102 protein-coding genes and 12 pseudogenes (1 of these 114 running past the window's edge) are annotated in these 112,346 nt (G+C 70.9%); 55 read left to right on the forward strand and 59 right to left on the reverse strand.

Features of this window, described 5'->3' with window-relative positions; genetic code table 11:
• Positions 1–135: 135 nt before the first annotated feature.
• Together OG736_RS04925 and OG736_RS04930 are read right to left on the reverse strand one after the other, a co-directional pair.
• A complete protein-coding gene (locus OG736_RS04925; protein WP_051185546.1) occupies positions 136–630 on the reverse strand; it encodes a MarR family winged helix-turn-helix transcriptional regulator in 495 nt (164 codons plus the stop codon).
• 131 nt (positions 631–761) lie between these two features.
• Entirely contained in the window at positions 762–1,988 is a 1,227-nt protein-coding gene (locus tag OG736_RS04930; RefSeq protein WP_327181327.1) for an acyl-CoA dehydrogenase family protein, read from the reverse strand.
• A 63-nt stretch (positions 1,989–2,051) separates the two neighbouring features.
• Between OG736_RS04930 and OG736_RS04935 the strand changes: the two genes are divergently transcribed.
• The gene (locus OG736_RS04935) at positions 2,052–2,879 is read left to right on the forward strand and encodes an SDR family oxidoreductase (protein WP_327181328.1); all 828 of its coding nucleotides are present in this window, start codon (positions 2,052–2,054) and stop codon (positions 2,877–2,879) included.
• 211 nt (positions 2,880–3,090) lie between these two features.
• Positions 3,091–4,213 (forward strand): annotated as a pseudogene (locus OG736_RS04945) (IS630 family transposase).
• A gap of 273 nt (positions 4,214–4,486) precedes the next feature.
• Here OG736_RS04945 and OG736_RS04950 read toward each other — a convergent pair.
• A complete protein-coding gene (locus OG736_RS04950; protein ID WP_327181329.1) occupies positions 4,487–5,113 on the reverse strand; it encodes a TetR/AcrR family transcriptional regulator in 627 nt (208 codons plus the stop codon).
• A gap of 122 nt (positions 5,114–5,235) precedes the next feature.
• Between OG736_RS04950 and OG736_RS04955 the strand changes: the two genes are divergently transcribed.
• The 5 genes and pseudogenes from OG736_RS04955 (at position 5,236) to OG736_RS04975 (ending at position 9,119) form a co-directional block, all read left to right on the forward strand.
• Positions 5,236–5,640 (forward strand): Dabb family protein, encoded by a 405-nt coding sequence (locus OG736_RS04955; RefSeq protein WP_327181330.1) that lies wholly within the window; start codon positions 5,236–5,238, stop codon positions 5,638–5,640.
• Between the two features lie 28 nt (positions 5,641–5,668).
• The gene (locus tag OG736_RS04960) at positions 5,669–6,571 is read left to right on the forward strand and encodes an SDR family oxidoreductase (protein WP_327181331.1); all 903 of its coding nucleotides are present in this window, start codon (positions 5,669–5,671) and stop codon (positions 6,569–6,571) included.
• Between the two features lie 381 nt (positions 6,572–6,952).
• Positions 6,953–8,419 (forward strand): amidase, encoded by a 1,467-nt coding sequence (locus OG736_RS04965; protein WP_327181332.1) that lies wholly within the window; start codon positions 6,953–6,955, stop codon positions 8,417–8,419.
• 51 nt (positions 8,420–8,470) lie between these two features.
• Positions 8,471–8,871, forward strand: a pseudogene (locus OG736_RS04970) (AMP-binding protein).
• Positions 8,872–8,945: 74 nt separating this feature from the next.
• On the forward strand, positions 8,946–9,119 hold the full coding sequence (locus OG736_RS04975; protein WP_442817000.1) for an AMP-binding protein: 174 nt from the start codon (positions 8,946–8,948) through the stop codon (positions 9,117–9,119).
• Here OG736_RS04975 and OG736_RS04980 read toward each other — a convergent pair.
• Both OG736_RS04980 and OG736_RS04985 read right to left on the reverse strand, forming a co-directional pair.
• Positions 9,109–9,381: pseudogene (locus OG736_RS04980) on the reverse strand (dihydrolipoyl dehydrogenase); the annotation flags it as partial. The gene OG736_RS04975 and the pseudogene OG736_RS04980 overlap by 11 nt on opposite strands.
• Positions 9,382–9,426: 45 nt before the next feature.
• Positions 9,427–9,789, reverse strand: a pseudogene (locus OG736_RS04985) (winged helix-turn-helix transcriptional regulator); the annotation flags it as partial.
• 47 nt (positions 9,790–9,836) lie between these two features.
• Between OG736_RS04985 and OG736_RS04990 the strand changes: the two are divergent.
• Positions 9,837–10,733, forward strand: a complete 897-nt coding sequence (locus OG736_RS04990) for an SDR family oxidoreductase (protein WP_327181333.1) — start codon at positions 9,837–9,839, stop codon at positions 10,731–10,733.
• 48 nt (positions 10,734–10,781) lie between these two features.
• Here the strand turns inward: OG736_RS04990 and OG736_RS04995 are convergent, their stop codons facing one another.
• Positions 10,782–11,465, reverse strand: coding sequence for a TetR/AcrR family transcriptional regulator (locus OG736_RS04995; RefSeq protein WP_327181334.1), 684 nt, complete (start codon positions 11,463–11,465; stop codon positions 10,782–10,784).
• 211 nt (positions 11,466–11,676) lie between these two features.
• On the opposite strand from OG736_RS04995, the gene OG736_RS05000 reads away from it, so the two are divergent.
• From OG736_RS05000 to OG736_RS05010, 3 genes are read left to right on the forward strand one after another with little or no spacing between them, the layout of a single operon-like run.
• Positions 11,677–12,651, forward strand: coding sequence for an enoyl-CoA hydratase/isomerase family protein (locus OG736_RS05000; RefSeq protein WP_037802689.1), 975 nt, complete (start codon positions 11,677–11,679; stop codon positions 12,649–12,651).
• 7 nt (positions 12,652–12,658) lie between these two features.
• The gene (locus tag OG736_RS05005) at positions 12,659–13,579 is read left to right on the forward strand and encodes an alpha/beta hydrolase (RefSeq protein WP_327181335.1); all 921 of its coding nucleotides are present in this window, start codon (positions 12,659–12,661) and stop codon (positions 13,577–13,579) included.
• Between the two features lie 35 nt (positions 13,580–13,614).
• Positions 13,615–15,081: a class I adenylate-forming enzyme family protein gene (locus OG736_RS05010; RefSeq protein WP_327181336.1), complete on the forward strand. Its 1,467-nt coding sequence runs from the start codon at positions 13,615–13,617 to the stop codon at positions 15,079–15,081.
• Positions 15,082–15,310: 229 nt separating this feature from the next.
• On the opposite strand, the gene OG736_RS05015 is transcribed toward OG736_RS05010, so the two are convergent.
• Positions 15,311–16,183, reverse strand: coding sequence for an alpha/beta fold hydrolase (locus OG736_RS05015; protein WP_327181337.1), 873 nt, complete (start codon positions 16,181–16,183; stop codon positions 15,311–15,313).
• 65 nt (positions 16,184–16,248) lie between these two features.
• Here OG736_RS05015 and OG736_RS05020 point away from each other — a divergent pair, with 65 nt between their 5' ends.
• On the forward strand, positions 16,249–16,854 hold the full coding sequence (locus OG736_RS05020) for a CGNR zinc finger domain-containing protein (RefSeq protein WP_327181338.1): 606 nt from the start codon (positions 16,249–16,251) through the stop codon (positions 16,852–16,854).
• Between the two features lie 33 nt (positions 16,855–16,887).
• On the opposite strand, the gene OG736_RS05025 is transcribed toward OG736_RS05020, so the two are convergent.
• Complete coding sequence (locus OG736_RS05025; protein WP_327181339.1) at positions 16,888–17,397, reverse strand: winged helix-turn-helix transcriptional regulator; 510 nt, start codon at positions 17,395–17,397, stop codon at positions 16,888–16,890.
• Between the two features lie 103 nt (positions 17,398–17,500).
• Between OG736_RS05025 and OG736_RS05030 the strand changes: the two genes are divergently transcribed.
• From OG736_RS05030 to OG736_RS05040, 3 genes are all read left to right on the forward strand, one after another.
• Entirely contained in the window at positions 17,501–18,514 is a 1,014-nt protein-coding gene (locus OG736_RS05030; RefSeq protein ID WP_286247902.1) for an NADP-dependent oxidoreductase, read from the forward strand.
• A 293-nt stretch (positions 18,515–18,807) separates the two neighbouring features.
• Entirely contained in the window at positions 18,808–19,236 is a 429-nt protein-coding gene (locus OG736_RS05035; protein WP_327181340.1) for a hypothetical protein, read from the forward strand.
• 191 nt (positions 19,237–19,427) lie between these two features.
• Positions 19,428–19,865 (forward strand): hypothetical protein, encoded by a 438-nt coding sequence (locus tag OG736_RS05040; protein ID WP_327181341.1) that lies wholly within the window; start codon positions 19,428–19,430, stop codon positions 19,863–19,865.
• Positions 19,866–20,658: 793 nt separating this feature from the next.
• Here the strand turns inward: OG736_RS05040 and OG736_RS05045 are convergent.
• Positions 20,659–21,498 (reverse strand): alpha/beta fold hydrolase, encoded by an 840-nt coding sequence (locus OG736_RS05045; protein ID WP_327181342.1) that lies wholly within the window; start codon positions 21,496–21,498, stop codon positions 20,659–20,661.
• A 68-nt stretch (positions 21,499–21,566) separates the two neighbouring features.
• Between OG736_RS05045 and OG736_RS05050 the strand changes: the two genes are divergently transcribed.
• The gene (locus tag OG736_RS05050; protein WP_327181343.1) at positions 21,567–22,238 is read left to right on the forward strand and encodes a TetR/AcrR family transcriptional regulator; all 672 of its coding nucleotides are present in this window, start codon (positions 21,567–21,569) and stop codon (positions 22,236–22,238) included.
• An 81-nt stretch (positions 22,239–22,319) separates the two neighbouring features.
• Here the strand turns inward: OG736_RS05050 and OG736_RS05055 are convergent.
• Positions 22,320–22,504: pseudogene (locus OG736_RS05055) on the reverse strand (IS5/IS1182 family transposase); the annotation flags it as partial.
• Positions 22,505–22,539: 35 nt separating this feature from the next.
• Positions 22,540–22,995 carry a hypothetical protein gene (locus tag OG736_RS05060; RefSeq protein ID WP_327187521.1) on the reverse strand — a complete coding sequence of 152 codons (456 nt, stop codon included), beginning with the start codon at positions 22,993–22,995 and terminating at the stop codon, positions 22,540–22,542.
• Between the two features lie 719 nt (positions 22,996–23,714).
• Here OG736_RS05060 and OG736_RS05065 point away from each other — a divergent pair.
• A complete protein-coding gene (locus OG736_RS05065; protein WP_327181344.1) occupies positions 23,715–23,984 on the forward strand; it encodes a hypothetical protein in 270 nt (89 codons plus the stop codon).
• Positions 23,985–24,166: 182 nt separating this feature from the next.
• Here the strand turns inward: OG736_RS05065 and OG736_RS05070 are convergent, their stop codons facing one another.
• Positions 24,167–24,754, reverse strand: coding sequence for a TetR/AcrR family transcriptional regulator (locus OG736_RS05070; RefSeq protein WP_327181345.1), 588 nt, complete (start codon positions 24,752–24,754; stop codon positions 24,167–24,169).
• 168 nt (positions 24,755–24,922) lie between these two features.
• On the opposite strand from OG736_RS05070, the gene OG736_RS05075 reads away from it, so the two are divergent.
• Positions 24,923–25,636, forward strand: coding sequence for an SDR family oxidoreductase (locus OG736_RS05075; protein ID WP_327181346.1), 714 nt, complete (start codon positions 24,923–24,925; stop codon positions 25,634–25,636).
• Between the two features lie 408 nt (positions 25,637–26,044).
• On the opposite strand, the gene OG736_RS05080 is transcribed toward OG736_RS05075, so the two are convergent.
• The 4 genes from OG736_RS05080 to OG736_RS05095 all read right to left on the reverse strand — a co-directional run bounded on the left by OG736_RS05080 (position 26,045) and on the right by OG736_RS05095 (position 29,767).
• A complete protein-coding gene (locus OG736_RS05080; RefSeq protein WP_327181347.1) occupies positions 26,045–26,878 on the reverse strand; it encodes an enoyl-CoA hydratase/isomerase family protein in 834 nt (277 codons plus the stop codon).
• A gap of 121 nt (positions 26,879–26,999) precedes the next feature.
• Entirely contained in the window at positions 27,000–27,806 is an 807-nt protein-coding gene (locus tag OG736_RS05085) for a strictosidine synthase (protein ID WP_327181348.1), read from the reverse strand.
• Between the two features lie 32 nt (positions 27,807–27,838).
• Positions 27,839–28,705, reverse strand: coding sequence for an alpha/beta fold hydrolase (locus OG736_RS05090; protein ID WP_327181349.1), 867 nt, complete (start codon positions 28,703–28,705; stop codon positions 27,839–27,841).
• Between the two features lie 66 nt (positions 28,706–28,771).
• The gene (locus OG736_RS05095) at positions 28,772–29,767 is read right to left on the reverse strand and encodes an NADP-dependent oxidoreductase (RefSeq protein ID WP_327181350.1); all 996 of its coding nucleotides are present in this window, start codon (positions 29,765–29,767) and stop codon (positions 28,772–28,774) included.
• 158 nt (positions 29,768–29,925) lie between these two features.
• Between OG736_RS05095 and OG736_RS05100 the strand changes: the two genes are divergently transcribed.
• Positions 29,926–30,549 carry a TetR/AcrR family transcriptional regulator gene (locus OG736_RS05100; RefSeq protein WP_327181351.1) on the forward strand — a complete coding sequence of 208 codons (624 nt, stop codon included), beginning with the start codon at positions 29,926–29,928 and terminating at the stop codon, positions 30,547–30,549.
• A gap of 97 nt (positions 30,550–30,646) precedes the next feature.
• Here OG736_RS05100 and OG736_RS05105 read toward each other — a convergent pair whose 3' ends face one another.
• The gene (locus OG736_RS05105; RefSeq protein ID WP_327181352.1) at positions 30,647–31,276 is read right to left on the reverse strand and encodes a dehydroquinate synthase/iron-containing alcohol dehydrogenase family protein; all 630 of its coding nucleotides are present in this window, start codon (positions 31,274–31,276) and stop codon (positions 30,647–30,649) included.
• 243 nt (positions 31,277–31,519) lie between these two features.
• Between OG736_RS05105 and OG736_RS05110 the strand changes: the two genes are divergently transcribed.
• The 6 genes and pseudogenes from OG736_RS05110 to OG736_RS05135 all read left to right on the forward strand — a co-directional run bounded on the left by OG736_RS05110 (position 31,520) and on the right by OG736_RS05135 (position 37,675).
• The gene (locus OG736_RS05110; protein WP_030039820.1) at positions 31,520–32,431 is read left to right on the forward strand and encodes an alpha/beta hydrolase; all 912 of its coding nucleotides are present in this window, start codon (positions 31,520–31,522) and stop codon (positions 32,429–32,431) included.
• Positions 32,432–32,614: 183 nt separating this feature from the next.
• Positions 32,615–34,504, forward strand: coding sequence for a propionyl-CoA synthetase (locus tag OG736_RS05115; RefSeq protein WP_327181353.1), 1,890 nt, complete (start codon positions 32,615–32,617; stop codon positions 34,502–34,504).
• A gap of 55 nt (positions 34,505–34,559) precedes the next feature.
• Positions 34,560–34,994: pseudogene (locus OG736_RS05120) on the forward strand (ATP-binding protein); the annotation flags it as partial.
• A gap of 234 nt (positions 34,995–35,228) precedes the next feature.
• On the forward strand, positions 35,229–36,296 hold the full coding sequence (locus OG736_RS05125; RefSeq protein ID WP_327181354.1) for an alkene reductase: 1,068 nt from the start codon (positions 35,229–35,231) through the stop codon (positions 36,294–36,296).
• A gap of 204 nt (positions 36,297–36,500) precedes the next feature.
• A pseudogene (locus tag OG736_RS05130) lies at positions 36,501–36,955 on the forward strand (winged helix-turn-helix transcriptional regulator).
• Between the two features lie 147 nt (positions 36,956–37,102).
• Complete coding sequence (locus OG736_RS05135; protein ID WP_327181355.1) at positions 37,103–37,675, forward strand: TetR/AcrR family transcriptional regulator; 573 nt, start codon at positions 37,103–37,105, stop codon at positions 37,673–37,675.
• Between the two features lie 274 nt (positions 37,676–37,949).
• Here OG736_RS05135 and OG736_RS05140 read toward each other — a convergent pair whose 3' ends face one another.
• Positions 37,950–38,552, reverse strand: coding sequence for a TetR family transcriptional regulator (locus tag OG736_RS05140; protein ID WP_327181356.1), 603 nt, complete (start codon positions 38,550–38,552; stop codon positions 37,950–37,952).
• Between the two features lie 542 nt (positions 38,553–39,094).
• Here OG736_RS05140 and OG736_RS05145 point away from each other — a divergent pair.
• Together OG736_RS05145 and OG736_RS05150 are read left to right on the forward strand one after the other, a co-directional pair.
• Positions 39,095–40,104 (forward strand): annotated as a pseudogene (locus OG736_RS05145) (NADP-dependent oxidoreductase).
• Between the two features lie 97 nt (positions 40,105–40,201).
• Positions 40,202–41,074 (forward strand): alpha/beta fold hydrolase, encoded by an 873-nt coding sequence (locus OG736_RS05150; protein WP_327181357.1) that lies wholly within the window; start codon positions 40,202–40,204, stop codon positions 41,072–41,074.
• A 1,148-nt stretch (positions 41,075–42,222) separates the two neighbouring features.
• Here OG736_RS05150 and OG736_RS05155 read toward each other — a convergent pair.
• Together OG736_RS05155 and OG736_RS05160 are read right to left on the reverse strand one after the other, a co-directional pair.
• Complete coding sequence (locus OG736_RS05155) at positions 42,223–43,401, reverse strand: acyl-CoA dehydrogenase family protein (protein WP_327181358.1); 1,179 nt, start codon at positions 43,399–43,401, stop codon at positions 42,223–42,225.
• 111 nt (positions 43,402–43,512) lie between these two features.
• Positions 43,513–43,905: a four-helix bundle copper-binding protein gene (locus OG736_RS05160; RefSeq protein ID WP_057605219.1), complete on the reverse strand. Its 393-nt coding sequence runs from the start codon at positions 43,903–43,905 to the stop codon at positions 43,513–43,515.
• Between the two features lie 166 nt (positions 43,906–44,071).
• On the opposite strand from OG736_RS05160, the gene OG736_RS05165 reads away from it, so the two are divergent.
• Complete coding sequence (locus tag OG736_RS05165) at positions 44,072–44,437, forward strand: DUF6479 family protein (protein ID WP_327181359.1); 366 nt, start codon at positions 44,072–44,074, stop codon at positions 44,435–44,437.
• 148 nt (positions 44,438–44,585) lie between these two features.
• Here the strand turns inward: OG736_RS05165 and OG736_RS05170 are convergent, their stop codons facing one another.
• Entirely contained in the window at positions 44,586–46,970 is a 2,385-nt protein-coding gene (locus OG736_RS05170; RefSeq protein WP_327181360.1) for an ATP-binding cassette domain-containing protein, read from the reverse strand.
• 333 nt (positions 46,971–47,303) lie between these two features.
• On the opposite strand from OG736_RS05170, the gene OG736_RS05175 reads away from it, so the two are divergent.
• Positions 47,304–49,226, forward strand: coding sequence for a PAS domain S-box protein (locus tag OG736_RS05175; protein WP_327181361.1), 1,923 nt, complete (start codon positions 47,304–47,306; stop codon positions 49,224–49,226).
• On the opposite strand, the gene OG736_RS05180 is transcribed toward OG736_RS05175, so the two are convergent.
• The 3 genes from OG736_RS05180 to OG736_RS05190 all read right to left on the reverse strand — a co-directional run bounded on the left by OG736_RS05180 (position 49,210) and on the right by OG736_RS05190 (position 53,712).
• On the reverse strand, positions 49,210–50,187 hold the full coding sequence (locus tag OG736_RS05180; RefSeq protein WP_327181362.1) for an ATP-grasp domain-containing protein: 978 nt from the start codon (positions 50,185–50,187) through the stop codon (positions 49,210–49,212). The genes OG736_RS05175 and OG736_RS05180 overlap by 17 nt on opposite strands.
• Before the next feature lie 362 nt (positions 50,188–50,549).
• A complete protein-coding gene (locus tag OG736_RS05185) occupies positions 50,550–52,934 on the reverse strand; it encodes a phosphoketolase family protein (protein WP_327181363.1) in 2,385 nt (794 codons plus the stop codon).
• 325 nt (positions 52,935–53,259) lie between these two features.
• Positions 53,260–53,712 carry an RpiB/LacA/LacB family sugar-phosphate isomerase gene (locus tag OG736_RS05190; RefSeq protein WP_327181364.1) on the reverse strand — a complete coding sequence of 151 codons (453 nt, stop codon included), beginning with the start codon at positions 53,710–53,712 and terminating at the stop codon, positions 53,260–53,262.
• A gap of 444 nt (positions 53,713–54,156) precedes the next feature.
• On the opposite strand from OG736_RS05190, the gene OG736_RS05195 reads away from it, so the two are divergent.
• Both OG736_RS05195 and OG736_RS05200 read left to right on the forward strand, forming a co-directional pair.
• Positions 54,157–57,141: a glycosyl hydrolase 115 family protein gene (locus tag OG736_RS05195; RefSeq protein WP_442817001.1), complete on the forward strand. Its 2,985-nt coding sequence runs from the start codon at positions 54,157–54,159 to the stop codon at positions 57,139–57,141.
• Between the two features lie 20 nt (positions 57,142–57,161).
• On the forward strand, positions 57,162–57,383 hold the full coding sequence (locus OG736_RS05200) for a hypothetical protein (RefSeq protein WP_327181365.1): 222 nt from the start codon (positions 57,162–57,164) through the stop codon (positions 57,381–57,383).
• Positions 57,384–57,420: 37 nt separating this feature from the next.
• Here OG736_RS05200 and OG736_RS05205 read toward each other — a convergent pair whose 3' ends face one another.
• On the reverse strand, positions 57,421–58,215 hold the full coding sequence (locus OG736_RS05205; protein WP_327181366.1) for a YqjF family protein: 795 nt from the start codon (positions 58,213–58,215) through the stop codon (positions 57,421–57,423).
• 385 nt (positions 58,216–58,600) lie between these two features.
• On the opposite strand from OG736_RS05205, the gene OG736_RS05210 reads away from it, so the two are divergent.
• On the forward strand, positions 58,601–59,128 hold the full coding sequence (locus OG736_RS05210; protein ID WP_327181367.1) for a hypothetical protein: 528 nt from the start codon (positions 58,601–58,603) through the stop codon (positions 59,126–59,128).
• A 20-nt stretch (positions 59,129–59,148) separates the two neighbouring features.
• On the opposite strand, the gene OG736_RS05215 is transcribed toward OG736_RS05210, so the two are convergent.
• The 3 genes from OG736_RS05215 to OG736_RS05225 all read right to left on the reverse strand — a co-directional run bounded on the left by OG736_RS05215 (position 59,149) and on the right by OG736_RS05225 (position 61,443).
• Positions 59,149–59,712, reverse strand: a complete 564-nt coding sequence (locus OG736_RS05215) for a hemerythrin domain-containing protein (RefSeq protein ID WP_327181368.1) — start codon at positions 59,710–59,712, stop codon at positions 59,149–59,151.
• 169 nt (positions 59,713–59,881) lie between these two features.
• Positions 59,882–61,027 carry an RNA polymerase sigma factor gene (locus tag OG736_RS05220; protein ID WP_327181369.1) on the reverse strand — a complete coding sequence of 382 codons (1,146 nt, stop codon included), beginning with the start codon at positions 61,025–61,027 and terminating at the stop codon, positions 59,882–59,884.
• A complete protein-coding gene (locus OG736_RS05225) occupies positions 61,024–61,443 on the reverse strand; it encodes a YciI family protein (protein ID WP_327181370.1) in 420 nt (139 codons plus the stop codon). Before OG736_RS05225 ends, OG736_RS05220 begins: the two co-directional genes overlap by 4 nt.
• Positions 61,444–61,718: 275 nt before the next feature.
• Between OG736_RS05225 and dhaK the strand changes: the two genes are divergently transcribed.
• From dhaK to OG736_RS05240, 3 genes are read left to right on the forward strand one after another with little or no spacing between them, the layout of a single operon-like run.
• Positions 61,719–62,711, forward strand: a complete 993-nt coding sequence (gene dhaK, locus OG736_RS05230; protein ID WP_327181371.1) for a dihydroxyacetone kinase subunit DhaK — start codon at positions 61,719–61,721, stop codon at positions 62,709–62,711.
• 52 nt (positions 62,712–62,763) lie between these two features.
• Positions 62,764–63,375 carry a dihydroxyacetone kinase subunit DhaL gene (dhaL, locus tag OG736_RS05235; protein ID WP_327181372.1) on the forward strand — a complete coding sequence of 204 codons (612 nt, stop codon included), beginning with the start codon at positions 62,764–62,766 and terminating at the stop codon, positions 63,373–63,375.
• A gap of 7 nt (positions 63,376–63,382) precedes the next feature.
• The gene (locus OG736_RS05240) at positions 63,383–63,793 is read left to right on the forward strand and encodes a PTS-dependent dihydroxyacetone kinase phosphotransferase subunit DhaM (protein WP_327181373.1); all 411 of its coding nucleotides are present in this window, start codon (positions 63,383–63,385) and stop codon (positions 63,791–63,793) included.
• A 28-nt stretch (positions 63,794–63,821) separates the two neighbouring features.
• Here OG736_RS05240 and OG736_RS05245 read toward each other — a convergent pair whose 3' ends face one another.
• Positions 63,822–63,965, reverse strand: a complete 144-nt coding sequence (locus OG736_RS05245) for a hypothetical protein (RefSeq protein WP_327181374.1) — start codon at positions 63,963–63,965, stop codon at positions 63,822–63,824.
• 465 nt (positions 63,966–64,430) lie between these two features.
• Positions 64,431–65,129 (reverse strand): annotated as a pseudogene (locus OG736_RS05250) (glycoside hydrolase family 75 protein); the annotation flags it as partial.
• A 393-nt stretch (positions 65,130–65,522) separates the two neighbouring features.
• On the opposite strand from OG736_RS05250, the gene OG736_RS05255 reads away from it, so the two are divergent.
• Both OG736_RS05255 and OG736_RS05260 read left to right on the forward strand, forming a co-directional pair.
• The gene (locus OG736_RS05255; protein WP_442817002.1) at positions 65,523–66,497 is read left to right on the forward strand and encodes a fibronectin type III domain-containing protein; all 975 of its coding nucleotides are present in this window, start codon (positions 65,523–65,525) and stop codon (positions 66,495–66,497) included.
• Between the two features lie 319 nt (positions 66,498–66,816).
• Positions 66,817–67,362: a hypothetical protein gene (locus tag OG736_RS05260; RefSeq protein ID WP_327181375.1), complete on the forward strand. Its 546-nt coding sequence runs from the start codon at positions 66,817–66,819 to the stop codon at positions 67,360–67,362.
• On the opposite strand, the gene OG736_RS05265 is transcribed toward OG736_RS05260, so the two are convergent.
• The 4 genes from OG736_RS05265 to OG736_RS05280 form a co-directional block, all read right to left on the reverse strand.
• Positions 67,359–67,904 (reverse strand): PadR family transcriptional regulator, encoded by a 546-nt coding sequence (locus OG736_RS05265; RefSeq protein ID WP_327181376.1) that lies wholly within the window; start codon positions 67,902–67,904, stop codon positions 67,359–67,361. The two genes, OG736_RS05260 and OG736_RS05265, sit on opposite strands and share 4 nt — an antisense overlap.
• 31 nt (positions 67,905–67,935) lie before the next feature.
• Positions 67,936–69,951, reverse strand: coding sequence for an FAD-dependent oxidoreductase (locus OG736_RS05270; protein WP_327181377.1), 2,016 nt, complete (start codon positions 69,949–69,951; stop codon positions 67,936–67,938).
• A 116-nt stretch (positions 69,952–70,067) separates the two neighbouring features.
• Positions 70,068–70,436 (reverse strand): hypothetical protein, encoded by a 369-nt coding sequence (locus OG736_RS05275; RefSeq protein WP_327181378.1) that lies wholly within the window; start codon positions 70,434–70,436, stop codon positions 70,068–70,070.
• Between the two features lie 133 nt (positions 70,437–70,569).
• Positions 70,570–71,475: a hypothetical protein gene (locus OG736_RS05280; protein ID WP_327181379.1), complete on the reverse strand. Its 906-nt coding sequence runs from the start codon at positions 71,473–71,475 to the stop codon at positions 70,570–70,572.
• A gap of 243 nt (positions 71,476–71,718) precedes the next feature.
• On the opposite strand from OG736_RS05280, the gene OG736_RS05285 reads away from it, so the two are divergent.
• Complete coding sequence (locus OG736_RS05285; protein WP_327181380.1) at positions 71,719–73,785, forward strand: SpoIIE family protein phosphatase; 2,067 nt, start codon at positions 71,719–71,721, stop codon at positions 73,783–73,785.
• Positions 73,786–73,903: 118 nt separating this feature from the next.
• Positions 73,904–74,608, forward strand: coding sequence for a hypothetical protein (locus tag OG736_RS05290; protein ID WP_327181381.1), 705 nt, complete (start codon positions 73,904–73,906; stop codon positions 74,606–74,608).
• On the opposite strand, the gene OG736_RS05295 is transcribed toward OG736_RS05290, so the two are convergent.
• Entirely contained in the window at positions 74,601–75,494 is an 894-nt protein-coding gene (locus OG736_RS05295; RefSeq protein WP_327181382.1) for a putative protein N(5)-glutamine methyltransferase, read from the reverse strand. The two genes, OG736_RS05290 and OG736_RS05295, sit on opposite strands and share 8 nt — an antisense overlap.
• A 249-nt stretch (positions 75,495–75,743) precedes the next feature.
• On the opposite strand from OG736_RS05295, the gene OG736_RS05300 reads away from it, so the two are divergent.
• On the forward strand, positions 75,744–76,205 hold the full coding sequence (locus tag OG736_RS05300) for a MarR family winged helix-turn-helix transcriptional regulator (RefSeq protein ID WP_327181383.1): 462 nt from the start codon (positions 75,744–75,746) through the stop codon (positions 76,203–76,205).
• A 16-nt stretch (positions 76,206–76,221) separates the two neighbouring features.
• Here the strand turns inward: OG736_RS05300 and OG736_RS05305 are convergent, their stop codons facing one another.
• Positions 76,222–76,950: a GNAT family N-acetyltransferase gene (locus OG736_RS05305; RefSeq protein ID WP_327181384.1), complete on the reverse strand. Its 729-nt coding sequence runs from the start codon at positions 76,948–76,950 to the stop codon at positions 76,222–76,224.
• Complete coding sequence (locus OG736_RS05310; RefSeq protein WP_327181385.1) at positions 76,947–77,879, reverse strand: quinone oxidoreductase family protein; 933 nt, start codon at positions 77,877–77,879, stop codon at positions 76,947–76,949. Before OG736_RS05310 ends, OG736_RS05305 begins: the two co-directional genes overlap by 4 nt.
• 199 nt (positions 77,880–78,078) lie before the next feature.
• Between OG736_RS05310 and OG736_RS05315 the strand changes: the two genes are divergently transcribed.
• The 7 genes from OG736_RS05315 (at position 78,079) to OG736_RS05345 (ending at position 83,834) form a co-directional block, all read left to right on the forward strand.
• Positions 78,079–78,684 (forward strand): sulfite oxidase-like oxidoreductase, encoded by a 606-nt coding sequence (locus OG736_RS05315; protein ID WP_054240756.1) that lies wholly within the window; start codon positions 78,079–78,081, stop codon positions 78,682–78,684.
• Positions 78,677–79,432, forward strand: coding sequence for a ferredoxin reductase (locus OG736_RS05320; protein ID WP_327181386.1), 756 nt, complete (start codon positions 78,677–78,679; stop codon positions 79,430–79,432). Before OG736_RS05315 ends, OG736_RS05320 begins: the two co-directional genes overlap by 8 nt.
• A 156-nt stretch (positions 79,433–79,588) precedes the next feature.
• Entirely contained in the window at positions 79,589–80,176 is a 588-nt protein-coding gene (locus OG736_RS05325; protein ID WP_327187524.1) for an Rv1733c family protein, read from the forward strand.
• An 87-nt stretch (positions 80,177–80,263) separates the two neighbouring features.
• The gene (locus OG736_RS05330) at positions 80,264–81,232 is read left to right on the forward strand and encodes an acetylxylan esterase (RefSeq protein WP_327181387.1); all 969 of its coding nucleotides are present in this window, start codon (positions 80,264–80,266) and stop codon (positions 81,230–81,232) included.
• A 9-nt stretch (positions 81,233–81,241) separates the two neighbouring features.
• Entirely contained in the window at positions 81,242–81,595 is a 354-nt protein-coding gene (locus OG736_RS05335) for a nuclear transport factor 2 family protein (RefSeq protein WP_327181388.1), read from the forward strand.
• 158 nt (positions 81,596–81,753) lie between these two features.
• On the forward strand, positions 81,754–82,920 hold the full coding sequence (locus OG736_RS05340) for a serine hydrolase domain-containing protein (protein WP_327181389.1): 1,167 nt from the start codon (positions 81,754–81,756) through the stop codon (positions 82,918–82,920).
• A 155-nt stretch (positions 82,921–83,075) separates the two neighbouring features.
• Entirely contained in the window at positions 83,076–83,834 is a 759-nt protein-coding gene (locus tag OG736_RS05345; protein WP_327181390.1) for a GntR family transcriptional regulator, read from the forward strand.
• A 29-nt stretch (positions 83,835–83,863) separates the two neighbouring features.
• Here OG736_RS05345 and OG736_RS05350 read toward each other — a convergent pair whose 3' ends face one another.
• Positions 83,864–84,592 carry a class I SAM-dependent methyltransferase gene (locus OG736_RS05350; protein ID WP_327181391.1) on the reverse strand — a complete coding sequence of 243 codons (729 nt, stop codon included), beginning with the start codon at positions 84,590–84,592 and terminating at the stop codon, positions 83,864–83,866.
• A gap of 5 nt (positions 84,593–84,597) precedes the next feature.
• Positions 84,598–85,161 carry a PadR family transcriptional regulator gene (locus OG736_RS05355; protein WP_327181392.1) on the reverse strand — a complete coding sequence of 188 codons (564 nt, stop codon included), beginning with the start codon at positions 85,159–85,161 and terminating at the stop codon, positions 84,598–84,600.
• A 79-nt stretch (positions 85,162–85,240) separates the two neighbouring features.
• On the opposite strand from OG736_RS05355, the gene OG736_RS05360 reads away from it, so the two are divergent.
• Positions 85,241–85,648 carry a nuclear transport factor 2 family protein gene (locus tag OG736_RS05360; protein ID WP_327181393.1) on the forward strand — a complete coding sequence of 136 codons (408 nt, stop codon included), beginning with the start codon at positions 85,241–85,243 and terminating at the stop codon, positions 85,646–85,648.
• A gap of 2 nt (positions 85,649–85,650) precedes the next feature.
• Here OG736_RS05360 and OG736_RS05365 read toward each other — a convergent pair whose 3' ends face one another.
• Together OG736_RS05365 and OG736_RS05370 are read right to left on the reverse strand one after the other, a co-directional pair.
• On the reverse strand, positions 85,651–86,301 hold the full coding sequence (locus OG736_RS05365; RefSeq protein WP_327181394.1) for a hypothetical protein: 651 nt from the start codon (positions 86,299–86,301) through the stop codon (positions 85,651–85,653).
• Entirely contained in the window at positions 86,298–86,492 is a 195-nt protein-coding gene (locus OG736_RS05370; protein ID WP_327181395.1) for a hypothetical protein, read from the reverse strand. The genes OG736_RS05365 and OG736_RS05370 overlap by 4 nt, the downstream gene beginning before the upstream one ends.
• Before the next feature lie 118 nt (positions 86,493–86,610).
• Between OG736_RS05370 and OG736_RS05375 the strand changes: the two are divergent.
• A pseudogene (locus tag OG736_RS05375) lies at positions 86,611–87,084 on the forward strand (SDR family NAD(P)-dependent oxidoreductase); the annotation flags it as partial.
• Between the two features lie 55 nt (positions 87,085–87,139).
• On the opposite strand, the gene OG736_RS05380 reads toward OG736_RS05375, so the two are convergent.
• From OG736_RS05380 to OG736_RS05390, 3 genes are all read right to left on the reverse strand, one after another.
• Entirely contained in the window at positions 87,140–88,039 is a 900-nt protein-coding gene (locus OG736_RS05380; protein ID WP_327181396.1) for a hypothetical protein, read from the reverse strand.
• A 281-nt stretch (positions 88,040–88,320) separates the two neighbouring features.
• Positions 88,321–88,584: a hypothetical protein gene (locus tag OG736_RS05385; protein ID WP_327181397.1), complete on the reverse strand. Its 264-nt coding sequence runs from the start codon at positions 88,582–88,584 to the stop codon at positions 88,321–88,323.
• A complete protein-coding gene (locus OG736_RS05390; RefSeq protein WP_327181398.1) occupies positions 88,581–88,736 on the reverse strand; it encodes a hypothetical protein in 156 nt (51 codons plus the stop codon). Before OG736_RS05390 ends, OG736_RS05385 begins: the two co-directional genes overlap by 4 nt.
• Before the next feature lie 459 nt (positions 88,737–89,195).
• Between OG736_RS05390 and rho the strand changes: the two genes are divergently transcribed.
• Positions 89,196–90,338: a transcription termination factor Rho gene (gene rho / locus OG736_RS05395; RefSeq protein ID WP_327181399.1), complete on the forward strand. Its 1,143-nt coding sequence runs from the start codon at positions 89,196–89,198 to the stop codon at positions 90,336–90,338.
• Positions 90,339–90,425: 87 nt separating this feature from the next.
• Positions 90,426–91,331, forward strand: a pseudogene (locus tag OG736_RS05400) (D-alanyl-D-alanine carboxypeptidase family protein); the annotation flags it as partial.
• A 32-nt stretch (positions 91,332–91,363) separates the two neighbouring features.
• On the opposite strand, the gene OG736_RS05405 reads toward OG736_RS05400, so the two are convergent.
• From OG736_RS05405 to OG736_RS05475, 15 genes and pseudogenes are all read right to left on the reverse strand, one after another.
• On the reverse strand, positions 91,364–92,782 hold the full coding sequence (locus OG736_RS05405; RefSeq protein WP_327181400.1) for a glycosyltransferase 87 family protein: 1,419 nt from the start codon (positions 92,780–92,782) through the stop codon (positions 91,364–91,366).
• Positions 92,783–92,802: 20 nt separating this feature from the next.
• A pseudogene (gene mptB / locus OG736_RS05410) lies at positions 92,803–94,233 on the reverse strand (polyprenol phosphomannose-dependent alpha 1,6 mannosyltransferase MptB); the annotation flags it as partial.
• A 118-nt stretch (positions 94,234–94,351) separates the two neighbouring features.
• Positions 94,352–95,290: a glutaminase gene (locus tag OG736_RS05415; protein ID WP_327181401.1), complete on the reverse strand. Its 939-nt coding sequence runs from the start codon at positions 95,288–95,290 to the stop codon at positions 94,352–94,354.
• A gap of 100 nt (positions 95,291–95,390) precedes the next feature.
• Positions 95,391–96,803 carry an aspartate ammonia-lyase gene (gene aspA, locus OG736_RS05420; protein WP_327181402.1) on the reverse strand — a complete coding sequence of 471 codons (1,413 nt, stop codon included), beginning with the start codon at positions 96,801–96,803 and terminating at the stop codon, positions 95,391–95,393.
• Between the two features lie 251 nt (positions 96,804–97,054).
• Complete coding sequence (locus OG736_RS05425; RefSeq protein ID WP_327187526.1) at positions 97,055–98,071, reverse strand: asparaginase; 1,017 nt, start codon at positions 98,069–98,071, stop codon at positions 97,055–97,057.
• A 44-nt stretch (positions 98,072–98,115) separates the two neighbouring features.
• The gene (locus OG736_RS05430) at positions 98,116–99,555 is read right to left on the reverse strand and encodes an amino acid permease (RefSeq protein ID WP_327181403.1); all 1,440 of its coding nucleotides are present in this window, start codon (positions 99,553–99,555) and stop codon (positions 98,116–98,118) included.
• The gene (locus OG736_RS05435; protein ID WP_020126059.1) at positions 99,552–100,229 is read right to left on the reverse strand and encodes a FadR/GntR family transcriptional regulator; all 678 of its coding nucleotides are present in this window, start codon (positions 100,227–100,229) and stop codon (positions 99,552–99,554) included. The genes OG736_RS05430 and OG736_RS05435 overlap by 4 nt, the downstream gene beginning before the upstream one ends.
• Positions 100,230–100,437: 208 nt before the next feature.
• Positions 100,438–101,274: an undecaprenyl-diphosphate phosphatase gene (locus OG736_RS05440; RefSeq protein ID WP_327181404.1), complete on the reverse strand. Its 837-nt coding sequence runs from the start codon at positions 101,272–101,274 to the stop codon at positions 100,438–100,440.
• Between the two features lie 94 nt (positions 101,275–101,368).
• Entirely contained in the window at positions 101,369–101,734 is a 366-nt protein-coding gene (gene crcB, locus OG736_RS05445) for a fluoride efflux transporter CrcB (RefSeq protein ID WP_327181405.1), read from the reverse strand.
• Complete coding sequence (locus OG736_RS05450) at positions 101,731–102,123, reverse strand: DUF190 domain-containing protein (RefSeq protein ID WP_327181406.1); 393 nt, start codon at positions 102,121–102,123, stop codon at positions 101,731–101,733. The genes crcB (OG736_RS05445) and OG736_RS05450 overlap by 4 nt, the downstream gene beginning before the upstream one ends.
• Complete coding sequence (gene crcB / locus OG736_RS05455; RefSeq protein WP_327181407.1) at positions 102,120–102,590, reverse strand: fluoride efflux transporter CrcB; 471 nt, start codon at positions 102,588–102,590, stop codon at positions 102,120–102,122. Before crcB (OG736_RS05455) ends, OG736_RS05450 begins: the two co-directional genes overlap by 4 nt.
• Before the next feature lie 78 nt (positions 102,591–102,668).
• On the reverse strand, positions 102,669–103,637 hold the full coding sequence (locus tag OG736_RS05460) for an SMP-30/gluconolactonase/LRE family protein (protein ID WP_327181408.1): 969 nt from the start codon (positions 103,635–103,637) through the stop codon (positions 102,669–102,671).
• A 133-nt stretch (positions 103,638–103,770) separates the two neighbouring features.
• The gene (locus tag OG736_RS05465) at positions 103,771–104,058 is read right to left on the reverse strand and encodes an ArsR family transcriptional regulator (protein ID WP_327181409.1); all 288 of its coding nucleotides are present in this window, start codon (positions 104,056–104,058) and stop codon (positions 103,771–103,773) included.
• Between the two features lie 211 nt (positions 104,059–104,269).
• A complete protein-coding gene (locus OG736_RS05470; RefSeq protein WP_327181410.1) occupies positions 104,270–105,838 on the reverse strand; it encodes a glycoside hydrolase family 53 protein in 1,569 nt (522 codons plus the stop codon).
• A 104-nt stretch (positions 105,839–105,942) separates the two neighbouring features.
• A complete protein-coding gene (locus OG736_RS05475; RefSeq protein WP_327181411.1) occupies positions 105,943–107,964 on the reverse strand; it encodes a beta-galactosidase in 2,022 nt (673 codons plus the stop codon).
• A 228-nt stretch (positions 107,965–108,192) separates the two neighbouring features.
• On the opposite strand from OG736_RS05475, the gene OG736_RS05480 reads away from it, so the two are divergent.
• The 4 genes in view from OG736_RS05480 to OG736_RS05495 are tightly spaced (each overlapping or abutting the next) and all read left to right on the forward strand, a layout consistent with a single transcriptional unit that may run on beyond the window.
• Positions 108,193–109,521, forward strand: coding sequence for an ABC transporter substrate-binding protein (locus OG736_RS05480; protein WP_327181412.1), 1,329 nt, complete (start codon positions 108,193–108,195; stop codon positions 109,519–109,521).
• Positions 109,518–110,453, forward strand: coding sequence for a carbohydrate ABC transporter permease (locus OG736_RS05485; protein WP_327181413.1), 936 nt, complete (start codon positions 109,518–109,520; stop codon positions 110,451–110,453). Before OG736_RS05480 ends, OG736_RS05485 begins: the two co-directional genes overlap by 4 nt.
• On the forward strand, positions 110,450–111,355 hold the full coding sequence (locus OG736_RS05490) for a carbohydrate ABC transporter permease (protein ID WP_327181414.1): 906 nt from the start codon (positions 110,450–110,452) through the stop codon (positions 111,353–111,355). The genes OG736_RS05485 and OG736_RS05490 overlap by 4 nt, the downstream gene beginning before the upstream one ends.
• Positions 111,352–112,346, forward strand: the 5' portion of a protein-coding gene (locus tag OG736_RS05495) for a LacI family DNA-binding transcriptional regulator (RefSeq protein ID WP_054240731.1). Its footprint extends 40 nt past the window's final position; only the first 995 of its 1,035 coding nucleotides appear in the window; it begins with the start codon at positions 111,352–111,354; its stop codon lies beyond the right edge, outside the window. The genes OG736_RS05490 and OG736_RS05495 overlap by 4 nt, the downstream gene beginning before the upstream one ends.

Here is a 112,346-nt window from a genome sequence, read left to right on the forward strand (position 1 = left end):
GCATGGCCTACGAACAGGGCGCCCCCTGCCCACCGCTGAGGCCGCCGAAGACCGCCGGAGGGCGTACGGCCCGGCAAGCCGACTTCGCCAGAACCGGGACATAGCGCTATACCCCGGGGCGATCCCCTAGAGCCGTTAAGCCCGTTTCCCACCGTTCTGCTCCCGGACGGTGTCGAACAGGGAGGTCAGAGCGGGACTTCCCGCGAGACTGTCCAGCAGGACGTGAAGCGACTGTCGTTCCGTGGTGCCCAGGTCTGCGAGGATTTCGCCGTCGAGATCGACGAGTGTGCGGTTGAGGCGGGCCAGGACCTTGCGCCCTTCGGCGGTGATGTCCACGGCGTAGCGGCGACGGTCCTGCGGATCTCGTGTCCGCTCCGCGTATCCGGCGCGCTCCAGGTCGTCGAGACTCGTCACCATCGTCGCGGGGTCGATGCGCAGGAACGAGCCAAGTGCCAGTTGCGGCATGGCACCGTTGTCCGCCAAAGCCTGCAGGACGCTGTAATGCCGCACTCGCAGGCCGGTCCCGCCGATGCCGTCCTCGGCGATCCTGAACGCCACCTGTCCGAGTTTGACCAGCAGGCAGATGGTGTGCTCGGCCACTGTCCCCGGTACCAGCGGAGCCTCGGACATCGTTTATCCCGCCCATGGTTAGTCGTACGTATGGTCCTGTCCATCGTACGAGAAAGCCCGAGGCGCCAGGACCGCTGCAGGCCGGCGGGATTCCCCCGTCCGCCGGCTTACGGCCGGTGCGGCCTGGGTGGTCAGCCGACGATGGCCCGACCGAAGATCTGCCGGGCTATGACCCACTTCTGGATCTCGTTGGTGCCCTCATAGATCTCGCCGATCTTGCTGTCCCGGTAGATCGCCTCGACGGGGCCGGGGCTGCCGTCGGCACCCAGTTCGCGCGCGAAGCCGAGGCCTCCGAAGGCCTGGACGGCGTCGCGCGCCATGTCCACCGACAGCTTGGTGGCGTAGTACTTCGCCATCGCGGCCTCGGGCTCCGGGGACGGGTTGCCCGCGTCCAGGCGCAGGGCGGCCTTGGTGTAGAGGGTGCGGGCGTTCTCGATCTCGGTGGCCCGTTCGGCGAGCAGGAACTGCCAGTGCTGGTTGGCGGCCACCGGCTTGCCGAAGGCGTGTCGCGTCGACAGGTGGGCCACGGTGTGGTCGAAGGCGGCCTGCGCCATGCCGACCCCGGCAGCCGCGATGCCGATCCGGCCGTAGGTCAGAGTGGACAGCGCGTGGCGCAGTCCGTGTCCCTCGGCGCCACCGAGGAGGTCGTCGTCGGTCAGGTGCACATCCGTGAAGCGGATGTCCGCGGTGAGCTGGCCACGGTTGCCCATCTTGCGGTCGGGAAGGCCGACTTCCACTCCGGGAAGTGCCGTGTCGACGATGAACATGCTCAGCCGGGTGCCGGTGCGGGCGAGAACCACCACGAACCCGGCGACGGGCGAGTTGGAGATCCACCGCTTGTGGCCGTTCAGCACCCAGCCGGCCTCGGTGCGTATCGCCTCGGTCTGTACCGCTTGCGGAGACAGGTCGCTGGAGGCATCCGGCTCGGTGGTGGCGAAGGCGCCGACCACTGAGCCTTCCGCGACCTTTCGCAGCCATCGCTGCTGCTGCTCCTCGGTGCCCTGCCGCAGGGCGTTGCCCGCCAGGATGCAGTGCACATCGAAGACGGCCGCGACGCTGCTGGAGTAGTAGGCCAGTTCCTCGACGGCCGCGGCGGTGGCGGTCGCCGGGTGGGTCAGACCGTCGCCGCCGACCTCGCTGGGGAAGGGGATCCGGAAGACCCCCGCCGACGCAAGCCCGTCAAACACATGTCGGGGGAAGCCGTCCGTGCGCTCGTCGCCCCCCGCGATCGCCACGGCGTGCGGAGCCACTTCGTGCTCTGCGATCCGGCGCACGGCAGCGCGAACGGACTGTGTCTCTTTGGGGGCGAGGAGCTCGTGGTAGAGCCGGTCGATCTGGCGTGTGGGAGTGGAAGTCATACGGGGAAGATATCATTAGCACCACGTACCATTAGCTTGGCAATCTATTTTGGAGGTTCGACCATGCCACAGACGCTGGCCGACAAGACCATCCTGATGTCGGGAGGCAGCCGCGGCATCGGACTCGCCATCGCTCTGCGCGCGGCCCGCGACGGTGCGAACGTGGTGATGCTCGCCAAGACCGCCGTGCCGCATCCGAAGCTCGAAGGCACGGTCCACACCGCCGTTGACGAGATTGAGCGCGCGGGCGGCAAGGGGCTGGCCGTCGTCGGTGACGTCCGCAACGAGGACGATGTGCGCACCGCTGTCGACGCGGCGGTCAGCGCCTTCGGTGGCATCGACATCGTGGTGAACAACGCCAGCGCGATCGACCTGTCGTCGTCGGAGCAGCTGGAGATGAAGCGGTACGACCTGATGCAGGACATCAACACGCGTGGCACGTTCCTGCTGAGCAAGGCCGCTATCCCGCACCTGCGCAAGGCGGGCAACCCGCACATCCTCACGCTCTCCCCGCCGTTGAACCTCGCGCCGCACTGGGTGGGGAAGCATCTCGGTTACACGCTGTCGAAGTACGGCATGAGTCTGTGCACCATCGGGCTCGCCGAGGAGCTCGCCGCCGATGGCATCGCCGCCAACTCGTTGTGGCCGCGGACCCTGATCGACACAGCCGCCGTGCGCAACGTGGTCGGCGGCGCCGGACAAGCCCGTAGTCCGCGGATCATGGCTGAAGCCGCGTACGCCATCCTCACGCGTGACGCGCGAAAGTGCACCGCCAACCTGTTCATCGACGACGAGGTCCTGTCGGACGAGGGCGTCACCGACCTGTCCGTCTACAGCCCTGCCGACTTCGAAGGTGATCTCGCGCTCGACATATTCGTCGATCCGGCCTGATCCCACTGCTCAGTAGATGAACGCGAGGGCGTTCTCGATGCCCTTCTCGAGGACCTCATCGGCGAGCTTCGAGTCGAAGGCGGCGCGGGACAGCTGCAGCGACCCAGGCCTTCGCAGCGGCCGATCTAGTGCTCTGACCCGTAGGTTCGCCGGGTTGGTGGTCGTGGCGGTTGGATGTGCACTGACGTCCGTCCCGACCGCTGGGGGTGTGGTGGCAGAGCCTGTCCGTGTGCGCAGGTTGACCGATCAGGAGGGGCAGAAACCACAGCAGATCGTGCGCCGGGGCAGCACCAGTTCGGTGCGGTTCCGGCGGGCGATGATGCTGCTGGCCTCGGCCGGCGGGCGGGAACCGGGTGCCGGTGATCGCGAAGCTGGTGCAGGCCGACGAGGACACCGTCCGGGACGTGATCCACCGGTTCAACGAGATCGGCCTGGCCTGCCTGGACCCTCAGTGGGCGGGAGGCCGTCCCCGCCTGCTCAGTCCTGACGACGAGGACTTCGTCATCCAGACGGCCACCACCCGCCCCACCAAGCTCGGCCAGCCCTTCACCCGCTGGTCCATCCGCAAACCCGCCACCTACCTGCGAAAAGTGCACGGGCGCGTGATCCGGATCGGCCGCGAGGCATTACGGTGCCTGCTCGCCCGTCGCGGCATCACCTTCCAGCGCACCAAGACCTGGAAGGAGTCACCGGACCCCGAGCGCGACGCCAAGCTCGACTGCATCGAGCACCTGCTGGAACGCTTCCCTGACCGGGTGTTCGCGTTCGACGAGTTCGGCCCGCTTGGTATCCGGCCCGCCGCTGGCGCGTGCTGGGCTGCTGCTGGTCACCCCGAGCGCCGTCCCGCGACGTACCACCGCACTCACGGAGTGAGGTACTTCCACGACTGCTACTCGATCGGCGACGACACCCTGTGGGGCGTCAACCGTCGCAAGAAGGGCGCCGCGAACACCCTGGCCGCGCTCAGGTCGATCCGGGCCGCTCGCCCGGACGGCGCCCCGATCTACGTCATCATGGACAACCTGTCCGCCCACAAGGGCGACACCATTCGCCGCTGGGCGAAGAAGAACAGGGTCGAGCTGTGCTTCACGCCGACCTACGCGTCCTGGGCCAATCCGATCGAGGCCCACTTCGGGCCGTTGCGACAGTTCACCATCGCCAACTCCAACCACCGCAACCACACCACACAGACCCGGGCCCTCCACGCCTATCTCCGCTGGCGCAACGCCAACGCCCGCCACCCCGACGTCCTTGCCGCCCAACGTCGAGAGCGCGCCCGCAGCCGCAGTGAGAAGGGCATCCGATGGGGCGGACGAGCGAGGACGGCGGCTTGATCATTCGCTGACGTTCAACGTCTCGCAGTCCGCGACTCCAGTTCGGACAGCACCGTCCGGAGCCGCTCCAGGGCCGCGGTCGTGTCCGGCTCTCCGCGATTTCAAGGTCAAGATGGCAACGACCCATGCCGCTGCCCGCGCCGGTGACCTCGCCGTCGAGCTCGAACGCCGTCTCCAGAGCCTCCTCGACGTCGTCACGATCGATCGGCAGCCCCACGAAGACGATCTCGACGAACACTCCGGTCCTCCCCTGAACCCGGCGAACCACAGCGGTCAGAGCACCTGGCTGCTCGCCGGTCGACCGTTCGCCGGCTTCTCGGTTCGCCAGCCGAGGAGGATCGCGCGAAGCGCCTGTTCGGCGAGGCAGCGGGCGCGATCGTTGCCGACGCTGCCGAGGTGACTGAGCGACGCGATGCCGTACAGCGTGCCCCAGAGGATCTCACAAGCCTGGTCGAAATCGGCCAGGACCACGTCGTGCGCAGCCGACCAGGAGGTGAGCAGCTCCTTGAGGACGTCGATGGCCGGTTCCGCGACGCGCCGGCGTTCGTCCGCGTCGACCATCGGGTCGTTCATGACCTGGAAGAGGTGGGGGTGCTCGCCGGCGAACCGGACGTACTGCGACGCAATGCGCGTCATGCGCCGGTCCGTATCGGGCTCCTGCGCGGCTTGGCTGAACTCGCTCAGCATCAGGCGGTGACCGTGCGCGACCAGCTCCAGTACGAGCGCGTCCTTGTTGGCGAAGTGCTGGTAGACGACGGGCGCGGAATATTCGACGTCGGTGGCGATGCGCCGGATCGTCAGGGCCGCGATGCCCTCGGTCTCGAGGACGTGCAGCGCGGCCTCGATGATCCGCTCCCGGGTGTTCGCCCGTTCGCGGGCCCGTCTCGTGCTGGTCGGCATGGTCCGTCACTTCGCTTCGATGGTGTCCTCGAACACTAGTCACCGCCTTGACCGCGCCGGCGACGCGCGTCATAGTTAACGCCGTTAGGAAATCTAACGGCGTTAGGAACGAGTAGTAAGTCATGATTTACCACATCAACAGAGTCACGATGAAGGCCACTGCGACGCCCGAGCAGATCGAAGGGGTGCTGGAGAGCTGGCGCAATCAGGGCCGGTCGAACCCCGCCATCAAGTCCTTCGTCGTCGGCCGCGACCACGGCGGCGACTACACGTACGGCGCGGTGTTCGTCGTCGAACATCTCGACGGGCTCTTCGCCTACCTGACGCACCCGACCACCTACCAGACCGACCACCTCGGGCTGCACCTGGTCGAACGGCTGGAGATCTTCGACGTCAGTGACGACGACGACCCCGACCTGAACGCCAAGATCCAGGGACTGCACCGGCGCCGCAACGAGCTCAACCCGCAGATCGCCGGCATGCTCGCAGACGTGCCCACGTACACCGGCTCCGGCGTGGACGACTGACCGATACCCCGGAGAAGGAGAATCCGTCATGGCCAAGCACGTCATCATCGGTGCCGGTTCCATCGGTACCAACGTCGCCCGTCTGCTCGCCGAGCGCGGCGAGAGCGTCCGGATCGTCACCCGCAGCGGCTCCGGCCCCGAGCACCCGCTGGTCGACCGGGTCGCCGCGGACGCGTCCGACCCGTCCCGCCTGACCGAGCTGTCCCGCGGCGCGGAAGTGATCTACCACTGCGCCAATCCACCCTCATACACGGCGTGGGAGCGCCTGTTGCCGCCCCTGCAGACGGCGGCCATCACCGCCGCCAAGGCGAACGACGCCGTCCTCGCGCTGACCGGCAGCCTCTACGCCTACGGTCCACAGCCCGGCGGCCGGATGAACGAACACACCCCCATGGCCGCCACCGGGCACAAGGGCCGCCTGCGCAGACGCATGTGGGAACAGGCCCTCGCCGGGGGGATCCGCACCGTCGAGGTCCGCGGCTCCGACTACATCGGCAAGGACGCCAACGGCATCTACTCCCTGCTCATCAAGTCGGCCCTGCAGAAGGGAAAAGCGGCCTGGATCACCGGCCACCTGGACATGCCACACACCTTCACCTTCAACGGCGACATGGCACAGGCCCTCATCACGCTGGCCTCGGAAGAACGCGCGTGGGGCCGACCCTGGCACGTGCCGTCCGCGCCGGCCGTCACCATTCGCGAGCTGGCGCGGCGCTACGCCGTCGCGGCAGGCCGGCCACCGGTCAAACTGATCCAGATACCGCGCTCCGTGACGCGTACGGCCGGGCTGATCGTGCCGATCGCCCGCGAGATGGCCGAGATGGACTACCAGTGGTACGCGCCGTTCCACATGGACGCGACGGAGACCGCCGAGACCTTCGGCCTGACCGCTACCGACCTCGACACCGCCGTCCGCAATGAGGTCGGCTGAACTCCACCGCCACACCGGCACGTCGACGGCAGGTCCGCCGACACCGTGAACATTCGTGGTCACGGCACTGGTCGGGCAGGCGGCGGAGGGACATCCGACGCCGCACTGGTCCCGGTGCTCGGGCGACAGACAGCCGCGAACGAGATCCTCGAGTCCCGGGCAGCAGAGTGCCCTACCGCGCCGCCTGCGTGCGTAGCTCCTCCGCGACGACGTTGGCGACGAGGTCGTCCCTTGATGCCACAGGATCCTCTGACGCCACAGGATTCTCCGTTCGTTCCGCAGAGCCCTTGCCTTGCTCGTCATCCCGAGCCTATGTTCTGTCGAATGTAATATTATGACTCACATTTGATGGCGCCGTCAAAGTCAGAGATGAGGCATGCCGTGAGTGACGTCCCCTTCCAGCCCGCAGTGGAGCAGTCACGCGCGCTGGCCGCGGGTGAGATCTCGAGCCGGGAACTCGTCGAGCTCTATCTTGAGCGGATTGCCACCCATAACACCGCGTTGAACGCGGTGGTGACCCTTGACCCCGAGCGGGCCCGTCGCGAGGCCGGGGAAGCGGACGCCGCGCGGGCGGCCGGGCGAGACCTCGGTCCTCTGCACGGTGTGCCGATCACGGTCAAGGACAGCTTCGAGACAGCCGGGATGCGCACCGTCTGCGGGCGAACAGACCTCAAGGACTACGTGCCCGACCAGGACGCCGAGGCGGTCAAGCGGCTGCGTTCGGCCGGTGCCGTGATCATGGGGAAGAGCAACATGCCTCCGGGCAACCAGGACGTCCAGGCCGACAACCCGGTGTTCGGTCCTTCATCGAACCCGTGGGACACGACCCGTACCTCGGGCGGATCCGCCGGGGGCGGCGCCGTCGCCACCGCCGCGGGCCTCACGACGTTCGACTTCGGCTCGGAAATCGGCGGATCGACCAGGATCCCGTCCCACTTCAACGGCCTGTACGGGCACAAGTCGACCTGGCGGTCGATACCTCTCATCGGGCATGTGCCCTACGGGCCGGGCCCGGGACGATGGACCGAGGCCGACATGGGCTGCGGCGGCGCGCAGGTCCGCGACGCCCGTGACCTCGTCCCGATCCTGCGGGCAACGGTCGGGCCCGCCGACTACGACGGCGGTTTCAGCTACACACTCGCACCGCCGCGCGCGACCAAGCTCGCCGACTTCCGGGTCGCCGTCTGGGGTGAGGATCCCGCGTGTCCGGTCGACAGCGACGTCGCGGCAGCCGTGGACGATGCAGTCACTGTGCTGCGGGCGGCCGGCGCGAAGATCACGGTCCAGCCCGCCAGCCTCCCTGTCGACATCGCGACGAATCACGGGAAGGCCTTCCAGCCCCTGCTCTTCGGCGCGGGCGACCGCACCGGCCTCGCTCCTGCCTCCAGCGCCGCAGTGCTGGCCCGGTTCCTCCAGCACCCGCGGGGTGACGCCGGTCCCGCCCTGCTCGGAACCTTTCAGTCCCACTATCACTGGCTCCAGGCCGACATGGTGCGCAATGAGATCCGGCAGCGATGGTTCGAGTTCTTCCAGGACTTCGACATCGTGCTCATGCCGGTCACCCCGACGGCCGCCCCCGCCCACCACAACAAGCTGATCGACTGGTTCGGGCGGCCATTCGAAGTCGAAGGTGTGCGACGCCCTTACTGGGACCAGGTCAAGTGGAGCGCCGTCGCCAACGTCTCCGGGGGGCCGGCGACGACCATCCCGGTGCGCAAGGGCAGGAGCGGACTGCCCATCGGTCTGCAGGCCATGGGCCCGAGCGGGGGCGATCTCACCACCATCGAGTTCGCCGCCCTGCTGGGCCGGGAAGTGGACGGCTTCGTGCCGCCTCCGGCCTTCGCCTAGACCCCCACCACTGGACCCTGACCATCGGCCCGAACGCCCCGGAGAACGACGATGCACAGCTTGAGCCGCAACGCGTCACGACTGCTGACGGATTCCGCGTCCCGCTACCCGGAACGCACCGCGATCGTCTTCGGCGACGACCGCATCACGTACGAGGCCCTCGACGTCGCGGCCAACCGGGTCGCGAACCTGCTCGTCTCGCGCGGGATCCAGCCCGGGGACAAGGTCGCGCTGTCCTGCCCCAATTCGCCAGCATCTACTTCGGCATCCTCAAGGCCGGGGCCGCGGTCGTGCCGCTGAACGTGCTGTTGCAGGGCCGCGAGGTCGCCCACCACCTCACCGACTCCGACGCGAAGGGCGTGCTTCGCCTTCGAGGGAACCCCGGAGCTGCCGATCGGGAAGGCCGCCTGGGAGGGATTCCGGAAGAGCGGGCTGCGCCGAGTTCTTCCTGATCGAGAGCGGCGGCGCGCCGTGGTCCGGGGACGAGACGCCGGAGTCCTACACCTCGGTCGTAGCCGAGCAGCCCGTGACGTTCCGGACGGTCGAACGCGACGAAGACGACACAGCGGTGGCCCTCTGCACGTCCAGCACCACCGGCCACCCCAAGGGCGCGGAGCTGCGTCACCGCAGCGTGTATGACAACGCGTCCGCCGGCGTCGACCTGTTCATTTCGAGGGGGCAGCGCCCTGCTACATGTTGATCATGTGGCCCGCGAGGCCGTGGACGGCTTCCTTGACCGCCTCGCCGAGGGTGGGGTGGGCGTGGACGTTGCGGGCGACCTCATGGACGGTGAGGTCCCACTGCTGGGCCGGCGTCAGTTCGGGGAGCAGCTCGGTGACGTCCGGGCCGATGAGGTGAGCGCCTATGAGCTCGCCGTACTTGGCGTCACTGATGAGCTTCACGAAGCCGGTCGCATCACCCGGGCCATGAGCCTTGGCGTTCGCGGTGAACGGGAACTGGGCGTGATGCATGACCACCGGCGGGCCCACTTCACCGGACAGCCAGCGGTCCCCCCACCGGTTCATCACCAGCAGCACACCGTAGAAGTCGCGCCCCTTCTCCTTGAGCACGTAGTCGTACCGCACCGGCTCCGTCTGGTACGGCCGTTTCTCCAGCAGCTCCTCGTCCACCAGCCGGCGCAACCGATCCGTCAATGTGTTGCGCGCGATCCCCAGCGACACCTGGAACGCGTCGAACCGTCGGATCCCGTAGAACGCCTCACGCAGCACCAACGGCGTCCACCGGTCCCCGAGCAAGTCCATGGTGCGCGCGATCGAACAGGGCCACTGCGCAAAGGAGGTCCGCCTCATGACAGCCAGCGTAGGTTCGTCCAGTCGTGAGACCCAGCAGGTGGAGCGACGACAGTTCATACGCGCGACATCTTGCGCTCAATAAATAACGAAGTTATGTTGCCGCCATGAAACGTGACTTGCTGGGCAGAAAGCTGGTTGTCACCGGAGCGGCGCGCGGCATCGGCGAGAGGGTGGCCCGTCTGGCCATCGCCCGAGGCGCTCAGGTGACCTTGATCGGACTGGAGCCCGATCGGCTCCGTGACCTCGCCCGCGAGCTGGGCCCCGCCGCCTCCTGGCGTGAGGCCGATGTGCGCGACGGCACCGTCCTGCGGTCAGCGATCGACGAGGCCGCGGGGGTCATGGGCGGCATCGATCTCGTCGTCGCCAATGCCGGCGTCGTGGCGTACGGGACCGTGCGACAGACGGACGAGGCGTCGTTCGAGCGGGTCCTGGACATCAATCTGAACGGCGTCTTCCGGACCCTCAAGTACGTGACGCCCCATCTGGAGCGCAGCCGGGGACACGTGCTGGTCGTGGCGTCCGCGCTGTCCTTCATGCCGCTGGCGGCGATGGCCTCCTACGGCGCCAGCAAGGCCGCGGCCGAGCTGCTCGCCCTGACCTATCGCCAGGAGGTGGCGCACCTCGGCGTCACGGTCGGCCTGGTGCACCCCTCCTGGATCGACACGGATCTCGTCCGGGGCGCCGAGGCGGACCTCCCCTCGTTCCAGGGCCTGCGCAACCGGCTTCCCTACCCGGGCAATGTCACCACGAGTGCCGACCGGGCGGCTGCCGCGATCGTCGACGGGCTCGTGCGCCGCCGCAGCCGCGTATACGTCCCGCGCGCGGTCGCCGTGGCCAACTGGGCCAAGGCAGCGCTGAATTCGCCACTGGCCTGGCCATGGGCGAGGCGCTTCGCGGCCCGTGCCGTTCCGTCCCTCGAACGGGAGGTCGCGGCGCTGGGGAGGCATGACCAGCTCACGCCGGGCACCGGTACCTCTGCCGCGGAGACCGGGTCGCCCTAGTCGCACAGGAGTAGTCCCGCGCGGGACAGCGACCTGCCCTACCGACGTTCACCGACCTTGAACGATCGAGTCGTACAGGCGCGCGCCCGCCTCGTGCGAGGCTTCGGCCCGTTCCCGCTCGTCGCCCAGACCGACAGAGAAGTTCACGCCCATCGGCAGCAGCACCTGCATCACGGGGTCCTCGAACTCGCCGAAGTGCTCGGCCAGCTCAAGGGTGACGTACCCGTGGACCAGACTCCACAACTGGGCGGCTATGACTTCAGGTTCCTGCCGCTCGGCCCTGCCCGAGTCCACGAGCCGTCGGCATGCCGCGGTGATATGGACGTGGGCATCCCGGAAGGCCGGCGAATGTCCGCTCAAGCGAAGGTCCGCGTCCGACAGCGGCCGGTACGTCGCACGCGTGGACAGGCCGAACATCAGGTCGTACAGGTGAGGGTTATCGTGGGCCACTCGGCGGCAGGTCAAAGCCATGGCGAAGAGATCCGCGATCGGATCATCCGTCACCGGCACCTGAGCGAAGGCCGCGGCGAGCTCCCTGAAGCCGTGGTCGGCGACGGCCCGCATCAGTTCGGGGATCCCACCGAAGTGGCCGTAGACGACCATCGTCGACAGCCCGCTCGCGGACGCCACCGAACGCGCCTTGATGGCCGACGGCCCCTGTTCGGCCAGCAGGCCGACAGCGGCTCGCACAAGCCGCTCCGGTGCGTCATCGAGCCTCGGCCGCCCTGCCATGTCTCTCGCGCCTCCACCATTGACACTCTTGAAATAACTTGGTTATGTAACTCGTCACGGCAATAGTACACATCTCGAGTGACGTGCCGTTTCGGACACGGGCGCGCCTCCCCGGACGGGCTTTCACGCACTGTCCCAGATTCCTGGCGCCGGCAGCCCCTCCCTCACCCGCTTTGCACTCCCCCATGAACCCAGCACGGGAGCAGAATCCATGCCATACAAAGACAAGGGCCATCTGGAGATCGAGGACCGCGGAGCCGTCCTTGTCGTCCGGGTCGACGGCGGCCCGCACCAGTTGTTCGGCCTCGACATCGCCCATCAGCTGGACAAGCTGGTGAACCGGGTCGACCGCGATCCGAGCATCCGTGCCGTCGTCTTCACCGGGGCACATCCCGAGCGGTTCGTCAGCCATGCCGCGGTCCGGTGGCTGCAGGAAGAGGGCGCCGCGAGCCCGACGGTCGGCCGCCGCGGTGCCGCCGCCGTCGTACGCATGGCCAAGCACGTGGACCGGTCCCGTCTCCTCGGGCCCGTGATGCGCAGGACCCCGATGCGCGGGGCCCTCCAACTGGAGCGTCTGCACACGACCTTCCTCCGGATGAACGCCAGCGGTGTCCTCTTCGTCGCCGCCCTCAACGGTTCGGCTCTCGGCCTCGGCGCCGAGTTCGCCTGGGCCTGCGATCTTCGGGTCATGGCCGACGGGGACTTCTTCATCGGCCAGCCCGAAATCCTCCTCGGCATCATCCCGGGCGGAGGCGGCACCCAGCGGCTGACCCGCCTGATCGGCACCCACCGGTCCCTGGCCGCGATCCTCGAAGGCAAGCCGTTCACGCCCGCGGAGGCGCTCGCCAACGGGGCGGTCGACAAGGTCGTACCCCAGGACAAGGTCGTCGCGCAGGCGGTCGAGCTCGCGGAGCACTTCGGCCGACGGTCGAAGGGGTCGGTCGCGGCCGCCAAGAGGTCGGTCTACTTCGGCGGCTCGATGTCACTGGAGGACGGACTCCACGTCGAACGCGCCGAGTTCTTCACCAGAGTCATGTCGAAGGACGGTCAGGAACTGATGCTCGACTACATGAAGACGACGGACGCCACCGGCGAGCTCCCGCTCTACGACCCGGACACCTACGCCCAGGCGCTCGCCTCGGGCAGCGTGCCCGGGCACCGCTCCACGAAGACGACGCGGCGGTGAGCCGACGATGACCACTGCGCACTCCTTCACCCGCCACGACATCACCTTCCCCTCCGGCGACAGCACCTGTGCCGGATGGCTCTACCTCCCGACCGGCGTCACCTCCCCGCCCGTCGTCATCCTCGGGCACGGCCTCGGCGCCACCCGCGAGATGCGCCTGGACGCCTTCGCCGAGCGTTTCGCTCAGGCCGGCATCGCCGCCGTGGCCTTCACCTACCGGCACTTCGGCGACAGCGGCGGCCACCCTCGCCAGCTCCTGTCGATCAAGCGTCAACTCGCCGACTGGGACTCCGCCCTCGACTACGTCAAGGCCCGCCCCGACGTCGACCGCTCCCGCATCGCGGTGTGGGGCAGCTCCTTCGGCGGAGGCCACGCCATCACCGTCGCCTCTCGGCATCCCGAACTGCGCGCGGCCGTGTCCCAGTGCCCGTTCACCGATGGTCTCGCCTCCGCGCTCGCGCTCGGCCCGGTCGCCTCGCTCAGGATGACCCCCGTGCTCGCTCGGGACATGGCGGCCAGAGTGCGCGGCAAGGCACCCGCGATGGTTCCCATCGCCTCCGCCCCCGGTTCGCCGGCCCTCATGAACGCTCCGGACGCCCTGCCCGGATATCAGGCGCTGCAACCGGCGGGGACGACGTTCCGCAACGAGGTGGCGGCACGGGTCATTCCGACCATCGCCACCTACCGGCCCGGGCGTGCGGCGAAGAGGGTCGCCATGCCGATCCTCTTCTGCGTCAGCAACACCGACTCCGTCACGCCTCCCGCCCAGACCCTCCGGTACGCGCGCACCGCACCCCGGGGAGAGATCAAGAGGTACGACGCCGGCCACTTCGACTTCTACACCGGCGAGACCTTCGAGGCCCTGGTCCGCGACCAGATCGAGTTCCTCACCCGGCAGTTGCACCCCGCGCCGGCATCGACTCCTTGACCGGATCGCACAACACCGAGACAGGTACGCCCGCCATGAACTTCGCTTCACTGCCCGACCGTCGCGCCGCTCACGACCCCGATGGGGCAGCGGTCTCGGACGGGCGCCAGTCACTCACCAACACTCAGTTGCTGGACCGCGTCCGCGCGGCAGCGCATCAGCTCCAGGACCTCGGCATCGGTCCCGGCGATGTCGTGGCCCTCAAGCTGACGAACCGCATCGAGTTCGTACTGCTGTTGTTCGCCGCCTGGCGGATCGGCGCCACCATCACGCCGGTCAACCCGAGCATGACCGACGTCGAGGTGGACCGACAGGTCAAGGACTCCGGTGCGCGTCTGCTGGTGGTCGAAGACCACGCGGCGCCCGTCACGGACGGTACTGCCGTACTCGCCGTCGGCGCACTGCACAAGGAAGGGGTGAGTTCGGATCACGCACCGCATGTGGACCCGTCCGCGCTGGCTCTTCTCATATACACCAGCGGCACCACCGGGATGCCCAAGGGCGTGATGCTGGACCACGCCAACATCGACGCCATGACGGAGATGGGCCGCCTGTCCCTGGACATCGGGCCCGCCGACCGGTGCCTGCTGATCCTGCCGCTCTTCCACGTCAACGGCATCGTGGTCAGCATTCTCACGCCTCTTCTCGCGGGGGCGAGCGTCGTCATCGCGGGCCGCCGGTTCGACCCACACAGCTTCTTCGACCTCGTCGAGCAGGAGCGCCCCACCTTCTTCAGCGCCGTGCCGACGATCTACGGCATGCTCGCTGCGCTCCCGGACGACGTGCGGCCCGACACATCGTCGCTGAGGTTCGGAGTCTGTGGCGCCGCACCTGCCTCCGCCGAGCTGCTGAACCGGTTCGAAGCCCGGTACGGGTTCCCTCTTGTCGAGGGGTACGGCCTGTCCGAAGGAACCTGCGGGTCCACCGTCAACCCCGTCGCGGGCCCGCGACGGGCCGGCACCGTGGGACTTCCCTTCCCCGGCCAGGAGATTCGGATCGTCGACGCCGAAGGTACCGAGGTGGGGCCAGGCACGGACGGTGAGGTCCTCGTGAAGGGCCCCAACGTCATGCGTGGCTATCTCGGCCGCCCTGAGGAAACGGCCAGAGTCATCGTCGACGGCTGGTTGCACACGGGCGATGTGGGTCACCTCGACGCCGACGGCTATCTGACCCTGGTCGGGCGCTCGAAGGACATGATCATCCGTGGTGGGGAGAACATCTACCCCAAGGAAATCGAGGACGTCCTCACAGGCGACCCGTCGGTGCTCGAAGCCGCCGTGATCGGCGTACCCGACGAGAAGTGGGGAGAGGTGGTCGTGGCCTACATACAGCCGCGACCAGGCGTGACCGTCGATCTGACGGTGCTGCGGGAGCTCTGTGCGCGCAGCCTCACCGGCTTCAAGTGTCCGACCGGGTTCTTCGTGGTAGAGGCCATAGCGAAGAACGCGGTCGGGAAGATCGACAAAGCCTCCTTGCGCGCTGCCCACGTCGCGGCTTCCTGAGATTCACCGCGCGCCGAGCCTGGATGCCCAGGCAGCGCATATCCGACAGCGCGGCCGCGGGGGACGCTTCGGCGGGTGTCCGGGTCTCGGCGAGGATCTGACTGAGTGGCGGCCCAACCGGAAGCAACTGGGCCGCCCCTCGGTTCGGGAGGCTGCTCGGACGACTCGCCCCGGCCGGCCAGTGAGACTGTGGACCCGCAGGGGCGCCGCTCTCGTCACGGTGGCAGGGTCACCGACTCGCCTCGTCGTCCAGGAACGACCGCAAATGGCCCAGCAGCGCCTCCGGTTGCTCTTCCGGGATGAAGTGGCCGCACTCCGGGATTTCCGCTCCGGTGACGTCGTCCGCGTAGGCGCGCCAGATCTCCAGCGTCGGCAGGCGGGAGGGCAGCCCTGCGGAACCCCAGAGCGCCAGTACCGGCATGGTGAGGCGGCGGCCCTCGGCGGCGTCGATGTCGTCGAGGGCGACGTCCTGCTCCATGGCGCGGTAGTCGTCGAAACTCGCGCGCATGGCACCCGGGCGGGAGAAGGCTCGGACATATCCCTCGACCGCTTCGGGTGTCAGCCCGTGCCGGTTGTAGGTCCACCGCTCGAAGAAGTACTCGAGATACCCGCGTATGTCGTGCCCCACGAGCCGCTCGGGAAGGTCGGGCTGCATCTGGAACAGCCAGTGCCAGTACCCGGAGGCGAGCGAGGCGTCCAGCCGGCGGAACATCTCCCGGGTCGGCACGATGTCGAGCACAGCCAGCCGTTCCACCTGCTCGGGGCGGTCCAGCGCCCAGCGGTGCCCCACGCGGGCGCCCCGGTCGTGACCCACGACGGCGGTCGTCTCGAAGCCGAGTGCTTCGACGAGGCCCGCCATGTCGGCGGCCATCCGCCGTTTGTCGTATCCGGTCGAGGGCTTGTCGCTCAGGCCGTAGCCACGCAGGTCGGGTGCCACAACGGTGTGGTCGGCGGCAAGATCCGCCAGCACCGGTTGCCAGCAGTCGGAGGTCTGCGGCCAGCCGTGGAGCAGGACGAGCAGAGGACCGGATCCCGCCCGGAGGTAGTGCAGGCGGACCCCGTCCACCTGCGTCACGCCCGTGGTCACAGTGGGCTGTCCCATGGCTGCGCCTCCTCGGCATGAACTAACCCTCTTAGGGGGTTAAACCTAGCGTGCAGAATGAAGGCGTGGCAACGAACGACACGTGGATCTGGGACGGCGGGCGAGTCTGTCTGGACTTCACCAACACCCTCCGCCACCGGTGGCGACCCACGCCGGGGGAGACGCTCCGGAATCCGGGCGATCTCACCCTCTGGCTTCAGCGGGCCGGACTGCTCACGCCGGGCATCCCGGATCCCGTGGATGCCGCCGTGCTGGCATCGGGCCGACGGCTGCGCGAGGCGGTCGACCGGGCCGTACTCGCGGTATCCGACGGCCGGCTGCCCTCCTCCAGCGACGTCGTGCTGCTCAACGGATCGGCAGCACAGGCGCCCCGGCCGGCGCCGCAAATCGTCATCAAAGGCGGCCACTTGGAGCCCGCCGACACCACGACCATGGCACCTGATCCCGCGACCGCGCTGGCACTGATCGCGCAAGACGCCGTAGACCTGCTCCTGTCGAGCGAGATCCGGCGCGTACGCGTGTGCGGCGCGGACACGTGCGCCCTACGCTTCCTGGACCGCTCCCCCGCCCACAACCGCCGCTGGTGCTCGATGTCCCGCTGCGGCAACCGCACCAAAGTCCGCCTCCACCAGGCCCGAGCCAGACGGGGTGAGCGCACCCCGGCGGACTGAGCCCCCCGGACTCCTGCCGCCACCGCGCTCAGCTCACTCCGCGGGCCTCAGACGAAATGCGGGGCCGGGGACACTCTCGATGTCCTCCGCTTGCACGGCGTGGCCGCGTTCGCAGCGGATCTGGGCATCGACGTGCGCACCGCATCCGCGGTGTCGCGTCAGTACGGCCGGGCCCTCCGGGTCGGCGCGGTAGCGGTCGCCCCACTGCAGGAGCCCCATCACGGCCGGGACCAGATCCACGCCCTTGGGTGTGATCACGTACTTCGGCCGACTCCGCGAACCCGGCTCCTTGTAGGTCTCGGTGGCCAGGATCCCTTCCTCGACAAGCATCCGGAGCCGGGCAGCGAGAAGGTTCCGGGGACAGCCGAGGACCCGTTCGAAGTCACTGAAGCGGGACGAGCCGTACCAGACCTCGCGCAGGATCAGGATCGTCCACTTCTCACCCACGACCTCAAGGGTCCGGGCGATCGAGCAGTTCGACATGTCCCGGTCGAGTCGGGTGTCCCTGCCGGCGTCCTGAAGAGCTTCGGTCCTCGCATCCATGGGGGTGATTCTAACCCGACATGAGTTTACTTTTCTATACTCAGCAAGTAGCGTCATGACCACCCGCAGGCGACCGAGAAGATCACGTGGAAAGGCGGCCGGCATGAAGGCATTCGTCGTCGAGAAGTACGGCAAGGACGGCGTGCGCGCCGCCGAGGTACCCGAGCCCAGCGTCGGTGACCGCGATGTTCTGGTCAGGGTGAGCGCCGCGAGCATCAACCCGCTGGACAAGATGGTCCGTAACGGGGAGTTCAAACAGCTGTTGAAGTACAAGCCTCCGTTCGTGCTCGGTCATGACGTGGCCGGCGTCGTGACGCGGGTCGGTTCCGCCGTGCGCGGCCTCGAAGTCGGCGACGAGGTCTACGCCCGTCCGCGCGACCTGCGGATCGGAGGCTTCGCGGAGTACATCGCGATCGACATGGACGACGTCGCGCCCAAGCCGGCCTCGCTCACCCCGCAGGAGGCGGCCGCGGTGCCGCTGGTGGCCCTGGCCGCGTGGCAGATCCTCGTAGACCAGGCCCATGTGAAGCCGGGTCAGAAGGTGCTCGTCCACGCCGGTGCCGGCGGTCTCGGATCGACGGTCATCCAGCTCGCCAAACACCTCGGTGCCACCGTGGCGACGACCGCGAGCACTGATTCCGAGAAGCTGGTCCGAAGCCTCGGTGCCGACGTCGTCGTCGACTACACCAAGGAGGACTTCTCCAAGGTGCTGTCCGGCTACGACCTGGTGCTGGACGCCGTGGGCGGGGCGAACCTGGAGAAGTCGCTGACCGTGCTGAAGCCCGGCGGCCTGGCTGTCAGCGTCGTGGGCCCGCCGGACGCCGGGTTCGCCAGGCAGCTCGGCGCTCCCTCCTTCCTGGGGCTGGTCATGAACGTGCTCAGTCGCAAGATCCGCAAGCAGGCGAAGGCCCTGGGCGTTCGCTACCAGTTCTTCTTCATGCAGGCCAATGGCTCCCAGTTGCGCGAGCTCGGCGCCCTCTACGACAGCGGGAAGCTCCGCCCGGTCATCGACAGCACCTTCCCGTTCGATCAGACGCTCGAGGCGATGGCGTACGTCGAGCAAGGTCGCACCAAGGCCGGCAAGGTCGTGGTCTCGATGACGCCCGACAGCAACTGAGATCAGGCCGGCCACACGGCATCCTCCTGGCATGATCACGCGGGGCCGACGACGCGACGGCAGGGGCGAGAGATGCTCGCCGCACCGGGCGGAACAACAACGACGGCTCGCGTGTCTCGACGCTCATGACGGACACGGGAGTTGTCCGGGGAACGGCGCCCTCTGCTCCGACCCCGAATCCGAGGGCTGCCGGCGGCCGCGACAGTCTGCGGAGCCCCGTGCCCCGCGTGCCTTGTTGTCGCGCGCCTTTGGTTATGCGCTGTTGAGCTGTCCACGGACTATCGTCCAGCGTCATGTCGATCACCGGTTGGCGAGCGCATTTCTCCCGTCGAGACCTGGCGTGGCCGCGCGAAAAGACCGCGTTCATGCGGGAGTTCAGCTCCCTGTTCGCCGATCTCGGTGAGGGGTTGGACGATCTGGGGGTGCCCGAGGGGCAGCCGTTCCTGATCAGCCCGGCGGGCGGGTACGACGCGGCGCTGAACCGGTATTTCTCGGTGTGGCCGGCGTCTTCGCCGTGGAACACCCAGGCCGCCCATGCCCGGGACCTGCGCACGTACTTCGACTTCCTGTGGTTCGCGCGAGGCAGGCGGGACTGGCGCGATGCGTCCATGGACGACCGGGCGGCGTTCGAGTGGCGGCGGCGTCGTGACGAGCGTGGATCTCGTTCGGAAGACACGGGTGGGGACCGGGAGGTGTCCACGGTCAACCGGTTCTACCTGTGAGCGATCGAGCAGAACCTCGTCAGGGCCAGTCCCATCCGTCAGCGCGCGGCTTCGGTGTGGTCGCCGTGGCGGGACGGGGCTGGCGGCACGATGGTGCGGCAAGTGCCAGCCGAGACGTCGCACATGGGGCCACGACGCGAGGTGAAGTGGCCGCCACCGAAGTCGTATCGGCTTTGGCGCAATGTCGGGCTGTGCGGCTTCGACTCGAAGGAGATGCCAAGGCGCGGGTTCCGTGGGAGTGCGCGGCGCGGAACGCGGCGTACGCGGATTCGACGGTCCGTACGGGGCTGCGGTTGTGCGAGCACTCGGCGCTGACGGTGTTCGACCTACCGGAGCTGCCGCCTGCGGCGTCAGGGATCGTCAACGCGCGAGCGGTGCTGCCGCACGCGATCTCCAAGGGGAGGTCGGGCCGGGCGGTGTACTGGCCGGTGCCGGTGCTGCGAGATGTGCGCGACTACATCGAGTGGGACCGGGCCGAGATGCTCGACTATGGGCGCTCGCGCGGCTTCTCCCTCCCGACGCGCCGGTCGCTGCTGGTGGAGGACCCGGCCGCGCCCCGGGCGCGGGGGGTGGCCGGCGGGTGCCGGTGGCCCGCCTGGATGCGGAGCAGCGGCGCCGGCTGCTGGTGACGACGGCCGATGGCAGGTGGGAGCCGGCGATGGTGTGGCTGAATTAGTGGGGCCTGCCGATGACGCTGTCCGGGTGGAAGCAGGTCCCGATGATCAAGGAATCACCGGACAGCGGACGAGATCCAGACCGGCGTTGCGCTGATGACCGAGCTCGGGCTGTTCGGCGCCGGCGGTCGGGCCCGGTACGACCCTCGTCTCGACGAGCGGAGCCTCTGGGACTGGTCCGGCGACTCTCCCTGCCGCCCCCGGGCCGACTCGCCCAGCAGACCGGCCCGGGGCACGCTGGAAGGAGCGGCGTCGCCCACGTCGTCCAGGCCGGCAGCGAGGACGTCGAGTGGCTCTACCCGGACACCACGATCGAGCGGATCCCCGCCCAGTGGCTGGAACTCAGGCGCTCCTCGTCGTGGTCACCGACGGCGCGGCCGGCGCCCACGTCTTCCACGCCCGTGCGGCACGAATCAGCCGTCCCGGCCGGAAGGTCGCGGTGGTGGACACCGTGGGAGCGGGCACGGCAGCCGGGCGATGGCGCACCCCGCCTCGATCACGCAGGATGCGCCTACCTCAGCCAGCCGCTCCGGCGGCCGGGGTCCGGCCTGCCGGATTCTCGCGCAGCTGGTCAGGCCGGCGAAATCGGCGACGATCCGTTGGCCGGACTGTCTTCCGTTTCGACCACGGGGGCGTAGGGGACTCCATGGCCTGGGAAGGTGTGCGTGTCGCATTCCGGGGATCCGGTGAGCCTGCGGCCCGTCATCACGGACCAGGCGTCAGCGACTGCACCGAAGCCCCGCAGGCGTTACTCGTCGAGGAACTGAATGGCGTGCTTCAGGAACCGCTCGGGATACTGGAACTGCGCTCCATGCCCGGCATCGGGGTAGATCAGCAGCTGAGCGTTGGGGATGTTCTGGGCGAGGTGCCAGGAGTTGATCGAGGCGATCATCACGTCGTTCTCGCCGTTGAGGACCAGCGTCGGCTGGGTGATCGCGTTCAGGTGGGCGTAGGGGTTCTCGCCCGGCAGCGGTTCCGCGTAGGCGATGGTCGCTTCGAACTGCGCCTGTGCGACCGCGGGCGAGCTCGGCGGGTCCTGGTCGGCCCGCTGGTGGCGGCGCTCCCAGAAGGCCTTGCCCGCTTGCTTCGCGGCTTCCGAGCGGCCGAAGAACAGGAAGAGGAAGTCCTCCAGGGTGGGGACCGGGTTCAGGGCGTACTGAGGCACCTGGGGGTCACTTGTCGGGTCCCCGCCTCGGAGGCCGGTGCCGAGCAGGAGGAGCTTGCGCACCAGCTGGGGGTGGCGCAGTGTGACCTCCTGCACCTGGTAACCGCCGAGCGAGAAGCCGAGCAGGTCGACCTGCTCCAGCCCCAGCGCCCGGATGACCGCGGCGATGTCGTCGGCCATGTCCTCCATCCGGTTACGCGGCGTGCCCGATGACGAGGCGATGCCGCGGCCGTTGAACAGGATGACCTCACGGCCTTCGGCCAGGCCGTCGGTGAGCAGCGGGTCCCAGTTGTCCATCCCCCCGCGGAAGTGCTGGACCAGGAAGATCGGGACGTCCGAGGGCTTGCCCCAGCGCCGGTAGGCGAACCGGTCGCCGTCGACCTCGATGTACTGAGTCGGTGCGGTCACATGCGTGTCACTCATGGCCTGAGCCTTTCTGGAGGGGGTGAGCAATACGATGACGATCGTCATCTAAAAAGTCAAGCTCTTTGATGTCGATCGACATCTATGTATGCTGGACCGTCGAGCGTCGACCGACGAAGGGACGGCTGGACATGCGGGTCACCAAGGCACAGGCAGAGCAGAACCGTGCCCACATCGTCGCGACAGCCTCCAGGCTGTTCCGGGAGCGCGGCTATGACGGTGTCGGCGTGGCGGAACTGATGGCAGCCGCCGGGTTCACTCATGGAGGGTTCTACAAGAACTTCCGCTCCAAGGCCGACCTGATGGCCGAAGCGTCCGCGAGCGGGCTCTCACAGACCGCGGCACGGACAGAAGGCCTGGACGCCGCCGAGTTCGTCGAGCGCTACGTCTCCCGGGAACATCGCGACGGGCGCGGTGACGGCTGCACCATCGCGGCCCTCAGCGGGGACGCTGCACGCCAGCCGGCGGACATCAAAACAGAGTTCGCAGCCGGGATCGAGAATCTGCTGACGGCCCTTCAGGCCCAGAGTGACACGCCGAGGGACGCGGACCAGCGCGCGACCCGCACCATGGTGATCGACATGCTCGCCCACTCGGTCGGCGCGATCATGTTGTCGCGGGCATGCCCGGACGGTTCTCCGCTGGCGGACGAAATCCTCGATGTCTGCCGCAAGGAGATTCTCGCGTCACTGGCACAGGGCAACAGCGACCAGCCGGCGGCAAGGAGTCCAGAATCCTGACCGCAGCCGACCGACGCAAACCCAGCTCAGTACCATGCGCAGCACGAGGCCGGCTCCCAGTCGCCTCGGTACGAACACCGGCAGGACCACCCCGCCGCCCTTTCGGGCGATCTTCTTCAACGCGCGGTCCAGGCGCGGGGCACGGGCGGCCAGCAGACCCACGACCTCGCGCACCCACCGGCTCACGTGGCGCGGTGCACCCCGTTCCCGCCGGCCAGATCGCCGGGCCGCTGGTCACAGCGCAGCACCGCCAGCACCATGACTGCCGCCGGGGGCCCGCCCGTACGGCCTGCCCGCGCAGTTACGAGCGTGCGGTGAACCGGCCGTCGGGCCGCTTGTGCAGCCAGCCGCGGTCGGCGAGCTTGGTCATCTTCGCCCGCAAAGGCTCCAGCTTGCCGCGCACCGAGGCATCCAGGCCCAGCCGCTCACCGACCGCCCTGACCTGCACTGGCCCGTCGGCCTCCCGCACGATCGCCAGGAGCTTGCGGTAGTCACCGGGCAGCGCGCCCTCGTCGGCCGCGTCGCTGCGGTGCGGGATGAGCAGGACCGCTCGCCCGGCCACCTTCACCGGTACCGGAGCGCCAGAATCGGCCGCCTCGGCGTCGGCGTGGGCCTGCTCGGCCAGGCGGTTCAACACCCGCTCGGCGATCGCCAGTTCGTCCCGCTCGACCTCGACCTCCTGAAGCTGCTGGGTCAACTGCTCGACGAGGGCGTTCAGTTCGCTCCGGCGCGTGGTGATCCACCGCCGCTCCTGCATCTCCGCGCCCTCCCGCGTTCTCATGGCGTGCCGACCTGCTGACGGATCGCAGGCAGGGGTCGGAGGCAGGCGCAGCCGAACCCGGCATCCCGCCGGAACCGGACCGGCCCGATGATCTACGCCATGGTCATCGGCCGCCGACCGGCGCGATCACCCCACTCGTCACTCACACAGAGCCGCGACCTGCGACTTCACGATGCACACCACTCAGTGGTGGAGTGGCGCGGCGGCCACGCCCACGAGTTCCACGCCGCATGACGTCCGGGCGGCGGCAGCGGCCGGGCAGGGTGGTCCTGCCCGGCCGCGCTGGCTACTCCCAGGGCCGTGGCAGCGCGTTCCACAGGGCTCGGAGCCAGTCGGGCGGGTGATGGCGCGTGGTGTGGTCCAGGCGGTGGCGGCTCGGGGGTGTTGTAGCAGGCGCTGGTGGGTGTGGTGCGCGGCGGCGAGTACGGACACGCCTTGGGTGTGGACGGTGGAGGTGAGTCGCAGGTCGGGAGTGGCTAGTTGGTGGCGCGGGCACATCAGCCGATGCAGTGACGGGTGGAGCCACGCGGAGTCGGTGGCGCCGTTTCGGGGACCTTGACCTACTCCTGGCGTCGTTCGACACGGCCCACAGTGATCACGCCACCGCACGCGGCGCCCTCGTCGACTTCTACCTGTCGGCCGAGCACCGTGACCAGCCGGGCACCGGTTGCCCCTCCGCCGGATTCGCAGGGGACATGGCTCGCGAGGCCACAGCCGGGAAGGTACGCAAGACGTACGCGGCCGGAGTCCAGGAATTCGCCGCGTGGATGTCCACAGACGCCGACGACGGCCTTCCCATGGTGGCCACCCTGGTCGGCGCGATCCTGCTGGCCCGCGCCACGGCGGGCACAGAGCTGTCGGAGAAGATCCTGGAATCGACCCACAAAGCCCTGACCGCACCACACGGGCTCCGACCCGGACTCCTGGGAACAGGGACTGTGGGAGTGGGACTCGACGCCACGTAGGCAGGCAATCTCCGGAATCCCAGCAGCACGCGGTGGCGGTAGCCCTCCGGCCGGCCGCCCCACCCGTCCAGTGATGCCGGCATGGGCAGCAACGGCCGGATGACCTGTCATTTGGGGATTCGGGCCATGCCGCAGCCGAGGACTGCCCGGATGGTCACCTGGGCCTGAGGCTGGGCCGCGCTTCAGCGAGGCAGCAGGACGTCGACCTGCCTGCGGATGTCCTGCACGATCTCCTCGACGCTCAAGGCGATGTTCACGCTCGCCGCCATGCTGAGGAACATCACGGCGGACACGATGTGTGCCAGCGTCGCGGCGTCGCCCTCTGCGACCCGCTCGTCTCGGCGCAGCACGGCGGCGACGGCCTCCTCGGTCTGCGCGACGATGGCCAGTGCCGCGCCGTGCCGGGGCTCCTCGGGGTCGCCGAAGACCATCTCTCGCAGGTAGGTGCGTCCGTTGTCGATCTGGATGCGGTTGCACTCGACGATCGGCCGGACGATCGCCAGCACCGCGTCCAGCACGCCGGGGACGGTCTCGGCGTCCGCCCGGCCCTGCTCAAGTGCTTCGACGTACTTGGCGTTCTGCACGAGCAGGAGGAGTTCGCCCTTGGTCTTGGCGTAGAGGAACAGGGTCCCGGTGCCGATGTCGGCCTTGTCGGCGATCTGCTGGGTCGTGACCTCATCGATGCCGTGTTCGGCGAACAGCTCAGTGGCGGCGGCGACAATGCGGTCGAACTTCTCCTGCTTGTTCCGCTCGCGCCGTCCGACAGGCATGGCGGTGTCCTCCAGGAATAGATTCTGACTGTAATCAGTTGTGATTGTACTCAATACCGTGTGAGATCGAATGTGGCTCCGCTCATTCTCCCATCGCGGGGCGAGGAGTCATCGCTCCATCCGTGCGCAGCCACGCACTTCACATCCCCTGGTAAAGAAGGAACACCAATGCCCTCTCTCGACGGATCTGTCGTCCTCGTCACCGGCGCCAATGGCGGTATCGGCACCCACTTCGTCCACGACGCCCTGGCACGCGGCGCCGCCAAGGTCTACGCCACCGCCCGTTCCCCCCGCGCCTGGGACGACGAACGCATCGTCCCCCTGCCCCTGGACGTCACCGACCCCGCGTCGATCGACGCGGCCGTCGCCGCCGCGGCGGACGTCACCGTGCTCGTCAACAACGCGGGCGCCATCCCGCCGAGCGCGAGCCTGCTGGACGTCACCGAGACGGACATCCGGGCGAACATGGAGACGAACTTCTTCGGGCCGGTCCTCCTCGCCCGCGCCTTCGCACCGGTCCTCGCCGCCAAGAAGGGGTCAATCCTCGTCGACGTGCACTCCGTTGCCAGCTGGTATGCCTTCGGCGGCGCCTACAGCGCGTCCAAGGCCGCACTGTGGTCGGCCACCAACTCGCTGCGCATCGAGCTCGCACCCCTGGGCGTCCACGTGACGGGCGTGCACATGGGCTACGTCGACACCCCTATGGCCGCACACAGCGACGGACCCAAGATGCTGCCGACGCAACTGGTGACGGCGGTCTACGACGCGGTCGAGGCCGACGAGTACGAGGTCTTGGCCGACGAGTTGACCCAGGGGGTCAAGGCGGCTCTGAGCGGCCCGGTCGAGGCGCTCTACCCGGACCTGCGCAGCACGAACGCCTGAGCTCTACTTCGGTCCCGATGTGATCTCCCTCAGCAGCGCGGCACCATCGTGAGGACAGAGCATCGCGGCTGTCGGACCACGGGCGCAGGCAGTGCCAGGTGCCGCGAGTTCACCCTGGTCGCTATCGCTGTCGGCGTCGGTGAAACTCGGACAGACCATGCCCGGCGAGCGCTTCGTCGAGCATCGTCCGGTGCGGTTCGCCCAGCGACCGCCGGCGCACTCCCCGACACCATCCGCAGCCCTGTCGGCGTACAGGCCGCGCCACTGGGTGGTGAGCCCTGATCAGTCGGGCTGTCCCCCGACGCGGGCGCCGACGGACTCGAATTCGCCGGCGAACCAGGTGGGACTCGCGACAGAACGAGCACGGCCGCGGCATCTGCTGCGTACGTGCTCGCTTGCTGCCGGGTGTCAGCGTTGCTGGTTGGCGACGCCGATGTGGTGCCCGAGCCGGTACTCGAAGTCGATGCCGGCCTGTTCGGCGACGGCCTGCGTGCCTGCGGCCCGGGTGAGGAAACCGGGGAGGGTGAGGGAGTGGGCGAACTCGCCGTACGCGGCGACCAGGTCCGCGTCCGGGGGCAGGGATGCCCGGTTGATCTGGGCTTTGGCCGAGGCGAGTGAGGTGCGGTCGAAGGAGGCGAGTCGGGCGGCGACGGTGCCGACGAAGGCGTCGAGTTCGCTGTCGGGGAGGGCGCGGGTGACCCAACCCCAGCGTTCGGCGGTCTCGGCGTCGTAGTCGTCGCTGGTGAGGATGGCTTCCAGGGCGCGGTCGCGTCCGATGGCCCGGGGCAGGCGTTCGCTGCCACCACCGCCGGGCAGCAGTCCGCTGCCGACCTCGGGCTGTCCGAAGATCGCCTTCTCACGACTGGCGTAGCGCAGATCGAGGGCGAGGGCGAACTCGTTCCCGCCGCCGCGGGTGCGTCCACGGATGGCCGCGATCGTGATGTACGGCGCTTTGGAGAGTTCCAGGACCAGATTCGTCCATGCCGGCACCGCGTCCGGGTTCTCGGGGGCGGGGAAGTCGGCGGCGGCGGCCAGGTCGAAGTGGTTGTAGAAGAAGTCGGGGGTGGCGCTGTCGAACAGCACGACCTGGATGTCCGGGTCGGTGGCCAGTTCGGTGACGATCTCGATGAGGCGCAGGACTGTCTCGCCGGCGATGAGGTTGACGGGCGGGTTGGCGAAGGTGATCTTCGCGATCTGCGGTGAGGTGCGCTCGTAGTGGATGGTGCTCTGCTGCTCGCTCATGGTTGGCTCCAGATGCGTGAGGGGTAACAGACGGCGACGGGGGCGCGAGGAGGGCCAGGGAGCCGGGGCGGATGGATTTGCCGAGCAGATCCGGCGGTCCCGCTTCCGGTCTACGCGCCGCTCACTCCTGGTAACGCGGGAGGATCTCGCCGTTCTTGACGTAGGTGAGGGTGGCGGTGACGTCGTAGGCGTGGATCGCGGAGACTTGCGGTGCCAGCCGGTTGGACAGGTCCTCGATCACGTGGCCGGTGAAGAAGGCGTCCCGCGCCGCGGTGTCGGTGAACCCGAGGCTGACCGAGGCGTGGAAGTGCTGGTCGTGGGGATTGTCGTGGGCGACGTCCGGGGTGTCCCAGAGCTTTTCGATCCAGGGCAGGAACGTCTGCGTGCGCAGCTCCTCCAGCACTCCGGTGCCGGCGAGCGCGGGTGCGAGCTGCTCGTTGACGAACTTCCGGAAGGCGCCGGCGCCGACCCCGTCTCTGCGGCGAAGGTAGATCAGCGCGCGGGCGCCGACCGTCTGTCCGGGGCCTGCGACGTCGTACCACCGAGAGGAGTTCGGCGGGCCGGCGTAGAGCAGGGTACGGCGGAACACGTTGATCTCGTCGGCGTAGGCCAGCTTCGTCTGCTTACGCCCTTTCAGGGGTGCAAGCGCCGATCGGAAGGTGACTTCCGCGACGCCGTCGATCTTCCGGTCTGCGGGGATCGCGGTCTGGACCCCGTCGATGGCCGGCCACAGGCCCGGGTTGTGCTCGGCGAGGTGGATCTGCCGGTACTCCTCCAGGCCCGGGGTGGCGGAGATGATCCCTGAGTGCGGGCCCTTCCAGTGGTCCATGCCGGTCTGGCGAGGCTGGTCGGTGCGCACCCACAGCAGGATCGAGGAGGTGAGAGGCTTCTTCACTTCCAGAGGCGCGACGGCCCGTGACGTGCTCATGACGTTGCCCCTTTTTCCTGGTCAGGCGGTTGTCAACGGGCCAGGAACTCGACCGCCACGGGGGCGAACTCCTGGTGGTACTGGAAGATGCCGCCGTGCCCGGAGTCGGGGTAGATGATCACCTGGCTGCCCTTGATGCGCCGGTGCAGGTCCTCCGACAGGACCGACGGCACCATGCGGTCGTTGTCGCCGTTGGCGATCAGGGTGGGTTGCGTGATCGACGACAGGTCGTCGGGGGCGGAGCGCCCCCACTTCTTGATCGCCTTCAGCTGCGTCTGGAACGCCTTGGTCTTGATGTCCGCGTCGCGGTCGACGGTGCGCTCCTTGAGCCGGTTGACGAACGCGCGCCCGGCGGCCTTTCCGGTGGCGTTGCGGTTGAAGAACAGGAACTCCTTGGGGTCCGAACGGGTCAACGTGGCGCGCAGGATGTCCCAGTAGGTGATTCTGGCGACCTTGTCCATGTCCTTGCCGCCCTTGGGCCCGGTGCCGGTGAGGACCAGCTTGCGGACGAGCTCGGGGTGCTTCACCACCAGGGCCTGAGCGACCATGCCGCCGAGGGAGAAGGAGAAGACGTCGATCTTGTCGTACCCCAGCGCCTTGATGAAGGTGTAGGCGTCGTCGGCCATCGCCTCGACACTGTCCGGCACCTGGCCGGTGGACGCCCCGACACCGCGGTTGTCGAAGGCGATGACGTGACGGCCCTTCGCGATGGGATCGATGATGCGGGGGTCCCAGTTGTCCAGGGTCGCGGCGAGGTGGACGAAGAAGACGACGGGGATGCCGCCCTTCGGGCCCAGCTCGCGGTAGGCGTAGGTGACACCACCGGCGCTGACGGTGCGGGCCGGGGCCTTCGCGTAGGAGGTGATGACGGCTTCGTTCGGGGTGTCGGTGCTGCTCATGACGGATTCTCCTTGCGTGTTCTGTGTCGCTGTGTGTTTCGTGTCGCCCGTCGCGGTTGCGGCGGGTCAGCTGTTGCCGATGACGGCCTTGCCGCGGATGCCGCCCTGGGACAGGGACTGCAGCGCCTGCGGGGTCTGGTCGAAGCCGACCACCTTTCCCACGACCGGGCGCACCGCGCCCTGGTCGATGAGAGTGGTGATCTGGCGGAGCTGGTCGCCGCTGGCGCGCATGAACAGGAACTCGTACGTCACGCCGAGCTTCTTCGCCTGCCTGCGGATCTTGCCGCTCAGGCCTGCGACCGCCAGACGCATCAGCGGGTTCAGGCCGGCCTCGCGCGCGAAAGTGGGCTCCGGGGGACCGGCGATCCCGATGGCTTTGCCGCCGGGCTTGAGCACCCGCAGGGACTTCTCGAGAGTCTCCCCACCGAGGCTGTCCAGCACCAGGTCGTAGCCGGTCAGGAGCTGCTCGAAGTCCTGGGTGCGGTAATCGATCACCGTGTCCGCGCCGAGCGCGCGCACGAAGTCCGCGTTGGAACCGCCGGCGGTCGTGGCGACGCTCGCACCGAGGTGCGCGGCGAGCTGGATCGCGATCGAACCGACCCCGCCGGCGCCTGCGTGGATGAGAACCTTCTGCCCGGGCCGCACCTTCCCGCGCTCCACCAGCGCCTGCCACGCCGTGAGCGCCGCCAGCGGCAGCGAGCCGGCCTCTTCCATGCTGATGGAAGCGGGCTTGAGCGCCAGGTCGCCCTCCGCGACGGCGATGCGCTCGGCGAACGTGCCGATGCGGTCCTGGTGGGGCCGGGCGTAGACCTCGTCTCCGGGCTTGAAGCCGCGAACCGCCGTCCCGACGCTGATGACGGTGCCCGCGACGTCGTTGCCCAGGATCAGCGGCAGCTTGTAGGGCAGGATCTGCTTGAACTCACCGGCGCGGATCTTCTCATCCAGCGGGTTCAGTCCGGCGGCCTCCACCCGGACGAGCACGTCGTGCTCCCCCACGGTGGGTTCGGGGACGTCCGCCTCCTGCAGCGGCTCCTTGTACTTGGTGACGACGAACGCTCGCATGGGGCGCCACTCCTAATATTTGTCCCATTTATCCAGGTCTGAGACTGGATCGGCAAACCCGGCGCGACATCCGGGGACCTCACAGCCTCGCCCCACTCGGCTAATCCGAGTACACTCAACTATGAGTCTACTCAGAATTATTGTCAAGGGAGGTCCCCATGGGAAGCGGTCACATGCCGATCGGGCGCCGCGAGAGGGCCAAAGAGGACAAGCGCGAGCGCATCATGACCGCCGCCCGCGAGCTGTTCGTCGAACACGGCGTCCGCAGGGTCACGACGCAGCAGGTCGCCCGCCGGGCCGATGTCGCAATCGGGACGCTCTACCTGTACGCGTCCACGAAGGCCGAGTTGCTGATCATGGTGCAGAACGAGAAGTTCGCCGCCGCCGTCGATTCCGGCCTCGCCGCCGCGAACGCCGCCGTCGGACAGGGCGCGCTGGAGCCGGTCATCGCTCTCATCCGCCCCGTGGTGGAATGCGTGAGGGAGCACATCGAGAACGGCCGCGCATACCTGCGCGAACTCGTCTTCGGCGACCCGGCCGAGCCCTACCGGCAAGCGGGTCTGACCCTTGCCGGCCGCCTCGAGGACGGCATCACCGGCCTGCTCACCCGCGACGAGGACATCGGTGCCGCCGACGCGGCAACGCTGGCGCGGGTGATCACCGCGATCATCCACATCAGCACCACCGCCACCGTGTGCCTGCACCGCAGCGACGAAGCCGTGCTCGCCGACATCCGCGACCAGATCCACGCCACCCTGGCGCCGCACATCCGCGCCGCATGACCGCTCGCTCTCCGAGCCGACCGTCTCCCCGGAACGGGGGCACTTCGTGAGCACGCACTACGGCGTCGTCACCATCGGCACCGGAACCGCGGGCACGTCACCGCGATCCACGCCGCGCAACTCGGCAAGAACATCCTGTCCGGCAGTGCGGCAGTGCGGACAACGGACAGCCGCAAACCCTGTCCCTAACCCCGCACACCCGGTCAAGTGCGTTACAGCTGATCGAACCACGCGCCTCCACGAACCTCCCGGCCGCCAGGGCATCGCCGTCGCCGTCGTCGGCAACTCCGAGCGCGCGGGCGCAGTCGGCGTACCGGCTCTCGGCGGCCGGTACGGAGAACGCCGTCACCGCGGGGAAGAGCATCGCGTTCGACAGACCATGAGCGACGTGGAAGTGCGCGCCGATCGGGCGGCTCATGCGATGCCTGAGCGCTACGCCGGCGTTGGATAAGGCGATGCCGGCCTGGGGCGCGGCGAGCATCATCGCCTCGCGAGCCTCGGATTCTCCCCCGTCGGCGTAGACGCGGCGGAGGTGGCGGCCGAGGGTCCGGACCGCATTCAGCGCAAGACCGTCGGAGAACGGAGTGGCCTTGCGGCTCACGTACACCTCGACGGCATGAGTGAGCGCGTCGACGCCGGTGTTGGTTTCGTTGCCTGCGGTGTTCGCTCTCGGGTGGCTCGGTACCGTCAGCTCGCCCGAAGGTTCCAGGGTCGATTTCGACCACATGCAATACAGGATCCCGACGGGAAGGACAGTCGGACCTCAGACCGCTGATCCGCAACGGTAGAGCTTCTGGAGCGCTGATCACTCTCGGTCGCCCGCACGCGCCGCCGCGCCCCCGCAGCCAGAGGTGCCCCGATCCCTCCTAGGTTTACTTTTCTATACTCAGCCAGTAGCGTCACGACCAGCACATCAACCTGGCTGCACGCGGGACGTGGGCGTGGCAGCAACCTGCGAAGGAGCACCACCATGGGAGCAAGCCCAGAGGCACGGCAGTTCGCCCAGTTCCTCGAGAGCGTGAGCGCGAAGTCCTCGACGCCGGGCCTCGACCTGGCCATCGTCCGCGACATCGTCGACTCGAACCACAAGGCGTCCACCGAGCCGGAAGGCGTCACGTACGCCGAGGTGGACGCGGGCGGCGTCCCCGCCCTCTGGGCCATCCCCGAGGGAGCCGATCCCGACCGGGCTCTGCTCCACTTCCACTTCGGCGGGTCGGTCACCGCCTCGATGCACTCGGACCGCAAGGCTGCGGGCCATATCGCGAAGGCGGCCGGCGCCCGCTCTCTCGTCGTGGACTTCCGCCTGGCGCCCGAACACCCTTACCCGGCGCAGCTCGATGACGCCGAGACGGCGTACCGGTGGCTGCTCTCGCAGGGCTATGAGCCGCGGAACATCGGCAGCACGGGCCATTCGATCGGCGGCACCCTCGCGGTGATGCTCCCGCTGCGCCTGCTCGCGCAGGGGGAGGCGACCCCGGGCGCGATCGTCAGCGTCTCGCCGTGGACCGACCTCACCATCCAGAACGCGTCGGTGGACGAGAACGAAGACAACGACAAGATGCTCAGCAGGAACACTCTTGAGCTCTTCCGCGGAGCCTGGCTCCAGGAGCCCGGAGTGGACTTCGCCGATCCGAAGATCAGCCTCGTGAACGCCGATCTGACCGGCCTGCCTCCCACGATCGTCCTCTACGGCGAGTACGAGACCCTCGCCGACGACGGCGCCCAACTGGGCCGTCGCCTCAAGGACTTCAAGGTCACCTCCGAGGTCCACCCGCTGCCCGAGGGACAGCACTCGTTCGTCCTGGGCGCGGGGCGCGTACCCGAGGTGGACGAGGCGATCCAGCAGATGGGTCAGTGGCTCCGCAAGCACCTCGGCGCGTGAGCTGAAGCCACACCGGGCGGAGCGGCCTTTCGGCCCGACCGCCGCACCACCGCGAGGCCGGTGACCGGTCCACCGGTCGTCGGCATCCTGCTCGACCCCGTCGGCCGGCATGCGGTGCCTGTGTCCGACACGGTTCCGCACGGAGCAACACCACCGTCCCTTGATGCCACAAAGGAGTGCGCGATGGGAACATACGAGGATGTCTTCCGCGCCAGTACCGAGGACCCGGAGAGTTTCTGGCTGAAGGCGGCGGAGGGCATCGACTGGGATGTCACCCCACGACGCGCCCTGGACTCCTCGGGCGCCCCCTTCCACCGCTGGTTTCCCGACGGTCGGCTCAACGTCTGTTTCAACGCGGTCGACCGGCACGTCGAGGCCGGCCGCGGTGAACAGGCTGCGCTCATCTATGACTCACCCGTGACCGACACCCGGCGCACCTACACCTACGCGCAGCTGAGGAACGAGGTGGCGGCCTTCGCGGGAGCACTCGGGCGGCTCGGTGTGGGGCACGGCGACCGTGTGGTGATCTACATGCCGATGGTCCCCGAGGCCGTTGTCGCGATGCTGGCCTGCGCACGTATCGGCGCGGTGCACTCGGTCGTCTTCGGCGGGTTCGCCCCGCGCGAACTCGCGCTGCGCATCGATGACGCGGCCCCCAAGGTGGTCGTCTCCGCCTCCTGCGGCATCGAGGGCCAGCGTGTCATCGCGTACAAGCCCCTGCTCGACGAGGCGATCGAGCTCGCGGCCCACAAGCCGGAGAAGAGCGTGATCCTGCAACGCCCCCAGGAGACAGCTGAGTTGGGGCCTCACGATCTCGACTGGGCCGACCTGGTGGCTACCGCGCCGCCGGCCGACTGTGTTCCCGTCCCCGCAACCGACCCCCTCTACATCCTCTACACCTCCGGAACCACCGGAAAGCCCAAGGGAGTCGTGCGTGACTGCGGCGGCTATGCGGTCGCCCTCCACTGGTCGATGGGGGCCGTCTACGACGTGGGCCCGGGCGAGACGATGTTCACCGGCTCCGACGTCGGCTGGGTCGTCGGGCACTCGTACATCGTCTACGCGCCATTGCTGGTCGGCGCGACGACGGTGCTGTACGAGGGCAAGCCGGTGGGCACCCCGGACGCGGGCCAGTTCTGGCGCGTTGCCGCCGAGTACGGGGTCAGGACCATGTTCACGGCACCCACCGCGTTCCGGGCCATCCGCAAGCAGGACCCGAAGGGAACGCTCACCGCGGGCTACGACCTGACCGGCCTGCGCCACCTCTTCCTCGCCGGCGAGCGCCTCGATCCCGAGACCTACCACTGGGCGAGCGATCTGCTGGGCATCCCGGTGATCGACCACTGGTGGCAGACCGAGACCGGCTGGCCCATCGTCGCCAACCCGGTGGGCATCGAGGCGGCTCCCCTCAAGCCCGGGTCTCCCACCCGCCCGCTGCCGGGATGGGACGTCCGGGTCCTCGACGCTTCGGGGGAGCCGGTGCCCGCAGGCGTCGACGGCGCGATCGTCGTGCGGCTCCCGCTGCCGCCCGGCGCACTGCCCACGCTCTGGCAGGACGACGACCGGTACGTCGCCTCCTACCTCTCCGCCTACACCGGCTACTACCTGACCGGCGACAGCGGTCACATCGACGAAGACGGCTACGTCTTCGTCATGGGCCGCACCGATGACGTCATCAACGTCGCCGGACACCGCCTGTCCACCGGCAGCATGGAAGAGGCCTTGGCCGCCCATCCCGACGTCGCCGAATGCGCCGTCATCGGCGTCGCCGACGCCCTGAAGGGGCAGGTACCGCGCGGCTTCGTCGTCCTGAAAGCCGACGTCGACCGCGAACCGGGCGAGGTCGAGGCCGAACTCGTCCAGCTCGTGCGCGAGCGCATCGGCGCCGTCGCCTCCCTCAAGGACGTCGCGGTAGTAGCCGCCCTGCCCAAGACCCGCTCGGGAAAGATCCTCCGCAAGACGATGCGCGGCATCGCCGACGGGCACGACGAACCCATCCCCTCCACAGTGGACGACCCCGGTGTCATCGAGGCCCTGCGCCCTGTTCTCCGCCGCGCCGGTCACACCCCGTGATCGACTGTCGCCTTCCCTGGCTTACGGTGGGCGGGCGCGCCCGGCGGACTGCCCCACCGGAGCCTTTGACGCCGACCATGTCGCGACCTGGGGTCTCCCCAGCGACCCGGCAGTCGTCTCCACGGCCCGCGTCCAGGCATCCGATCAACTGACCGCCTGAGGGCTGGAGGAACTGGCCTTCACCACCGAACTCGTGGTCAGCGAACTCGTGGTCAGCGCACTGGTGACGACCGCCATCCGCAACGGCAAGAGCCCCATCAAACTGCGGATGATCCTTCAGTCCGCCCTGACGTGCGCAGTCTCCGACACCAGCAGCACCGCCCCGCACCTGCGCCGTGCCCGGGTCTTCGACGAGGGCGGCCGCGGCCTGCTCCTCGTCGCCCACCCCACCGAGCACTGGGGCACACGGCACAACCGCGAGGGCGAGGCCATCTGGGCGGAGCAGGCGATTCCAGCTTCCGTTGCAGAACTCCCATCCGCTCTGGCGTGAGGTTCTTGCGCGAGCTGCGCCGCGCGGCTTCGTGCCCCATCCCGGGACCCACTTGCCACAGCCCACCCGACCGCATAACATTACGATCGTAATTTGATAGGCCGATGCCGACTCGGTCGGCGGGCGCAGGGCGGGTGCGTCTTCGGACCCGGAAGCAGAAGAGCCCGGTGTCCACGTCCACGCGGTGTCCCCCGGCCCTTTTGGAACCACCACCCATCACCTGAGGAATCACCCATGCTCAACGCCCTGTGGAACCCGACCGTCGTCGGAGAGATCACCCTGCCGCACCGCCTGGCCATGGCCCCCCTGACCCGCAGCAGGGCCACCCCGGACGGCGTGCCGACCGAGCTGAACGCCGAGTACTACGCCCAGCGCGCCTCGCACGCGCTCATCATCACCGAGGGCACCCAGCCCTCCGCCGACGGCCAGGGCTACCCGGTGACCCCGGGTATCTACACCGAGGATCACATCGCCGGCTGGCGCAAGGTCACCGACGCCGTACACAAGGCCGACGGACGCATCGTCATCCAGCTGATGCATGTCGGGCGGATCTCCCACCCGGACAACACGCCGCACCACCGCCAGCCGGTGGCCCCCTCCGCGATCAAGCCGACGGGCCAGACGTTCACCCCGTCCGGGCTCCAGGAGATGCCCGTGCCGCGCGAGCTGTCCACCGAGGAGGTCGCCGCGACGGTGGACGACTTCCGGCGCGCCGCCGCGGCCGCCATCGCGGCCGGCGCCGACGGCGTCGAGATCCACGGGGCCAACGGCTACCTGGTCAACCAGTTCCTCTTCCCCAGCACCAACCAGCGCACCGACCAGTACGGGGGATCCCTCGACAACCGCATCCGCTTCGCGGTGGAGGTCGCCACGGCCGTGGCCGACGAGATCGGCGCCGGCCGCACCGGCATCCGGATCTCTCCCGGCAACCCCTTCCAGATCAACGACCTGACGGAGAGCGACCCCCACGAGCTCTACCCGCACCTCCTGCGCGCCCTCGCCCCCCTCAACCTCGCCTACCTCCACATCGGCCACGGCGGCGACGAGGAACTCCTCTCCACCCTCCGCAAGCTGTGGCCGACCGCGCTGGTCCTCAACCGGGCCGGTGCCGACATCGCCACCCGCGCCAAGGACGTCGAAGACGGCCTGGCCGACGTCGTCACCGTTGGCACCATGGCCCTCGCCAACCCCGACCTCGTCGAGCGCGTACGCTCCGGCGCCCCCCTGAACACCCCCGACCCCAACACCTTCTACGGCGGCGGCGCGGCCGGCTACACCGACTACCCCACCCACGCCGCCTGACGAAGAGCACGGCGCCCGAAGGAATCATCATCCTTCGGGCGCCTGGGCACGACTGCGGCGCACGGCGGCCGGCGACCCGAGGAGTCACCGGGCTGCCACCGACGTGCTCCGCAGTCGTTTCACCTCGCACTCCGGCGTTCTGCGCCGAGATCGAGGGAGTCCGGCATCACGGCCCAGACCGATACCGGTCGCCGCCGAGGCTCACTGGCGAGCACGGAGAACTGCCCCGTCCAGCGCACGCTCGACGTGGTCGGAGAGAAATGGACGTTGCTGATCCTGCGCGACGCCGTCAACGGAGTCCGCCGCTTCGACGACTTCCACCGCCACATCGGCCTGTCGGAAGCCGTCCTCAGCGACCGCCTCCGGAAGCTGATCGCAGCCGGCGTCCTGAGGACCGTCCCTACCAGGAGCCGGGCAGCCGCCCCCGCAACGCGTACCGACTGACCCGCAAGGGCTGGGACCTGTGGCCCGCCCTGATGGCACTGAGCCAGTGGGGCGAGGCGTACGCCCTCGGCCCCGAGGGGCCCGCACTGGACATCCGTCACACCGACTGCGACGCCCCGGTCCGCGTCATCGTCGAGTGTTCCGCGGAGCACTCCACCCTTACCTCCGCGGAAGTCACCGCCCGACTCGGACCCGGTGCCCGCATCCGGTCGTGAGCACGCCGGTCATGGGCACGCCGGACATGGGCACGCCGGACATGGGCACGCCAGACATGGGCACGCCGGACATGATATTACGCGCGTCAGGCCATGGATTACCCTTGAGTGCGAAGCATGGGCCTTAGGAGCGAACGGAGGAAGCTCGTGGTGCGCTACGCCAAGGAGCACAAGCAGGTGACGCGGCGACGCATCATCGAGAAGGCCGGCCACCGGTTCAAGCAGGACGGCATCGACGGCTCGGGCATCTCCACGCTGATGGCGGACGCGGGGCTCACCAACGGAGCCTTCTACGCCCACTTCGCATCCAAGGACGACCTCGTCGCCCATGTCGTGGCCGAGGAACTGCACACGCAGATCGCGAGGTACGGCACCCTGCGACCCGGCCGCCCGGGACTCGAGGACCTCATTCGCGAGTACCTGTCCCCCGAGCACCGGGACAACCCCGGCCTCGGATGCCCCTCCGCCGCCCTTCTCGACGAGATCGGCCGCTGCGAGGACGGGACCAGGCAGGCCTACAGCGACGGCGCGCGGGCCATCCTGGAGGAGATCTCCGCCCGCCTGACACCCGAGGACCCTCGGTCCGCTCAGGCCAAGGCCATCGGGCTGTTCACCATGCTGGTGGGGACGATGCAGCTGTCCCGCGCCCTGTCCGACCAGAAGCGCGCCGATGAGATCCTTGAGCTGGGGATCGAGAACGCTCTCGCGTTCATGGGGTGAGGCGGAAGGCGAGGTCGCGTCAGTGAACGGGCGCCTCGAGCCGCTCACCCAAAGGGCGCCACGCCCCTGAGGCACCACCCTCGGCCCGGACTACGACCGCACGCACGCCTTTTACCGCTCGAGGAACTCGAGAGCCGTCTCCGCGAACTGCCCGTGGAACTGGAAGATGCCGCCATGGCCGGCGTCGGGGCAGAGGACCAACTCACGGTTCGGCACTCGCCGCGCCAGGTCGACCGAGTTCTGGGTCGGAATTGTCCAAGGGGGTGCGGGTGTGTCACATCGCGGGGCTGGAGTGCCCATGCTCCACGCCCAGCAGGGCGAAGGCGTTGTGGATGCCCTGTTCGAGCAGTTCGTCGGCAAGCTGCCGGTCGGTGAGGGCTCGGGAGAGCTGGAGTGTCCCGGCCATCATGGCGTAGACGCCGAGCGCCTTGGTGCGGACCGAGAGGGGATCGTCGGGTGCCAGGCGGGCGGCGATGCCGTCGATGACCATCAGTACGCCGTCGGTGTAGGCCTGCTTGGTCGGGTCTGTGCAGCGCCGGATTTCGTCGAGCAGGGCGGCGGAGGGGCAGCCGTCGTCGGAGCTGTCGCGATGCTGGGCGGACAGGTACCAGCGCACGATCTGCTCAAGTCCTGCGCGCCCGGGTGCCGCCTGCGCGACGATGCTCGCGTTCTGCGCCTGCAATTGGTCGGCGACCGCGGTGGCCACGAGGTCGTCTTTCGACGTGAAATGGGTGTAGAAGGCGCCGTTGGTCAGCCCCGCGTCCGTCATGAGGGTTGAGATGCCCGAGCCGTCGATGCCGTCCCGTTTGAACCGGCGTCCGGCCGCCTCGATGATCCGCTGCCGGGTCGCCTGCTTGTGCTCTTTCCCGTAGCGCACGGCGCGCTCCTTTGCTCGTCGGAGGGGCTGCTTGCTCCTGACGGGCGCCCTCGTCATATTGTATTCCGATCGTACTTCAATAGATTCGAGGCTCCGGTGACTGCCCGTTCGGCGGCGAGGTGCCGTGCCGGGTGGCGCGGTGCCCCTCGCTCGGGGGTGTTCATTGCGCGTCGTGGAGTGCGGTCGACTGCGAGGGCTCGCTTGCGATCCATCGTCTCCGTGCACAGCATTATGAGTGCAATTCAATGACCCTCGGTCAGCGCCGCCTCAGTGCTCGGCAAGGCGGATGCCGGGGTGATCAGAACGAGCCGGCCGGCATGGGTCGGCACCCGCCGCTATGCGACCTGGCCGACAGTGTCGGTGCAGCGCATCGGGCGCCGGCGAAGAGAACTTTGTCCCTTGCGGTCCACCGGCCCGCCATTTAGCATTACGATCATAATGTCAAGGGCTGCGGCGTCCGTCCCGCAGGGAAACCTGGGATGCCCAGGAATCCCGCGATGCACATCACCCCCGTCCACTGCGGACGAGATACGGAGACGCCGATGAGGGCCCTCACGGTAGAGCGCTACGGCGACAAGGCCGGCGTGCGGGCCGGTGAGGTGCCGGACCCGGAGGTGGGCGCGGCGCGGACGACGCGCTGGTCCGGATTCATTCCGCGACCGTCAACCCGCTCGACCGCATGATCCGCAACGGGGAGCTGAAGGTGATCCTGCCGTACCGGCTCCCGGTCGTCCTGGGCAACGACCTCGCCGGAATCGTGGTCGAAGTAGGCGCGGCCGTCACGCGCTTCGCGGTGGGCGACGAGGTCTTCGCGCGGCCCGACAAGGACCGGATCGGCACGTTCGCCGAACTCATCGCGGTGCACCAGGACGACGTGGCGATCAAGCCGGCCACGCTGACCACGGAGGAGGCGGCGTTCCTTCCCCTGGTCGCCCTGACCTCGTGGCAGGTGCTGGTCGAACGGGCGAACATCCAGCCGGGCCAGAGAGTCCTCGTCCACGCGGGCTCCGGCGGCCTGGGCACCATCGCCATCCAGCTGGCGAAGCACTTGGGTGCCCACGTGGCGACGACCACGAGCACGGCCAACGTCGGCCTGGTGAAGCGGCTCGGCGCGGACGTTGTCGTCGTCTACAAGAAGCAGGCGTTCGAGACCGTGCTGCACGACTATGACGTCGTCCTGGACTCGCTCGGCGGCGAGACGCTTCTGAAGTTCCTGGACGTGCTCGAGCCTGGCGGACAGGCCATCACTGTCTCGGGCCCTCCTGATGCCGCTTTCGGCAGGGAACTGGGAGCGAATCCGGTGATCCGGCTGGTGATGTCCGCGCTGAGTTCCCGGATCCGGCGACGCGCCCGGCGGCGGAACGTGACGTACTCGTTCCTGTTCAAGAAGGCCAGCGGGGACCAGCTGCGCGAGCTCACCCCGCTCATCGAGGCCGGCAGGATCCGGCCCGTCGTCGACACCGTGTTCTCGTTCGAGTCGGCCCCAGAAGCGCTGGAGTACCTCGAGACAGGGCGCGCGAAGGCAGGCAAGGTCGTCCTCAAGATGACGTGAGGGAGCACCGACCGGTCAAGGCGCTCCGCGGGCGCCGGCACAGCACCACCCGCGGCAACGAGAAGTGCTCTGAAACTCGCTACAGAAGGACCTGGACATGAACACACCGCGGAATTCACCGTCCTCCTCGCCGTCGTCGTCGTACCGGAACGCGCCGACCCGCTCCGTGTCCGTCCGCGGCGAGGACTTCGCCTACCGGGAACTCGGCCCCGAGGACGGCGTACCGCTGATCCTCCTGATCCACCTGGCCGGGGTCCTGGACAACTGGGACCCGCGCGTCGTCGACGGACTCGCCGCACGACGCCGGGTCATCGCCTTCGACAACCGCGGGGTGGGCGGATCGAGCGGCTCCACGCCGGACACGATCGAGGCGATGGCCCGCGACGCGGTGCTGTTCATCCGAGCCCTCGGGTTCGACCAGGTCGATCTGCTCGGCCTGTCGATGGGCGGCTTCATCGCACAGGTCATCGCGGAACAAGAACCTCACCTCATCCGCAAGGTCGTCCTGGCGGGCACAGGCCCCGCCGGGGGCACCGGCATCGACAAGGTCCCGGCGCTCACCATCCAGGCCACGCTCAAGGGCGCCCTGACCCGCCAGGATCCCAAGCTCTCCCTCTTCTTCACCGAAACCGAGGGCGGTCGGCGGGCGGGACGGGCCTTCCTGGAACGGCTGAAGGAGCGCACCCACCACCGCGACAAGGACATCTCGTTGCCGGCGTTCCGAGCCCAGCTGAAGGCCATCAAACAATGGGGCCGCCAGGCGCCGTCGGACCTGTCGGAGATTCGCCAACCGGTGCTCGTGGCAAACGGCGAGAACGACCGCATGGTGCCCAGCCACAACACACTCGACCTGGCCGCCCGCCTGCCCCGGAGCGAACTCGTGCCCCTCTACCCGGATGCCGGACACGGGGGGATCTTCCAGTACCACGATGAATTCGTGGCAAGGGCACTCGAGTTCCTTGGGTCCTGAACCCGGGCCAAGCCGCGCTCCCCGCACCTTCACGCTCGCACAACGCCCTTGGAAACGTCAGCTCGGCGGTCACCGTTCGCCGGTGCCCTGGCCGTGGAAGGCGGCCCCACCCTGCTCAGCCGTGCCTGAGTGCGGCCCTGTACGTCGTCGGTCGGCCCGCGCGACGAAAGGGCGTCCAGGCAAACAGTCGCGCTGGGTTGGCGCACAGTATCCGCAGGGCTTCGGTGGGGCTGAGGTCCGCCGTGAGCCAGGTCGGGGTCGTGCTGCAGACACGGCCATTTGCTCATGCCGGGTCCACGACCGGTCGCCCCCTCACAGCATCCGCTCATCGCCTCCGGCGCTCAGCAGGCTACAGGGTGGTGTAGCCGCGTTCATGGCTGGCGAGGTCGACGCGGGAGAACTCGCCTGCGCTGGCGTGAGGGGTGAAGACGAGGCCACCGATGGCTTGTCCGCTGATCCGCCTGTCCTACCTCGCCGTCCACTGCCACTTCGGCCTCGACCAGGTCCACCTGGCCGCCGACAGCCACTCAGCCCGGCACTGGGTCAACGCCGTCGTCCACGAGTTCCTCATCCCCGCCACTCAAGTCGGCGTGAAGATCCCCGTCTCCCCAGACGGTGACGTCGGGCAGATCCACACCCCCACACGCTTGATCGCCCGGGCATCGGCTGCATGTGGTGCAACGGCCTCATCGACCCGACCGAAATCGCCATCGAGATGCACCCCGAGACCGAGGGCGAGCAAGCCCGGTACGTCCCCGGTGTACCCGCGCCCAGCGTGATGCCTTTGAACACACTCGCCGCCGGCGAAGCCGTGACCCAATTCCTGCTCGCATCCGCCGGCCTGCACGAGAACGACAGCGATCTGGGATCAGTCATCCACCGCCCTCGAGTCCGCGAACGGCATCTCCAAGATCCCCGCCAGAACGGCGGCTGCCGATGGTGTACCCCACGGGCAACCTCGGACCCGGCGCCAGCGGAGAACTCTCAGCCTGGCAGGCGGTAAGTTCTCGATCTTGAGTTGGAGCCGCCATCGCCGCCAAGTCGCAGTCGACGGCGTTTCCAGTGCTCGCGGAGAAGTGCCAACTGCCGCATCACGGCTCGGCCGTCATCCTGATCCCACAGACTAAAAGGCCTCGTCACAGGCAGGGCTAACGCCGTACCCGCGGCATCCCCAGGCCGATCCACGAGATGATCTCCCGCTGGATCTCGTTGTTGCCGCCGCCGAAGGTGAAGATCACGGCGGACCGGTAGCCGCGTTCGAGTTCGCCGTGCAGCACGGCGCCCGCCGATCCCTCCTGGAGCGCGCCGGGGGCGGCGACGACCTCCATCAGCCAGGCGTAGGCGTCCCGGCGGGCCTCCGAGCCGTAGACCTTGACGGCGGAGGCGTCCTGCGGGGTGAGGGTGCCGTTCTGGAGGGCGCCGACCATCTGCCAGTTGAGGAGCTTGAGCGCGTCGAGCTTCACATGGGTCCGGGCGAGCAGGCGGCGCACCCAGGGCAGGTCGACCACCCGGCGGCCGTCGGCGAGCTTGGTCTCGGTCGCCCAGCGCTGTACGTCATGCAGGGCGCGGATCGCCATCGTGCCGTGCGCCGCGAGGGTCACCCGCTCGTGGTTGAGCTGGTTGGTGATCAGCCGCCAGCCCTGGTTCTCGGCGCCGACGCGCCGCGAGACGGGGACGCGCACGTTCTCGTAGTAGCTGGCGGTGGTGTCGTGCGAGGCGAGGGTGCGGATCACCGTGCAGGAGTATCCGGGGTCGCCGGTCGGCACGAGGAGCATGGTGATGCCCTTGTGCGGCGGGGCCTCGGGGTCGGTGCGCACCGCGAGCCACACCCAGTCGGCGGTGTCGCCGTTGGTCGTCCAGATCTTCTGCCCGTTGACGACGTACGCGTCGCCGTCGCGCACCGCGCGCGTCTTGAGCGCGGCGAGGTCGGTGCCCGCGTCGGGTTCGCTGTAGCCGATCGCGAAGTCGATCTCACCGGCGAGGATCTTCGGCAGGAAGTACGCCTTCTGCTCGTCGGTGCCGTACCGCATGATCGTCGGTCCGACGGTGTTCAGCGCCATCAGCGGCAGCGGCACGCCGGCCTGTGCGGCCTCGTCGAAGAAGACGAACTGCTCGATCGGGGTGAGGCCGCGGCCGCCGTACTCCTCGGGCCAGCCGACGCCGAGCCAGCCGTCCGCGCCGAGCCGGCGGATCGTCTTGCGGTAGAAGCGCTTCGCGGCGACCGGGTCGATGTGCCGGGCGTAGGCGTTGTGCGGCACCAATTCGGCGAAGTAGGCGCGCAGTTCGGTGCGCAGCCGCAGTTGCTCGGGCGTGTGGTCGAGGTGCACGGCGCCTCCTGGCTCCCCAAGGCCGGTCCTGACGGCGCACACGGTAGAACGTGTTTCAGAAATTGGGAATGGCAGGGGCTCGCTTCCTTCAGCTCCCCGGGCGCCGGGGCCTCAGGCCAGCGTCCCCATGAATTCCGTGCACGCCTCGGCACAGGCACGGCAGGCGGCAGCGCCCTCCTCGGCTCCCGGGTGCTTGTCGAAGACGTGGGCGGTCTCCAGGCACACGGTCCGGCACCACTCCAGCTGGGCGCGGATACCGGCCTCGTCCAGGCGGTTGTCCTCGGACAGCACGCGGCAGGTCGCGTCGCACACCTCCGCGCACATGATGCCCTTGCGGCGCAGCAGCGCCTGATCGTCGGTCCCGTCCGGATCCACGAGGCTCGCGCGCAGCGCACTTTCCCGCGCACACTCGGTGCACGCCTGGGCACAGGCGAAGCGGTCCTCCAGGAACCGGAAGAGCTCCTGTTGCGATGTCTGGTACGTCTGAGATGTCGTCGGAGTCACCCCTGACGGGTAGCCGGGCGCGGCGGCCCGAAACCCGTGGACCGGCCCGGAGGCGGCACCGGTCCACCGTGCGCGCGATGTCGTCGACGGCGAGTCGCGAGCCCGGAACGCCGGGTTCCTACCCCGATGACGGATTCATGCCCTATTTGGTGGGTATTCGCCTGATATGACTACCGCAAGCGTTCAGCTGGCCGCCGCGAGCGGCCTGCTCAGCCTCGTGCTGTTCGTGGTCGCCATGGCCGTCCTCGCCGTGCTGGGCGGCAGCTTCTGGCTGGGCACGCGTGTGAAGTCGCGCGAGCCGGCCCGGCCTCGCCCCGAGGAACAGCCGCACCTCCCGCCGGACGGCGCGGTGCACGAGATACGCGAGAACCGGGAACCCGACGAGGTGCCTCGGACGCCGAAGGGCGGCCGTCCCCTCACGCCCTACGAGCTGACCAACATGCAGACCCGGTCGAGCGGGGACAAGACACGGCCGCGCTGGAGCCGCGGCAGCAGTGGCTCGTTCGGCGGGGGCGGTCTCGGATCCCACTGACCCGGACCGGCGGGCCGAGCCGAAGGCCGACCGGCGCCGGCCGGCAGCAGGCCGCACGGGAGGAGTCGAGCGGGGTGGGCCGTCACGGTCGTGACGGCCCACCCCGCTGCACCCCTGACGGCCCGCCCCGCTGCGCCGGGTGCCGTGGTCAGGCGCCGACGTAGTCCGCGAGGTGTTCGCCGGTGAGGGTGGACCGGGCGGCGACGAGATCGGCGGGGGTGCCCTCGAAGACGATCCGGCCGCCGTCGTGACCCGCGCCGGGACCGAGGTCGATGATCCAGTCGGCGTGCGCCATCACCGCCGGGTGGTGCTCCACGACGATGACGGACTTGCCGGCGTCGACGAGCCGGTCGAGCAGGCCGAGCAACTGCTCGACATCGGCGAGGTGCAGGCCGGTGGTCGGCTCGTCGAGCACGTAGACACCGCCCTTCTCGCCCATGTGGGTGGCCAGCTTCAGCCGCTGCCGCTCGCCGCCGGACAGCGTGGTGAGCGGCTGGCCGAGGCTGAGGTAGCCGAGCCCGACGTCGGCGAGCCGGCCCAGGATGCGGTGCGCGGCCGGTGTGCTCGCCTCACCGGCGCCGAAGAACTCCTCGGCCTCGCTCACCGGCATCGCGAGCACCTCGCTGATGTCGCGGCCGCCGAGGTGGTACTCGAGGACCGCGGCCTGGTACCGCTTCCCCTCGCACTCCTCGCAGGTGGTGGCCACGCTCGCCATCATCGCCAGGTCGGTGTAGACGACGCCGGCGCCGTTGCACGTCGGGCAGGCGCCCTCGGAGTTGGCGCTGAACAGCGCCGGCTTCACGCCGTTGACCTTCGCGAACGCCTTGCGGATCGGGTCGAGCAGGCCGGTGTACGTCGCCGGGTTGCTGCGTCGGGAGCCGCGGATGGCGCCCTGGTCGACGGAGACCACGCCCTCGCCGGCCGGGATCGACCCGTGCACGAGCGAGCTCTTGCCGGAGCCCGCCACACCGGTGACCACACAGAGCACCCCGAGCGGGATGCCGACGTCGACATTGCGCAGGTTGTGCGCCGTCGCGCCGCGGACCTCCAGCGTGCCGGTGGGCTTGCGCACGGTCTCCTTGACGGCGGCCCGGTCGTCGAGATGGCGGCCGGTGATGGTGTCGCCGGACCGCAGCCCCTCGACGGTGCCCTCGAAACAGACGGTGCCGCCCGCCGTGCCGGCCCCGGGGCCGAGATCGACGACATGGTCGGCGATCGCGATGGTCTGCGGCTTGTGCTCCACGACGAGCACCGTGTTGCCCTTGTCCCGCAGCCGCAGCAGCAGGTCGTTCATCCGGCTGATGTCGTGCGGGTGCAGACCCGTGGTGGGCTCGTCGAAGACGTAGGTGACATCGGTGAGCGAGGAGCCGAGGTGGCGGATCATCTTGACGCGCTGCGCCTCGCCGCCGGACAGCGTGCCCGACGGCCGGTCGAGCGAGAGGTAGCCGAGGCCGATCTCCACGAACGACTCGAGGGTGTGCCGGAGTGCGGTGAGCAGCGGCGCCACCGACGGCTCGTCGAGACCGCGGACCCATGCGGCCAGGTCGCTGATCTGCATCGCACAGGCGTCGGCGATGCTGACCTTCCCGATCTTCGACGACCGGGCGCCCTCGCTGAGCCGGGTTCCGTCGCACTCGGGACAGACGGTGAACGTCATCGCCCGCTCCACGAACGCCCGGATGTGCGGCTGGAGCGCGTCGATGTCCTTGGCGAGCATCGACTTCTGGATCTTCGGGATCAGCCCCTCGTACGTCAGGTTGATGCCGTCGACCTTGATCTTCGTCGGCTCCTTGTGCAGGAGGTCGTGCAGCTCCTTCTTGGTGAACCTGCGGATCGGCTTGTCCGGGTCGAAGAATCCGCAGCCGCCGAAGATACGGCCGTACCAGCCGTCCATGCTGTAGCCCGGGATGGTGAGCGCGCCCTCGTTGAGCGACTTGCTGTCGTCGTAGAGCTGGGTGAGGTCGATGTCGGAGACCGTGCCGCGGCCCTCGCAGCGGACACACATGCCGCCGGTACGCGAGTAGGTCGCCTTCACCGTCTTCTTGGTGCCGCGCTCGACGGTGATCCCGCCGCTCGCCCGGACCGAGGCGGTGTTGAAGGAGTACGCGGTGGGCGGGCCGATGTGCGGCCGGCCGAGCCTGCTGAAGAGGATGCGCAGCATCGCGTTGGCGTCCGTTGCGGTGCCGACGGTGGAGCGGGGGTCGGAACCCATCCGCTGCTGGTCGACGATGATCGCCGTCGTCAGCCCTTCGAGCACGTCGACCTCGGGCCGGGCCAGCGTCGGCATGAAGCCCTGGACGAACGCGCTGTAGGTCTCGTTGATCAGCCGCTGCGACTCCGCGGCGATCGTGTCGAACACCAGTGAGCTCTTGCCCGAGCCGGAGACGCCGGTGAACACCGTCAGCCGGCGCTTCGGGATCTCGATGCTGACGTCCTTGAGATTGTTCTCGCTGGCGCCGTGCACGCGGATCAGACCGTGACTGTCGGCGATGTGCTGCGCAGGCGGCGCGTCCGTCTTCTTGGCCATGCTCATCGTCTCTCCATCTGCTGCTCGCGACCGCCTTCGCGGGCTCGGGTGTCGCGTGGCTCGATCTGACCGACGCAACGCTATCCGTGACCCGATGACCGGCGCTTCTCGAATCCTGATCGGTTCGGTCGCGTTCAGGTTCGGACAGGGGGCGGACAGTAAGCGACAACGCGCAGCGCGGGCGGGCCGGAGGCGGTGGGATGGCCTGATTCGTCGTGCGGGATGAGGTGGAAGATGGCCGACGTGATGCGGGCTGAACCAGCGCGGCGCGCGGACACGGGGGCAGGCGCAGGAGCGGGCACCGCGAAACGGAGCGTGAAGCAGAAGGCTCGGCAGGACGTGAAGCAGAAGACTCGGCAGAAACGGTGCGGCTGCGGGGCGCCCCCGTCGGAGGGCGCGGTCGGCGGGGCCGAGGAGAGGTTCCGGGGGCTGCTGGAGGCGGCGCCGGACGCCATGGTCATCGTCGACGACTCCGGCATCATCAGGCTCGTCAACGCCCAGACCGAGGCCCTGTTCGGGCACGGCCGCGAGGAACTGCTCGGCCAGCCGGTCGAGCTGCTCATCCCGCACCGGTTCCACGGCCAGCACACCGCGCACCGAAGCGGGTACACGGCCAACCGCCAGGTGCGTCCGATGGGCGCCGGGCTCGAACTGCACGGGCTGCGCAAGGACGGCACGGAGTTCCCCGTCGAGATCAGCCTCAGCCCGCTGGAGACGGCGGACGGGCTCCTGGTGTCGGCGGCCGTGCGCGACGTCAGCGACCGCAAGGCGGCCGAGGCGCGCATCAACGAACTCGCGGCGCTCGTGGAGTCGTCGCAGGACGCGATCCTCGCCCACACCCTCGACGGGTACATCACCTACTGGAACGCGGCCGCGCAGCGCCTGTACGGCTACGCGGCCGAGGAGGTCATCGGCCGGCACGTCTCGCTGCTGGCCCCGCCGGAGCTGCGGAGCGAGATCCGCGAGCTGCTCCAGCGGCTGCGGCACGCCGAGAAGGTCGAGCACTACGAGACGCTTCGGATGACCAGCACCGGAGCGCTGCGCGACGTGGACGTCACGCTGTGGCCGACCCGGGACACCCATGGCGCCGTGGTCGGGGCGTGCGCGATCGTGCGGGACATCAGCGACCGCAAGCGCGCGGAGGCCGAGCTCAAGGCCCTGTACGAACAGCAGCGGCACATCGCCCTGACGCTCCAGCGCAGTCTGATGGGCACGCCGCCCGCCCTGCCCGGTCTGGCCACCGCGAGCCGCTACCGGCCCGCCACCCAGGGCGCCGGCGTGGGTGGTGACTGGTTCGACCTGATCCCGCTGGGCGCCGACCGGGTGGGGGTGCTGATAGGCGATGTGATGGGCCGCGGGCTGGAAGCGGCCGCCGTGATGGGCCAGTTGCGGTCGGCCGCGCACGCGCTGGCCAAGACCGGTATGCAGCCCCGGCAGCTGATGCAGGCGCTGGACACCTGCGTCGGAGACCTCGACGTGCCCGACCAGCTCGTCACCTGCTGCTATCTGGTGATCGCCCCGGACGCGGGCACGGTGACGGTGTGCTCGGCGGGACATCTGCCGGTGCTGGTCGCCGGGGTGGACGAGGGCGTCAACGCCCTGCCCTGTCCGGTCAACGCTCCGCTCGGCGTGGGCGACATCCTGTACGAGCAGTCCAGTTCGGAGATAGCGCCCGGAGCCACACTGGTGCTCTACACGGACGGCCTGATCGAGACGCCGGGCAGCGACATCGAGGTACGGATCGGCGAACTGACCCTGTTGCTCAACAAGTTGTTCGTCGGAACACCCTGTCTGGAGGCCGCGGCGGACCATGTCCTCGCGGGTCTGCTGCCGGACGCCGACGGCCACAACGACGACGTGACCCTGCTGATCGCGCAGCTGCCGGCCGCGCCCCTGGCCGCCGTCACCACCCACTTCCCGGCCGCCCCGGCCTCCGTGCCGGAAGGACGGGCCTTTCTGCACAAGGCGCTGACCTCGTGGAACTGCACGCAACGGGCCGACGACGCGCTCCTGCTGCTGTCGGAAACGCTGACGAACGCCGTGCAGCACTCCGAGGGGCCGATCGGCCTGCATCTGCACCGCACCGCCACCGACCTCACGGTCGAGGTCAGCGACCCCAGCCCGCAGCTCCCCCAGCCGCGGGTGGCGGTCGAGGAGGCGGAGTCGGGCCGCGGCCTGATCCTGGTCCGTGCCCTCGCCGCCGGCTGGGGGGTGCGGCCGACGGACGAGGGCAAGACGACCTGGTTCACGCTGAAGCTGTGAGCCCCCGGGACGGGCCGCCGCAGGCGAGCGCGAAGGCGTCCAGATGCGCCTGGACGTACGGCACGGCCACCGCCCGCAGTTCCAGCTCGCCGTCGACGAAGGCGGGCTGGACGTTGACCTCGAAGACGACCCCGCCGTTCTCCACGGCCAGGTCGACACCGGCGAAGGGGAGCCCGATCGAGGCGGTGGCCGCGACGGCGAGTTCGGCGAGCCGGGGCGGGAGATCCTGCGGGGCGATGTGCACGGCGGTGGCGCCCTGGCAGGTGTTGCACGGGGTGTCGGTCTCCGGCTGGAGGTGCTCGCGGGCGTGCACGACACGGTCGCCGAGGACGAAGACGCGGAACTGGTGACGCCGGCCGTCGGCGGTGAAGTTGCCCGCGTCCCGGGAGAGCAGCCAGTCGGTGCCGCGCTCGGCGTAGTAGGCGGTGGCGAGCTCCAGTTGGGCGGCAGTGGTGACATGGAAGGTGTCGTTGCCGCCGGTGCCGACGACGGGCCGGGCCCAGGTGTCGCGGCCGAGCCGGTCGAACGTGTCGGCCGCCTCCCGCGGGGAGGGCCGGGACAGCACGGCGGTCTCCATCTGGGCGACACCGTCCCGGACGAAGCGTTCGACGGTGAGGTTCTTCTCGGTCGCGGTCCGCCAGGCGTCGGGTCCGGCGGCCAGGGTCACCACGTCGTGGCTCTCCAGCAGCTCCTGGAAGCCGGCGAGGGCCTGCCGGTGGTGCGGCGGGATCTCGTAGAGCAGGACGACATCGGGTACGAAGTCCAGCCGCTCCTCGGGGACCTGGAGCCGTAACCGGCCGCCGTCACGGACGCCGCGGCCGGTTCCGCCGGTCGCGAAGTGCCGGGAGTCGACCCGGACGGGCGGGGCGCCGGTGAGCAGTCCCACGGCGTCGGCGAGATACTCACGGCAGCCCTCGGGCGAGGTGGGGTCGGCGATCAGGGCGATGCACGGTCGGGACACAGCGGCCTCCAGCGGCTTTCGACGCGCGCTCGTACCGCGGACGGGCCCTCACACGGCACGAGCGGTGTCACGGATGGTGTCTGTCGCGCGGGTCGTCGTCGCACCCGTCGCCCTTCGGAGCCGCTCCGGTGCGCGGAGCCGTGCCCGGGGCCCGGACACGTGCCGGGCGGGGACGAGGACGACGGTCGACCACGGGGGGGGGTGGGACTCGCCCTGCCGGATCCGCGGGCAGGGCTGGCCGACCACTGTAAGCACCGGGCGGGACGCCGTACCAGGGCGCACGACGGCCGGCCCGCTGCCCCTCCCCCTGCGCCGTCCGCCCCGGTCCGTGCGCCCTGGCCGGTCTGCGGCGGCCCGCCGTCTCACCCGTCCCAGGTCCAGTCGGCGACCTCCGGAAGGTCGGTGCCGTGGACCCGGATCCAGTCATGGTGGCGCAGTCGCGCGTCCTCCATGCGCTGCCGTACGGCGGCGGCGCGAACGGCGAGGCCGGGGACGCGGTCGATGACGTCCATGACGAGGCGGTAGCGGTCCAGGTCGTTGCGGACGACCATGTCGAACGGCGTGGTCGTGGTGCCGAACTCCTTGTAGCCGCGCACGTGAAGGTTCCTGTGGCCGGTACGGCGGTAGGCGAGGCGGTGGATCAGCCACGGGTAGCCGTGGTAGGCGAAGACGACCGGTCTGTCGGTGGTGAACAGTCCGTCGTACTCGAAGTCGCCCATGCCGTGCGGGTGTTCGCCGCTCGGCAGCAGCCGGGCGATGTCGACGACGTTGACTACCCTCACGGCGAGCTCCGGCAGGTCGCGGCGCAGCAACTGGGCGGCGGCCAGCACCTCCTGGGTGGGGACGTCACCCGCGCAGGCGAGGACCACGTCGGGTTCACGGGTGCCGTTCTCGGTTCCGGCCCAGTCCCAGATGCCGGCGCCGCGCGCGCAGTGGGCACGGGCCTGGTCCATGCTCAGCCAGTCGAAGCAGGGCTGCTTCCCGGCCACGATCACATTGACGTAGTCGCGGCTGCGCAGGACGTGGTCGGCCACCGACAGCAGGGTGTTGGTGTCCGGCGGCAGATAGACCCGTACGACCTCGGGGCTCTTGTTGAGGACGTGGTCGACGAAGCCGGGGTCCTGGTGGGAGAAGCCGTTGTGGTCCTGGCGCCAGACGTGCGAGGTGAGTAGGTAGTTGAGGGAGGCGACGGGCGCGCGCCAGGACAGCTTCCGGGTGACGCGCAGCCATTTGATGTGCTGGTTGACCATCGAGTCGACGATGTGCGCGAACGCCTCGTAGCAGGAGAACAGACCGTGCCGGCCGGTCAGCAGATAGCCCTCCAGCCAGCCCTGGCAGGTGTGTTCGGACAGGATCTCCATCACCCGGCCGTGCCGGTCGAGGTTCTCGTCGACCTGGAGGGTCTGCGCCTGCCATGCCTTGCCGCTGGCCGCGTACACGGCCTGGAGCCGGTTGGACGCGGTCTCGTCCGGGCCGACGAGACGGAAGTCGCGCCGGTCGGCGGTGGCCCGCATGACGTCCTCGAGCAACCCGCCCAGCACCGCGGTGGGTTCGTGCCGGGCGCCGCCCGGCCTGTCGACCGGGACGGCGTGCGACTCCAGTTCGGGCAGGGGGAGTTCACGCAGCAGCAGCCCGCCGTTGGCGTGCGGGGTGGCGCCGAGGCGGCGGGTGCCGTCGGGGATGCAGGCGAGGACGTCCAGGCGGGGGCCGCCGTGGGCGTCGAAGAGTTCCTCGGGCCGGTAGGAGCGCAGCCAGGCCTCCAGCTGGCGCAGGTGTTCTGGGTTGTCCCGGACGGCGGACAGCGGCACCTGGTGGGCGCGCCAGGTGCCCTCGACGGGCAGCCCGTCGACGTGGGCGGGGCCCGTCCAGCCCTTCGGGGTGCGCAGCACGATCACCGGCCAGCGGGGCCGCTCCCCGGAGCCGTCCTCGCGGGCGGCGCGCTGCAGGGCGGCGATGCGGTCCAGGGCGGTGTCCATGGCCTGGGCCATCGCGCGGTGGACGGCGTTCGGCTCGTCGCCGGTGACATGGATCGGATCGTGGCCGTAGCCGCGCAGGAGCTCGTCGAGTTCGGCCTCCGGGATGCGCGAGAGCACCGTCGGGTTGGCGATCTTGTAGCCGTTGAGGTGCAGGATCGGCAGGACCGCGCCGTCGTGGACGGGGTCGAGGAACTTGTTGGAGTGCCAGGCGGCGGCCAGCGGCCCGGTCTCCGCCTCGCCGTCGCCGATCACACAGGCGACGAGGAGGTCCGGATTGTCGAAGGCTGCGCCGTAGGCGTGCGAGAGCGAGTAGCCGAGCTCACCGCCCTCGTGGATCGAGCCGGGCGTCTCCGGGGCGACATGGCTGGGCACACCGCCCGGGAAGGAGAACTGCCGGAACAGCCGGGCCATGCCTGCCGCGTCGCGGGTGACGTCCGGATACGTCTCGGTGTAGGTGCCCTCCAGCCAGGAGTTGGCGACGACCGCGGGACCGCCGTGGCCGGGGCCCCAGACGCACAGGGCGTGCAGGTCACGGGCGCGGATGACGCGGTTGAGGTGGGTGTGCACGAGGTTCAGCCCCGGTGAGGTCCCCCAGTGGCCCAGCAGCCTCGGCTTCACGTGCTCGGGCCGCAGCGGTTCGGTGAGCAGCGGGTTGGCCATCAGGTAGATCTGCCCGACGGAGAGGTAGTTCGCGGCGCGCCAGTGGGCGTGCAGCGTCCTGAGTTCGTCGTCGGTGAGCCGGGCGGACGTCGCTTGCGGTTCGACGGGCATCTCGGGTTCCCTTCCGGATCGGGTCGCTCGAAGGTGCGTGCCGGTCCGCACCTCCCCACCCTCTCCGGCCGCCGGGTACCCGGCAGAGCCGAACGAGCCGTACGGAGGAGCGAAGCCGTCCTTACGAGGGGCGCGGCCCTGGCCGTGTCCGCGGAGTCCGGCCCGGCCACGCACTCCCCCGGGAGGGCGCCCGGCCGCGTCGGCGGGGTCGCCCACGTACACCCGGTACGCGGGCGGCCCTCCGCTTCGCGATCACACGCGCCGGACGCGGCGAGCCCTGTCCGCCGGGCAGACGGCCCCCTGTGCGGAGACGGCCTGGGGCCCCCTAGCGCGCCCGCGCGGCGTCGAGGCCGTCGACATGGGCCACGTTCCGCCGGTCCTCGGCGTCCCCGCCGGACTCGGCGGCGAACCAGGCGTCGAGGATCTCCTTGAGCAGCGGCTCGGAGGTCAGGCGGAGGCTGAGGGCGAGGACGTTGGCGTCGTTCCAGCGGCGGGCGCCGTCGGCGGTGTAGGCGTCGGCGCACAGGGCGGCCCGGACGCCGGGCACCTTGTTCGCGGCGATCGACGCGCCGGTGCCGGTCCAGCAGCACACCACCGCCTGCTCCGAGGTCCCGTCGGCCACGTCCCGGGCCGCCGCCGCCGAGCACACCGCCCACTGCGGGTCGTCGCCGGGCCGCAGCGCGCCGTGCGGCACCACGTCGTGCCCCCGGCCGCGCAACTCCGCGACGAGGGCGCGGGCCACTGGTTCGTCCATGTCCGAGGAGACGGAGATCCGCATGCCGCAGAGCCTACTGAGGAACCGGCGCGCAGGCACGGCCTGCGTCCGCCCGCCCGCACGGCGAGCGCGCACCCGGCGAGCACGAGGGGCGGCCGCGCGGCGGCGGGCGCCGCTCCGCCGGACACGCGGCACACCCGCCGCTCCGCCGCCGCGCAGCCGCCCGCCACGCCGCCCCTCACCGCGCCTCCATCCGCGCCCGCCGTGCGCCTCCCGCCTTCCGCCGCGCCATCCCGCCCGGGCTCCTGATCACCAACGGCCGGGGCGTCCTCCCTCCGCTCGGGAAGTGCGTCGCCACGCCGTGCAGAGCCGGTGCCGATCGGACCGGCAGCGGCGCCGCACGGATATGGACGCCACCCTCGGCGCTGGCCTAGGGTGCCCGGGAAAGCGCTTTCTAGCATGGTCATGCCACTGCCGTAGCCGTCACTGCCCGGACCAGGAGCGTCGATGCCGACCACCGCACCGCAGGACCCCTCGCAGCCGTGGACCCGAAAGGCGTTCCTGCGGGGCATGACGGCCGTCGGGCTGGTTCCGCTGCTGCCCGCGGTGGTCCCGGCGGCCGCGCAGGCCGCGTCGACGGCCGCCCGTCCGGGATTCGACCTGGTACGGGACGGCGTCGCGGTCGACGTGTTCGTGGACGCGGCCGACGACCCCGCCGTGATCCGCGCGGCCGGCGACCTCCAGGCCGACGTGGAACGGGTCTGCGGGGTTCGGCCCGGGTTACGGCACACCCTGCCGGAACGGTCCACGGCGCTGGTCCTGGTGGGCACCCTCGGCGCGAGTCCGGTCATCGACCGGCTCGCGGCGCAGGGACGGCTGGACGTCCGGCGGGTGAAGGGGCGCTGGGAGGCCTCGGTGACCCAGGTGGTGGAGCACCCGGCACCCGGCGTGGACCGCGCGCTGGTGATCGCGGGCAGCGACCGGCGCGGGACGGTCTACGGGATCTACGACACCTCGGAGCGCGTCGGCGTCTCGCCCTGGTACTGGTGGGCCGACGTACCGGTGGAGCAGCGTGACGTCGTCTCCGTGCCCGCGGGCCCCTTCGAGCGGCGCGAACCGTCGGTCCGTTACCGGGGGGTCTTCATCAACGACGAGCAGAACCTGACCACTTGGTCGCAGCGCACCCAGGAGCCGGACAAGAACATCGGCCCGAGGACGTACCGGCGCCTGTTCGAGCTGCTGCTGCGGCTGAAGGCCAACTATCTGTGGCCGGCCATGCACCCGTACTCCGACTTCTTCAACAAATACCGGGAGAACCCCGAACTCGCCGACCGGTACGGCATCGTCGTCGGCTCCAGCCACCCGGAGGCCCTGCTGCGCAACGGCGTCCACGAGTGGGCGCCGTGGGCCGAGGAGCACCGCGGCGGCGACGGCGGACTGCCGGTGTACGACTACACGGTGAACCCGGCCGTCATCTCGGACTACTGGAGAGCCCGGGCCCGGGAGAACGCGGCGTACGAGAGCAGTTGGACCATCGGCATGCGCGGCCTGCACGACACCGCGCTGGAGACCAAGTACGCCACCACGATCGCGGAGAAGGTCGTGGTCATGAACGACATCATCGCCGACCAGCGCCGGATCCTGGCCGAGGAGGTCGGCGCGGCGGCTCAGCCGCAGATCTTCATCCCGTACAAGGAGGTCCTGGACCTGTACAACGCGGGCGTCCAGGTCCCGGACGACGTCACGCTGATCTGGCCGGACGACAACCACGGCAACATGCGCCAGCTGCCGGACGACGCGGAACGCGCCCGGTCCGGCGGCAACGGGATCTACTACCACCTCTCCTACTGGGGCCGTCCGCGCAGCTACTTGTGGCTCGACACCACGCAGCTCACCAAGGTGTGGCAGGAGCTGCGCCGGGTGTACGAGCACGGTGCGGACCGGATGTGGATCTTCAACGTCGGTGACCTCAAGTCGATCGAGACCGGACTGTCCTTCTCCCTGGACATGGCCTGGGACGTGGACCGGTGGCACGCCGACGACGTCGGAGGATTCCTCGCGCAGTGGTACGGACGGCAGTTCGGGCTCCTGCACGCCCGGGAGATCGCCTCGATCCGCACCGAGTACTACCGGCTGGCGGCGGAGCGGCGCCCGGAGTTCATCGACCGGAACATGTTCTCCGTCGTTCACCACGGGGACGAGGCGGGACGCCGCATGGCCGCGTACGACCGTCTGCTCGAACGGGCCGTGACGCTGGGGGCCGAACTTCCCGAGGCCTACCGGGACGCCTACTACGAGCTGGTCCAATATCCCGTGCACGGGGCCTACTTGATGAACCTCAAGTACTACTGGGCGGACCGCAACGCCCTCGCGGTACGTCAGGGCCGCGGCGCCGGAGCCAACGTCCTCGCGGACCTCGCCGAAGCGGCGCACACCCAGGAGGCGGCGCTCACCAAGCGGTACAACACGGAGGTCGCGGGCGGGAAGTGGGACGGCTGCATCAACCCCTACCCCTCGCAGATCCCGAAGGCGCCGGGCCGCCCGGCCGTCACCAGGATCCCCCGGCAGGAGACCTCGGGTCTGGGGGTGGCCTCCGAGGGGAACGAGATCGGCACTCAGCGGCCACTGGCCTTCTCCGCCGTCACCCGGGACCGGCGCTTCGTCGATGTCTTCAACACCGGCTTTCTCGCGGTCGACTGGGCCGCGGAGGCCGAACACCCCTGGGTCCGCCTGAGTGCGGCGGGCGGCACACTCACCGAACAGACCCGGGTGTGGGTCGAGATCGACTGGGCGCGGGCGCCCGAGGGCACGCACGACGTCACGGTCGCCTTCACGAGTGGCGCGCTGCGTTTCGAGGTGCCCCTGAAGGTCGTCAACGACGGGGGGCGAGCGCGCCGCCGTGCCCGCGGGTTCGTCGAGGCCAACGGCTGTGTCTCGATCGACGCCGTGCACACCGAGCGCCGGGTGGCGCGCGGCCGGGCCCGCTGGCGGACCGTGCGCGGCCTCGGACGCCGTACCGCCGCCGTGGAGGCGGTGCCGTCCACGGCGGACCCGATCACCGCCGACTTCGCCGCCCGCGCACCGGAGTTGAGATACCGGGTGCGGTTCGACAGCACCGGTACCTTCCCCGTGACGGTCTTCCGGCTGCCCTCGCTCGACGAGCGCGGCGCGCGGCGGCTGGCCGTCGCCCTCGACGACCGGCCGCCGACCGTCCTGTCGGGGCAGGCCGTCGCCACCGGCAACCGCGGCGACGCCTGGGCACGCAACGTGGAGGAGGGCGTCGAGAAGCTGACCGCGACCGTCACGGTCACCGCGCCCGGCGAGCATGTCCTGCGGGTGTTCATGGTCGACCCGGGGATCGCCGTGGACCAGATCGTCGTAGACACCGGCGGACTGCCGGCCGGCGCCTATCTCGCACCCCCGGAGAGCTACCACCCGGTGTTCAACCCCGAACCGGACGCCGGGCCGGGCCTGGACGCGCCGAGCCGGTAGCCGAACCGGTGATCGAGCCGGTGTTCCGACTCGCAGGGGCGCGGCGGCCGGGCAGGACCGAGGTCGCCGCGCCGATGGTCCTCGTTCAAGTCCCGCCGCGCAGGATGCGGGACAGCCCCAGCCTGGAGCCGGGCCACCTGGTCCTGCCCGGCAGGTTGACCGGGGCGCCCTTCGTCGATGCCGGCCGGCATGTCGAGGCGCCCTTCGGCGGACTCGGCGCGGTGTCGGTGACGTTCGTCTGATCCGCGGCCTACGGGCTCGGCGGCGAGCCCGCTGCGGTCAGGGGGTCGGGATGCCCGCCGGACGGTGGGGACGGGCCGGCCGGTCGAAGCGGGCCGGGACGCCCGGTGAGTACAGGACGCTCACCGGTTCCCCCACCGGCTCCGGCAGGCCCGCCGCCGTCACCAGGTCCTCCTCGCACTCCACGAGCTCGGCCCGGTGCAGCGGCCAGCGCGGATGGGCGTTCGGCAGGTACATCGACCGGCCGAAGAAGGCGCTGTGCATGCCCCAGCGCGCGGTCAGGAAGTGCTCCGACGCGGTGGGTTCCCCGATGCGTTCACCCACCCGCACGGTGAGCCGGCTGCTCGCCCCGCGCGGCCCGGGCCAGCGGCGGCGGCTGGTGTACGTGACGGTGTCGGCGTCGGCGTCGGCGTCGATCGCCATACGGGACCACACGTAGGGCATCCGGAACCCGATCCGGCCCACCGCGACCGGCAGCAGCCGGGAGGCGTCGAGCGACCGGAAGACCACGCCCCGGCGGCCGTGCGCGTCCAGCGAGTAGAGGCGGACGTTCGTCTCGGGAAAGGACCCCAGGTAGGGAACGCCCGGGAGACGCAGCCAGCCGACGCGATGCATCCGGAACGCGACCAGCCCGACGTAGGTCACACCGTCCAGCGAGTCCGGGACGGTCCCCGGCGGCAGCAGCCCGGCCACGTCGGCCGGGTCCACGGCCCAGTGCACAAAGGTGAGGTCGAGCCAGGACTGGGTGAGAAGGGGCCGCGCTATCGCGTCCGGCGCGTCGGGCGTTATCGGATGCGGGGGAACCAGGGCCTGCGGCTGCGGTGTCGACGGCACGGCGCCAGTATCACAGAGGCCCTGCCCGGGCCTTCACGAGCCTGCCGGGCCATTGGCGGGGCGGGGTGCGGGTGGGACCGAAGGGCCGGAGCAAGGACACGAGCGGGCATCCCCGAGGGCGCGTCCGGGCGCGGGCCGATCATGGGTTCCCCAGGTCGCGCCATGGCGGGGCAGGGTGCCGGCCGGGCGTGGGTGGGAGGCGATGGGTCTCGGCGGTGGCCGGGTCCGGGTGGGTGAGCGTGGTGGGGTCGTGGGTGGGGCGCCGGGTGGTGCTGTGGTCGAGGCCACGGTCCGGGTCGGGGCTCGGGCATGTCGTCCGGTGGGGGTCGCGGGCTACGGTTTGCGGAGCTCCCCGTTCTTCTCGCCGCACACCCCGGACGGCTCCGTGCTCGCAGATCTCTCCCCCGTCATCGCCGCCACCACCGAATGGCTGACCCGCGCCTACCCGGCGAGCGGCGGCGCGCTCGCCTCCGCCCTGTGCGAGGCCCAGGCCCGGCAGGCGGTGACCGTCGCGGCCTGGCTGCGCTATCCGACCGCCACGGACGCCGCGCTGCTCGGCATCGCGGGCCCGGGCGGCTCGGCCCGGCTGGACCGGATCAGCGGCGCGGACGCGGACACCGGCCGGGACGCGGACGACTCGGCCTGGCGGAGCTGGGTGGACGAGGTCGTGGCGAGCTGGGCGGCCTGTCTGCTGGCCGATCCGGTACTGGCCGCGGGCGCGGTGGCCGGGCTCGCCGGGGGCGACCACACCCGTGGGACGGCACCGGACTTCCGGCGGCTGGTCGCACCCGACCGGCACGACCGGCAGGCGGCGGCGCTGCTGCGCCACCCCGACCTCCTCGCCTCCGTGGCCGGCCTCCACCACACACAGCTGCTCGGCCGCCTCGGCCGGGGCCCGGCGCTCATCGCCTGACGGCCCACCCGAGGGCCGGCTCAGTCGGCCTTGCCGCGGCCGGTCAGCGCGTCGCGCATGCGGTCGATCATCCCGACGCCCGGGGCCAGCATCTTGTTCGCCGGGGGTTTGTCCGGGGCGGCCGGGTGAGGACGGGTCGGGGCCGTCTTCTTCGCCTTGCGGACCTTGTCACCGAGGTCTTCGAGGGTGTCCGCCGGACACACCGCGCGCAGCCTCGGGAACAGGTTCTGCTCCTCGTCGGCCACATGTTCGCGGATCTCGCGCATGAGCATGCCGATGAGCCGGTCGAACTCGGGATCGTCCGCCTGACAGCCCTCCAGGTCCTTCATGAGCTGTTCGGCCCGCGCGTGGTCCTCGAGTTCCTTGTCGGCCAGGGCCTCGCCGCCGGGTACGTGCTCACGGACCGCCGGGTAGAGGTACGCCTCCTCCGCCACCGAATGCCGGACCAGCTCCATCGTGGCCCGGTCCGCGTACAGCTTGCGGTCCTTGGCACCGGACGGCAGTGCCTCGATCCGGCCGAAGAAGTCCTCGACCTCGTGGTGATCGGTCACCAGCTCGTCGATCACGTTCCCACCATGACCCATGTCCCGCACCTCCAGCCTGGCACGACGGCTCCGGACCGGAGCCGCCACCGCCCCGAGTGCCCGACATCGACGGATCGATGCGACAGACCGACACGGGACGCTGTATGCCCGGCCGGGCCGCCCGGCGTGTGAGCGGCGAACCGTCCCGTACCGGGGCCGGGGCGCCCCGTCAGCCGGACAGGCGGGCGTTCAGCCGGGCGGCCTGGCGGGTCAGGTGGTCGCGCTCGGCGAGGTTGGGTGCCTTCCGGGCCGCCTCGACGTACAGCCGCGTCGCCGTCGTCAGGTCGCCGTCGCGTTCGTGGAGGTACGCCGCCACCGCGGTGTGGCGGGGCAGCGAGTCGTCCAGCGCCGCGAGCGCCGCCAGCCCGGCGCGCGGCCCGTCGGCCTCACCTACGGCGACGGCGCGGTTGAGCCGGACGACCGGGTTGCCGGTCAGGGCCGCCAGCTCGTCGTACCACTCGACGATCTGCACCCAGTCGGTCTCCCCGGCGGTGGGCGCGTCGGCGTGCAGCGCCGCGATCGCGGCCTGGGCCTGGAACTCGCCCAGCCGGTCGCGGGCGAGCGCCGCCTGGAGGATCACGACGCCCTCGGCGACGGCCCGGGTGTCCCACCGGCCGCGATCCTGCTCGGCGAGCGGCACCAGGCTGCCGTCGGGCGCGGTCCGGGCGGCGCGCCGGGCGTGGTGGAGCAGCATGAGGGCGAGCAGCCCCGCCACCTCGGGGTGGTCGATCGCCGCCGCGAGCTGCCGGGTGAGCCGGATGGCCTCGGCGGCGAGGTCGACGTCGCCGGAGTAGCCCTCGTTGAAGACCAGGTAGAGGACGCGCAGCACGGTGGCGACGTCGCCGGGCTGGTCGAACCGCACGCCGGAGACGGTGCGCTTGGCCCGGCTGATGCGCTGCGCCATGGTCGCCTCGGGCACCAGGTAGGCCTGCGCGATCTGCCGGGTGGTCAGCCCGCCTACGGCACGCAGCGTGAGCGCGACCGCGGACGACGGCGTCAGCGACGGGTGGGCGCAGAGGAAGTAGAGCTGGAGCGTGTCGTCCGCCGCGGGCGCGGGCCCGGGCGCCGGCTCCTCGTCGACGAGGTCCTCGCGCCGGCGGCGGGCGGTGTCCGCCCGGGTCGCGTCGAGGAAGCGACGCCAGGCCACGGTGACCAGCCAGCCCTTCGCATCCCGCGGTGGGTCGGCCGGCCACACGCGGACCGCCTCGACCAGCGCGTCCTGCACGGCGTCCTCGGCCGCCGCGAAGTCGGCTCCGCGGCGGACGAGGATCCCGAGCACACTGGGCGTGAGGCTCCGGATCAGGACCTCGTTCACTTCAGGGTGCAATCCGTGACCGTGGGGTGAGCGCCCAGGAAGGGACGCAGTTCGAGCCACTCGTGGATCGGCTCCCCGCCCTTGCCGGGCGCGGCCGACAGTTCCCCGGCCAGCTCGACGGCGCGCTCGTAGCTGTCGACGTCGATCACCATCCAGCCGGCGATGAGGTCCTTGGTCTCGGCGAACGGGCCGTCGGTGACCGGCGGGCGGCCCTCGCCGTCGTACCGGACGAACGACCCCTCGGAGGCGAGCGCCTGGCTGTCGACGAACTCGCCGGTCTCCTCGAGCCGGGCCGCGAAGTCGTTCATGTACCGCACGTGGGCCGAGATCTCCTCCGGCGTCCACTGGTCCATCGGCACGTCGTTGACCGAAGCCGGGGCGCCGCGGTAGTGCTTGAGCAGCAAGTACTTTGCCATCGTCGTTCTCCTCGGTACGGGTGCGACCCATTGTGGTCGCCTTCACCACGGGGACGGAGCCGGCCACGGGTTCTCGACATCGTCGGCAGAAAGTCTTCCGGTTCCCGTGGACGAGCCCGGTGCGGACCGGCCCCCTCCGCCGGCATCTGGTAGCCGCCCGGGATATCGGGGATGCTCGAAGGGAAAGCGGAACACGCCCGATCCTGGGATCGAGACACCCGACCTGAGGAAACGGGGGTCAGAGGCTCCTTTGTCAGTCTCATCAGGAGGTACCCATGAAGATGCTGATCAACGTTGCGGAGACCGTGGTCGCGGACGCGCTGCGTGGAATGGCGGCCGCCCATCCCGAGCTGACCGTCGACGTCGAGAACCGGGTGGTCGTGCGGCGGGACGCTCCGGTGGCGGGCAGGGTGGCGCTGGTGTCCGGCGGCGGCTCGGGGCACGAGCCGCTGCACGGTGGGTTCGTCGGGCCCGGAATGCTCTCGGCGGCCTGCCCGGGTGAGGTGTTCACCTCGCCGGTGCCGGATCAGATGCTGCGTGCCGCGGCGGCCGTCGACAGCGGGGCGGGTGTGCTGTTCATCGTCAAGAACTACACGGGCGATGTGCTCAACTTCGACATGGCCGCCGAATTGGCCGAGGACGAGGGCATCCAGATCGCGAAGGTCCTGGTCGACGACGACGTCGCCGTGACCGACAGCCTCTACACGGCCGGGCGGCGGGGCACGGGCGCGACCCTGTTCGTGGAGAAGATCGCGGGGGCGGCCGCCGAGGAGGGGCAGCCGCTGGAGCGGGTCGAGGCGCTCGCCCGGCAGGTCAACGAGAACTCCCGCAGCTTCGGCGTGGCGCTCAGCGCGTGCACCACACCGGCCAAGGGCAGCCCGACCTTCGATCTGCCGGCCGGCGAGCTGGAGCTGGGCGTCGGCATCCACGGGGAGCCCGGGCGGGAGCGGCGGGCGATGATGACGTCCGGCGAGATCGCCGACTTCGCGATCCACGCGATCCTGGACGACATGACGCCCAGCAACCCCGTGCTCCTCCTGGTCAACGGCATGGGCGCGACACCCCTGCTGGAGCTGTACGGCTTCAACGCCGAGGTGCACCGCCTGCTGGCCCAGCGCGGGGTGGTGGTCGCCCGTACGCTCGTGGGCAACTACGTGACGTCCCTCGACATGGCCGGCGCCTCGGTGACCCTGTGCCAGGTGGACGAGGAGCTGCTGCGGCTGTGGGACGCGCCGGTGAAGACTGCCGGGCTGCGCTGGGGGGTGTGAGGCAGGGACAGGGACACGCGCTCCGACCGTACCGACCATGCAAGGAGATCCCGTGCTCGACGCCGATTTCTTCCGCCGTTGGATGACCGTGACCGCCGTGTCCGTCGACCGCGAGGCGGACCGGCTCACGGCCCTCGACTCACCCATCGGGGACGCGGATCACGGCAGCAACCTCCGGCGTGGCTTCACCGCGGTGAGCGCGGCGCTGGAGAAGGAGGCGCCCGAGACGCCGGGCGCTGTCCTGGTGCTCGCGGGACGCCAGCTGATCTCGACGGTCGGCGGCGCCTCGGGGCCCCTGTACGGCACGCTGCTGCGCCGGACCGGGAAGGCGCTCGGGGACGCGGCCGAGGTGGACGAGGAGCGGTTCGCCGAGGCGCTGCGTGCGGGGGTGGACGCGGTGATGCAGCTCGGCGGTGCGGCGCCCGGCGACAAGACCATGATCGACGCGCTGGTGCCGGCCGTCGACGCCCTCCCCGAGGGTTTCGGCGCCGCCCGGGCCGCCGCCGAGCAGGGTGCCGAGGCGACGACGCCGCTCCAGGCCCGCAAGGGCCGGGCCAGCTATCTCGGCGAGCGCAGCATCGGGCACCAGGATCCGGGCGCCACCTCGGCGGCGCTGCTCGTCGCCGCCCTCGCCGACACCGGCGCCGACGCGGGCGGGGAGTGAGGCACCGGTGAGCGACGAGAAGCTGGTGGGCGTGGTGCTGGTGTCGCACAGCGCGAAGGTCGCGTCGGCGGTGGCCGAGCTGGCGCTGGGCCTGGTGGGCGGCGGTCCGGTGGTGCCGGTCGCCGCGGCGGGCGGTACGGAGGGCGGCGGGCTGGGCACGAGCGCCGAGCTGGTCAGTGCCGCTGCCGCCTCGGTGGACCGGGGCGCCGGGGTCGCGGTCCTCGTCGATCTGGGCAGCGCCGTCCTCACGGTCAAGGCACTGCTCGCGGAGGGCGACGAACTGCCCGACACCGCACGGCTGGTGGACGCCCCCTTCGTCGAGGGCGCGGTGGCCGCGGTGGTGACGGCGGCCACCGGTGCCGACCTGGACGCGGTGGAGGCCGCGGCCGTGGAGGCGTACGGCTACCGGAAGGTGTGACGCGGCTCGGCCGGCGTGTGCCACGGGGTCAGGTCAGTCCCTCCGACGCCACCACGAGGGCCGAGCGCAGAGCCTCCGCCCGTTCGGCCCGTACCGTCGCGGGGTCCGTGCCGGTGTCGTCGGCATGCCACGCGTGGTGCTCCACGGCGGCGCGCAGAGCCGCGTTGAACATCGCCGCCTGGACGGCCGGCGGAAATCGGCGGTCTGACGACCCCGGAGCGCGGGACGCGGGACGCGGGACGCGGGACGCGGGACGCGGGACGCGACGGGAGGGTGGCCCGGCTCGCGTGGCCGGGCCGGGCTTTGCTTACGCGGCCTCCTCGTCGCCTTCGCCCTCGTCCCCCTCGTCCGTCCCGCCCGCCTCGTCCGTCTCGGCGTCCAGGGCCTCCTGAGCCTCCGTGTCGTCGGTGTCGTCCGCCGATGCCTCCGGAGCCTCGCCCTCCTCCGCCGCCGCCAGGCCCTCGTGGCCTTCCGGCTCTTCGGTGGTGGCCCTGCCGTCGCCCTTGCCGGCTGCGTGGCCTTCGCTTCCGGCACCCCTCCGCCACGCCACGCCACCCTCGCCCAGCGGCGGCTCCGCAACCCCGCCCGGCGCCCATTCGTCCGTCTCCTCCTCCGGCGGACGGGGCTGTTCCTTCGTACCGCGCACGAAGAGCCGCGCCAGCCGCTCCCCCACCTCCACCGCCGAGGCGTGGTTCTCGATCGGGGTCGCCCGGGAGTCCTTGAAGACGATGTACGTGACGCCGGAGGGGGTGCCGCCGCCACGCGGGTCGGGACGGATGCCGAGCGCCTTGGCGGTGGCGTACGACGCCTCGCCGATGATCCCGCTCGGTCCCGTGTCGCCGACGACCGCGTACTGCACCCGGTCCTGGTAGACGACGGCCGCGACCGACCCCCCGCGCACCCCGTGGTCACGGTGGTCCCAGAGGGCGCTCACCCCGGGCACCACGATGTAGGGCAGGGTCTCGGCGCTCAGATAGCGGCCGTCGGACTGCTGATAGGCCGTCGCGTCGGAGAACAGCGGGTCGGTGCGGCTGTTGCACTCCGGACCCGCGCGACCGTCGCAGTCGATGTCCATGTCGGCCGTCCAGAACACCGCCTCGTCGGTGCCGCAGACCGGGATGGTGGCCGGCGCGCCCTCGTCCGGGCGGTAGCGGCCGCGCGAGACGGGGGCGCAGTCGCGGACCCGGGCCAGCAGGTCGGCGGCGCGGATCGAGCCTTCTTGCCGGGGCGCCGAAGCCCCGAGGGCGCCCGAGGACGGGGGCGGGGCGGCGGGTGAGGTGGTCGGGGCCAGCAGGGCAAGGCCGGCCGCGGCCAGCGTCAGCGACTGGACGCGCACGATACGGACCCTCTCGTGGGGGCATTGACGGACACCCGGAACAATCTGGTGTCGATCACGGCCCGGGGCCAGCCCGAAGGGGCCGTACGGAGCACGCGGAGGATCCTCGGGGAGTCCGACGGGGCGACAGCGGGCCGGGGGCCCGGACGCCGTTTCGGCTCCGGGCCCCGAGCCCCTTTGCCGGCGCGGGAACAGCGACGACAGCGGTCCGCGCCACCGGCTTGAACTCATGAGCGCTCAGGGTGAGTTCACGCCGGGAGGAACTTCAGCATACGGAACCTCCGGAAGCGGTCGCCGACGACGGGCCCGTCCGTCCGCCCTCTTGATGTGTGCGCACCACCACGCCATATTGGTCCGGACCATTGCCGCCGTGCCGGGCCGGGAGGCGAAGCCGTGCGACGCGTTGTGCTGTGGGTCGTGGAGTGCGGCCTGGTGACGGCCCTGTGCTGCGGGTGCGCGGGCGAGGGCCGGGACGACGGACGGGCGCCGGGCGCCCCGACCGGGGTCACCGCGGAGGCCGGGAGCGCGACGAGCGTGCACGTCATGTGGAACGCGGTCGCCGCGAACCCCGAGGTCAGCGCCTACGAGGTGTACCGCGGTTCCGAGAAGGTCCGGGAGGTGCCCGGCTCCGCGCACATGCTGGACGTCGTCCGCCTCGCGCCGTCGACCACGTACGTCTTCACCGTGCGGGCCCGCGACGGCGACGGGCGGCTCGGTCCGCGCAGCCGGGAGGTGCGGGCCACGACACCGGCGGCCGCCTCGGCGGACCGCTCGCCCCCGACCCCGCCGGGCGCGGTGACCGGCCGGGCGGCCGGAAGCCGGGCCGTCCAGCTGTCCTGGACGCCGGCCACCGACGACCGGAAGGTGGTGTCCTACGACGTCTACCAGGGCGGCGTGCGGATCCACAGCGTCGGCGGGGGCCAGACGGCGACGGTCGTCACGGGACTGCGTCCCGGCGCGGGCTACTCGTTCACCGTCCGGGCCCGGGACGCGGCCGACAACGTCTCGCCCGCCGGTGCGCCCGTGCGCCTGACCACCGCGTCGGGTGACGACGAGGGGGCGGAGACCGCGCCGGCCGACTTCCGGGCGAGCGCCCGCCTTGCCGACGGGTCGTACTACCTCGACCTGTCGTGGGCGCCGCCCCGGGTGGACGGGGTGGTCACGGAGTACCAGATCCAGCTCGACGGGCGGCCGGCCACCTCGCTGGTGTGGGGCGGGACCCCGCCGCAGGGAAGGGCGACGTACAGCTTCTACGTGGGGCGGGAGGCAGGGGCCGGACACCGGGTGCGGCTGCGGGCCCGGCTGCCGGACGGCACATGGGGCGCGTTCTCGGTGGAGCGGGCGGTGACGACGGGCGCGCGGCGGTGAGCGGCCGGCCGTCGGCCCGCCCTCAATCCGAGCCGTGGCCGGGCCGCCCGTCGAGCCGACACTCGCACCGCCGCTCGCGCCGCGGCCGGGGGCACCGGCCGCGCCACCGTCGGATTGTCCCTCGGGCCTCGGGTCGGTCACCACGCACGGCGGGCGGTCCGCATGGGCCGTCCGAAGGAATCCGTCACCTGGGCGGTGGCCGTCCGCATGCGGGGCGGGACCGGGGCGCGTTGGCTTCCGGTGAGGCAGCACGGGCGTACCCGACCTTCGGCGGCGCAAGGGATGTACCGCCAACCGTGCCGCCGCCGGAGGACATCCGATGCGCACTTCCCGTTTCCTCGTCCGCTCAGGGCTGACCGTCGCAGCCGCCGCCGCTCTGCCGCTCGCCCTCACCGCCCAGCCGGCCGTGGCCCGCGTTTCGGGCATCTCCGTGAGCACGACCGGCTCCACGGTGTCGGTCGTGACCAGCGCCTGCACCCAGATCAACGGCAGTTGGGGCACGGCGGCACTGCTCGGCAGCGCCCAGGCGAGTTTCGCCCAGGGGCGCCAGGTCGCCCTGTCCGGGACGGCCGCCGGCCAGTCCGCCGCCTGGTCCGGCGTCTCCCCGGGCACGTACACGGTGGTCGTCATGTGCTCCAACGGCAGCACCGCGGGCACCCAGTCGGTGATCGTCTCGACCCCGGCCTCGGCCTCCCCGAGGGTCACGGTGACGCCCACGCCCTCGCGGGGCGTCATGGGGGGCCTCGGGGGCGCGGCCCGCGACTTCGGCCCCGTCGCCATGGGGGTGGGCGGGGCACTGGTGGGGACGGGCATCATCGCGGCGGCCTGGTTCCTGCGCCGCCGCTCGAAGCCCTACCGGCTCTAGGTCCCGTCCCCCACCACGGGCAGCTCCTCGACGGCCTCGGTGAGCCACTGCGTCCAGAAGGTCTCCAGCTCGATGCCCGCGCGCAGGACCAGGTGCTGGAGCCTGGCCTGCGCGCTGTCGTCGCCGGGCGGGAAGTCGCGCTTCTCGATCTCCTCGTACTCGGCCAACTGCCGGCGGTGCAGTTCGAGATGGCGGCGCAGGTCGGCCTCGATGCCCGCGGTGCCGACGACCGCCGCGGCGCGCAGCCGCAGCAGCATGGCGTCGCGGTGCGGCTTCGGGTCCTGGGCGGCCGCCGTCCACCGGGCGAGTTCGGCGCGTCCCGCGGGCAGTACCTCGTAGGCCTTCTTCTGCCCGCGGGCCGGCGCCTGTGCCGGCAGGGCCCGGATGTGTCCCTCGGACTCCAGTTTTCCCAGCTCGCGATAGATCTGCTGGTGCGTGGCCGACCAGAAGTAGCCGATCGACCGGTCGAACCGGCGGGTCAGATCCAGCCCCGACGAGGGCCTCTCGAGCAGGGCGGTGAGGATCGCGTGCGGGAGTGACATGCGGTCATCCTAGGGATGCGCCGGCCCGGTCCTACAGTTGCGCCGCCAGTTCCGTGCCCTGCTGGACGGCGCGCTTGGCGTCCAGTTCGGCGGCGACGTCGGCACCCCCGATGAGATGCACCTTTCCGCCGCCGGCGACCAGCGCCTCGTACAGGTCCCGGCGCGGGTCCTGCCCCGTGCACAGCACGATGGTGTCGACCTCCAGGAGCGTGCTCTGCTCACCGACGGTGAGGTGCAGCCCGGCGTCGTCGATCCGGTCGTAGCGCACCCCGGGAACCATCGTGACGCCCCGGTGCTTGAGCTCGGTGCGGTGGATCCAGCCGGTGGTCTTGCCGAGGCCCGCGCCGACCTTGCCGGTCTTGCGCTGGAGGAGGTGGACCGTGCGCGGCGGGGCCGGGCGCTCGGGGGCGGTGAGACCGCCGGGGCCCTGGTAGTCCATGTCGACGCCCCACTGGCGGAAGTAGGCCGCAGGGTCCTCGCTCGCCTTGTCGCCGCCGTCGGTGAGGAACTCGGCGACGTCGAAGCCGATGCCGCCCGCGCCGAGGATCGCGACGCGGTCGCCGACGGGGGCGCCGTCGCGCAGGACGTCGAGATAGCCGACGACGCTCGGGTGGTCGACGCCGGGGATGTCGGGGGTGCGGGGGCTGACGCCGGTGGCGACGACGACCTCGTCGTAGTCGGCGAGGTCCTCCGCGGCGACGTGCGTGTCGAGCCGTACGTCCACGCCGTGCGCGTCGAGCTGGTGGCGGAAGTAGCGCAGCGTCTCGTCGAACTCCTGCTTGCCGGGGACCTTGCGGGCCACGTTGAGCTGGCCGCCGATCTCGCTCGCCGCGTCGAAGAGGGTGACGTCGTGGCCGCGTTCGGCGGCGCTCACGGCGCAGGCCAGGCCCGCCGGGCCGGCGCCCACCACCGCGACCCGCTTGCGCAGCCGGGTCGGGGCGAGGATCAGCTCGGTCTCGTGGCAGGCGCGCGGATTGACCAGGCAGGAGGTGATCTTTCCGCTGAAGGTGTGGTCGAGGCAGGCCTGGTTGCAGCCGATGCAGGTGTTGATGGCCTCGGGGCGGCCTGCCGCGGCCTTGGCCACGAACTCGGGGTCGGCGAGCATCGGGCGGGCCATCGACACCATGTCCGCGCAGCCGTCGGCGAGCAGTTCCTCGGCGAGTTCGGGGGTGTTGATGCGGTTGGTGGTGACGAGCGGGACGGAGACCGCGCCCATGAGCTTCTTCGTCACCCAGGTGTAGGCGCCGCGCGGCACGGAGGTGGCGATGGTGGGGATGCGCGCCTCGTGCCAGCCGATGCCGGTGTTGATGATGGTGGCGCCCGCCGCCTCGACGGCCTTCGCGAGGGTGACGACCTCGTCCAGGGTCGAGCCGCCGGGCACCAGGTCCAGCATGGACAGCCGGTAGACGACGATGAACTCCTCGCCGACCGCCTCGCGCACTCGGCGGACGATCTCGACGGGGAAGCGCATCCGGTTCTCGTACGAGCCGCCCCAGCGGTCGGTGCGGTGGTTGGTCGGGGCGGCGATGAACTCGTTGATGAGGTAGCCCTCGGAGCCCATGATCTCGACGCCGTCGTAACCGGCCTGCCGGGCGAGGCGGGCGGCGCGGACGTAGTCGTCGATCGTGCGCTCGACGTCGGCGTCGGTCAGCTCGCGGGGCGGGAAGGGGCTGATCGGCGCCTGGAGCGGGCTGGGAGCGACCAGGTCCTGGTGATAGGCGTACCGGCCGAAGTGCAGGATCTGCATCGCGATGCGGCCGCCCTCGCGGTGCACGGCCTCGGTGATCGCCCGGTGCTGCTCGGCCTCCGCCTCCGTGGTGAGCTTCGCGCCCCCCTCGTAGGGCCGGCCCTCGTCGTTGGGGGCGATGCCGCCGGTGACGATGAGGCCCACTCCCCCGCGTGCCCGGGCGGCGTAGAACGCGGCCATGCGCTCGAAGCCGCGCTCGGCCTCCTCGAGGCCGACGTGCATCGAGCCCATCAGGACGCGGTTGGGCAGCGTGGTGAAGCCCAGGTCGAGCGGGCTCAGCAGGTGCGGGTAACGGCTCATGACAGCCCTCCGTGCGCGGTGTCTTCCCTCCAGTTCTAGAGGACCGCGCACGGGTTGTGCAACTAGTTGCACAATGGGATCGGCGTCATGTGCCGCAGGTCACCGGCGTCGCCGCCTCACCGACTCTCCAGCAGGACGTGCAGCTCCCGCTCCTGGTCCCCGGACGCCGAGGAGAGGTCGCGCACCGCGAAGACCGAGTCCAGCGTCGAGCGGAGCCGCTCGATCGCCCAGTAGCTGCCCTGCGCGTCGGCCTCCACGGAGGACGAAAGCCGGGCCGGGCGGGCGCAGTCGTGCGTCTCGGTCACCTCGAAGGTGCCGAGCCACACCATCGGACGGCTCTCGTGCAGCTGCTGCGGCACCTCGTCACTGCCGCGGTCCGATTCGAAGCACTCGCTGAGCATGTCGAACACGATCCGGGCGTCCTCCTTGCTGCATCCGCTGATCTCGACGGAGACGGACTCCTCGTGCGGTCGTTCGCGATCCATCGTGATCGCTCCTCTCGTGGGATGTGACGCGGAGGTGCGGGTTCCCCGCGAACCGCGCCACATCCCCAGAAAAGCACCACTTTCCGAGTGGGACCAGCGACAGGAGGGGCGCCGGAGGCCCGTCCGACCCCGGTCAGCTCCGGGTGAAGCGGTAGGTCTTGCTGTCGGTCAGCACACAGAACCCGGGCGACACGACGATCACCCGCAGGGTGCCGGAACGGCGGTCGTAGTCGATGCCCTCGGCCTCGAACGTGCCCGAGCAGGAGCTGCGCAGCGGAAGCTGGCGCAGGGCGGTGACATGGCCGGTGACGTCGGAGGTGCCGTTCGGTTCGGCGGACAGGTCGATCTGGAGGAGGGGCTTGGTGATGCCGAAGAGGGTGCCCGCCGGGTCGTCCGAGGCGCACAGCAGGGTGGTCGGGCCGGTGAAGTCGCAGCCCTGGACATCGCGCACCGCATGGTCGAGGCGGACGGTCGACACCTGCGGCAGGTTCGCGGAGGGCGAGGTGGCGGGGTTGGCGCCCGGGGTCGGGAAGACGAGGAATCGGGTCATGGTGCCCCACTCGCCGGACAGCATCCACCGGCTGTTCGGGGTGATCGCCGCCCAGGAGTTGTTCAGGGCCTCACCGGAGCCGAGCGCGTGGACGTACTCCGACCAGGCGCCGCCCGGTGCCTGCACGCGGTACATCTTCGCGTTGTTCGAGTCGCTCTGGTACGGCTCGACGTAGTAGCCGTCGTAGGAGGCGTCGGGGTCGCCGACGTGGTTCCAGCCCCGGGTGGAGACGGAGAAGGGGATGGTGCCGATGCCGGTGTAGCGGTTGGCGCTGCCCGCCGGGACCTCGACCGACGCCAGGCCCTGGCTCTCGGTCAGCGGGTCGGCGCGGTCGGAGCCGACCTCGGTCCAGGTGTCGGCGGCCGCGGCGGGCGGGGCCGCGGAGAGGACGGCGACCGTGGCCACGGCCAGCGCCAGGGAGGCGGTGCGGGCGGCGGTACGGGCGGTGCCGGCCGTGGTGCGACGGCGGCGGGCAGGACGCAGGGGCATGGGACTCCTCGTCGAGTGGGGGGTGGGGCGCGCTCGGCGGACAGTCTGGCCCGGCAGGATGGTCATGTACAGACCAATTCCATGGACAGGTGCGGGCCTTGAGGAGAACGGCGCGCGACGCCGTACTGGAGGAGCATGAAGAAGGGCGCCCAAGGCGTGGGAGAAAAGGGTTGAGCACGGTAGAACAGGGGAGTCGGCACGGGGGACGGCGTGCCGCGTCGATATGCGGAGGCGGTGCGTGGCATGAACGGAGCCGGATCGTCCGCGGCTGAGAGCGGTGGCCCGACCGCGCCCAGCGGCCTGCTGGACGTGCTCAACGTGGCTTCCGTGGTGCTCGACACCCAGGGGCGCATCGCCCTGTGGAGCCCCCAGGCCGAGGAGTTGTTCGGGTACTCGGCCAATGAGGCGCTGGGGCGGTACGCGGCCCATGTGATGGTCCACGAACGCCACGTCGACCTGGTCGTGCAGCTGTTCGCCGATGTCATGGCCACCGGCGAGAGCTGGGCGGGGGCGTTCCCGATACGGCGCAAGGACGGCACCACCCGGTTGGTGGAGTTCCGCAACATGCGCCTCATGGACGACCGGGGCGACGTCTACGCCCTGGGTCTCGCCACCGACCGGACGACGGTGCGCCGGCTGGAACGGGACCTGGCGCTGTCGACGCGGATGGTCGCGCAGTCCCCCAACGGCCTCGCCGTCCTGGACACCGAACTGCGGTACGTCTCGGTCAACCCGGCGCTGGAGCGGATCAACGGCGTTCCCGCCGCGGATCACCTCGGCCGGACCGTACACGAGGTGCTGCCCCGGCTGGACGCGGCGGCGCTGGAGGCGGCGGCGCGCCAGGTGCTGCGGACCGGGGAGCCGCTCGTCGACCGGTCCACGGTCGGCCGCACCCCCGCCGATCCGGACGAGGACCACGTCTGGTCACTCTCCCTGTACCGCCTGGAGGACGCCCGCGGCACCGTGCTGGGCGTGGCCGTGTCGGTCGTCGATGTCACCGGCCGGCACCGGGCCGCCGTCGAGGCCGAGGCGGCGCGCCGCCGGCTGGCACTGATCGCGGACGCCTCCGCCCGGATCGGCACCACCCTGGACCTGGAGCGCACCGCCTTCGAGCTGGCCGACGTGGCCGTGCCGGAACTGGCGGACGTGGCCGCGGTGGATCTGCTCGACGCGGTGATGGCGGGCCGCCGCACCAGCCTCGGGCCCGCCGAGTCGGCCGTGATCCGCGCACTCGCGGTGTGCGGCGCCGACGAGCCCGACGCCCTGCGGGCCGCCGACCAGCCAGGTCAGGTGGCCCGCTACGCGCCCGACCGGCTCGTCACCGAGTGCGTACGCTCGGGCCGGCCGGTCATGGTGGCCCAGGTCAAGGACGAGGACCTCGGGCGCATCGCCCACTCCCCCGAGGCGGCCGCCCTGCTCGCGCGGGCCGGTGTGCACTCCTATCTGGCCGTGCCGCTCATCGCGCGGGGCGAGGTACTGGGCGCCCTCGACCTCAAACGGACCCGCAACCCCCTGCCGTTCGACAACGACGACCTGCTGCTCGCGCGCGAGCTGGCGGCCCGGGCGGCCGTCCAGATCGACAACGCCCGCTGGTACCAGAGCGCCCGCACCACCGCGCTCACCCTCCAGCGCAGCCTGCTGCCGAGCCATCCGCCCGTCACGGGCGGCCTCGAGGTCGCCTCCCGCTACCAGCCCGCGGGCGCCACCACCGAGGTCGGCGGCGACTGGTTCGACGTCATCCCGCTCCCGGACGGCAAGACGGCGCTCGTCGTCGGTGACGTGATGGGCAGCGGTATCGACGCCGCCGCCACGATGGGCCGACTGCGCACCGCGACGACGACCCTGGCCTCCCTCGACCTCGACCCGGCGGTCCTCCTGGAGCACCTGGACCGGATCACCCAGGGCCTGGACCACTCCATCGCCACCTGCGTGTACGCCGTCCACGATCCCCGGCTGGGGAGATGCCGGATCGCCAACGCCGGCCATCTGCCGCCGGTGCACATCCGCCCGAGCCGTCCGCCGGAGCTGCTCGACCTGCCCACCGGCGCGCCGCTGGGCGTGGGCGGGGTGCCGTTCTCCACGACCGACGTCGACTTCGCCCCCGGCGACCAGCTCGTGCTGTACACCGACGGCCTGGTCGAGACCCGCACCCACTCGCTCGACGAACGCCTGGAGGCACTGCTGGCGCTGCTCGACGATCCCGCGCGGCCGCTGGAGGAGGTGTGCGACCTGCTGCTGAGCGCGTTGCACCACCCCGACAACCACGACGACGTGGCCCTGCTGGTGGCGCGTGCGCGGGCCGGGGAGTGAGCGGCGCCGCCCGTCCGATTCACAGGCTTTTGTTATCGCTTCCTTACCGGACACCTCGGACAATCACAGTGAGGCGTGGCAGTGGTGCCGCCGTCGTGGCCGAGGAGAGTGAGCCGTGATGCAGGAGCCGGACAGGCCCGAAGGGCCACAAGAGGTCGAACTGCTCTCGGGGCCGGTCGACGGGGAACGGGACCGTGCGGACCTGGGCGCGCTGTGGCGGCGCCGGTCGGCCCGCGGCCGGGCGGTGATCGCTGCCACCGCCGTCGCCGTCCTGGCGTTCGGCGGCACCGTCGCCTACGCGGCGACCTCGGGGGACTCCGGTGGCGGTTCGCCCCCGGCGGCCCCGTCCGCGTCCTCCTCCGAGGGGCCCGGCGGACGGCACGCCCACGGCGGCCCGTGGTTCGGCCTGGGCGGGGACGCCGCGCACGGTGAGGCGACCGTCAAGGACCCCGACACCGGCGACTGGGTCGTCCGCGTCTGGCAGTGGGGCACCGTGGCGAAGGTGGCCGACGACCGGGTCACCGTCAGGAGCGAGGACGGCGTCTCGTGGACGTGGACGGTGGGTGCGGACACGACCGTGTCCGCCGAGGGCGCCTCCGGCTCCGGGGCCGACGCGTTGAAGAAGGGCGACACCGTCCTCGTCGTCGGCTCCCGTTCCGGTGACACCGACACCGCCGACCGCGTCCTGTCCGGCACCTTCGACGAACGCGGCCCGGGCGAACGCGGCCCCGGCGACCGGCGCGGCGACTCCCCGGGGCACGGCCCGTGGAACCACGGGGGCGACCGCTCCCCCGGGCCCACGGGCAGCGGAGCCGCTACCTGACCCTGGTGCCGACGACCACGTGGGCGTACAGCTCCTCGTCCTTGGCCAGACGCACCGTCAGACCACCGCGGGTGAACGCCTCGACGGCGGCCGGGGCCTGGCGCTCGCTGGTCTCGACGAGGACACAGCCGCCGGGGGCGAGCCAGCGCGGCGCCTCGGCCGCGACCCGGCGCAGCACGTCCAGCCCGTCACCGCCGCCGTCGAGGGCGGCTAGCGGCTCGTGCTCCCGGGCCTCCGCGGGCAGCAGGGGAACCTCGCCGGTGGGGACGTAGGGCACGTTCGCCGCCAGGATGTCTGTTCGGCCCCGCAGTTGGCCGGGAAGCGCCGCGAACAGGTCGCCGGCGTAGGCGTGTCCGCCGTGCTCGGCGATGTTGCGCCGGGCGCAGCCCACCGCCGCCGCGTCGATGTCCGCGGCGTGCAGCTCGACCGGTCCGAGGGAGGCGGCGAGGGCGGCGCCGACGGCGCCCGAGCCGCAGCACAGGTCGACGACGACGGAGGCGTGCGGCGCCGCGGCGAGGGCTTGGTCGACGAGGAACTCGGTGCGGCGGCGGGGCACGAAGACGCCCGGCTCGACGGTGATCCGCAGGCCGTGGAACTCGGCCCAGCCGACGACGTGTTCGAGGGGCAGGCCCGCCGCGCGGCGGGCCGCCATGGCCGCGGCCTCGTCGGGCGTGCGGGCCGCGGTGAGGATCAACTCCGCCTCGTCCTCGGCGAACACGCACCCGGCACCCCGCAGAACGGCGACCAGGACGTCACGGGACGCCGAGGGGGAGGTCGGGGAAAACGAGGAACCGACGGGAGAAGTACGAGAAGAACGAGAGGAAGCAGAAGAACGCGGAGAGGGAGAAGCGGGAGAAGGCGAAGAGGCGGGAGAACGAGGGGGCATGAAGCCGAGAAGCCTTTCGGAAGCCGAAGGGCGCTCTCACGGTCGCCTACCGGCGGCGATCCACGCTGTCACGGGAGGAGAGCACCCGACCTGACACTGCGGTAATGGGTCTCACCTCCTCGGTCACGCGCGACTGGGAACCTCCGCAGCCGGACGGCCACCCTACCCCAGAGAGCGGACGACGTTCCGGGCACGGAATCCCTCGCCACCTGAGTTGTACTATGCAACCAGGCTAGTGAGGGAGGACCGGTGGAAGCACCCGAGGCCGTGGAGACCATCCAGCGGGAGATGACGAGCTTCGCCCGGCGGGCCCGTGCCTCGGCGGGCCGGCTGCACCCCGAACTGTCGCTGGTGTCCTACACGCTCCTCGGCCACCTGGAGGAGAGCGGCGGCTGCCGGGCCACCGACCTCGCCGCGCACTACGCCCTGGACAAGTCCACGGTCAGCCGCCAGGTCGGCGCCCTGGAGCGCGCCGCCCTGATCGAGCGGCGCCAGGACCCCGAGGACCACCGGGTGCAGGTCCTGCATCTCACCGACACGGGCCGCCGCATCCTCGCCCAGGTCACCGAGAGCCGCCGTACGGCCTTCCGGGAACGGCTGGCGCAGTGGCCGGAGGCGGACCTGGAGCGGTTCGCGGAGTACCTGGTGCGCTACAACGCGTGGCGCGGGCCCGCCGCCGGGAGCGATCCGCCTCCCCCGGCGGCCCCGTGACCCCCCGGCCGGTTCGCTACGCCACGGGGACCGACTCCCGCCCCTCCCCCAGCCGCTCCGGCACCCGTGCCGCCAGGAACGCCGTTCTGCGGCGCAGCCGGAAGCCCAGGGACTCGTAGAGGCGGATGGCGTTCGTGTTGCCGGCGCTGGTGTGCAGGAAGGGCGTCTCGCCGCGTTCGCGGATGCCGTGGGCGACGGCCAGGATCAGCCGGGTCGCCAGGCCCTCGCCCCGGAAGGCGGGGTCGGTGCAGACCGCGCTGATCTCGGTCCAGCCCGGCGGATGCAGGCGCTCGCCGGCCAGCGCGATCAGGGCGCCGCCCCGCCGTATGCCCAGGTAGGTGCCGAGTTCGATGGTCCGGGCCTCGAACGGCCCCGGCTGGGTACGGGCGATCAGGTCGAGGATCTCGGGTACGTCGGCGGGACCGAGCCGGACGGCCTCGGGTTCGGGTGCGGCGGCCAGCCCGTCGTCGACGAACTGCACGCCCTCGATCTGGAGGGTGAGCTCCCACCCGGCCGGGAGCTCACCGCGGAAGCCCGGCAGCGGGACCTCCGCGCCGGGACCGGCGAGCGCCGCGAGATCCGCCCAGTCGGCCGCGTCCGGCTCGTCCGGCAGCGCCAGCCACGGCGACACGTCGACGGGGTAGCGCAGCACCCGGCCCCGGCGCTCGGCGAAGTGGGCGTGCGGGCCGGTGAGGGAGGCGAGGGCGGGGTTGTCGAGGACGTGCGGGGGCTCGATGGCGCTCATGCGTCCGCTCCGATCTCCAGGACGACCTTGCCCCGGGCGTGGCCGCTCTCGACCTCGCGCAGCGCCTCGCCCGCCCGCTCCAGCGGGAACGTGAGGGTGACATGCGGGTTCAGTTCGCCGCGTACGACCAGGTCCGCCACCGCCCGCAGAACGGCCGTGTCACGGGCGCGGGCCACCCGGGCGCCGCCCAGCCGCTCGACCTCCTCGGCCGGGGCTCCGGCCGTGATCAGCCGGGCGCGGTCGCGCACCAGGCCGGCCGCCTCGTGCAGCACCTCGCCGCCGACGAGGTCGTAGACGCCGTCGACACCGTCCGGCGCGGTCAGGCGCACCGCCGCCGCCCAGTCCGGGCCGGACGGCACGTGCACGGCGCCCAGCGACTCGAGGAGGTCCTTCTTGCCCTCGCTCGCGACGCCCACGACACGCAGTCCGCGGGCGCGGGCGATCTGCGCGACGGCGACCCCGACTCCGCCGCCCGCGCCGGTGACCAGCAGTGTCGCCCCGGCCGGCAGGTCGAGCTGGTGCACACCGTCGTAGGCGGTCGCCGCGGCCACGGGAAGGGTCGCGGCGTCGGTGAAGGACAGCCCGGCGGGCTTGTGGGCGGTGATGCCGGCGGCCAGCAGCGCGTACTCGGCGTAGCCGCCCGCGACCGCGGTGCCGAACACCTCGTCGCCGGGCGTGAAACCGGTGACTCCCTCGCCGCTCTCCTCGACGACGCCGGCCACCTCGTTGCCCAGGACCGAGGGGAACACGCGCTCGCCGCTCTCGCCGGGGCGCCGGTACCCCGTGCGCTGTTTCCAGTCGACCGGGTTCACACCCGCCGCACGCACCGCGACGAGCACCTCGCCGGGCCCGGGCCGGGGGCGGTCCAGGTCGACGAGGGCCTCGGTCTCCGGGCCGCCGTACCGGGTGAAGACGTACGCCTTCGGCATTGCTCCCACTCTCCTTCGCTGGCACCGGACCGCTGGATCCGGAACGACACGTGCAAGAGCCCGGGCCCGGTGGCTATTCCCCCCTCGCGGGACTGTTCATACGGGCTTAATGATCGGCGGGCGGACCGGGTGCGGAGCACGGCTGACATGCACGTACGGTTGACTGCGTGAACATCCGCCGTCGTCCCGCTGGAACCGCATGAACGTCACCCGAGGCTTCACCGGCCGCCCCCGTGCCCACCGTCCGGGACTGCCCCCCGGCCAGTACGACGCGGGCGACGACTGGCCCGTGCTGTCCGCCGAGGTCACACCCGACCTCGCGCCCGCGGAGTGGACCTTCCGCGTCGACGGGCTGGTGGCGGCGCCCCGCACCTGGGACTGGGACGAGGCGCACGCGCTGCCGGAGTCCGCGTACGAGGGCGACATCCACTGTGTGACCAGCTGGTCCAAGTTCGGGGTGCGGTTCGGGGGCGTGTCCCTGGACGCGTTCCTCGCGGCCGTCCGGCCCGACGCGTCCGCGACCCATGCCGTCGCGTACTCGCACACCGGCTACACCACCAACCTGCCCCTGTCCGACCTGACCGGCGGCCGGGCGTGGATCGCCTGGGAGTACGACGGGAAGCCCCTCGCGGCCGAGCACGGCGGTCCGGCACGACTGCTGGTGCCGCACCTGTACTTCTGGAAGAGCGCCAAGTGGATCGCGGGCCTGCGGCTGCTCGACCACGACGAGCCGGGCTTCTGGGAGCAGAACGGCTACCACGCGCGGGGCAACCCGTGGGAGGAGCAGAGGTACGCCGGTGACTGAGACCTTCACTCCCCCGACCCGGTTCGCGGTGCCGGGCCGGATCGCCGTGAGCAACCGGGCCGCCGCACTGTGGCAGACGGCGACGCTCACCGAGATCCGCCGCGAGACCCCGCACGCGGCCACCTTCCGGTTCGCGGTCCCCGCGTGGGCGGGACACCTGCCCGGCCAGCACCTGATGCTGCGGCTGACCGCCGACGACGGCTACACCGCCCAACGCCACTACTCGATCGCCTCGGCGCCCGACGACGACGGGCACGTCGAGCTGACCCTGGACCACGTGGACGGCGGCGAGGTCTCGGGCTGGTTCCACACCAGGGCGGAGCCGGGTGACGAGGTCCAGGTGCGAGGTCCGCTCAGCGGCTTCTTCGCCTGGCCCGGCGACCGGCCCGCCCTGCTGATCGGCGCCGGCTCCGGGGTCGTCCCGCTGATGTCGATGGTCCGCCACCACCGGGCTCGCGGCCTCGACGTACCGCTGCGGCTGCTGGTGTCCGCGCGCGGTCCCGAGGAGCTGATCTACGCGCGGGAGTACGGCGCCGAGACGACGCCCGTGTTCACGCGGAGCGCGCCGGAGGGCGTGCCCGTGGGGCGGCTCGCGGCACGTCACCTCGCCCCGCTGCTCGCCGAGGAACCGGCGGGCGGCTGGGAGGCGTACGTGTGCGGCTCCAACGCGTTCGCCGAGCACGCCTCGCGGCTGCTGGTCCGGGCGGGGCAGCCGGTCGACCGCATCCGGATCGAACGTTTCGGCTGACCCGCCCGGCCGCCCCACCGGGCCGCTCCCTCCCCACCCGTCCCCGGCGTCCCCGGCTGCCGAGGGGCCGACGTGAACGATGCGTGAAACGATGTACTCCGAACGGGGTATGACGCTCATGTGGGCACTCGTACGCGTGACGGCGAGGAGGTCGACATGCGAGACCGGGTGCGCGGCTGGCGCCGGCGGGACAACCCGCTGCGACGCCGGTCCGACGTGGTGGAGGCGTGGACGGCGCTTTTCGTCGCCGTGCTGCTGCTGGTCGCCGTGCCGCTGGCCGGGGCGCTCGCCGGCCAGTGGGGCCATACCGACGCCCAGGCGGTCGCGGACCGGCTGCGGGCCGAACGCCACCGGGTCCGGGCCGAGGTCGTCGGTCACCCTCCCGAAGCGCTGCCCTCGGTGGAGGGCGTCCGACAGCAGATGTCCACCGTGGCCGTGCGGTGGACCCCGCCGGGTGAGCCCGCGCGGACGGCCACCGCCCGGGTTCCGGCGGGCACGCGCGCGGGCGAGATGGTGGACGTCTGGTTCGACACGCGGGGCCGCAACGTCGAACCGCCGCCGAACGACACCATGGTCTGGCAGCACACCCTCACCATGGGCGCGTGCGCGGCCGGGGGTACGGCCGTCGTGGTGCTGCTCGGGCACACCGTGATCCGCCGGGTGGCGATGCGGCACCGGCTGGGCGAATGGGAGCGGGAGTGGGCCCGCACGGAACCCCAGTGGACCCGCCGCAGGCCCGCCTGAAGCTCCTGACCAGGGTCTGGCGAGGTCTCCCGGTGCCCACGTACGGTGTGATCATTCGTATGGGCACTTAACAAAAGGCGGTCCTTCATGCCCCTGTTCGACCTGACCGACGAGGAGCTCCGCACCTACCGCAGCGCGTCCACCGAGCCCGAGGACTTCGACGCGTTCTGGTCCAAGACCCTCCAGGAGGCCCGTGAGCACGACCTGGACGCCCGCTTCGAGCCGGTCGACACGGGTCTGACCACGGTGCAGGTGTACGACGTGACCTTCGCCGGGTTCGGCGGACATCCCGTCAAGGGCTGGCTGACGCTGCCCGCCGGGACGGAGCAACCGCTGCCGCTGGTCGTGGAGTTCGTCGGCTACGGCGGCGGACGCGGGCTGCCGCACGAGCATCTGCTGTGGGCGTCGACGGGCCGCGCGCACTTCATCATGGACACCCGTGGCCAGGGCAGCGCCTGGGGCGGTGGCGGCGGCACCGCGGACCCGGTGGGCGGCGCTCCCTCGTACCCCGGTTTCATGACGCGGGGCATCGACGCCCCGGAGAACTACTACTACCGCCGGGTGTTCACGGACGCGGTGCGCGCGGTCGAGGCGGCCCGCTCCCACCCGCTCACCGACGCGGCACGGACCGTGGCGATCGGCGGGAGCCAGGGCGGCGGCATCACGATCGCCGTGGGTGGCCTGGTTCCGGATCTCGCGGGCATCGCCCCGGACGTGCCGTTCTTGTGCGACTTCCCGCGCGCGGCGGTCCTGACGGACCGTCACCCGTACCGCGAGATCGGGCTGTTCCTCAAGACGCACCGCGGCCGCTCCCAGGACGTCCTGGGCACCCTGGCGTACTTCGACGGGGTGCACTTCGCGTCCCGGGGTTCGGCTCCCGCGCTGTTCTCCGCGGCCCTGGAGGACCAGACCTGCCCGCCGTCGACGGTGTTCGCCGCCTTCAACGCGTGGGCGCACGAGGACAAGGAGATCGAGGTGTACGACTTCAACGACCACGAGGGCGGCGGCCCTTACCAGGAGGCGGCCAAGCTGCGCTGGCTGCGGTCGTACGTCTGACGGCCGGCGATGGACACACGTGCCGCCGCAGAGCGGTTCACCGGGGTGTGGGAGCGGGCCTGGGCGACGCACGACGTTGCGGCGCTGCTGGAGCTGTACGCCGAGACCTGCGTCCACCGGTCGATGCCGTTCCGCGAGCCGCATCGGGGGCGGGCCGAGCTGGGGGCCTATCTGCGCTGGTCGTTCGCGGCGGAGCGGGTGACCGACGTGCGGTTCTCGCCCCCGCTCGTGGGCGCGGACCGGGTCGCGGTGGCGGAGTTCCGGGTGCTGGCCGAGGAGGACGGGGCGGCCGGCACGCTGGCCGGCTGTGTCTTCGTCCGGTTCGACGAGGCCGGGCTCGCGGTCGAGTCACGCGACTACTAGCATACGGCGCAGGGCCACCAGGAGCCGACGGGGCGGACCTTCCTCCTGTGATCCAGGATCTGTTCGGCACACTTCCCTCCAGTCCGACCAGTCGGTACGTTCGGGGTGCCCGGGCCGCACCGTAGCGGTCCGGGGTTCCGGCGGACGACGGAGGCTCCATGTCCGAGCACGTGCCACAGATCCACGGCCACTGCGACCCACGGTTCGCGGCGGTGCGCGCGGCCTTCGAGGAGAACTTCCGGGACCGGGGCGAGCTGGGCGCCGCCGTGAGCGTCACGGTCGACGGCGCAGTGGTGGCCGATCTGTGGGGCGGCCGGGCCGACGCGGCGGGCACGCGCGCGTGGGAGCGGGACACCGTGGTCAACGTGTGGTCCACGTCGAAGGGCCCGACCGCGCTGTGCGCGCACATCCTCGCCGACCGGGGGCTGCTCGACCTCGACGCGCCGGTGGCCGCGTACTGGCCGGAGTTCGGCGCGGCGGGCAAGGAGCGTGTCCTGGTCCGGCATCTGCTGTCCCACCGGGCGGGTCTGGCCGGTCTGCGCGAGCCGCACTCCCTCGAGCAGCTCTACGACTGGGAGCTCACCACCGCCCGCCTCGCGGCCACGGAGCCCTGGTGGGAGCCGGGCACCCGGTCCGGCTATCACGCGCTCACCTACGGCTTCCTCGTCGGGGAGGTGGTGCGGCGGGTGTCGGGGCTGCTGCCGGGGGCCTTCCTGGAGCGGGAGGTGACCGGTCCGCTGGGCGTCGACTTCACGATCGGGCTGCCGGAGAAGGAGGCCGGGCGGGCGGCCGAGCTGGTGCATCCGCCGGTCGCCTCGTCCAGCGAACAGGCCGCGATCCTCAGCCAGTTGGCACCGGCGGCCGTCGCCGCCCTGACCAATCCGGCGGCGGGCGCGAGCGAGGCCAACTCGCCGCGCTGGCGGGCCGCGGAGATCCCGGCGGCCAACGGCCACGGCACCGCGCGGGCGGTGGCCGCGCTCTACGGGATCTTCGCCGGCCGGGGCGCGTACGGCGGGCGTCGTGTCCTGTCCCCCGATGCGGCCGAGCGGGTGCGCGAGGGACAGGGTGCCTGCCGGGACCTGGTACTGGGGGCGGGGTTCGCGCACGAGACGGAGATCGGGCTCGGGCTGTGGCTCAGCGGTCCGAACGGATCGTACGGACCCAACCCCCGCGCTTTCGGACACGACGGCTTCGGCGGCTCGTGCGGGCTCGCCGACCCGGAGGCGGGGGTGTCGCTGGGGTACGTGATGAACCGTATGGGACCGCACATCGCCGACGACCCGCGGAAGACGGCGTTGGTGGACGCCCTGTACAGCGCGCTCTGAGCGCTGGCACGGCGCGGGCGTTCGGACGGTGCGGGGCGGTCCGGTTTCGGCCGATCGGGCGGTCGGCCCTTCCCTGCTGGTTTAGACCAATGCTAGATCTGGTGGCGCACCGAGTCCGCACGACCACGGCACGTCACCCACAGGAGGCGCGCGGCATGGCCCGCAGCACCACCCCCACCACCCCTCATGTCCACCCGCACCCCGACGAAGGGCCGCTGTACCGGCGGATCGCCACGGAGCTGCTCGGCGAGCTGCGCGAGGGCACCATCGCTCCCGGCGAACGGCTGCCGGCCGAGCGGCAGTTGGCCGGACACTTCGGCGTCAGCAGGCAGACCGTACGGCAGGCCCTGGAGGTCCTGCGGAGCGACGGGCTGGTCGAGACCGACCGGCGGGGCAGTCACGCCGCCCTGCCGGCCGGGTCGCCCGGCGCCCCCTCGTTCCTCGCCTTTCCCGTGGGCGCGCGGCCCGCGGACGACGCGTCGGCGGTGGCCCGCGCCGCCGTCAGCTGGGAGGCGCCCCCGCCCGCACACGCCGAGGCGCTCGGGCTCGCCCCGCACCGGCCGACGCTGGTGCACCGCTACGAGTCCGCCCGCGCCGACGGACGCGGTCTGCGTACGGCCGTCACGTCCTTCTCCGCGGTCGCCCTGGCCGAGGTGGAGGAACTGGCCCGCTACCGCGACCGCGCCGACTCGAGCGCCTCGCCGGAGCTCCGGCGGGCCTACGACTGGATGCGCCGGGCGGGCCTGACCCTGCACCACCGGGACTGCATCACGCATCTCGACGACGACCCGTCGATGCGGGTCACCCGGCGCGTGCACGACCAGTACGCGCGCCCCCTGGAGATCACCGACCTGGTGGTGGACACCCGGCGGGAGGCGCTGGTCTACGCGTTCACGCTGCCCGCGGCCGGGTGATCGCGTCCGGACGGGCTCCGCGTACCGTCTCAGCGGTCCGTCCGGCGCGCCTCGACCATACGGACCCGTGGGCTTCCGTCGCTCCTCGTCCCGAACTCGGGCAGGGCACGGAGGTCCACCCGGAACCCGGCGCGCTCCAGCTCGCGCCGCACGTCCCCGAGCCGGAAGGCGCGGTAGTACATCACGAACGGCGGCCGCCACAGGGCGTTGCGCACCCGCATCACGGCGTCGAAGCCGAGGAGCATCCAGAACGCCGGTGAGGAGCGCCTCGGCGGGGCCAGGACGGGGAACGCGAAGCATCCGCCCGGCCGCAGCGCGGTCCGCACCCCGGCGAACAGGCCCGGCAGCTCGCGGGGCAGGAAGTGCCCGAACGCGCCGAAGCTGACGACGAGGTCGAAGGCGGTGGTGAACGGCAGGGCGCGGGCGTCCGCGCGCACCCACGACACCCGGGGGCCCGCCGGACGGGTCCGCCGGCGCGCCTGCGCCAGCATGCCGGCGCTGAAGTCGGCACCCGTCACACTCCCCCGGCACACCGTCGCCAGGACCTCGACCCCCGCGCCCGTGCCACAGCACAGGTCGAGGCCGTCCTCGTACGGGCCGGTCTCCTTCAGGGCCGAGGCGACCGCGTCCAGGACGGCGTCCGGGGTGCGGAAGGGCGTGTGGTCGAACTTGGGCGCGAGCAGGTCGTAGCCGTGCTCGACGGACGACAGGGCCTGGACGGCGAGTTCGCGCAGGGTGGGGCCTTCGGGACTGAACATCCGTGTCAGCGTACGGCCGTCCGCCGCTTCAGGAGCAGCAGGGCGCGTTCGCACCAGGCCAGGTTCGTCTCCTCGAAGCCGATACCGGCCATCAGCGTCAGATAGGGGCCGATCCGGTCGGCCTCGGTCAGGTACGCGTCCTCGGTGTGTCCGTCGAGGAGGCGGTCGCGCACCCGCAGGTAGCGGTCGAGCTTGGCGCGGGACCAGGTCCTGCGCTCCTCGACCAGCGCGCGGGTCACCTCGGGGTCCACGCCGTCCATGGCCTGGATCCTGATGAGGAGTTCGTCGCGGATGGCGGTGGGTCGCCGCGGCGGGGTGGCGGCGAAGGCGTCCAGGTCCGCGCGGCCGGCCTCGGTGAGGGTGAACATCCTCTTGTTCGGCCGGCGTTCCTGCTGCACCACCCGGGCCTCGATCAGGCCGTCCTGCGCGAGGCGCTCCAGTTCGCGGTAGAGCTGCTGCGGGGTCGAAGGCCAGAAGTTCGCGAGGGAGACGTCGAAGACCTTCGACAGTTCGTAGCCCGAGGCCTCGCCTTCCAGGAGGGCGGCCAGGACGGCGTACTTGAGGGACATATGGACACGGTAGCAGGAGGCGATTATTGTCGTCGGCACCTATTCAACAAATTTAGTACTCACGCTATGAGGTGATCCGATGCGCGCGTTCCGCGAGGCGGTCGAGGCCGGCGATCTCGATGCCGTCGAAGCGCTGCTGGCCGAGGACGTGGTGTTCACCAGCCCGGTCGTGTTCAAGCCGTATCCGGGCAAGGCGATCACCGCGTCGATCCTGCGGGGGGTGACGCGGGTCTTCGAGGACTTCCGCTACGAGCGCGAGCTCGACGGGGGCGACGGGCGTGACCACGCGCTGGTGTTCCGGGCCCGGGTGGGCGAGCGGGAGCTGACCGGCTGCGACTTCATCCACCTGAACGAGGAGGGGCTCATCGACGAACTCACGGTCATGGTCCGCCCGTTGTCGGGCGCCCAGGCTCTCGCGGCGGCGATGGCGGCCCGGTTCGACGAGATCCTGAAGGAGGCGGAGGCCCGGTCGGCCTCCGCCTCCTGACGTCAGGCCACCGTGAGGGTGAGGGCTCCCGCGTAGGTCGCACCCGGCGTGAGGGCCGTCGGCGTCCCGTCGACGGCCAGGGTCACCCTCCTGCCGCGCGGCGCCTTCACGACCGCGTCGGCGGCCAGGGTCAGCGAGGTCAGGCACGACGTCCCGGTGACCGTCCAGACGGAGCCGCTGCCGAGCCGGACGATCGCCCCGTTGTTCACGGCGGGCCGCACGGTGTTGGTGACGATGCCGAGCTCGTAGAAGGTGGACGCGTCGATCGACGGCACCCGGTGCCGGGCCTTCGTCGCCGAGATCACGCCCTTGAGCGTCGCCCCCTCGAAGGCGAGGACCATGTTCTTGCCGCTGCGCATGCCGTTGTAGAAGTCGCCCTCGAGGTCGATGGCGGTGAAGGTGGCCGCGCCGTCGGCGGAGTGGACGGCGGTGACGTCGAAGGAGACGTTCCTGACGGGGTCGGTCGTCGGCTCGGTGTAGACGCCGACGTTCATCATCCTGCCGCCGACGTTCACCGGGCCCGGGTCGTCCAGCTCGATCATCTGGAGGAGGACGCCGTCCCGCGGGTTCAGGCGGGCGCCGCCCGAACCGTCGACGGTGATCGCGCTCTGCTGGCCCTTGTCGAGGAAGGTGGCCCGCTCGGAGTTGATCACCGTGCCGCCGTCGAGGGTGAGCGTGCCGGCGCCGACTCCATGTACGGGGTCTCGACCGTGGCCTGGTAGTCGGCGGGCAGCACGCCGTTGCGGGTGTGGACAGTGGAGTTCTTCACCACCACGTTGGCGCCGTCGTCGGAGATGACCCCGGTGCGCTCGACACCCTTGGTGCTGATCCGGGCGCCGTCCACGACGAGCGTGGTCGCGGATCCGTCGCCGACGACCGCGGCGCCGTAGCCGGCGAAGTCGCAACGGCCGTTGCGGCTGGCGCGGCGCTACGAGGGCTTCGCCCGCTGCGCCGTCGTACCGAACTGGGAGCGGGCGTTCGCGGTGAACACGACCGGTGCGCTGCTCGGCATCCAGGCGCTCGGCCCGCTGATGCCGGCCGGCTCGTCCATCGTCAACGTCGGCTCGGTGGCCGCCCTGACGGCTCATCACGCCGTCGCCTACACGGCCGGCAAGTGGGCGTTGCGCGGACTGTCGAAGGTGGCGGCGCTGGAGTTGGCGCCCCGGGGGATCCGCACCAACCTGGTGCACCCCGGGTACATCGAGACCCCGCTGATGGCCTCCGCGAACCCGGTGTTCGTGGGGGCGCACCTGGCGATGACGCCCCAGGGGCGCCCCGGCTGCGTCGAGGAGGTGGCGCCGCTCGTCGACTATCTGCCGTCGGACGAGGCGTCGTACGTCAACGGCGCGGAGATAACCGTCGACGGCGGGTACGCGGCACACGGCGGGGTGATGGCGATCACGAACGCGCTGGACGCGCCGGAGGCCGGCCGCTGAGGCGTGTGCCCGCGTGCCGGCCGCCGTGCCGGGTGGCCCCTGCCGTGGCCGGACCTCAACCCCCGAGGTCCTCCAGGGTCGTCCTCGTGTCCGTCTTCAGGTAGCCGGTGACCTCTTCGAGCGTCGGCGGGTCCTTGTCGTCGTCGTACGAGGAGTAGTAGGCGCTGTAACTCATCGTGTACGTCACCCATCCGTCCCGCACGGCGAGTGTGGCGTAGAGGGATCCGCTCGACGACCCGGACGTGGTGTCGTTGCTGACGAGATAGGCCTCGTCGCCTATGCCCGTGATGGCTTCCACGTCGTAACCCGTGTGGCTGTCGGCGTAGTTCTTCCAGGCCGCGGTGAACTCCGGTCCGGGGTCGGTCTTCTTGTGCAGGTCCAGCTGGGAGTACAGGTAGGCGTCCGCGTAGCTGGACGTGGACTTCTTCAGGCTGATGCTGCACAGGCCCTCGTCGAGGGCGTCGTCCTTGAGGGTGTTGTGCGTCGGGGAGGTGTCGTTGTCCGGGTACTCCTCCTTGAAGGACGAGTAGTCCGTGGAGTTGCACAGGTTCGACGGCGCCGAGTAACCGAGCAGGTCGGGGTCGTCCTCGGCGCCGATCAGGAAGACGCCGGCCGCCCAGGCCGCGGACGCCAGCACCGCTCCGACGGCGCCCCACAGGACGGCTTTCCCCGCGCCGCCGCCACCGCCGCCGCTTCCGGGCGACGGGCCGACCACGGGGTACGGACCCTGCTGGAGGTAGGGGTTGACCGGCTGGGGCGGCGCGGGCTGCCCGACCAGGGTCGGCTGGGCATAGACGCTCGGCTGGCCGGCCTGGGTCGCGGGCGCCGCCGGCGGGAAGCCCAACGGCCCGCCGGGGGCCGGCGACTGCGGATGCGGATAGGGGTACGCGCTCGGCTGGGCCGGCGCATCGGACGGCTGCTCCGGCTGCTGCGGGGGCTGAGGCGGCGTGGACATGACGTGAAGATAATGCAGAAATAGAGGTCAAGTCCCCTACTGTTACGGATCGTTACCCTCTGGGGACATCTGTGGGAGAACCCGGAAGAGGCCGGGACTTTCGCCCGGCCTCTCCTGTGTGCGCCGTCGGTCCGGCTCTCCCTCCGGACCGCTGGTCCGGCCGGGGGCCGGCGCCTGGACGGTCGCCGTCCGCACCCGGGCGCCGACCGTCGCCTGCGCGGTGCTCCTCCGCACCAGGAACAGCGTGACCAGCGCGCCCAGCAGCGACGCGCAGCCGCAGATCACCACGCCGACGGCCATCCCGTGGCCGAGGGCGGCCTGGGCCGCCGCGCGGGCGCCGTCGCTGCCGGCGTTGACGACCGCAAGGGTCCCGCGGCCGCCTCCATCCCGGCGTCGGCTCCGCTCAGCTTGCCCACCAGCGCGGCGGACGCCGCGCTCATGGCGACGGTGCTGATGACGGCGGGGCCGAGGCCCTGGCCGAACTCGCGCACCAGGCTGGTCGCGCCGCTGGCCATGCCGGTCATGTGGAGCGGTACGGCGTTCACGGCGGGAGTTCCACGGTTTCCGCGGCGCCGTCGGCGTCGATGTCGCAGCCGAATGCACTCGCCCCTTCCGTCGCGAACAGCAGCGCCGCCGCACGTCCTATTCCGGCTCCCGTACCGCTGATGAAGGCGATTTTCCCCGCCAGTCGACCCATGATTGTCCAAGTCCCTTGTTCATGCCGCCGAAGTGCGGTGGTGGCAGCGTCGGCCCGGGGCCATCGGGGGTTCGTATATGCGGGGGCGACGGACGGCGGGGTCGTCGCAGGGCCGCACAGCGTCTCCGCGTCACCCTTCGGCTGGGTGGCCGCACCGTGGGGAACAACCGTCGCCATGGGCGCGTTGACGCCATCGGGACCGACCGGCGTGCTACAGTGCCGACAGCACTTGTGTACGCCCCCTTTGCGGGCGCCGGTGCCAGTTCCCTTCAGTTCGCCGCATCACCCGTCGTTTCCGACCGGTACAGCGGCTTTCCCGCACCACCTCACCGACGGTTCGGTTCCGCCGTGGCCGAGGTGCTGTTCCCGCCGCCCGAGACGCGCCGTGCGCCCTCCCTTCGCGGCTGCTCCCCCTCTTCGCATGTCTCATGCCTTCCGTCCTCGAAAGGACCGACCACCATGACCACCACTCTCGAACACCCCCCTGTACAGCAGCAGCCCCCGGCCCGGGTCGCCGCCGGTGTCCTCGACATCGACGCCGGCGGGAAGGGGCACCTGCGCCCCGCGGACTGCCTGGCCACCCCCGCCGACCTCCAGGTCCCGGCCGCGCTGATCCGCCGTCACGGCCTGCGCAGGGGCGACCTCGTCGAAGGGGTGCGCGGTACCCAGCGCGCCCTCACCGAGGTCGCCCGCGTCAACGGCCGTACGCCCGAGGAGCTGCGCACCCGTCGGCACTTCCGCGAACTCACACCCGTCCACCCGCGCGAGCGGCTCCGCCTGGAACATCCGGCGGCCGGCCTCGCCGGACGCGTCACGGACCTCGTCGCGCCGGTCGGCAAGGGCCAGCGCGGACTGATCGTCGCCCCGCCGAAGACGGGCAAGACCGTACTGCTCCAGCAGATCGCCGCCGCCGTCGCCGGCAACCACCCCGGTGCGCGGCTGATGGTCGTCCTGCTCGACGAGCGGCCCGAGGAGGTCACCGACATGCGGCGCTCCGTGCGTGGCGAGGTGTACGCCTCGACGTTCGACCGGGCGCCCAAGCAGCACATCGCGCTGGCCGAGCTCGTCATCGAGCGGGCCAAGCGGCTCGTCGAGGCGGGCGAGGACGTCGTGATCCTCCTCGACTCGCTCACCCGGCTGTGCCGGGCCCACAACAACGCGGCCGCCGCCGGGGGCCGCACCCTCAGCGGCGGTGTGGACGCGACCGCGCTGATCGGCCCCAAGCGGTTCTTCGGCGCCGCACGGGCGGCCGAGGAGGGCGGCTCGCTCACCGTCCTCGCCACCGCCCTGGTCGAAACGGGCTCCCGCGCCGACGACTTCTACTTCGAGGAACTGAAGAGCACCGGCAACATGGAGCTCCGCCTCGACCGCGAACCGGCCTCCCGCCGGGTCTTCCCGGCCGTCGACATCAACGGCTCCGGCACCCGGCGCGAGGAACTCCTCTACTCCCCCGGCGAGTTGACCGCCGTACGCGGTCTGCGCCGGGCCCTGCAGACCCGGGACGGCCAGGCGAACCTGGAGACGCTCCTGGAGCGGATGCGCGAGACGCCGGACAACACGGCCTTTCTGCGCCGCATCCAGCCGACCCTGCCCGCCGCATAGGGCGGAACGTGCGGCATCCGGGTGCACGCGCCCCGTGTCCGGCACGGGCAGCACGGAGAATGCCGGGTTCATTCCTACGTTGATCGTATGACGATCGGATTCTCTTCCCGGGCCGTTGCGACGGCGTGCGCGTTCTGTGTGGCGGGCGTCCTCGCCCTCGGCCCCGCCGCGTCCGCCGACCAGGCCGGCGCGGACCCCGGAACGCCGGGGGGACCCGGTGGGCCGGGCGGCCCTCGGGCGACGGCGCCCCGGCCGTCCGTGCTCTACCACTCCGGGACGCAGGTCAGACCCCACCGTGGCGCCCCCGAGGTCCCCGCTGTCTCGGCGCTGTCCTGGCTGGTCTCCGACGCGCAGACGGGTGAGGTGCTCGCCGCGTCGAACGCGCACCGCAGACTGCCCCCGGCCAGCACCCTCAAGACCCTCTTCGCCCTCACGGTGCTGCCGGTCCTGCCCGGCGAGATCCGGCACCGGGTGAGCGAGGAGGAGCTCAGCGGCGTCGGGCCCGGCAGCAGCCTCGTCGGAGTCGCCGAGGGACACACGTACCGGGTCGCCGACCTGTGGCGCGGAGTGTTCCTCAACTCCGGCAACGACGCCGTGCACGTACTGGCGGCCCTCAGCGGCGGCTGGCACGCCACGGCCACCCGGATGCAGGCCAAGGCACGCTCCCTGGGCGCCCTGGACACCCATGTGCTGTCGCCCGACGGCTACGACACCCCGGGCCAGGTGTCCTCCGCGTACGACCTGGCGGTGTTCGGGCGGGCGGGGCTGCGCAACGCGGACTTCGCGCGGTACTGCGGCACCGCGGAGGCGAGCTTCCCCGGGGACGGGGGCTGGTCCTACGGGATCGCCAACACCAACCGGCTGCTGACCGGGGCGGACGGTGTCGAGCCGTACCCGGGGCTGATCGGGATCAAGAACGGCTACACCAGCAACGCGGGCAACACCCTGGTCGCCGCCGCCCGTCAGGGCGGACGCACCCTCGTCGTGACGGTGATGAACCCTCAGACGGGCGGCGGGTTCGAGGTCTATGAAGAGGCGCGCGCGTTGCTGGACTGGGGGTTCGCGGCCGCCGGGCGGGTGGATCCGGTGGGCTCGCTTGACGCGCTGCGCGCCCGCCCCCGGCCGCAGCCGGGACCCGGGCCGAGCCTGGAGACCGAGCCGGTGCCCACCTCGGCCTCTGCCTCCGCCGCTCCCCCGGCCGGAGCCACGGTCGCCGTGGCCGTCGCTGCCGCCGACCCTCCCGGCTGGCCGGAGGCGGCGCTGATCGCGGGCGCCGCCGCGCTGGGCGGGGCAGCCGTGGCGCTCGTGCTGCGGCTCGCCGGCCGCCGCCCTTCGGGAGGATGACCGACGGGCAGCCACAGCAGCAGGCCGAGCGTGATCCAGGTGTAGATGTTGCTGCCGAGGAAGCCGCCCACGCCGGACGCGTCGTCGACCCACAGCCACACCACGCTGGTGCACAGCACCGCGTACAGGGCGCCCGCGACGCGTGGGCGCCCCGCGCGGATCAGCACCGCGAAGGACGGCAGCAGCCACACCAGGTGGTGCACCCACGTCACGGGGCTGACCAGACAGGCGGTGAGGCCGGTCAGGGCGAAGGCCGCCTGCCAGTCCCGCGCGACGACCGCCCGCCGGGCCCGCCACGCCCACCAGCCCAGCGCAGCCAGCACCAGCACCGCCCAGACCGCCCGGCTCTCCACACCCAGCCGTGCCAGGACGCCCTGGAGCGACTGGTTGGAGACGTAGTCGAGCCGGCCCACCCGGGTCGTGTCCCACAGGGCCCGCGTCCAGTAGAAGCGCGAGGCGTCCGGGGCGACCAGGGCCGCGAGCACGGTGGCGGCCGCCGCCACGGTCGTGGCCACGGCGGCCGCCCGCCACCGGCGGGCGACCAGCAGCAGGCCGATGAAGAGCGCGGGCGTGAGCTTGACGGCCGCCGCCAGGCCGATGCCGACGCCGGCCCAGCGCGTCCGCCCGGATGCGAGCAGCCCGGCGTCGGCGAGCACCAGGGCCAGCAGCAGCAGGTTGACCTGGCCGAAGCTGAGGGTGTCGCGCAGCGGTTCGAAGAGCGCGAGCGCGCAGGCGGCGAGGCCGGCTCCGTACCAGCCGTACCGCCGCCACCGGGGTCCGGCGCACACCCGCACCGTGAACGCCAGCGCCGCCAGGTTGAGCAGCAGGGCGGTCACGATCGCGGTGCGCAGCCCGACCAGCGCCATCGGCAGCATGACGACGGCCGCGAACGGGGGGTAGGTGAAGCCGTACGGCGTGCCCGGTACCCGGTAGTCGTAGACCCGGCCGCCCTCGTGGATCCAGCTGTTGACGGTGCCGTGGTAGACGCGCAGGTCGAACCAGTCGCGCAGCAGCGGCACCGTCGCGGTGAAGACGGTGACGACGGCGGCGAACGCGAGGAGCAGCAGGAGGCGGCCGCGGTCGCTGCGGGGCGGTCTCACCCCGTGGACCTGACGAGGTCTCACGCCGTACGTCCCAGGGCGGTCGGCGCCTGTGCCGCGAGGTGGGCCTGCCACAGGACGACCACGGCGAGCGCACCGCCGCAGACCGCCAGGACCAGGCGGCCCGTGTCGGCGGGGCCCCCGTCGGGCAGGACCGCGAGGGCGAGGACGCCCGCCACGGCCGCCGTCCGGTGGCGTATCAGGGTGTCCGGGGCCGCCGCGGCGATGAGGAACAGACCCCACAGCGCGTACCAGGGGCGGATCGCCGGGCCGAACGCGGCCACCGCGGCGAGACTCAGGCCGAGCGCGTACACCGGGCGCGGACGCAGCCGCCACCAGATGACGACGAGGGCGACGGCGGTGACCGCGAGGCCCAGACCGTGCCAGACGGGCACCGCCCAGGGCGCCAGGTCGCTGCCCAGGCCCTCCAGGAGAGCGCGGGTGGCCCGGCCCAGCAGGCTGGTGAGCGCCCAGTTGCGCGAGGAGACGGGCGTGTCCAGGGCGGCTATCCAGCCGTAGCCGGTGCCCGCGACGGCGGTCGCCACGACCGTGGTGACGGCGGCCGCGGCCCCCGTGCCCAGCAGGGTCCGGACCGGGGGCCGGCCCGCCCGCAGCGACAGGACCACTGTCGCGACGAGACCCAGCGCGGCGGGCGCCTTGACCAGGGCGGCCAGGGTGACCAGAACGGCCCCGAGCACCGGGCGGCGGCCGAGCGCGGCCACCAGCCCGACACCGAGCAGGCCCAGCATGATCGCGTCGTTGTGGGCACCGGCCACCAGATGCAGCAGCACCAGCGGATTCAGCGCGCCGAGCCAGAGCGCGGCGGCCGGGTCGGCTCCGCTGTGCCGGGCGAGGCGGGGCAGGGCGGCCGTCATCAGCGCCACCCCCGCCAGCGCGACGCACCGCATGCCGAGGAGCCCGGCGGACAGTGCGCCCCGGGTCAGTCCGGACAGCGCGGCGGCGACGGCGAGGAAGACCGGGCCGTACGGGGCTCCGGTGTTCCGCCACAGCGGGGCGACCTCGTCGGCGAGCGGACCGCCGAGCCGGGCCGGACCGTGCGCGTACACGTCGAGGTGCGCTTCCACCATGGCGCCCTGCGCCAGATAGCTGTACACGTCCCGGCTGAACAGCGGCGGCGCGATCAGCAGCGGCGCCGCCCAGACGGCGAGGACCAGGACGAGGGCGCGGGGGGTCGGCGGGTCCGCGCCACGCACCAGCATGCCCAGCAGGATCCAGGCCGCGGTCAGCAGCACCAGCCCGAAGTACACGCCGACCAGGCCGAGCACGGCGTGCACCGAGGACGGGGCCAGGAGCTCCCGGGCGGGCAGCGCGCCGGCCGTCTCGCCGCCGAGCGCGAGACAGGCCGTACCGGCCAGGCCCAGAGCCTGGCAGCGACGGAGATCGATGGGAGAAGCCTTGGCCAGCACGCTGTCATGGTGTCCGCCCCGGGTGACCGCAGAGCGACATCGCGCCTGCCTGGCGGCGGCCTGCGCGTGACCGACGTGTGCGTCGGGCGCCGCGGCGACGAGCGCCGCGGGCCCGGACCGTCCCGCGGTGCGGACCGCGGGCTCAGAACACCGACACGCCGGTCAGGGTCGTGAACCGGTCCAGGGCGGCGACTCCCGCCACCGAGTTGCCCCGTTCGTCCAGACCCGGGCTCCACACGCACAGCGTGCAGCGGCCCGGTACGACGGCGATGATGCCGCCGCCCACGCCGCTCTTGCCGGGCAGGCCGACCCGGTAGGCGAATTCACCGGCCGCGTCGTACGTGCCGCAGGTCAGCATCACCGCGTTGACCTGCTTGGCCTGGCTGCCGGTGAGCAGCCGGGTGCCGTCGGCGCGGACACCGTGCCGGGCGAGGAAGCCGGTGGCCAGGGCGAGGTCGGCGCAGGAGGCCGTGAGGGAGCACTGCCGGAAGTACTGGTCGAGGAGGACCGGTACCGGGTTGTCGATGTTGCCGTAGGACGCCATGAAGTGGGCGAGGGCGGCGTTGCGGTCACCGTGCGCGGCCTCGGAGGCGGCCACCTCCTCGTCGAACCCGAGCGTGGGGTTGCCGCTCTCCGCACGCAGGAAGCCGAGGAGTTCGCCCGCCGCGTCCCCCGTACGGGTCTGGAGCCGATCGGTGACGACCAGCGCGCCCGCGTTGATGAAGGGATTGCGCGGGATGCCGTTCTCGTATTCCAGCTGGATCAGGGAGTTGAAGGGGTTGCCCGAGGGTTCGCGACCCACGTGCTCCCAGAGTTCGTCGCCCTCGCGGGCCAGGTCCAGGGCGAGGGTGAAGACCTTGGTGAGGGACTGCGTGGAGAACGGCTCCCGCCAGTCCCCCACGCCGTACACCGTGCCGTCCGGCTCCGCGACGGCCATGCCGAAGCGGCGCGGGTCGCAGGCCGCCAGCGCCGGGATGTAGTCGGCGGGACGGCCCCGGCCGGGGGTGCGTTCCATCTCCTCGGCGATGCGGTCCAGGACCGGCTGGAAGGCACGGGACGGCGTCGTTGTCATGATCACCATTGTGCCTCCGTGCCGGTCCCGGCGCGTCGTCGCGGATGACGGGTGTCGAACGAGGGGTGTCGGACGAGCCCGGTCGGACGAGGGGGCTCAGACCAGGGGGTCAGACGAGGGGGGCTCCGCTGCCCGCCAGGACCTCGGGGCGCAGCAGGTCGGCGAGTCGCTCGGCGGGCAGCAGGCCCTTCTCCAGGACGAGTTCGGCGACCCCACGGCCGGTGGCGAGGGCTTCCTTGGCGATGTCGGTGGCCGCCGTGTACCCGATGTGCGGGTTGAGGGCGGTGACCAGGCCGATGGAGTTCTCGACGCTCGCGCGCAGCACCTCGGTGTTGGCGGTGATGCCGTCCACGCAGCGCTCGGCGAGGGTGAGGCAGGCGGCGCGCAGGTGGGTGATGGACTCCGACAGGGAATGCAGGATGATCGGCTCGAAGGCGTTGAGCTGGAGCTGTCCGGCCTCGGCGGCCATGGTGATGGTGACGTCGTTGCCGATCACCTCGAAGGCGACCTGGTTGACGACCTCGGGGATCACCGGGTTGACCTTGCCCGGCATGATGGACGAACCGGCCTGCACGGGCGGCAGGTTGATCTCGCCGAGGCCGGCCCGCGGCCCGGAGGACAGCAGCCGCAGATCGTTGCAGCTCTTGGAGAGCTTGACCGCGACACGCTTGAGCACGCCGGACATCTGGACGAACGCGCCGCAGTCCTGGGTGGCTTCGACGAGGTTGGCGGCGGTCACGAGCGGGAGCCCGGTGATCTCGGCGAGGTGACGGCGGGCGGCCTCGGCGTATCCGGCGGGGGCGTTGAGGCCGGTGCCGATGGCCGTGGCCCCCAGGTTGATCTCATGGATCAACTGGACTGCCTCGTCAAGACGGTTGCGGTCCTCGTCGATCATGACGGCATAGGCCGAGAACTCCTGACCGAGCGTCATGGGGACCGCGTCCTGCAACTGTGTACGGCCCATCTTGAGCACGTCGCGGAACTCGACGGCCTTGCGGGCGAAGGAGTCCTGGAGAACGGCCATGGCCTTGAGCAGGCCACGCACGGCGAACACGGTCGCGACCTTGACCGCGGTGGGGTAGACGTCGTTCGTCGACTGGCCGAGGTTGACGTCCTCGTTGGGGTGCAGGTGCCGGTACTCGCCCTTCGCACGGCCGAGCAGTTCCAGCGCGCGGTTGGCGACGACCTCGTTGGCGTTCATGTTGGTCGAGGTGCCCGCGCCGCCCTGGACGACGTCGACGACGAACTGCTCGTGCAGTTTCCCCGCGCGGATCTCACGGCAGGCGGCGACGATGGCGGCCGCCTTGTCCGGCGCGAGCAGGCCGAGCTCCTCGTTGGCAAGGGCGGCGGCCTCCTTGACGGCGGCGAGGGCGTCGATGAGGTGCGGGTAGGCGGAGATCGGCGTCCCGGTGATGGGGAAGTTCTCCGTGGCGCGCAGGGTGTGGACGCCCCAGTACGCGTCGGCCGGGACGTCCCGGTCTCCGAGCAGGTCGTGTTCGCTGCGGGTGACGGCGGCGGTCATGAGGGTGCGGCCTCTTTCCGAGGGTGAGGGTCGAGTGGAGCGGGTGTCGTCCGGTGCCGGTGCGGGAAGGCGGCCGGCTCGGGCGGTACGGGGTGACGCCCGCCCGAGCCGGCCGACGCACCCGCCCGGCGGTGACCGGACCGGTGGTTCAGGGTCGGCCGCGCGAGGTCTGATCGCGGTGCGAGGACCGCGCGTGGGGTCCGGCGGAACGCCGGTGACCACCGCGCACACCCGGTGGTCACCGGAGACTGTCAGGCGCAGGCGCGCACGGTGACCGGGTCCAGCGCGCGGACCGGGCGGACGCGGCCGACCGGTTCGCCGCCGCCGAGGAGGGGTTCGCCCGCGAACTCGGTGAGCAGGGCGGGGTCCACACCGGCGCGGACGAGGGCGGCCGCGGTGACCGGGACGCGGGCGCGGTTCGCGCCGTCGGAGATCTTGACGGCGACGGCTCGGCCGTCCGGGAGCGCGGCGACCTCGACGCCCTCGAAGCCGTCCTTCGCCAGCAGGCCGGGGACGGCCCGCATCAGCGCGGCCACGTCCCGGCCGGAGCCGGACGCCATCTCGGCGTGCTCGCGCATCGCGTCGGCCACCCGCGCCTCGGGGGTGCCGGGCGCGGAGGCGGTGACGCGGGCGGCGGCCCGGGCGAGGCCGTGCAGGGAGACCGAGAACAGGGGGGCGCCGCAGCCGTCGACGGTGACCCGGGCGATCCGCTGTCCGGTGAGGTCCTCGACGATCTCGGCGATCGCCTGCTGGAGCGGGTGCCCCGGGTCGAGGTAGTCGTCCAGGGACCAGCCGTTGAGCCTGCAGGTGTACAGCATGGCCGCGTGCTTGCCGGAGCAGTTCTGGGCCAGGCGGGAGGGCGCGCGGCCCTCCCGTATCCACCCGTCGCGGACCACCGGGTCGTACGGCAGGTCCGTGACGTTGCGCAGGTCGTCCTCCGAGACGCCCGCCAGCTCGAGGATCCGCCGGGTCCCGGCGAGGTGACGTTCCTCGCCGGAGTGGCTGGCGGCGGCGAGCGAGAGCAGCTCGCCGTCGAGCGGCAGCCCGGCCCGGACCATGGCGACGGCCTGGACGGGCTTGAGCGCCGAGCGCGGGTAGAAGGCGGCCTCGACGTCGCCGAGCTGGAGCTCGATCTCGCCGCCCGCGCCGAGGACGACGACGGAGCCGTAGTGGATGCCCTCGGTCACCCCGCCGCGGACGAGGTGGGCGACGGGGGTGTGGAGGGGTTCGCGGATCGCGGGGGCGTCGGCGAGGGAACTGCTGTACATCACTGCCTGCATCACTGGTGGGTGGTCGGCGGCCGGCGCCGGGGTCACGCGTCGGCCTTGGCTGAGGTGCGCGCGAGGCTGCGGCGGATGGCGTACCACCCGGCGACCAGCGCGGCGACGATCAGCGGCAGGCACAGCACGGTGGTGCGTCCGGCGCCGCCGTCGGCGTACATGAGGACCAGGACCGAAGCGAGGAAGAACAGGGTCACGAGTTCGGTCCAGGGGGAGCCCGGCAGCCGGTAGTCGGGCCGGGTCAGTTCGCCCTTCTGGGTCTTCTGCCAGAAGAGCAGGTGACAGATCATGATCATGCCCCAGGTGGAGAGGATGCCGATCGCCGCGAAGTTCAGCACGATCTCGAAGGCGTCCGCCGGGACCACGAAGTTGAGGCCGACACCCAGCACACAGATACCGCTGGTGAGCAGGATGCCGCCGTACGGGACCTGACTGCGGCTCATCACGCCGGTGAACTTCGGCGCGGAGCCGGACATCGCCATGGAGCGCAGGATGCGGCCGGTGGAATACAGGCCGGAGTTGAGCGAGGACATGGCCGCGGTCAGGACGACGAGGTTCATCACGCCGCCCGCGGCGGGGATGCCGATGTTGGAGAGGACCGTCACGAAGGGGCTCTCGCCGGACGTGTACTTGTTCCACGGCAGCAGCATCGACAGCAGGACCACCGAGCCGACGTAGAACAGACCCACGCGCCACATGATCGAGTTGATCGCCTTCGGCATGATCTTCTCGGGGTTCTCGGTCTCACCGGCGGCGACGCCGACCAGCTCGACGGAGGCGTAGGCGAAGACGACGCCCTGGATGATCAGCAGCATGGGCAGCAGACCGCTGGGGAACACGCCGCCGTTGTCGGTGATGAGGGACGGGCCGGGGGTGGCGCCGTCCACCGGGTGCTGCGTGACCAGCAGGAAGATGCCGATACACATGAAGATCACCAGCGCGCTGACCTTGACGATGGCGAACCAGAACTCCAGTTCGCCGAAGATCTTCACCGAGATCAGGTTCACGGTGAGGACCACGGCCAGGGCGATGAGCGCGATCACCCACTGGGGTATGTCGGAGAACATCCCCCAGTAGTGGGTGTAGGTGGCCACCGCGGTGATGTCGGCGATGCCGGTGGTGGCCCAGTTCAGGAAGTACATCCAGCCGGCCGTGTACGCGCCCTTCTCGCCCATGAACTCGCGGGCGTAGGACACGAAGGCGCCGGAGGAGGGCCGGTACAGGACGAGTTCACCGAGGGCGCGCACCACGAGGAAGGCGAAGACTCCGCAGACCGCGTAGGCGATGAAGAGGGACGGGCCGGCGTCGGCGAGCCGTCCGCCGGCGCCGAGGAAGAGTCCGGTGCCGATGGCGCCGCCGATGGCGATCATGTTGACGTGGCGGGACTTCAGCGACTTGCTGTAGCCCTCGTCTCCGGCGTCGACGTGACGGGTCGAGGGGCGCGTCTCGTCTTTGAGGTGCTGGTCGCTCACGCCGCGGGTCCGCCTTCCAGGGGAGTGTCCGTGCGCGGGGCGCGCACGATGTCGGTGAGGGTCGTCTCGACGCGGTCGAGGTGGTGGCTCATGGCCTCCACCGCGTCGGGCTCGGAACCGTCGATCAGCGCCTCGACGATCGCCCGGTGCTCGCGGTTGGACTGCTCGCGCCGTCCGCCCAGCTCGTTGAGGAAGGCCGACTGACGCGCCAGTGCGTCCCGGATCTCCTCGATGACCCGGCGGAACACCGGGTTCTGGGCGGCCTCGGCGACGGCCAGGTGGAAGAGGGTGTCCATCGCGACCCACGCGGTGGTGTCCGTCTCCCGCTCCATGCGGTCCAGCAGATGCGCCAGGTGGTCCAGGTTCTCCGGGGTGCGGCGCAGCGCCGCGTACCCGGCGACCGGGACCTCGACGTGCCGGCGCACCTCGAGCAGGTCGCTGGCCGCGTAGTCGCCGAAGGTGGGGTCCTCCACGGTGTTCGCGATCACAAAGGTGCCTTTGCCCGTCTTGGCGACGGTCAGGCCCATCGTCTGCAGGGCGCGCAGGGCCTCCCGCAGGACGGGCCGGGACACCTCGAGGGTGCGGCAGAGCTCAGCCTCGGAAGGGAGCTTGTCACCGATGGCGTAGCGGCCGCGCTCGATGGCGCCGCGGAGGTGGGTGAGGACCGCTTCCATCGCGCTGATGCGCCGCGGCCCCTCTCCACCTGTCTGGCTGTCTGACAGGTTCACGGGAGTGATACTCCGGGTGCGCGGCCGTCGCTGTCAAGACATGCCCTGAAACAGAAAGTTCAGGGGGCGGGGAGCCTGAAAGGCACCTTCCCGCCCCCTGAGGGGGATGACGAGGGATTCCCCGACCGGCCGCCGACCGGCTCCCGGGGACCGGTCAGCTGTCGAGGACCCCGGCGGCCAGCAGCCCGAACAGGGCCACGCCGACGACGAGCCGGTAGATCACGAACGCGTTGAAGGAGTGCTTGGCGACGAACTTCAGCAGCCAGGCGATGGAGGCGTAGGCGACCGCGAAGGACACCACCGTGCCGACGGCCAGGGGCGCCGCGCCGGCGCCCGTGCCCAGGGCGTCCTTCAGCTCGTAGATGCCGGCGCCGGTCAGGGCGGGGATGCCGAGGAAGAACGACAGCCGGGTGGCGGCCACCCGGTCCAGGTCGAGCATGAGCGCGGTGGACATGGTGGCGCCGGAGCGGGAGAAGCCGGGGAAGAGCAGCGCGAGGATCTGGGAGCTGCCGACCAGCATCGCGTCCTTGAACGAGGTGTCGTCCTCACCGCGCTTGTGCCGGCCCATCTGGTCGGCCGCCCACATCACACCGCTGCCGACGATCAACGAGCCCGCGACCACCCACAGCGAGGCCAGCGGGCCCTCGATGAGCGGCTTGGCGGCGAGGCCCACGACGACGATCGGGATCGTCGCGTAGATCACCCACCAGGCGAACTTGTAGTCGTGGTGGTGACGCTCCTCACGGCTGCGCAGCCCGCGGAACCAGGCCGTGACGATCCGCACGATGTCCTTGCGGAAGTACACGAGCACGGCGGCGATCGCCCCGACCTGGATGACGGCCGAGAACCCGACGACGGCGTCGTCGTCGACCTTGATGCCCATCAGGCCCTCGGTGATCTTCAGATGGCCGGTGGAGGAGACGGGGAGGAACTCGGTCACTCCCTCGACGGCTCCGAGGACGACGGCTTGGCCGACGGAGATGGCGCTCATGGAATCCAGTTCTGAGGAGACGAATCGGTCGACAGCGTTGTAGACGCTCCGGTGTCGTACACAGTCCTACCAGGCGTGGAGCCGGCCGGACCGCCTACGACCACGCCCACCGGCCTATCGCGACCCCGGCGAACGCGGCCCCGAGACCCACCGCCACACTCGCGACGGCGTTGACGGTGGCGTAGAGGCCCGCGCCGGTCTCGGTCAGCCGCAGTGTCTCGTACGAGAACGTCGAATACGTCGTCAGCGCTCCGCAGAAACCCGTCCCCAGGAACAACCGCAGGTCGGGACCGACGGTGGTGGCGCCGGTCAGCACGCCGAGGATCAGACAGCCGCCGATGTTGACGACGAAGGTTCCCCAGGGGAAGAGCGAGTCGCGCCGGGCCTGTACCGCGCGGTCGGTCAGGTAGCGGAGCGGGGCGCCGATCATGCCGCCGACGACGACCACCAGCCAGTTCACAACGACTTCTTACCCTTCATGTCCGGATCGCCCTGGTTCTCGGTCCGGTCCCCGCCCCGGCCGACGTACCGGATGACCTCGCAGCGATCGAGGGTCACCATGCCCTCCGTGACCAGCTCGTCGAGCTCGGGCAGGAAGGCCCGCACCCGCTCCTCGGTGTCCACGACGACGACCGCGACCGGCAGGTCCTCGCTGAGCGACAGCAGCCGGGAGGTGTGGATCAGCGAGGAGGCGCCGAAGCCCTCGATGCCGCGGAAGACGCTGGCTCCCGCGAGACCGGCAGCGCGGGCGCGGTGCACGATCTCCGTGTAGAGGGGCTTGCGGTGCCAGGTGTCGCTCTCGCCGATGAAGACGGTCAGCCGCAGGGCTGCGCCGGTCGGTCTCGTCATCGCCGCCTCCACGATCGCTGCCGCCACAGGAGAACGCGGCGGGTGGCCGTGGCCGCCAGCCGGACCGCGAGGAGCGCCGCGAACAGGGTCGCGGCGAGGTAGGCCAGGGCCGTGCCGGGACGGTCCTCGTCGAACAGCTTCCGGACGTCGACGGCGTATGTCGAGAAGGTGGTGAATCCGCCCAGCACACCGGTGCCGAAGAACGGCCGCACGAGCCGGTGGGCGGTGACCGCCTCGGTGATCACCACCAGGAAGACACCGATCACCGCGCAGCCGACGACATTCACCCAGAAGGTCGTCCACGGGAACCCGCCGGTCTGCGTGGGCCACCACAGGGAGGCCGCGTAGCGGGCGGCGGCACCGATCCCGCCACCGACGGCCACGACGGCGACCACCGGGAGCTGACCCGTCCCGGTGGCCCTCCGTCCTGCGCCGGTGCGGAGGCTCTCGGCCTCCGGAGCTGTCATGTCGTACGTCTCCTGCCCGGTCCGGGACCGTCCCGCCTCATCGGAGTGATCACGACCGGGCACCAGGGTAACGCCGTCTCACTTGGTCACGGGCGCCTCGCAGACCGCGATGCCGCGCTCCCAGAGGCTGCCCAGGACCAGGCGGCCGCCGGTCTCGCAGACGCTGGTGACCATGCGGAACCCGGAGCGGCGGTGGGTGAGGTGGTGGACGATCCGGCCGTCGTCGTCGACCGCCAGCACCCCCGTCGTGCCCGACGGACGGTACGGCGCGTTCACGGCGAGGCGAGCCGCGCGACGGCGTACGGCGGGGCCTGCGCGGTGCAGGAGGTCGAGCGGGGGGACGCGCGGGCCGGCCAGGGCCACCCAGACCGGGCCGTCGGGCGCGCCGCGCCACAGGTTGTCCGGGAACCCCGGCAGCTGCTCGACGAGCGGCTCGGCCCGGCCGGCCCGGGGGCCGGTGAGCTGGTAGCGGGTGAGGCGGCGGGCGCCGGTCTCGGCGACGATCAGGAAGGAGTCGTCGGCGCCGCGCGCCAGGCCGTTGGCGAACTGGAGCCCCTCCAGGACGACTTCGGCCTCCCGGGCGCCGGGTTCCAGGCGCAGCAGGCGTCCGGTGCCGGTGTGTTCGACGAGGTCGCCCATCCAGTCCCGTAGGGGGTGGACCTGGCTGGACACGGTGAAGTAGACGGTGCCGTCGGGCAGCGCGACCACGTTGCTGCAGAAGCGCAGCCGCTCCCCCGCCACCGACTCGGCCAGGACATGGACGTTTCCGGTGCCGCCGTCGGGGTCGACGCGCAGCAGCGCGCCCTCGGCACAGCAGACCAACAGGTCGCCGTCCGGGAGGAGTTCGAGGCCGAGCGGCCGGCCGCCGATCTCGGCGATGTGCTCGACACGGGCCGCGGGCGGGTCGTCCAGACCGTCGATACGCAGGATCCGCCCGTCCGCCACCCCGGTCAGTACCCGCCCTCTGGGGTCGGCGACGACGTCTTCGGGGCCGTGCCCGGGGAGGGTGATGTACCTGAGGGGGACGAGAGGCGTCCGACGGTCCATATGGGCCGCCCTTCCTTGAGGAGGCGGCCATCCTCGCAGGCGGGCACCGTGTCGACAGGCCGTGGCCGTGGTCTTTGCCGGGCCTTTCCGGAGGGTGGACCCTCCGTCCCCTACCGCCCCTTCCCGAAGCCCTTCACCACCCCTTCTCGAACATCCGCGCCACTTCGGCGATGCGCATCTCGTCGCGCCGGTAGTAGGTGCGGCGCCTGATCCGCTTGGCGCGCAGCAGACCGATGCCGGCCAGCAGGCTGAGGTGGGTGCCGGCCACCTGCCGGCGTACGCCCAGCTTGGCCGCGACGACGTCCGCCGTGACGCCGTCCTCGACGAGGTCGCCGTGGCGCTGCGGCGGGAAGTGCCGGGCCGGCTCCTTCAGCCACTCCAGGATCTCCAGTCGCCTCTCACTCACGGGAGTCCTCAGCATCGTCATCCCCTCCGTCCCTGCGGTCGGGCTCCCCCGATACCGCGTCTCCCCACTGTTCCGCAGCCGAGGCCGCCGTGTCCCGCACTCCGCGAGCCTTGGCCGGGATCGAACACCCTTGCCCCACAAGGGCGTTCGGATGGACTGCCGGAAGACGGACGGGGGCCCGGCCGCGCGGTGCGGCCGGGCCCCCGCTCCGGGAGGGAAGGGCGGATCAGCGGTGGCTGAACCACGACATGGAGGACAGGGCCTTGTCGTCGTAGCCGAACAGGGCCTGGTTCTCCCAGCCGTTGCCGGAGCCGGCGTCGGTCGGGTCCCAGCCGTTGCCGGTGACGGCGGTCCAGGTGGACTCCCAGTAGAAGACGCCGAGTCCGCGGCCGTTCGGGACGGCCTCCACGATGCTCGCCACGTCGTTCATCCACCGGGTCTGGCCGGCGACGGAGGCCGGATAGCCGGACACCAGCTCACTGGAGAGGTCGATGATGTTCTCGTGCGAGTCCTCGCTGTCCAGCCGGAAGGGGTACGCCGTCTCGGCGACGAACACCGGCTTGGCGTAACGGGAGGCGGCGTCGTCCAGGGTGGTCTGGAAGTCGGCGAGCGTGCCGTGCCAGTACCCGTAGTACGACAGGCCTATGACGTCGAACTTCACCCCGTTGGAGACGGCGTTGTCGAACCACCAGCGGGTGCCGGCCAGGTCCCCGCCCTTGGCGAGGTGCAGCGCCACGGTCGTGCCGGAGTTGACCGCCTTGACGGCGTCGTAGCCGGAGTTGAGCAGTCCGGCGAGCTGCGACCAGTTGTCGGTGGAGCCCGTGGACCACAGCATGCCGCCGTTGATCTCGTTGCCGACCTGCACCATGTCCGCGGTGGTGCCCTGCGCCTTGAGGGCGTTGAGGACGTCGTAGGTGTGGTTGTAGACGTCCGTCTTCAGCTGGCTGTAGGAGTGCCCGGCCCACGCGGCGGGCACGGTCTGGGCCCCCGGGTCGGCCCAGATGTCCGAGTAGTGGAAGTCCACCAGGAGCTTCGTGCCCTGCGCCTTGATGCGCTTGGCCGCCGCCAGGACCCGCGCCTTGTTGTTGTAGCCGTCGGCGGGGTTCACCCAGACCTTGACGCGCGCGTAGTTCTGCCCGGCGTTCTTCAGGACGGCGAGCGCGTCCTGCGTGGTGCCGGAGCTGTTCTTGTAGACGCCGCCGAGAGCCTCGCTCTTGATGAGCGACGACACGTCCGAACCCTTGATGGACAGGCCGGTGGAACCCGACGAGAAGGTCAGGTCGTCGACGTTGATCCAGTTCCCGGCGTTGGCGTCGGAGTTGATGCTGATCGTGCACTGGTTGTTCGTCACCGCGATGGAGGTGACGATGCGGATCCAGCCGCTCGAGGAGACCGGGACGGCGGTGCGCTGCTCGGCGCTGCCGCAGTTCTTCAACGCGATGTACGCGGAGTTCTGGCCGCCGCCGGAGCGCACCCAGGCGGTGAGCTTGTAGTTCCCGTTGGTGAGCCCGGACAGGTACTGGTACGTCTCGACCTTGTAGGCGGAGGCAGAGTAGTGCGAGAGGCGGTAACTGCCCGCGTGACCACCGGACTCGGTGAAGGAGGCGGAGTTCTGCCCGGCCGCCGAGTACGTCGACCAGCCGGACGGGGTCGCGGTGCCGGCGCCGTCGGTCTCGAAGCCTCCGTTGGTGAGGGTGGTGGCCGCCTGCGCGGTCTGCGCGGGCAGGACGGTGAGGGCGAGCCCCGCGGCGAGCGGCAGCAGCAGGGTTCTGAGTGTGCGTCTGGGATGGAACATCGTCGTCCGTCGTCCCTTCGACGTGATGGATGGGGATTCCCTCGTGCGGTGAGGGACCCCCTCCGCCCGCGGCTCGCGGCTCCACGGGCGAAGGGGGAGTCGGCTCAGCCGTCGAGTCGCACGACCCGTACGGCTCCCGCCGGGACCGCGAGGCGGCCGGCGGCTCGTTCGCCCGTCAGCAGTTCGGTGCCGGAGGTCTCCAGCGGCACCTTGGCGTCGGTCGTGGTGTGGTTGATCGCGAAGAGGTAGCTGCCCGTCTCGCCGGAGCGGCGCACGACCTCCACGTCGTGCGGCAGGTCGGCGCGCGGGGCGATCGCCGCGTCCTCGGCGGCCCGGCCCAGCAGCGTGTCCAGGCCCTCGTGGCCGAGGCGCGTGGAGACGTACCAGGCGGTGCCCTCGCCGAGCCGGTGCCGGGTGACGGCGGGGTGGCCGGCGGTGAGGCCGTCGGCGTAGGTCCAAACGGTCTCGGCGCCGCGCGGCACCACGAACTCCGTCCACACGTCGCCGGCGAGCTCGCTGCCGTCGGGGCCGGTCAGGCGCACGCTCCCGCCCTGGAGCAGCGGTGCGAACTCCTCGACCGTCAGGCCCAGTACGTCGCGGAGCGCGCCGGGGTAGGCGCCCTCGTGGACGGCGTCGTGCTCGTCGACGATGCCGGAGAAGTACGACACGACCAGGGTGCCGCCGTTCGCGACGTACTCCCTGAGGTTGTGCCCGGCCGCCTCCGTCATCAGGTACAGGGCGGGCACCACGACCAGCGGGTACCGGGAGAGGTCGGCCTCGGGGTGGGCGAAGTCGACCGTGAGGTGGCGGTCGTAGAGGGCCTCGTAGAAGGCGTCGGCGCGTTCGCGCGGGTCGGCGTCCTCGCTGGGCCGCCAGTCGAGGTTCTGCGCCCACCAGGAGTGCCAGTCCCACAGGACCGCCACGTCGGCCTCGGTGCGGGTGCCGCGGATCGCGCCGAGCGAGTCGAGTGAGGCGCCGAGTGCGACGACCTCGCGCCACACACGGGTGTCGGTGCCGCCGTGCGGGACCATCGCCGAGTGGAACTTCTCGGCGCCGCGCCGGGACTGCCGCCACTGGAAGAACATCGCGCCCTCGGAACCGCGGGCCACGTGGCCGAGGGAGTTGCGGGCCATCTGGCCGGGGGCCTTGGCGGGGTTGCGCGGCTGCCAGTTGACGCCCGAGGTGGAGTGCTCCAGGAGGATCCAGGGGGCGCCGGCGGCGACGGAGCGGGTGAGGTCGGCGGCCATCGCGAGGTTGACGTGGGTGCGGCGGCCGTCGGTGATCAGGTAGTGGTCGTTGGTGACGATGTCGACCTCCCGGCCCCAGGCCCAGTAGTCGACCGAGTCGCACTGGCTGAGGGCGGTCATGAAGTTGGTCGTCACCGGGAGGCCGGGCGCGAGGCGGTGCAGGATGTCCCGCTCCATGACGAAGTTCTCGCGCATGGTGGCGTCGGCGAACCGCTTGTAGTCCAGTGCCTGCCCCGGGTTGCCGACGGTCGGGGTGGCGCGCGGCGGGTTGACGTCCTCGAAGCTCGCGTAACGCTGGCCCCAGAAGGCGGTGCCCCAGGCCTTGTTGACCGCGTCGATCGTGCCGTACGTCGTCTCCAGCCAGCGGCGGAAGTGGGCGGCGCAGGAGTCGCAGTAGCAGGCGGAGACGGGCACGCCGTACTCGTTGTGCACGTGCCACATCGCCAGCGCCGGGTGGTCCGCGTAGCGCTCGGCGAGGCGGGTGGTGATGTTCGCCGCGGCGGCGCGGTAGTCCGCGTTGCTGTGACATATCGCGGCGCGGGAGCCGAACTCGAAGCGCATGCCCTCGGGGGTCACGGGCAGGGCGTCGAGATGGTCGCGGTAGAACCAGACCGGCGGCGCCACGGTGGGGGTGCCCAGGTCGACGCGGATGCCGTTGTCGTGCAGCAGGCCGATGACTCGGTCCAGCCAGCCGAAGTCGTACTCCCCGGGTGACGGCTCCAGCAGGGCCCAGGAGAAGATCCCGACACTCACCATGGTGACGCCGGCCTCGCGCATCAGCCGGACGTCGTCCTGCCAGACGCTTTCCGGCCACTGCTCGGGGTTGTAGTCCCCACCGAAGGCGAGCCTGGTGAGGCCCTTGGGGCTGGTCTCCGGCATGGATCTCTCCCGTTTAATCGATCATTTGGGAACGTGCACACACTGCGGCGGCGTTCGGATCCCAACATAACCGCACAGCAACAACCATTGACAAGTGTCCGGGATGTTTCTCTACTGTGAACGCTCACAGACAGCAGAGCAGCTTCTCGCGACGGGCGGGGAGCCAGCTCCTGCGATCGCATGGCAGGTTTTCGCACCGGGCGAGAACCCAGGTCAGGGGAGAGATCCATGCCCAACACGAAGCGCCGGCGGCTCTTTGTCAGAGGTGCGGCTGCCACCATCGCCGTCGCCCTCGGCGCCACCGCACTCACCGCCTGCGGCTCGTCCGACGAGGACAGCGCCGAGTCCGGTCCGGTCTCGCTCACGTACTGGACGTGGACGCCCGGCATGGACAAGGTCGTGGACCTGTGGAACAAGGGCCAGGGCAAGAAGGACCAGATCACCGTCACGGTGAAGAAGCAGGCGTCCGGCGACACGCTGGTCACCAAGATCCTCACCGCGCACAAGGCCGGCAAGGCCCCCGACCTGGTCCAGGCCGAGTACCAGGCACTGCCGACGTTGGTCAGCAATGACGCGCTGGCGGACATAGCCAAGAACGTCGGTGACGCGAAAGCCAAGTTCGCCGACGGTGTCTGGCAGCAGACGACGCTGGGCACGGACGCCGTCTACGCGGTGCCGCAGGACATCGGCCCGATGATGTTCTACTACCGCGCGGACCTGTTCAAGAAGTACGGCCTGACGGTCCCGACGACCTGGGAGCAGTTCGCGGCGACCGCCCGGACGCTGAAGGAGAAGGCTCCGGACACGGACCTCACCACCTTCTCCGCCAACGACTCCGGCCTCTTCGCGGGCCTCGCCCAGCAGGCCGGCGCCAAGTGGTGGACCACCTCCGGAGACAAGTGGAAGGTCGGCATCGACGACGCGGCCACCAAGAAGGTCGCCGACTTCTGGGGCGGCCTCGTCAAGGAGGGCGCCATCGACAACCAGCCGATGTACACGCCGGCCTGGAACAAGGCGCTCAACACCGGCAAGCAGATCGCCTGGGTCTCCGCCGTGTGGGCCCCGGGCACCCTGACCACCGCCGCGCCCGACACCAAGGGCAAGTGGGCCATGGCCCCGCTCCCCCAGTGGTCGAACAGCGAGAACGTCACTGGCAGCTGGGGCGGATCCTCCACGGCCGTGACGACGGACTCCAAGCACAAGGAGGCCGCCGCCGAGTTCGCCGCCTGGCTGAACACCGACGGCGACGCCCTCAACGCGCTGGCCAAGGAGAGCGGCATCTACCCGGCCTCGACCTCCGCCCAGCTCAGCGGCGCCTTCACCACCCCGCCGGACTACTTCTCGAACCAGGCGGACTTCTACACCACGGCCGCCAAGATCGCGAAGACCACGGCGCCGTCGGCCTGGGGCCCGAACGTGAACGTCGCCTACACGACCTTCAAGGACGCGTTCGGCGCCGCCGCGAAGGACAAGTCGGACTTCTCCGCCGCCCTGGCCAAGATGCAGGCGGACACGGTCGCCGACCTCAAGAAGCAGGGCTTCGAGGTCTCCGAGTGACCATCGCACGCCGGAGGTCGTACGGGGTCAAGGGGGCCCCGTACGCCTTCCTTGTCCCGGCGACGATCCTCTTCGCCCTGTTCTTCGCGCTGCCCATCGGGTACGCGGTGTGGCTCAGCTTCCGCAAGGTGCGCGTCTCCGGCCTCGGTCTCGGCTCGGGTGCGCGCAAGGAGGTCTGGGCCGGCGTCGAGAACTACACCGACGCCTTCACCGACAGCGAACTGCTCGACGGCGCGCTGCGCGTCCTCGGCTACGGCTGCATCGTCGTCCCGGTGATGCTGGGCCTGGCGCTGCTGTTCGCGCTGATGCTCGACTCCGACAAGGTGCGGCTCGCCCCGTTCACCCGGCTCGCGATCTTCCTGCCGTACGCCATCCCCGGCGTGGTGGCGGCGCTGCTGTGGGGCTTCCTCTACCTGCCCGACGTCAGCCCGTTCTACTTCGTGCTGGAGAAGCTGGGCATGCCGCAGCCGGACCTGCTGGACGGCGGTCCGCTGTACCTCGCCCTGTCGAACATCGCGGTCTGGGGCGGCACCGGCTTCAACATGATCGTCATCTACACCTCGTTGCAGGCCATCCCGGCCGAGGTGTACGAGGCGGCGAAGCTGGACGGCGCCACCCCGACGCAGATCGCGCTGCGGATCAAGATCCCGATGGTGGCGCCCTCGCTGGTGCTGACCTTCTTCTTCTCGATCATCGCCACCCTCCAGGTGTTCAACGAGCCGACCACCCTCAAGCCGCTCACCAACTCCGTGTCCACGACCTGGAGTCCCTTGATGAAGGTGTACCGGGACGCGTTCGGCACGGGTGACATCTACCTGGCGGCCGCCGAGGCCGTGATCATCGCTTTCGCCACGCTGGTGCTGTCCTTCGGCTTCCTGCGGGCCGCGAACCGCCGTACCAGGCGGGACGCCAGTCATGGAGGGGCACGATGAGTTCTCTTGCCGTTCGGAAGGCCCCCTCCGCGGCCGGTGCCACCGGCGTGTCCCGGAACCGTCCGCCGCTGCGCGGCCGGATCGCGCTGGTCCCGACGATCGGGCTGCTGCTGGGCGCCCTGTACTGCCTGCTGCCGGTGGCCTGGGTGGTGATCGCGTCCACCAAGTCCGGCAGCGAGCTGTTCTCCACGTTCACCTTCCTGCCTGGCAGCGGTTTCACCGACAATCTGCACGACCTCAACGCCTACCGCGACGGCATCTACTGGCAGTGGATGGCCAACTCCGCCCTGTACGCCGTGCTCGGCGCGCTGCTGTCCACGTGTGTGTCGGCGTTCAGCGGCTACGCGCTGGCGACGTACCGCTTCCGGGGCCGCGAGACGCTGTTCAACGTGCTGCTCGCGGGCGTGCTGATGCCGCCGATCATCCTCGCCATCCCCCAGTACCTGCTGATGGCGAAGGCGGACCTGACGGACTCCTACTGGTCCGTGCTGCTGCCGCAGGTCCTCTCCCCGTACGGCGTCTACCTCGCGCGCATCTACGCGGCCGCGGCCGTGCCGAGCGACGTGGTGGAGGCCGGCCGGATGGACGGGGCGAGCGAGTGGCGGATCTTCACCAGGGTCGCGCTGCCCATGATGGTGCCCGGCATGGTGACGGTGTTCCTGTTCCAGTTCGTGGCGATCTGGAACAACTTCCTGCTGCCGTACATCATGCTCAGTGACGACGAGAAGTTCCCCCTCACCCTCGGTCTGTTCACGCTCCTCGAACAGGGCGCCAACACCCCGGCGCTCTACACGCTGGTGATCACCGGCGCGTTCCTCGCGGTGATCCCGCTGGTCGCGCTGTTCCTGGTCATTCAGCGGTTCTGGAGCCTGGACCTGCTGTCCGGAGCCGTAAAGTCATGACCATGAACAATGGTGCGGGGGGCCGGCGCAGACCGCCGACCATCCACGACGTGGCGCGTGAGGCCGGGGTCTCGCGGGGCACGGTCTCGCGGGTGCTCAACGGTGGTCACTACGTCAGCCCTTCCGCGGCCGAGGCGGTCAACGCCGCGATCCGCAGGACGGGTTACGTCGTGAACCGGCACGCCCGTTCCCTGATCACCGGCCGTTCCGACTCGGTGGGCTTCCTGCTGACCGAGCCCCAGGAGCGGTTCTTCGAGGACCCCAACTTCAACGTCCTGCTGCGCGGCTGCACACAGGCGCTGGCCGCGCACGACATCCCCCTCCTGCTGATGCTGGCCGGGACCGAGGACGAGCGGCGGCGCATCACGCGGTACATCACCGCCGGGCATGTCGACGGGGTGCTGCTGGTCTCCAGCCACTCCGGGGACCCGATCGCCACGGAGCTGCGCGAGGCGGGCGTCCCGCTGGTCGCGTGCGGCAAGCCGATCGGGATCGGGTCCAAGGTGAGTTACGTGGCCGCCGACGACCGGGACGGCGCCCGGGACATGGTGCGCCATCTGCTGGCGCAGGGCCGTCGGCGGGTCGGCGTGGTCACCGGCCCGCTGGACACCCCCGGTGGTGTGGAGCGGCTCGCGGGCTACCGGGAGGTGCTGGCCGAGGCGGGCGTCGACTACGACGAGCGGATCGTCGTCTCAGGTGACTACAGCCGGGCCAGCGGTGAGGCGGGCGCCGAGCGGCTGCTGGCGCAGGCACCGGACCTCGACGCGGTCTTCGTCGCGTCCGACCTGATGGCACAGGGCGTGCTGACCGCGCTGCACCGGGCGGGCCGGCGGGTGCCCGAGGACGTCGCGGTCGGCGGGTTCGACGACTCCCCGGCGGCGACCGCGGCCAGCCCTTCCCTCACCACCATCCGTCAGCCCTGGGACCGGATCAGCAACGAGATGGTCCGGGTGCTGCTCGCCCAGATAGGGGGCGAGGACCCGGCGGCGGT

The organism is Streptomyces sp. NBC_01334 (genome assembly GCF_035983595.1).
Taxonomy (GTDB): Bacteria; Actinomycetota; Actinomycetes; order Streptomycetales; family Streptomycetaceae; genus Streptomyces; species Streptomyces coriariae.

Bases quoted from the DNA above. Each gene is read 5' to 3' on its own strand.
- OG736_RS04925 (WP_051185546.1), bottom strand. From the start codon at position 630: ATGTCCGAGGCTCCGCTGGTACCGGGGACAGTGGCCGAGCACACCATC.
- OG736_RS04930 (WP_327181327.1), bottom strand. From the start codon at position 1,988: ATGACTTCCACTCCCACACGCCAGATCGACCGGCTCTACCACGAGCTC.
- OG736_RS04935 (WP_327181328.1), top strand. From the start codon at position 2,052: ATGCCACAGACGCTGGCCGACAAGACCATCCTGATGTCGGGAGGCAGC.
- OG736_RS04950 (WP_327181329.1), bottom strand. From the start codon at position 5,113: ATGCCGACCAGCACGAGACGGGCCCGCGAACGGGCGAACACCCGGGAG.
- OG736_RS04955 (WP_327181330.1), top strand. From the start codon at position 5,236: ATGATTTACCACATCAACAGAGTCACGATGAAGGCCACTGCGACGCCC.
- OG736_RS04960 (WP_327181331.1), top strand. From the start codon at position 5,669: ATGGCCAAGCACGTCATCATCGGTGCCGGTTCCATCGGTACCAACGTC.
- OG736_RS04990 (WP_327181333.1), top strand. From the start codon at position 9,837: ATGAAACGTGACTTGCTGGGCAGAAAGCTGGTTGTCACCGGAGCGGCG.
- OG736_RS04995 (WP_327181334.1), bottom strand. From the start codon at position 11,465: ATGGCAGGGCGGCCGAGGCTCGATGACGCACCGGAGCGGCTTGTGCGA.
- OG736_RS05000 (WP_037802689.1), top strand. From the start codon at position 11,677: ATGCCATACAAAGACAAGGGCCATCTGGAGATCGAGGACCGCGGAGCC.
- OG736_RS05005 (WP_327181335.1), top strand. From the start codon at position 12,659: ATGACCACTGCGCACTCCTTCACCCGCCACGACATCACCTTCCCCTCC.
- OG736_RS05010 (WP_327181336.1), top strand. From the start codon at position 13,615: ATGAACTTCGCTTCACTGCCCGACCGTCGCGCCGCTCACGACCCCGAT.
- OG736_RS05015 (WP_327181337.1), bottom strand. From the start codon at position 16,183: ATGGGACAGCCCACTGTGACCACGGGCGTGACGCAGGTGGACGGGGTC.
- OG736_RS05025 (WP_327181339.1), bottom strand. From the start codon at position 17,397: ATGGATGCGAGGACCGAAGCTCTTCAGGACGCCGGCAGGGACACCCGA.
- OG736_RS05030 (WP_286247902.1), top strand. From the start codon at position 17,501: ATGAAGGCATTCGTCGTCGAGAAGTACGGCAAGGACGGCGTGCGCGCC.
- OG736_RS05035 (WP_327181340.1), top strand. From the start codon at position 18,808: ATGTCGATCACCGGTTGGCGAGCGCATTTCTCCCGTCGAGACCTGGCG.
- OG736_RS05045 (WP_327181342.1), bottom strand. From the start codon at position 21,498: ATGAGTGACACGCATGTGACCGCACCGACTCAGTACATCGAGGTCGAC.
- OG736_RS05050 (WP_327181343.1), top strand. From the start codon at position 21,567: ATGTCGATCGACATCTATGTATGCTGGACCGTCGAGCGTCGACCGACG.
- OG736_RS05060 (WP_327187521.1), bottom strand. From the start codon at position 22,995: ATGCAGGAGCGGCGGTGGATCACCACGCGCCGGAGCGAACTGAACGCC.
- OG736_RS05065 (WP_327181344.1), top strand. From the start codon at position 23,715: ATGGCTCGCGAGGCCACAGCCGGGAAGGTACGCAAGACGTACGCGGCC.
- OG736_RS05070 (WP_327181345.1), bottom strand. From the start codon at position 24,754: ATGCCTGTCGGACGGCGCGAGCGGAACAAGCAGGAGAAGTTCGACCGC.
- OG736_RS05075 (WP_327181346.1), top strand. From the start codon at position 24,923: ATGCCCTCTCTCGACGGATCTGTCGTCCTCGTCACCGGCGCCAATGGC.
- OG736_RS05080 (WP_327181347.1), bottom strand. From the start codon at position 26,878: ATGAGCGAGCAGCAGAGCACCATCCACTACGAGCGCACCTCACCGCAG.
- OG736_RS05085 (WP_327181348.1), bottom strand. From the start codon at position 27,806: ATGAGCACGTCACGGGCCGTCGCGCCTCTGGAAGTGAAGAAGCCTCTC.
- OG736_RS05090 (WP_327181349.1), bottom strand. From the start codon at position 28,705: ATGAGCAGCACCGACACCCCGAACGAAGCCGTCATCACCTCCTACGCG.
- OG736_RS05095 (WP_327181350.1), bottom strand. From the start codon at position 29,767: ATGCGAGCGTTCGTCGTCACCAAGTACAAGGAGCCGCTGCAGGAGGCG.
- OG736_RS05100 (WP_327181351.1), top strand. From the start codon at position 29,926: ATGGGAAGCGGTCACATGCCGATCGGGCGCCGCGAGAGGGCCAAAGAG.
- OG736_RS05105 (WP_327181352.1), bottom strand. From the start codon at position 31,276: ATGTGGTCGAAATCGACCCTGGAACCTTCGGGCGAGCTGACGGTACCG.
- OG736_RS05110 (WP_030039820.1), top strand. From the start codon at position 31,520: ATGGGAGCAAGCCCAGAGGCACGGCAGTTCGCCCAGTTCCTCGAGAGC.
- OG736_RS05115 (WP_327181353.1), top strand. From the start codon at position 32,615: ATGGGAACATACGAGGATGTCTTCCGCGCCAGTACCGAGGACCCGGAG.
- OG736_RS05125 (WP_327181354.1), top strand. From the start codon at position 35,229: ATGCTCAACGCCCTGTGGAACCCGACCGTCGTCGGAGAGATCACCCTG.
- OG736_RS05150 (WP_327181357.1), top strand. From the start codon at position 40,202: ATGAACACACCGCGGAATTCACCGTCCTCCTCGCCGTCGTCGTCGTAC.
- OG736_RS05165 (WP_327181359.1), top strand. From the start codon at position 44,072: ATGACTACCGCAAGCGTTCAGCTGGCCGCCGCGAGCGGCCTGCTCAGC.
- OG736_RS05170 (WP_327181360.1), bottom strand. From the start codon at position 46,970: ATGAGCATGGCCAAGAAGACGGACGCGCCGCCTGCGCAGCACATCGCC.
- OG736_RS05185 (WP_327181363.1), bottom strand. From the start codon at position 52,934: ATGCCCGTCGAACCGCAAGCGACGTCCGCCCGGCTCACCGACGACGAA.
- OG736_RS05190 (WP_327181364.1), bottom strand. From the start codon at position 53,712: ATGCGGATCTCCGTCTCCTCGGACATGGACGAACCAGTGGCCCGCGCC.
- OG736_RS05195 (WP_442817001.1), top strand. From the start codon at position 54,157: ATGCCGACCACCGCACCGCAGGACCCCTCGCAGCCGTGGACCCGAAAG.
- OG736_RS05215 (WP_327181368.1), bottom strand. From the start codon at position 59,712: ATGGGTCATGGTGGGAACGTGATCGACGAGCTGGTGACCGATCACCAC.
- OG736_RS05225 (WP_327181370.1), bottom strand. From the start codon at position 61,443: ATGGCAAAGTACTTGCTGCTCAAGCACTACCGCGGCGCCCCGGCTTCG.
- dhaK (WP_327181371.1), top strand. From the start codon at position 61,719: ATGAAGATGCTGATCAACGTTGCGGAGACCGTGGTCGCGGACGCGCTG.
- OG736_RS05245 (WP_327181374.1), bottom strand. From the start codon at position 63,965: ATGTTCAACGCGGCTCTGCGCGCCGCCGTGGAGCACCACGCGTGGCAT.
- OG736_RS05260 (WP_327181375.1), top strand. From the start codon at position 66,817: ATGCGCACTTCCCGTTTCCTCGTCCGCTCAGGGCTGACCGTCGCAGCC.
- OG736_RS05265 (WP_327181376.1), bottom strand. From the start codon at position 67,904: ATGTCACTCCCGCACGCGATCCTCACCGCCCTGCTCGAGAGGCCCTCG.
- OG736_RS05270 (WP_327181377.1), bottom strand. From the start codon at position 69,951: ATGAGCCGTTACCCGCACCTGCTGAGCCCGCTCGACCTGGGCTTCACC.
- OG736_RS05275 (WP_327181378.1), bottom strand. From the start codon at position 70,436: ATGGATCGCGAACGACCGCACGAGGAGTCCGTCTCCGTCGAGATCAGC.
- OG736_RS05280 (WP_327181379.1), bottom strand. From the start codon at position 71,475: ATGCCCCTGCGTCCTGCCCGCCGCCGTCGCACCACGGCCGGCACCGCC.
- OG736_RS05285 (WP_327181380.1), top strand. From the start codon at position 71,719: ATGAACGGAGCCGGATCGTCCGCGGCTGAGAGCGGTGGCCCGACCGCG.
- OG736_RS05290 (WP_327181381.1), top strand. From the start codon at position 73,904: ATGCAGGAGCCGGACAGGCCCGAAGGGCCACAAGAGGTCGAACTGCTC.
- OG736_RS05295 (WP_327181382.1), bottom strand. From the start codon at position 75,494: ATGCCCCCTCGTTCTCCCGCCTCTTCGCCTTCTCCCGCTTCTCCCTCT.
- OG736_RS05305 (WP_327181384.1), bottom strand. From the start codon at position 76,950: ATGAGCGCCATCGAGCCCCCGCACGTCCTCGACAACCCCGCCCTCGCC.
- OG736_RS05310 (WP_327181385.1), bottom strand. From the start codon at position 77,879: ATGCCGAAGGCGTACGTCTTCACCCGGTACGGCGGCCCGGAGACCGAG.
- OG736_RS05315 (WP_054240756.1), top strand. From the start codon at position 78,079: ATGAACGTCACCCGAGGCTTCACCGGCCGCCCCCGTGCCCACCGTCCG.
- OG736_RS05325 (WP_327187524.1), top strand. From the start codon at position 79,589: ATGCGAGACCGGGTGCGCGGCTGGCGCCGGCGGGACAACCCGCTGCGA.
- OG736_RS05330 (WP_327181387.1), top strand. From the start codon at position 80,264: ATGCCCCTGTTCGACCTGACCGACGAGGAGCTCCGCACCTACCGCAGC.
- OG736_RS05335 (WP_327181388.1), top strand. From the start codon at position 81,242: ATGGACACACGTGCCGCCGCAGAGCGGTTCACCGGGGTGTGGGAGCGG.
- OG736_RS05340 (WP_327181389.1), top strand. From the start codon at position 81,754: ATGTCCGAGCACGTGCCACAGATCCACGGCCACTGCGACCCACGGTTC.
- OG736_RS05345 (WP_327181390.1), top strand. From the start codon at position 83,076: ATGGCCCGCAGCACCACCCCCACCACCCCTCATGTCCACCCGCACCCC.
- OG736_RS05350 (WP_327181391.1), bottom strand. From the start codon at position 84,592: ATGTTCAGTCCCGAAGGCCCCACCCTGCGCGAACTCGCCGTCCAGGCC.
- OG736_RS05355 (WP_327181392.1), bottom strand. From the start codon at position 85,161: ATGTCCCTCAAGTACGCCGTCCTGGCCGCCCTCCTGGAAGGCGAGGCC.
- OG736_RS05360 (WP_327181393.1), top strand. From the start codon at position 85,241: ATGCGCGCGTTCCGCGAGGCGGTCGAGGCCGGCGATCTCGATGCCGTC.
- OG736_RS05380 (WP_327181396.1), bottom strand. From the start codon at position 88,039: ATGTCCACGCCGCCTCAGCCCCCGCAGCAGCCGGAGCAGCCGTCCGAT.
- OG736_RS05390 (WP_327181398.1), bottom strand. From the start codon at position 88,736: ATGGGTCGACTGGCGGGGAAAATCGCCTTCATCAGCGGTACGGGAGCC.
- rho (WP_327181399.1), top strand. From the start codon at position 89,196: ATGACCACCACTCTCGAACACCCCCCTGTACAGCAGCAGCCCCCGGCC.
- OG736_RS05415 (WP_327181401.1), bottom strand. From the start codon at position 95,290: ATGGTGATCATGACAACGACGCCGTCCCGTGCCTTCCAGCCGGTCCTG.
- aspA (WP_327181402.1), bottom strand. From the start codon at position 96,803: ATGACCGCCGCCGTCACCCGCAGCGAACACGACCTGCTCGGAGACCGG.
- OG736_RS05425 (WP_327187526.1), bottom strand. From the start codon at position 98,071: ATGTACAGCAGTTCCCTCGCCGACGCCCCCGCGATCCGCGAACCCCTC.
- OG736_RS05435 (WP_020126059.1), bottom strand. From the start codon at position 100,229: ATGGAAGCGGTCCTCACCCACCTCCGCGGCGCCATCGAGCGCGGCCGC.
- OG736_RS05440 (WP_327181404.1), bottom strand. From the start codon at position 101,274: ATGAGCGCCATCTCCGTCGGCCAAGCCGTCGTCCTCGGAGCCGTCGAG.
- OG736_RS05450 (WP_327181406.1), bottom strand. From the start codon at position 102,123: ATGACGAGACCGACCGGCGCAGCCCTGCGGCTGACCGTCTTCATCGGC.
- crcB (WP_327181407.1), bottom strand. From the start codon at position 102,590: ATGACAGCTCCGGAGGCCGAGAGCCTCCGCACCGGCGCAGGACGGAGG.
- OG736_RS05460 (WP_327181408.1), bottom strand. From the start codon at position 103,637: ATGGACCGTCGGACGCCTCTCGTCCCCCTCAGGTACATCACCCTCCCC.
- OG736_RS05465 (WP_327181409.1), bottom strand. From the start codon at position 104,058: ATGCTGAGGACTCCCGTGAGTGAGAGGCGACTGGAGATCCTGGAGTGG.
- OG736_RS05470 (WP_327181410.1), bottom strand. From the start codon at position 105,838: ATGTTCCATCCCAGACGCACACTCAGAACCCTGCTGCTGCCGCTCGCC.
- OG736_RS05475 (WP_327181411.1), bottom strand. From the start codon at position 107,964: ATGCCGGAGACCAGCCCCAAGGGCCTCACCAGGCTCGCCTTCGGTGGG.
- OG736_RS05480 (WP_327181412.1), top strand. From the start codon at position 108,193: ATGCCCAACACGAAGCGCCGGCGGCTCTTTGTCAGAGGTGCGGCTGCC.
- OG736_RS05490 (WP_327181414.1), top strand. From the start codon at position 110,450: ATGAGTTCTCTTGCCGTTCGGAAGGCCCCCTCCGCGGCCGGTGCCACC.